Origin of the sequence: Maricaulis sp., from assembly GCF_048270095.1 — a bacterium.
Lineage (GTDB): Bacteria > Pseudomonadota > Alphaproteobacteria > Caulobacterales > Maricaulaceae > Maricaulis.
Window position 1 is genome coordinate 57,672 of sequence record NZ_JBLWTL010000003.1, and the last position, 115,343, is coordinate 173,014.

General features: G+C 62.2%; 77 protein-coding genes and 1 pseudogene (2 of these 78 cut by a window edge). 35 read left to right on the forward strand and 43 right to left on the reverse strand.

Features of this window, described 5'->3' with window-relative positions; all coding sequences use genetic code 11:
- The 4 genes from ACN0YJ_RS03175 to ACN0YJ_RS03190 all read left to right on the forward strand — a co-directional run.
- Window positions 1-1,029, forward strand: partial view of a DsbA family protein gene (locus ACN0YJ_RS03175; protein ID WP_417495320.1) — the 3' portion only. 276 nt of this gene lie to the left of the window's left edge; only the last 1,029 of its 1,305 coding nucleotides appear in the window; its start codon lies off the left edge, out of view; it ends in the stop codon at window positions 1,027-1,029.
- Window positions 1,030-1,048: 19 nt separating this feature from the next.
- Window positions 1,049-2,137, forward strand: coding sequence for an MBL fold metallo-hydrolase (locus tag ACN0YJ_RS03180; protein WP_417495321.1), 1,089 nt, complete (start codon window positions 1,049-1,051; stop codon window positions 2,135-2,137).
- Window positions 2,138-2,153: 16 nt separating this feature from the next.
- On the forward strand, window positions 2,154-3,101 hold the full coding sequence (locus ACN0YJ_RS03185; protein WP_417495322.1) for an SUMF1/EgtB/PvdO family nonheme iron enzyme: 948 nt from the start codon (window positions 2,154-2,156) through the stop codon (window positions 3,099-3,101).
- Window positions 3,102-3,198: 97 nt separating this feature from the next.
- On the forward strand, window positions 3,199-3,900 hold the full coding sequence (locus ACN0YJ_RS03190; RefSeq protein WP_417476839.1) for a TetR/AcrR family transcriptional regulator: 702 nt from the start codon (window positions 3,199-3,201) through the stop codon (window positions 3,898-3,900).
- 12 nt (window positions 3,901-3,912) lie between these two features.
- On the opposite strand, the gene ACN0YJ_RS03195 is transcribed toward ACN0YJ_RS03190, so the two are convergent.
- Complete coding sequence (locus tag ACN0YJ_RS03195; protein WP_417495323.1) at window positions 3,913-4,740, reverse strand: enoyl-CoA hydratase-related protein; 828 nt, start codon at window positions 4,738-4,740, stop codon at window positions 3,913-3,915.
- A gap of 348 nt (window positions 4,741-5,088) precedes the next feature.
- Between ACN0YJ_RS03195 and ACN0YJ_RS03200 the strand changes: the two genes are divergently transcribed.
- Genes ACN0YJ_RS03200 through ACN0YJ_RS03225 form a run of 6 tightly spaced genes read left to right on the forward strand, consistent with a single transcriptional unit; the run spans window position 5,089 to window position 13,316 of the window.
- Entirely contained in the window at window positions 5,089-6,906 is a 1,818-nt protein-coding gene (locus tag ACN0YJ_RS03200; protein WP_417495324.1) for an acyclic terpene utilization AtuA family protein, read from the forward strand.
- A complete protein-coding gene (locus ACN0YJ_RS03205) occupies window positions 6,903-8,525 on the forward strand; it encodes an acyl-CoA carboxylase subunit beta (protein WP_417495325.1) in 1,623 nt (540 codons plus the stop codon). Before ACN0YJ_RS03200 ends, ACN0YJ_RS03205 begins: the two co-directional genes overlap by 4 nt.
- Before the next feature lie 5 nt (window positions 8,526-8,530).
- Window positions 8,531-9,346: an enoyl-CoA hydratase/isomerase family protein gene (locus ACN0YJ_RS03210; RefSeq protein WP_417489961.1), complete on the forward strand. Its 816-nt coding sequence runs from the start codon at window positions 8,531-8,533 to the stop codon at window positions 9,344-9,346.
- Window positions 9,347-11,374 carry an acetyl/propionyl/methylcrotonyl-CoA carboxylase subunit alpha gene (locus tag ACN0YJ_RS03215; protein ID WP_417495326.1) on the forward strand — a complete coding sequence of 676 codons (2,028 nt, stop codon included), beginning with the start codon at window positions 9,347-9,349 and terminating at the stop codon, window positions 11,372-11,374.
- Complete coding sequence (locus ACN0YJ_RS03220; protein WP_417495327.1) at window positions 11,371-12,513, forward strand: NAD(P)H-dependent flavin oxidoreductase; 1,143 nt, start codon at window positions 11,371-11,373, stop codon at window positions 12,511-12,513. Before ACN0YJ_RS03215 ends, ACN0YJ_RS03220 begins: the two co-directional genes overlap by 4 nt.
- 2 nt (window positions 12,514-12,515) lie before the next feature.
- Window positions 12,516-13,316 (forward strand): TIGR03084 family metal-binding protein, encoded by an 801-nt coding sequence (locus tag ACN0YJ_RS03225; RefSeq protein ID WP_417489958.1) that lies wholly within the window; start codon window positions 12,516-12,518, stop codon window positions 13,314-13,316.
- Between the two features lie 124 nt (window positions 13,317-13,440).
- On the opposite strand, the gene ACN0YJ_RS03230 is transcribed toward ACN0YJ_RS03225, so the two are convergent.
- From ACN0YJ_RS03230 to ACN0YJ_RS03310, 17 genes are all read right to left on the reverse strand, one after another.
- On the reverse strand, window positions 13,441-14,604 hold the full coding sequence (locus ACN0YJ_RS03230) for a hypothetical protein (protein WP_417489957.1): 1,164 nt from the start codon (window positions 14,602-14,604) through the stop codon (window positions 13,441-13,443).
- A gap of 30 nt (window positions 14,605-14,634) precedes the next feature.
- On the reverse strand, window positions 14,635-15,201 hold the full coding sequence (locus ACN0YJ_RS03235) for a hypothetical protein (protein WP_417489956.1): 567 nt from the start codon (window positions 15,199-15,201) through the stop codon (window positions 14,635-14,637).
- A gap of 27 nt (window positions 15,202-15,228) precedes the next feature.
- Entirely contained in the window at window positions 15,229-16,467 is a 1,239-nt protein-coding gene (locus ACN0YJ_RS03240; RefSeq protein WP_417489955.1) for a tetratricopeptide repeat protein, read from the reverse strand.
- A gap of 19 nt (window positions 16,468-16,486) precedes the next feature.
- Window positions 16,487-17,713, reverse strand: coding sequence for a tetratricopeptide repeat protein (locus tag ACN0YJ_RS03245; protein ID WP_417495328.1), 1,227 nt, complete (start codon window positions 17,711-17,713; stop codon window positions 16,487-16,489).
- Complete coding sequence (locus ACN0YJ_RS03250; protein WP_417495329.1) at window positions 17,710-20,838, reverse strand: FG-GAP-like repeat-containing protein; 3,129 nt, start codon at window positions 20,836-20,838, stop codon at window positions 17,710-17,712. Before ACN0YJ_RS03250 ends, ACN0YJ_RS03245 begins: the two co-directional genes overlap by 4 nt.
- Window positions 20,835-21,590: a hypothetical protein gene (locus ACN0YJ_RS03255; protein WP_417476826.1), complete on the reverse strand. Its 756-nt coding sequence runs from the start codon at window positions 21,588-21,590 to the stop codon at window positions 20,835-20,837. Before ACN0YJ_RS03255 ends, ACN0YJ_RS03250 begins: the two co-directional genes overlap by 4 nt.
- 59 nt (window positions 21,591-21,649) lie before the next feature.
- The gene (gene gspD, locus ACN0YJ_RS03260) at window positions 21,650-23,719 is read right to left on the reverse strand and encodes a type II secretion system secretin GspD (RefSeq protein ID WP_417495330.1); all 2,070 of its coding nucleotides are present in this window, start codon (window positions 23,717-23,719) and stop codon (window positions 21,650-21,652) included.
- A 68-nt stretch (window positions 23,720-23,787) separates the two neighbouring features.
- Window positions 23,788-24,204 carry a hypothetical protein gene (locus ACN0YJ_RS03265; protein WP_417495331.1) on the reverse strand — a complete coding sequence of 139 codons (417 nt, stop codon included), beginning with the start codon at window positions 24,202-24,204 and terminating at the stop codon, window positions 23,788-23,790.
- On the reverse strand, window positions 24,191-24,766 hold the full coding sequence (locus ACN0YJ_RS03270; protein ID WP_417476823.1) for a hypothetical protein: 576 nt from the start codon (window positions 24,764-24,766) through the stop codon (window positions 24,191-24,193). Before ACN0YJ_RS03270 ends, ACN0YJ_RS03265 begins: the two co-directional genes overlap by 14 nt.
- Window positions 24,763-25,734, reverse strand: coding sequence for a hypothetical protein (locus ACN0YJ_RS03275; protein WP_417495332.1), 972 nt, complete (start codon window positions 25,732-25,734; stop codon window positions 24,763-24,765). The genes ACN0YJ_RS03270 and ACN0YJ_RS03275 overlap by 4 nt, the downstream gene beginning before the upstream one ends.
- Window positions 25,731-26,354, reverse strand: a complete 624-nt coding sequence (locus ACN0YJ_RS03280) for a hypothetical protein (protein WP_417495333.1) — start codon at window positions 26,352-26,354, stop codon at window positions 25,731-25,733. The genes ACN0YJ_RS03275 and ACN0YJ_RS03280 overlap by 4 nt, the downstream gene beginning before the upstream one ends.
- Window positions 26,351-26,731 carry a hypothetical protein gene (locus ACN0YJ_RS03285; protein ID WP_417476820.1) on the reverse strand — a complete coding sequence of 127 codons (381 nt, stop codon included), beginning with the start codon at window positions 26,729-26,731 and terminating at the stop codon, window positions 26,351-26,353. The genes ACN0YJ_RS03280 and ACN0YJ_RS03285 overlap by 4 nt, the downstream gene beginning before the upstream one ends.
- Entirely contained in the window at window positions 26,721-27,191 is a 471-nt protein-coding gene (locus tag ACN0YJ_RS03290; protein ID WP_417495334.1) for a pilus assembly FimT family protein, read from the reverse strand. The genes ACN0YJ_RS03285 and ACN0YJ_RS03290 overlap by 11 nt, the downstream gene beginning before the upstream one ends.
- Entirely contained in the window at window positions 27,169-27,621 is a 453-nt protein-coding gene (gspG, locus tag ACN0YJ_RS03295) for a type II secretion system major pseudopilin GspG (RefSeq protein WP_417476818.1), read from the reverse strand. The genes ACN0YJ_RS03290 and gspG overlap by 23 nt, the downstream gene beginning before the upstream one ends.
- Window positions 27,605-28,843: a type II secretion system F family protein gene (locus ACN0YJ_RS03300; RefSeq protein ID WP_417476817.1), complete on the reverse strand. Its 1,239-nt coding sequence runs from the start codon at window positions 28,841-28,843 to the stop codon at window positions 27,605-27,607. The genes gspG and ACN0YJ_RS03300 overlap by 17 nt, the downstream gene beginning before the upstream one ends.
- Window positions 28,836-30,428, reverse strand: a complete 1,593-nt coding sequence (locus ACN0YJ_RS03305) for a GspE/PulE family protein (RefSeq protein WP_417495335.1) — start codon at window positions 30,426-30,428, stop codon at window positions 28,836-28,838. Before ACN0YJ_RS03305 ends, ACN0YJ_RS03300 begins: the two co-directional genes overlap by 8 nt.
- 165 nt (window positions 30,429-30,593) lie before the next feature.
- A complete protein-coding gene (locus ACN0YJ_RS03310; RefSeq protein WP_417495336.1) occupies window positions 30,594-40,424 on the reverse strand; it encodes an Ig-like domain-containing protein in 9,831 nt (3,276 codons plus the stop codon).
- A gap of 421 nt (window positions 40,425-40,845) precedes the next feature.
- Between ACN0YJ_RS03310 and ACN0YJ_RS03315 the strand changes: the two genes are divergently transcribed.
- Entirely contained in the window at window positions 40,846-42,078 is a 1,233-nt protein-coding gene (locus ACN0YJ_RS03315) for an acetyl-CoA acetyltransferase (RefSeq protein WP_417495337.1), read from the forward strand.
- 4 nt (window positions 42,079-42,082) lie between these two features.
- Entirely contained in the window at window positions 42,083-43,291 is a 1,209-nt protein-coding gene (locus ACN0YJ_RS03320) for an acetyl-CoA C-acyltransferase (RefSeq protein WP_417495338.1), read from the forward strand.
- 42 nt (window positions 43,292-43,333) lie between these two features.
- Here ACN0YJ_RS03320 and ACN0YJ_RS03325 read toward each other — a convergent pair whose 3' ends face one another.
- The gene (locus ACN0YJ_RS03325) at window positions 43,334-44,299 is read right to left on the reverse strand and encodes a winged helix-turn-helix transcriptional regulator (protein ID WP_417476812.1); all 966 of its coding nucleotides are present in this window, start codon (window positions 44,297-44,299) and stop codon (window positions 43,334-43,336) included.
- A gap of 347 nt (window positions 44,300-44,646) precedes the next feature.
- Between ACN0YJ_RS03325 and ACN0YJ_RS03330 the strand changes: the two genes are divergently transcribed.
- Together ACN0YJ_RS03330 and ACN0YJ_RS03335 are read left to right on the forward strand one after the other, a co-directional pair.
- A complete protein-coding gene (locus ACN0YJ_RS03330; RefSeq protein ID WP_417476811.1) occupies window positions 44,647-45,450 on the forward strand; it encodes a DUF1295 domain-containing protein in 804 nt (267 codons plus the stop codon).
- Entirely contained in the window at window positions 45,450-46,928 is a 1,479-nt protein-coding gene (locus ACN0YJ_RS03335) for a carotenoid oxygenase family protein (RefSeq protein ID WP_417476810.1), read from the forward strand. Before ACN0YJ_RS03330 ends, ACN0YJ_RS03335 begins: the two co-directional genes overlap by 1 nt.
- 84 nt (window positions 46,929-47,012) lie before the next feature.
- Here ACN0YJ_RS03335 and gabT read toward each other — a convergent pair whose 3' ends face one another.
- The 9 genes from gabT to ACN0YJ_RS03380 all read right to left on the reverse strand — a co-directional run bounded on the left by gabT (window position 47,013) and on the right by ACN0YJ_RS03380 (window position 61,188).
- Window positions 47,013-48,287 carry a 4-aminobutyrate--2-oxoglutarate transaminase gene (gabT, locus tag ACN0YJ_RS03340; RefSeq protein WP_417476809.1) on the reverse strand — a complete coding sequence of 425 codons (1,275 nt, stop codon included), beginning with the start codon at window positions 48,285-48,287 and terminating at the stop codon, window positions 47,013-47,015.
- A gap of 20 nt (window positions 48,288-48,307) precedes the next feature.
- The gene (locus ACN0YJ_RS03345; protein WP_417476808.1) at window positions 48,308-49,765 is read right to left on the reverse strand and encodes an NAD-dependent succinate-semialdehyde dehydrogenase; all 1,458 of its coding nucleotides are present in this window, start codon (window positions 49,763-49,765) and stop codon (window positions 48,308-48,310) included.
- 105 nt (window positions 49,766-49,870) lie between these two features.
- The gene (locus tag ACN0YJ_RS03350; protein ID WP_417476807.1) at window positions 49,871-51,067 is read right to left on the reverse strand and encodes an MFS transporter; all 1,197 of its coding nucleotides are present in this window, start codon (window positions 51,065-51,067) and stop codon (window positions 49,871-49,873) included.
- Entirely contained in the window at window positions 51,064-53,229 is a 2,166-nt protein-coding gene (locus tag ACN0YJ_RS03355; RefSeq protein WP_417495339.1) for a serine hydrolase, read from the reverse strand. The genes ACN0YJ_RS03350 and ACN0YJ_RS03355 overlap by 4 nt, the downstream gene beginning before the upstream one ends.
- Window positions 53,226-54,830, reverse strand: a complete 1,605-nt coding sequence (locus ACN0YJ_RS03360) for a sulfotransferase (RefSeq protein ID WP_417495340.1) — start codon at window positions 54,828-54,830, stop codon at window positions 53,226-53,228. The genes ACN0YJ_RS03355 and ACN0YJ_RS03360 overlap by 4 nt, the downstream gene beginning before the upstream one ends.
- A 17-nt stretch (window positions 54,831-54,847) precedes the next feature.
- Window positions 54,848-57,235, reverse strand: a complete 2,388-nt coding sequence (locus tag ACN0YJ_RS03365; protein ID WP_417476804.1) for a TonB-dependent receptor — start codon at window positions 57,233-57,235, stop codon at window positions 54,848-54,850.
- Between the two features lie 64 nt (window positions 57,236-57,299).
- Window positions 57,300-58,220, reverse strand: a complete 921-nt coding sequence (locus tag ACN0YJ_RS03370) for a carbon-nitrogen hydrolase family protein (RefSeq protein WP_417495341.1) — start codon at window positions 58,218-58,220, stop codon at window positions 57,300-57,302.
- A 133-nt stretch (window positions 58,221-58,353) separates the two neighbouring features.
- Window positions 58,354-60,216, reverse strand: a complete 1,863-nt coding sequence (locus ACN0YJ_RS03375) for a PLP-dependent aminotransferase family protein (RefSeq protein WP_417495342.1) — start codon at window positions 60,214-60,216, stop codon at window positions 58,354-58,356.
- 222 nt (window positions 60,217-60,438) lie between these two features.
- Window positions 60,439-61,188, reverse strand: a complete 750-nt coding sequence (locus ACN0YJ_RS03380) for a metallophosphoesterase family protein (protein WP_417495343.1) — start codon at window positions 61,186-61,188, stop codon at window positions 60,439-60,441.
- A 567-nt stretch (window positions 61,189-61,755) separates the two neighbouring features.
- Here ACN0YJ_RS03380 and ACN0YJ_RS03385 point away from each other — a divergent pair.
- The 5 genes from ACN0YJ_RS03385 to ACN0YJ_RS03405 all read left to right on the forward strand — a co-directional run bounded on the left by ACN0YJ_RS03385 (window position 61,756) and on the right by ACN0YJ_RS03405 (window position 69,911).
- Window positions 61,756-62,238 (forward strand): transglutaminase-like cysteine peptidase, encoded by a 483-nt coding sequence (locus tag ACN0YJ_RS03385; protein ID WP_417476800.1) that lies wholly within the window; start codon window positions 61,756-61,758, stop codon window positions 62,236-62,238.
- A 374-nt stretch (window positions 62,239-62,612) separates the two neighbouring features.
- Window positions 62,613-66,443 (forward strand): hypothetical protein, encoded by a 3,831-nt coding sequence (locus tag ACN0YJ_RS03390; protein ID WP_417495344.1) that lies wholly within the window; start codon window positions 62,613-62,615, stop codon window positions 66,441-66,443.
- A gap of 151 nt (window positions 66,444-66,594) precedes the next feature.
- Window positions 66,595-67,734 (forward strand): glycosyltransferase, encoded by a 1,140-nt coding sequence (locus tag ACN0YJ_RS03395; protein ID WP_417495345.1) that lies wholly within the window; start codon window positions 66,595-66,597, stop codon window positions 67,732-67,734.
- Window positions 67,734-69,035 carry a lipopolysaccharide biosynthesis protein gene (locus ACN0YJ_RS03400; RefSeq protein ID WP_417495346.1) on the forward strand — a complete coding sequence of 434 codons (1,302 nt, stop codon included), beginning with the start codon at window positions 67,734-67,736 and terminating at the stop codon, window positions 69,033-69,035. Before ACN0YJ_RS03395 ends, ACN0YJ_RS03400 begins: the two co-directional genes overlap by 1 nt.
- Window positions 69,036-69,047: 12 nt before the next feature.
- Entirely contained in the window at window positions 69,048-69,911 is an 864-nt protein-coding gene (locus tag ACN0YJ_RS03405; protein WP_417488535.1) for a sulfotransferase domain-containing protein, read from the forward strand.
- Here ACN0YJ_RS03405 and ACN0YJ_RS03410 read toward each other — a convergent pair.
- Window positions 69,905-71,032 (reverse strand): hypothetical protein, encoded by a 1,128-nt coding sequence (locus ACN0YJ_RS03410; protein WP_417488534.1) that lies wholly within the window; start codon window positions 71,030-71,032, stop codon window positions 69,905-69,907. The two genes, ACN0YJ_RS03405 and ACN0YJ_RS03410, sit on opposite strands and share 7 nt — an antisense overlap.
- A gap of 24 nt (window positions 71,033-71,056) precedes the next feature.
- Between ACN0YJ_RS03410 and ACN0YJ_RS03415 the strand changes: the two genes are divergently transcribed.
- The 7 genes from ACN0YJ_RS03415 (at window position 71,057) to ACN0YJ_RS03445 (ending at window position 79,691) form a co-directional block, all read left to right on the forward strand.
- A complete protein-coding gene (locus tag ACN0YJ_RS03415) occupies window positions 71,057-72,232 on the forward strand; it encodes a polysaccharide pyruvyl transferase family protein (protein WP_417495382.1) in 1,176 nt (391 codons plus the stop codon).
- Window positions 72,233-72,282: 50 nt separating this feature from the next.
- Window positions 72,283-72,861 (forward strand): polysaccharide biosynthesis/export family protein, encoded by a 579-nt coding sequence (locus ACN0YJ_RS03420; RefSeq protein ID WP_417476793.1) that lies wholly within the window; start codon window positions 72,283-72,285, stop codon window positions 72,859-72,861.
- Window positions 72,862-72,891: 30 nt separating this feature from the next.
- On the forward strand, window positions 72,892-74,679 hold the full coding sequence (locus ACN0YJ_RS03425) for an O-antigen ligase family protein (protein ID WP_417495347.1): 1,788 nt from the start codon (window positions 72,892-72,894) through the stop codon (window positions 74,677-74,679).
- Window positions 74,680-74,803: 124 nt separating this feature from the next.
- Entirely contained in the window at window positions 74,804-75,256 is a 453-nt protein-coding gene (locus tag ACN0YJ_RS03430) for a hypothetical protein (RefSeq protein WP_417476791.1), read from the forward strand.
- Window positions 75,257-75,330: 74 nt separating this feature from the next.
- Window positions 75,331-76,569: an outer membrane beta-barrel protein gene (locus tag ACN0YJ_RS03435; protein ID WP_417495348.1), complete on the forward strand. Its 1,239-nt coding sequence runs from the start codon at window positions 75,331-75,333 to the stop codon at window positions 76,567-76,569.
- Between the two features lie 66 nt (window positions 76,570-76,635).
- Window positions 76,636-78,879 (forward strand): polysaccharide biosynthesis tyrosine autokinase, encoded by a 2,244-nt coding sequence (locus ACN0YJ_RS03440; protein ID WP_417495349.1) that lies wholly within the window; start codon window positions 76,636-76,638, stop codon window positions 78,877-78,879.
- Window positions 78,880-78,998: 119 nt separating this feature from the next.
- On the forward strand, window positions 78,999-79,691 hold the full coding sequence (locus tag ACN0YJ_RS03445) for a sugar transferase (protein WP_417495350.1): 693 nt from the start codon (window positions 78,999-79,001) through the stop codon (window positions 79,689-79,691).
- Window position 79,692: 1 nt separating this feature from the next.
- Here ACN0YJ_RS03445 and ACN0YJ_RS03450 read toward each other — a convergent pair whose 3' ends face one another.
- Window positions 79,693-81,003: an HlyD family type I secretion periplasmic adaptor subunit gene (locus ACN0YJ_RS03450; RefSeq protein WP_417476787.1), complete on the reverse strand. Its 1,311-nt coding sequence runs from the start codon at window positions 81,001-81,003 to the stop codon at window positions 79,693-79,695.
- Window positions 80,996-82,735, reverse strand: coding sequence for a type I secretion system permease/ATPase (locus tag ACN0YJ_RS03455; protein ID WP_417476786.1), 1,740 nt, complete (start codon window positions 82,733-82,735; stop codon window positions 80,996-80,998). The genes ACN0YJ_RS03450 and ACN0YJ_RS03455 overlap by 8 nt, the downstream gene beginning before the upstream one ends.
- 386 nt (window positions 82,736-83,121) lie before the next feature.
- Between ACN0YJ_RS03455 and ACN0YJ_RS03460 the strand changes: the two genes are divergently transcribed.
- Both ACN0YJ_RS03460 and galE read left to right on the forward strand, forming a co-directional pair.
- Window positions 83,122-83,835, forward strand: coding sequence for a hypothetical protein (locus ACN0YJ_RS03460; protein WP_417495351.1), 714 nt, complete (start codon window positions 83,122-83,124; stop codon window positions 83,833-83,835).
- Window positions 83,836-83,941: 106 nt separating this feature from the next.
- Complete coding sequence (gene galE / locus ACN0YJ_RS03465) at window positions 83,942-84,925, forward strand: UDP-glucose 4-epimerase GalE (RefSeq protein WP_417495352.1); 984 nt, start codon at window positions 83,942-83,944, stop codon at window positions 84,923-84,925.
- Window positions 84,926-84,930: 5 nt separating this feature from the next.
- Here galE and ACN0YJ_RS03470 read toward each other — a convergent pair whose 3' ends face one another.
- From ACN0YJ_RS03470 to ACN0YJ_RS03505, 8 genes are all read right to left on the reverse strand, one after another.
- Window positions 84,931-86,139 (reverse strand): hypothetical protein, encoded by a 1,209-nt coding sequence (locus ACN0YJ_RS03470; RefSeq protein WP_417495353.1) that lies wholly within the window; start codon window positions 86,137-86,139, stop codon window positions 84,931-84,933.
- A gap of 51 nt (window positions 86,140-86,190) precedes the next feature.
- Complete coding sequence (locus ACN0YJ_RS03475) at window positions 86,191-87,021, reverse strand: peptidylprolyl isomerase (RefSeq protein WP_417476782.1); 831 nt, start codon at window positions 87,019-87,021, stop codon at window positions 86,191-86,193.
- Window positions 87,018-87,722 (reverse strand): respiratory nitrate reductase subunit gamma, encoded by a 705-nt coding sequence (gene narI, locus ACN0YJ_RS03480; protein ID WP_417476781.1) that lies wholly within the window; start codon window positions 87,720-87,722, stop codon window positions 87,018-87,020. Before narI ends, ACN0YJ_RS03475 begins: the two co-directional genes overlap by 4 nt.
- Window positions 87,719-88,426 carry a nitrate reductase molybdenum cofactor assembly chaperone gene (gene narJ / locus ACN0YJ_RS03485; RefSeq protein WP_417476961.1) on the reverse strand — a complete coding sequence of 236 codons (708 nt, stop codon included), beginning with the start codon at window positions 88,424-88,426 and terminating at the stop codon, window positions 87,719-87,721. The genes narI and narJ overlap by 4 nt, the downstream gene beginning before the upstream one ends.
- Window positions 88,426-89,952 carry a nitrate reductase subunit beta gene (gene narH / locus ACN0YJ_RS03490; protein ID WP_417495354.1) on the reverse strand — a complete coding sequence of 509 codons (1,527 nt, stop codon included), beginning with the start codon at window positions 89,950-89,952 and terminating at the stop codon, window positions 88,426-88,428. The genes narJ and narH overlap by 1 nt, the downstream gene beginning before the upstream one ends.
- Window positions 89,949-93,686, reverse strand: a complete 3,738-nt coding sequence (locus tag ACN0YJ_RS03495) for a nitrate reductase subunit alpha (RefSeq protein ID WP_417495355.1) — start codon at window positions 93,684-93,686, stop codon at window positions 89,949-89,951. Before ACN0YJ_RS03495 ends, narH begins: the two co-directional genes overlap by 4 nt.
- 9 nt (window positions 93,687-93,695) lie before the next feature.
- Entirely contained in the window at window positions 93,696-95,303 is a 1,608-nt protein-coding gene (locus ACN0YJ_RS03500) for an antiporter (protein WP_417495356.1), read from the reverse strand.
- Window positions 95,304-95,396: 93 nt separating this feature from the next.
- On the reverse strand, window positions 95,397-96,722 hold the full coding sequence (locus tag ACN0YJ_RS03505; RefSeq protein ID WP_417495357.1) for an MFS transporter: 1,326 nt from the start codon (window positions 96,720-96,722) through the stop codon (window positions 95,397-95,399).
- Window positions 96,723-96,991: 269 nt separating this feature from the next.
- Here ACN0YJ_RS03505 and ACN0YJ_RS03510 point away from each other — a divergent pair, with 269 nt between their 5' ends.
- Both ACN0YJ_RS03510 and ACN0YJ_RS03515 read left to right on the forward strand, forming a co-directional pair.
- Window positions 96,992-97,666, forward strand: coding sequence for a helix-turn-helix domain-containing protein (locus ACN0YJ_RS03510; RefSeq protein ID WP_417495358.1), 675 nt, complete (start codon window positions 96,992-96,994; stop codon window positions 97,664-97,666).
- Complete coding sequence (locus ACN0YJ_RS03515) at window positions 97,650-98,216, forward strand: molybdenum cofactor guanylyltransferase (RefSeq protein WP_417495359.1); 567 nt, start codon at window positions 97,650-97,652, stop codon at window positions 98,214-98,216. The genes ACN0YJ_RS03510 and ACN0YJ_RS03515 overlap by 17 nt, the downstream gene beginning before the upstream one ends.
- Here ACN0YJ_RS03515 and ACN0YJ_RS03520 read toward each other — a convergent pair.
- Window positions 98,206-99,396 carry an NnrS family protein gene (locus tag ACN0YJ_RS03520; RefSeq protein ID WP_417476774.1) on the reverse strand — a complete coding sequence of 397 codons (1,191 nt, stop codon included), beginning with the start codon at window positions 99,394-99,396 and terminating at the stop codon, window positions 98,206-98,208. The genes ACN0YJ_RS03515 and ACN0YJ_RS03520 overlap by 11 nt on opposite strands.
- A 141-nt stretch (window positions 99,397-99,537) precedes the next feature.
- Window positions 99,538-100,044, reverse strand: a complete 507-nt coding sequence (locus tag ACN0YJ_RS03525; RefSeq protein ID WP_417476773.1) for a MarR family winged helix-turn-helix transcriptional regulator — start codon at window positions 100,042-100,044, stop codon at window positions 99,538-99,540.
- A 322-nt stretch (window positions 100,045-100,366) separates the two neighbouring features.
- Here ACN0YJ_RS03525 and ACN0YJ_RS03530 point away from each other — a divergent pair, with 322 nt between their 5' ends.
- The 3 genes from ACN0YJ_RS03530 to ACN0YJ_RS03540 all read left to right on the forward strand — a co-directional run bounded on the left by ACN0YJ_RS03530 (window position 100,367) and on the right by ACN0YJ_RS03540 (window position 106,632).
- Window positions 100,367-102,949: a TonB-dependent receptor gene (locus ACN0YJ_RS03530; RefSeq protein WP_417476772.1), complete on the forward strand. Its 2,583-nt coding sequence runs from the start codon at window positions 100,367-100,369 to the stop codon at window positions 102,947-102,949.
- 86 nt (window positions 102,950-103,035) lie between these two features.
- Complete coding sequence (locus ACN0YJ_RS03535) at window positions 103,036-105,027, forward strand: sulfotransferase (protein ID WP_417495360.1); 1,992 nt, start codon at window positions 103,036-103,038, stop codon at window positions 105,025-105,027.
- A 9-nt stretch (window positions 105,028-105,036) separates the two neighbouring features.
- Window positions 105,037-106,632: a BCCT family transporter gene (locus tag ACN0YJ_RS03540; RefSeq protein ID WP_417495361.1), complete on the forward strand. Its 1,596-nt coding sequence runs from the start codon at window positions 105,037-105,039 to the stop codon at window positions 106,630-106,632.
- A 223-nt stretch (window positions 106,633-106,855) separates the two neighbouring features.
- Here the strand turns inward: ACN0YJ_RS03540 and ACN0YJ_RS03545 are convergent.
- Window positions 106,856-107,494: pseudogene (locus ACN0YJ_RS03545) on the reverse strand (IS6 family transposase).
- 183 nt (window positions 107,495-107,677) lie between these two features.
- Window positions 107,678-113,356: an Ig-like domain-containing protein gene (locus ACN0YJ_RS03550; RefSeq protein ID WP_417495362.1), complete on the reverse strand. Its 5,679-nt coding sequence runs from the start codon at window positions 113,354-113,356 to the stop codon at window positions 107,678-107,680.
- Window positions 113,357-113,598: 242 nt separating this feature from the next.
- On the opposite strand from ACN0YJ_RS03550, the gene ACN0YJ_RS03555 reads away from it, so the two are divergent.
- Together ACN0YJ_RS03555 and ACN0YJ_RS03560 are read left to right on the forward strand one after the other, a co-directional pair.
- Window positions 113,599-114,993, forward strand: a complete 1,395-nt coding sequence (locus ACN0YJ_RS03555; RefSeq protein ID WP_417495363.1) for an MFS transporter — start codon at window positions 113,599-113,601, stop codon at window positions 114,991-114,993.
- Window positions 114,994-115,258: 265 nt separating this feature from the next.
- A protein-coding gene (locus ACN0YJ_RS03560) for a hybrid sensor histidine kinase/response regulator (RefSeq protein WP_417495364.1) crosses the window boundary here: on the forward strand, window positions 115,259-115,343 show its beginning. 1,562 nt of this gene lie beyond the right edge of the window; 85 of the gene's 1,647 nt are visible here — the first part of the coding sequence; the start codon lies at window positions 115,259-115,261; the stop codon falls past the right edge of the window.

A 115,343-nucleotide genomic window follows, 5' to 3' on the forward strand; every position in this document is an offset into this window, starting at 1 on the left:
CGCGACACCGCCGCATTGGCGCGGCATTTCGGCCTGCCTTTCACCGATCCCGGACACGCGCCTGATGCAGCACTGGAAGCGCGCGCTGCCACGATCATCACCGCGGCCCTGAACAGCCATGAGGCGCTGCAGGCCGCCATCGCGACGGATGAAGCCCTGTGGCACCGCGACGACGCTGCCATGTCCGCCGCAGCCGCCGGTTTCGGCGAGGCCAGTCCGGAGGCTGCCGCGAAGGCGGCAGAACTCGGCTCGGCCCTGCGCGACGAACTCGGACATTTCCAGAGCGCCACGCTCTATTATGGCGGCGAGTGGTATTGGACCGCCGACCGGCTACACTATCTGGAAGCGCGCCTGACCGACCTCGGCGCCACGCGCGCCGGTAAAGCGAGATCTCCGCTCACGCCGACCTTGCTCGAAAGCCAGGCGAGCGGCGACAGCGGTGGCGTCCTGGACATCTATCCCTCCTTGCGCAGCCCCTACACCTATCTGGCCATGGAGCGCGCCTTCGCGCTCGCCGACCGCTGGCAAACCCGGGTCGAGATCCGTTTTGTTCTGCCCATGGTGATGCGCAGCCTGCCGGTACCGCGCCGCAAGGGTCAATATTTCCTGCTCGACGCGCAGCGTGAGGCGGAACGCCTCGGCCTGCCCTTCGGCAATATTTGCGACCCGCTCGGGCCTCCGACCGAGCGCGGCCTCGCCGTGCTCCATTATGCGATGGGCCAAGGCAAGGGTCGCGAGTTCCTGACCAGCTTCCTGCGGGGCGTCTGGGCTGAGGGCGTTGACGCCGGATCGGATCGCGGCTTGCGCCAGCTCGTCGAACGCGCCGGTCTGGACTGGGTGGCCGCCAAGGCAGCCCTCGGTGATGACAGCTGGCGCGCCGTCGCGGAGAGCAATCGTGAGCGCTTGCTGAAGCTGGGCTTGTGGGGCGTGCCCGCCTTCCACACGGGCGATCTGTCGGTCTGGGGCCAGGATCGCCTCTGGCGCATTGAACAGGCCCTTTCAGCCCGGGCCGAAGCCCGCCCGTCATGACCAGCCAAGGACAACCAACATGATGAAACGCGTCCTGTTCGGGGCTCTCGGCCTCGCCCTGCTCGTCACCGGCCTGGCCTTTGCCTTCCAGGCTCAACTGGCCCGCGCCCTCTATGAGCGCCGCGTCGAGCGCCAGATGTCGCTCGACCGGTTGGCTGAGCTTCCCGACGGTTTGCACCTGGCGTTCTGCGGCACCGGCTCGCCCCTGCCCGATCCATCGCGCGCGCCGAGCTGCGCCGTCGTGATCGCGGGAGACCGGTTGTTTGTCGTCGACTCCGGTGCAGGGTCAGTCAGCAATCTATTGCTGATGGGGATACCCGCCGGTGAGATCGAGGCGGTCCTGCTGACGCATTTCCACTCCGACCATATTGGCGGGCTCGGCGACCTCGCGCTGCAACGCTGGATCGGCGAAGGGCATAACGAACCCCTGCCCGTCCATGGCGCTGCAGGCGTGGAGACGATCGTGGCCGGCTTCAACCAGGCCTATGCGATCGACGCGACCTATCGCACCGGGCATCATGGCGAGACCATTGCGCCGCCTGCGGGCTTCGGAATGGAAGCCCGGCCCTTCGCGATTGCGGGCTTCGATCAGACCGCGCCGGTCAAATTGCTCGAAAATGGCGGGCTGACGATCTGGGCCGTGGCAGTTGACCATGCTCCGGCCAGCCCGGCTGTGGCCTATCGTTTCGACTATCAGGGACGTTCGCTGGTGATGAGCGGCGATCTTGTTGCGGATGCCTCGCCGGGCTTCCAGGCCCTCGCCGCCGGAACAGACCTGCTGGTTGTCGAAGCGCTCCAGCCCGACCTGCTCGACATCATCAATGAGGGCGCGCGGGCCCGCGGCAATGACCGTCTGGATACGATCATGATCGATATCCGCGACTATCACACCACGCCGGAACAGGCCGCTTCTACTGCGCGCGCTGCGCGGGCACGGGCCCTTGTGCTCAATCACATCGTCCCGGCGCTGCCCAGTCGGAGCCTCAACGCCGCCTTTCTCGGAGATGCCGCTGCGGCCTACTCCGGACCGATCCGGATTGCCGAGGACGGCCTGGTTGTGAGCCTGCCCGCGGGCGATGATGGTGTCAGCTTTCAGTCCTGGCGCTGAGGGGAATAGAGCCATCATGCAGAAATGGATCCTTGGTTCCGTTGCGGTTTTATTGGCTCTGAGCGGTGTCGCAGCCGTCTCCTGGTTGCTCGACCGGGACCCGGCCGCTGAACCGGCAGCGCTGCGGCATTGCACCGCTGCGCCGGCCGACGACCGGGTTTGGATTGCTGCCGGGCGCTATCAAATCGGCGCCACACCGCGTTATCGCGAGGAGACCGGTCCACAACAGGTGGACACCAGCGGGTTCTGGATTGACCGGCATGAAGTGACGAATGTGCAATTCGCGCGCTTCGTCGCGGCGACCGGTTACCGCACGATCGCCGAACGGGCGCCCGACCCCGCCGCCTATCCCGACATTGACCCTTCGGCTCTGGTCGCCGGCTCCGCGGTGTTCGGCGTCAGGGCCGGTCAGGGCTATTGGTGGAGCTTCATCCCGGGTGCCAGCTGGCAAACACCCCATGGTCCGGGTAGTTCAATCGAGGGCCAGGATGACTATCCCGTCGTCCATATCGCCTATGCCGACGCTGCGGCCTATGCCGCCTGGGCGGGCGGCGAATTGCCAACGGAAGCCGAGTGGGAGGTCGCGGCCCGGGCCGGCCAGGCTGGCGCCGAGTTCGAATGGGGCGATGAATTCCGGCCGGACGGGCAGTGGCGCGCCAATAGCTGGCAGGGCCCCTTCCCGGCGATTGACACCGGCGATGACGGTTTTGCCGGACTCGCGCCCATCGGCTGCTATGAACCCAATGAACTCGGCCTGGTCGACATGACCGGCAATGTCTGGGAGTGGACGTCCAGCCCGTTCAGCGCCGATCCCGCGACCGGCACAATTCGCGGCGGGTCCTATCTGTGTGCGCCCAATTTCTGCGCTCGCTTCCGGCCAGCGGCACGGCAGGCGCAGGAGTGGGACTTCTCCGCTTCGCATATCGGCTTTCGCACCGTCAGCCGCGCCCCGGGACCAGACTGACGGACGATGCGCTTGAAATATGAGAGGATGGAGCGCCAGGATGAGGGGCGCTCACACCAATAAAGACAGACGCAAAGCTGAATACGGGAAAGCCACCATGGCCAATGCCAGACGACCGAGCGGCGAAGCACGCGAAAGCGCCATCATTGCCGCGGCCACAGCAATCTATCTGGAAAGCGGCTATGCGGGTGCCAAAATGTCGGAGATCGCGAAGCGCGCCGGAATCGCCGAGGGCACGCTCTATCTCTATTTCCGCAACAAGCATGCGCTGATGCTGGGTGTGGTTGCCGAACACTGGTCAGAGCTGACCCGCGGCGCCCAGGCCAGCCTGCGTCACCAGCGCGGGTATTTCGAGCGCGTCGAAGCGCTGGCGCGCTATCACCTCACCAGCATGATCGAGAAATGGAAGCTGATCGAACTCGGCTTCTCGATCCGCTACCAGCCGGGGATCAAGGTCGGCGATGATCTCGATTTCAAGCGCGCCTATACCGCCGTGTTCGACGAGTTGATCGAGAATGGCCTTGCCGTTGGCCATATTGAGCCAGGAACCGAGATCCCTTTCATGCGCGATCAATTCTACGGCACGCTTGAATATGCCGCCCGCACCATCATGCTGCACGGTGCCCGCAAGCCCGATATGGATCTGGCGATCGAGCAATTGATGCACACATTCAAACGCAGCTATGCCGCCACCGAAATCATGCCCGCCGCCGATCAGGTTACCAGTTTGTCGGAGCGGCTGGAAACGGCCATTGCCCGGCTCGAGGCCCTGGCCGGCCCCGGTGAAGACGGCGCCTGAGCGCCCGCTGCGCTATTCGCCCTGTGAGGCGTCTGGTCCAGCCATCGACTGAAACACCGCCTCGCGCTTTTCCATTCGCGCGGTCAAGGCTTCGCCCACCTCGGCCGGCGAGAACATGCCGGAATTCCAGTCGGCAATGAAGCGCAGGCCATCAGCCAGGGCGGCATCGCGGGCATTTTGCAGGCTCCGCTTGATCCCCACGGTCATCAGGGGAGATTTGCTGGCAATGGTCTGGGCGATTTCCGCTGCACGCGCCCGGCAAGCCGCGTCATCAGCCTCGATCGACGAAACCAGACCATAGCGCGCGGCTTCCGCCGCCGGCATGCGCCGACCGGTCAGCGCCATATCGCACATCACGCCATAGGGCAGCGCGTGAACGCCGCGTTGCAGACTGCCGAGATCGGCGACGATGGCGATATTGGTTTCCTCAATGCCAAAACTGGCATTTTCCGAACACACCCGGATATCGCAGGCCAGGACCAAGTCCAGTCCGCCGCCAAGACACGCCCCCTGAATGGCCACAACAACGGCAAAATTGGCCTGCTCCAGCTTGGTCAACGTATCCTGCAGCACCAGAAGGTTGGAGCGAAACTGGAAACGGTCATGTGCGGAATCGCTTTTGCCCAGCGATGTGAACGCATCGGTATCCATGCCCGAGCAGAAATGTCGCCCTTCGGATTCGATCAGCAGAACACGCGTCCGGCCAGCCTGATTGAGTGCATCTATCGCAATCGGGAAGTCACGCCAAAAGGCCGATCCCAGCGCGTTGGCCCGCTCGGGGCGCGTGAGGGTCAGGCGGGCAATCGCGCCATCCTGTACGATTGAAAAAGCGTCGGTCATTCGATCCCCTCAACTGGGCCGTGGAAAAGGCCACGCCGTTCCGGCAGAGCATAGCAGGCGGGGGCGCCGGATGTGAAACACCCGATAGCAGACCGGGCCGCCGGGGGAGATGGACCTCGCCCGGCAATCCGGGACGGAGCGCATCTTTGGCGGCGCAGCCATCCAAGACCCGGCGGACTGAACCCGCCTCATCCCACTCTTATGCCGCCAATGTTATTGAGCGGAATGAACACAGATCGATCAAGCATATTGATTGAATTCCAAAACTGAGTTTAGCTCACATGGTGACAAACCAGCCTGGCAGCTGACCGAAAGCTTCCTGCGAGGCAGGTCCGCAACGGAGATTCGATGACAAAGAATGCGATCCGTATTGGCGGTGCCAGTGGGTATTGGGGCGACAGCGCCATGGCCGTCCCGCAATTGCTGGCCGGCGGCTCGCTGGACTATCTCGTCTTCGATTATCTCGCTGAAATCACGATGTCGATTTTGGCCCGTGCCCGCGTGCGCGATCCCGAGGCCGGCTATGCGACGGATTTTGTTACGGCGGCCCTTGCCCCGAATCTGGGCGCCATCGCGGCCCAGGGCGTGCGTGTCATCTCCAATGCCGGCGGGGTCAATCCCGTGGCCTGCGGCGCCGCCGTCCGCGCCTTGGTCGAAAAAGCCGGACTGACGCTGAAAGTCGCCGTCATCACGGGTGACGACCTATTGCCCTGCGCGGCAGAGCTGGCCCAGGGCGGACTGACGGAAATGTTTACAGACGAGGCCTTCCCGCCGGTCGACAGGATTGCCAGTCTGAACGCCTATCTCGGGGCCTTCCCCATCGCGGCCGCACTCGATGCCGGCGCCGATATCGTTATCACCGGCCGCTGCGTCGACAGTGCTGTCACGCTGGGCGCCTGCATCCATGCCTTTGGCTGGTCACGCGAGGATTATGACCGGCTCGCGAGCGGCAGCCTCGCCGGCCATGTACTCGAATGCGGACCGCAGGCGACAGGAGGCAATTTCACCGATTGGGAGTGTGTCGCTGCCAGGATTGCCGAAATCGGCTATCCGATCGCCGAGATCACGCCAGATGGCGACTTCACTGTCAGCAAGCCTGCCGGAACAGGCGGCGGCGTCAGCGTAGGCACGGTGTCGGAGCAGATGCTCTACGAGATTGGCGACCCGCAGGATTATGCCCTGCCGGATGTAAGCTGCGATTTCTCGCAGGTGACGATCATGCCGGCAGGTCCGGACCAGGTCTTCGTGAGCGGTGCCCGTGGAGCGCCGCCGCCGGAGAAATACAAGGCCAGCCTGACCTGGCAGGATGGTTGGCGCGCCGGCCTCTATCTGAGCTTTTACGGGCTGGACGCCGCCCGCAAGGCGCAGAGCTTCGCCGATGCGGCCATCGCCCGCGCCGGCGCGATCCTGGGCAAGCTGAACGCACCGCCCTTCAGCGAAACCAGTACGGAAATTCTGGGCAATGAGTGCCAGTTCGGGACCTTCGGCCAGAGCCGAGATGCGAGAGAGGTTGTGCTCAAGCTCGCCGCCAAACATGCCGATGCGGCCGGTGCCGGTTTGCTGCTCAGAGAAGCCGCCGGGCTGGGGCTGGCATCGCCGCCCGGGCTCTCGGGTTTTCAGGGCGGGCGCCCCAAACCCTCGCCCGTCATCCGGCTTTTCTCCTGCCTTTGCCCGCGGCCAATGGTCGATGTCCGCATTGAGCTGGACGGCAAGTCGCTCGATTATGCCGAGCCCCCACTCGGCAATGCCCGGGCACCCAACCCCGTCAGACCCGAGCCGCCAGCCAAACCCGATACCTCGTCGGGCAGCGTTCGCGTGCCCCTGATCGCGCTCGCCTGGGGACGCTCCGGTGACAAGGGTAACCACGCCAATATCGGCATCATCGCGCGCGATCCGGAATTTCTGCCGGCCCTGTGGCACGGCCTGTCGACCGATATCGTGACGGAGCGCTTCGCGCATTTCCTCGAAGGCCCGGTCGAGCGTTTCTATCTGCCCGGCAGCCATGCCATCAATTTCCTGCTGCACGATGTGCTCGGTGGCGGCGGCATTGCCAGCCTGCGCAATGATCCGCAGGGCAAGGGCTATGCCCAGATTCTGCTGGCGACCCCGATCGAAATCCCGACCTTGCTGGCTCAGCGCTTTAACCTCACAGAGGCCATGGCATGACGATTTTCCACTCCCAGGTCGAACCGGGCCGGCCCGATTTCGCGCAGAATCGCGCTGACATGCTCGCCCTGATCGACCGGCTGGAAACCCTCAATGGCCGTGCCGCCACCGCCTCGGAAAGGCGGCGTGAGCGGTTCGAAAAGCGCGGCCAGCTCACCCCGCGTGACCGTTTGGCCCGTCTGCTCGATCCGGGCATGCCCTTTCTGGCGATCGGCAATCTCGCCGGCTATATGGTCGATACCCCGGACGAAGCGAAATCCATCCCCGGTTCGACGCTGATCGCGGGGATTGGCTATGTTTCCGGCGTTCGCTGCGTGGTCACGGTTGATGATAGCGGCATCCGCGCCGGGGCGATCATGGCGGGCAGCGGCTACAAGCTGCGCCGGGCCGAAGAGATAGCCCTGCAACAGAAACTCCCCTTCATCCATCTCGTGGAGAGCGCCGGCGGCGATCTGCTGAATTATGATGTCGGCAGTTTCGCGCTCAGCGGTGCCCTGTTCGCCAATCTGGCACGCCTGTCCAAGGCCGGCATCCCGACCATCGCTATCCTGCACGGCTCCTCGACGGCTGGCGGTGCCTATATGCCCGGCCTGTCGGACTATGTTGTCGCGGTAAAGGATCGTGGCAAGGCCTTCCTCGCCGGCCCGCCCCTGCTCAAGGCCGCGACCGGCGAAATCGCGACCGATGAGGAATTGGGCGGGGCGGAGATGCACAGCCAGACCTCGGGTCTGGTCGAATATCTGGCCGCCAGTGATGATGAAGCTGTCGCCATGGTGCGCGAGCTGGTCGGGCGGTTTGACTGGAATGCCAATTGCCCGGAGCGGCGGCCGGTGGAATTCGAAGAACCCCGGCTGGATATCGGCGAACTGGCCGGCATCGTCCCGGTCGACTACCGCAAGCCCTATGATGTCCGCGAAGTCGTCGCGCGTGTCGTGGATGGCTCGGATTTCTCTGATTTCAAACCGGGTTTCGGCGTCTCGACGGTCTGCCTTCAAGCCTCCATCTATGGCTATCCGTGCGGGATTATTGGCAATAATGGCCCGATCGATCCGCAGGGCGCCAATAAGGCCGCGCAATTCATCCAGCTTTGCGACCAGGCCGGTACACCTTTGATCTTCCTGCAGAATACGACGGGCTATCTGGTCGGACGGGAGTACGAGCAGGCCGGCATGATCAAGCATGGCTCCAAGATGATCCAGGCAGTGACCAATGCCTCCGTACCTCGCCTCACCCTGATGATCGGGGCGAGTTATGGCGCCGGAAATTACGGCATGTGCGGGCGCGGTTTCGATCCGGATTTCCTGTTCTCCTGGCCCAATGCCTCGATGGGCGTGATGGGCGGTGAACAGGCGGCGACGGTGATGGGTATTGTCGCCGGGGAGGCTGCCCAGACACGCGGTTTCGAACTCGACCCGGCGATGATGGCCGAGCAGTCGAAACAGCTGGCCGACCATTTCAATCGCCAGTCGGACGCCTTCTACACGTCGGGCCATATGCTCGATGACGGCATGATCGACCCGCGCGACACGCGCAAGGCGCTGGGTTTCCTGTTGAGCACGGTGTGGGAAGCGGCCCGCCGGAGCTTGCGCCCCAACAGTTTTGGCGTGGCGAGGCTGTGAAGTGGATGAGCACAATCAACGAATTACCCGAAACCACCACGATAGATCAGGAGCTGGATGGCGGCTGGCTGACACTCTGGTTCAACACGCCGGAGAACCGCAACGCCCTTTCCTCTGAGCTTTCCACGGAGCTGATGTCGGTACTCGAAGCGGTGCGTCCGCGGCGCGATATTCGCGGCGTAACCCTGCGTGGACGCAATGGAATTTTCTGTTCCGGCGGAGATCTCAGAAGCTTCAGAACCGACCTGCAGGGCCAGGGTGATCGCGAGCGCGTGGTCGAGGCCAGCCGGCAGGCCGGGGCCTTGTTCGATGCGGTCAATACGCTGCCGCAAACCGTCATCGTGATCGTCGAGGGGGCTGCCATGGCGGGCGGTCTCGGCCTGGTCTGCTGCGCCGATCTGGTGATCGTGACAGCCGATGCGCGCTTTGCGTTGACTGAGACGACGCTGGGTATTCCGCCGGCACAGATCGCCCGTTTCGTGGTGCAGCGGCTGGGACTTTCGACGGCGCGGCGGCTGATGCTGACGGCGGCGCGCTTCAAGGGATCAGAAGCCCAAACACTTGGTTTGGCTGACTTTCTGGCACCGGAGGCTAGCGACATCGCGCCACTGGAGGCTGCGATCCGCGAACAGGTTTTGCGCTGCGCACCGAAAGCGAATGCCGTCACCAAGGCGCTGGTTCTCGCGACACCAAATACACCGCCGGACGAGATGACACAGCTCGCCGCCGAAGGGTTCGCTGACTGCATGCTGGGTGATGAAGCGCGCGAGGGAATTGCGGCCTTCATCGAAAAACGCAAGCCTGTCTGGGCCGGGGAGTAGATGATGACCGCCTCTGCCTTCCGCTCCATCCTGATCGCCAATCGTGGTGAAATCGCCTGCCGTATCATAGCCACAGCCCGCCGGCTGGGTTGCCGCACCATTGCCGTTCACTCGCCGGTGGACAGCTGTTCGCCACACGTCCGCCTCGCCGATGATGCCGTCCTGCTCGGACCGGATGTGGCGGCGCAATCCTATCTCTCGATCGAACGCCTGATCGAGGCCGCCCGATCGAGCGGCGCCGAGGCCATCCATCCCGGCTATGGCTTCCTCTCCGAGAATGCCGATTTCGCCCGGGCCTGCCGCGATGCCGGCCTGATCTTCATCGGCCCCTCGCCGGACGCGATCGCGGTGATGGGCGACAAGGCGGCCGCGAAACGGCGCATGGTCGCGGCGGGTGTGCCCTGCCTGCCCGGCTATCAGGATACCAACCAGTCGGACGAGGCCTTCCTGACGGCGTCGAGAGCGATCGGTTATCCGATCATGATCAAGGCAGCGGCTGGCGGCGGCGGACGCGGGATGCGCCGCGTCGAGAGTGAGCCGGAGCTGATCGCGGCCCTGCCGCTGGCGCGCTCGGAGTCAGAACAAGCCTTCGGAGCCGGCGACTTGATCCTTGAGCGGGCGCTGGACCGGCCCCGCCATGTCGAGATCCAGATTTTCTGTGACAGCCAGGGTCATGCCATTCATCTCGGCGAGCGCGATTGTTCGGTGCAGAGGCGGCACCAGAAAGTGCTCGAGGAATCGCCCTGCCCGGTGATGACGGATGACTTGCGCGCCGAGATGGGCGCTGCGGGCATTCTCGCTGCTCAATCGGTTGATTATGTCGGCGCCGGCACGGTGGAATATATGCTGGACGCCGACGGGCGTTTCTATTTTCTCGAGATGAATACCCGGCTTCAGGTCGAGCACCCGGTGACGGAAATGGTCACAGGCCTGGATCTGGTCGAACTGCAATTGCGCGTCGCCCGCGGCGAGCCGCTGGGTCTCACCCAGAATGATATCACCCTGACCGGCCATGCCATCGAGGCGCGGCTCTATGCGGAGGATCCGGCGCGAGGCTTTCTGCCCTGTTCCGGCGCGATCGAACGCTGGATTGCACCGTCCGGCGACGGGATTCGCGTCGATGCCGGCATTGAATCGGGCAGCGAGGTCTCGCCCCATTATGATCCGTTGATCGCCAAGATCATCGCCCGGGGCCCCAGCCGCGCCATTGCCTGCCAGCGCCTTGAAGCCGCCCTGCAGGCGACGGGCATTGCCGGCCTGCAGACCAATCGCGATTTCCTGATCGCCGCGGTGCGCGAGCCGGCCTTCCAGGCTGGCGAAGCGACGACGGCCTTCGTCGGCGATATGCTGCCCGGCGGCGATTTCAAACCGTTGGCGCTGCCGGGCGGCGTGCTGGCGGCGGCCTGCGTCTTGCAGCTTCGCCAGGCATCCAGGGACGCACTCCAGACGGCGGTCACCCTGCCCGCCGCGCTGCTGGGCTGGCATAGCGCCGGCCGTTTATCCTCCAGCTATGCCTATCAGATCGAGGGCATGAACAAGCCGGTGACGACCTCAGCCGTCTCGCTCGGGACGGACGCCTACCGGGTCCAGCTCGCCGGCGATTTCCACCTTGTCGAGATTATCAGCGAACGCCCGGGACATGCGCGCTTGATCATTGACGGCAGACGCCAGCTGGCCCGTTTCGAACATCTCGACCGGGCGCGGATCTTCCTGATGATTGGCGACCACGCGGTCACATTGGGCAATCAGATTGGCGCCCCGCAGGCGCGCGACGAAGCAGTGGCATCGGGACGGGTAACGGCACCGATGCACGGCCTGCTGGTCGAAGTCTGCATCGCGCCGGGCGACAGGGTCACGAAGGGCGACCGCATTGCCGTTCTCGAAGCCATGAAAATGCAGCACGAAATCCGCGCCGATCTCGATGGCATAATCGTCGAGATCGGACAGGCGGGCGGCAGCCAGGTCAAATCCGGCCAACGCCTCTTCATCATCGAACCCGACACGACAAAACAGGACGACGCACCATGAAATCTCCGATCTGCACCATGCTGGGCATCGAGTTTCCGCTGCTCGGTTTCAGCCATTGCCGCGATGTGGTCGCGGCCGTCACCAATGCTGGCGGGATGGGGATTTTCGGTGCGGTCAACCTGCCGCCGGACCGGCTCGAGGAAGAGCTCGCCTGGATCGATGCGCATGTTGATGGCAAGCCTTACGGTGTCGATCTGATCGTGCCCAATCGCTTCGAAGGCAAGGGCACGGCCATTGATCCGGAACGCCTGCTGGGCGCGGTGCCGGACACGCACAAGGACTTCGCCTCCGAAGTCCTTGGCCGCTATGGCATTGAAGCCGGCGCCATTGAGTCCGGGCGCAGTGAATTCCTGCAATTCGCCGAGAACCTGACCGAAGAAGGCGCCATGGCCTCGCTGAAGGTCGCCTTCAAACACCCGATCAAGCTGATCGCCAATGCGCTGGGCATTCCCCCCGACTACATGCTCAGCATGGCGAAGGAACATGGCGTCGCCGTTGCCGCCCTGGTCGGCACCAAGGAACACGCGATCAAACAGGTCGAGGCCGGAGTCGACATCCTGGTCGTCGCCGGCGGCGAGGCCGGCGGGCATTGCGGTGAGGTTTCCACCATGGTGCTGGTGCCGGAAGTCCATGAGGCCATCCAGCCCTATGGCAATGTGCCCATCCTGGCGGCGGGCGGCATCACCACGGGACGCCAGATGGCCGCCGCGATGGCGATGGGTGCATCAGGCGCCTGGTGCGGCTCGGTCTGGTTGACGACGGCGGAGGCCGAGACCAGCCCGGTCGTGAAGGAAAAAATGCTCGCCGCCGCCTCGCGCGATACGGTCCGCTCCAAATCGCGCACCGGCAAGCCCTCGCGCCAATTGCGCTCTCCCTGGACGGAGGCCTGGGATCAGGAAGGCCCCGTGCCCCTTCCCATGCCGCTGCAGGCTCTGGTCAGCGAACCCGCCCTGCAGAAGATCCGCGACCTCTCCGGCGGCGGGCATGAAGGCGCGATGGCGCTCGACACGTATTGGGTCGGGCAAGGCGTAGGGTTGATGAACCAGGCCATGTCGACTGGTGCCGTGGTCCAGTGTTTCAAGGAGGACTTTGTGGCCGCCTATGAGCGCCTGTCGAACTTCCTCGAAATGGAGGACTGAAAATGCACGCCATCGCCGATGATTTCCGCGCCGAAAATCTGGCCCTCAAGACCCTGCTGGATCCGCTCACGGGCGCCGGCTTCGACCAGCCCACCCTGTTCAAGGCCTGGACGAGCAACGACATTCTGCGCCATCTGCATTTCTGGAACCGCGCCGCCTATCTGCAGGTCCATGACGAAGCCGAACTGGAACGCCTGCTCGGTCGGGTTTTCAGCCTGGGTGATCCGGGCGGAATGCGAACGCTGGAGCGTGAGATGTTCGGCGGGTTGAACGGCCATGCCCTGCTCGATGAATGGTCCGGTTTTGCCGAACAACTCGCAGCGCGCTTTGCCGGGATCGATCCCAGGACGCGCCTGAAATGGGCCGGGCCGTCGATGAGCGCCCGCTCCAGCCTGGCCGCTCGCCAGATGGAAACCTGGGCCCATGGCCAAGCGATTTTCGACGCGCTCGGGGTTGCCCGGGTCAATACCGACCGGATCCGCAATATTGTGCAATTGGGCGCCAACACCTTCGCCTGGACCTTCCGCGTCAATGGTCTGCCCCTGCCCGAAGCACGGCCCTTCCTCTCACTGACCGCACCATCCGGCGAAGTCTGGACATGGGGTGAGCGGGATCCGGACAATATGATTGGCGGGACGGCCGAGGCTTTCTGCCAGGTCGTGACCCAAGTGCGCAATATCGCCGATGTCGACCTGGACACAACCGGCGAGACTGCCGCGGTCTGGATGGCCAAGGCGCAATGCTTCGCCGGGCCACCCGAAACACCGCCGGCACCCGGCCTGCGTCGACCTGCCAGCGGCTGAGCGCCAACGGATCCGGGCCCACGGATCGAGATGCGCCGGAGCCGCCAAAGAATACGGCCGCCCTCCCCGATCAGGGAGGGCGGCCGCAGGGTCTCGATTGAGCGTCGACTGACCGTTCAGCAGATTATGGCTGAACTTCCGCGACTTGTTGTTCAAGCGCCGCCAAGCGGGTGTTCAATTGCTCGATATAAATGTGTGCGACCTCGAGCTCGTGCAACATGCCACCCGCTTTCTGGGTCACATTGAAGGGCTCATTGGGGCTGGTTGGACCGACAGCGTCGAGATAGCGGTTTTCCCACATCGCAGCCGCATGATCCTCGATCGAAGGTACTTCAAAATACTCAGGATCAAAGGTCAGGTCACAGGGACCAGGATTACAGGTTGGCCCGACCGTTGTGATGCCGCTGGCATCGATCGTGGCCCAGACATCACTTTCTCCGGTCAGGCGGATCTCGGAATCTGCCAGGATGAGCTGCGTCATCTTGGTGCTGCCATCACCGCTCATACCGATGATCCGGCGGTTCTGACTGTCCGATTCAAGCCGAAGCTGAACGCCACCATTATCGGTGCTGGTCAGATGGATGAACTTGGTTCCGGCGCCGGCAAACCGCGCGATTGACGCGCTGGACGAGGTCACATGCAGCGGGGAGGCTGGAGCAGCCGTTCCCAGCCCGACATTGCCGGTACTATCCAGGTACAAGGCGTTTTGGGGCGTATTGGGCTCGATGCGGAAGGGAAGCCGGCTACCATTCGTTGCGTCACGAACGAAGAAGTTGGCCTCGTTACCGGCGACGTCCCAGGTTTGCGAGGTAAAGCCGCTGGAACCGTCCTGCTGGAGGCGCAGGGTTGGCGTATTGCCGTCATTCACATGCAGCTGGACCAGTGGAGACGCAGTGCCCATGCCGACATTGCCGCTGGCGGCAACATAGAGGGAGTTAGCTGGCGCATCAGCCATGATCCGGAACGGTATACGTCCGGCGTCAGAGTCCTCGATCGCGAAATAGTTCGCGCCACCATTACTGGTATCATTCACCACAATGCGCCAGTCACGGGACGGAAAGCTCGCTGAATTACTGGTGTCCTGGAAATGGATCCGGAGGTTGTTTTCCTTCAGCCGCATCGTATCGAACCCGAAGTTTTCGCCATTATTGCAGTCATTGCCGACGCAGAGACTGAAAGTGATGATGACGTCATCGAGATGCTGGATGTCTGCGTTTGCCTGGCTCGCCATCCCCATAAGGGCGGCAGCGGCAATCACCGCAGCGCTCGTCGTGTTCATGAATTTCATCAGCTTCATCCCCAGATAATTTAAGTGCGATCAGCGCTCAGACGCTGCCGGATCCATTTGCAGAACTTGGCCATTCACCACGCGAAACGAGCCAGACATCGAAGTGCCGACCAATGCCGGTCGCGTCCGTCCGGAACGGCCATCAGCCCCGGAGACAGGTGGCGTGGCCAAGACTTGCTGCTCGGTCGTCGCCGCCGTCATTTCGTAAGAATAGAGCCCGTCGGGCACCGAGCCGAAATCAGCCAGGCGGAAGGTTGGAGCCACCCGCGCGGATTCAATCTGCCCATGATAACCATCCGGTCCGGTCACAGTGAGCGTATAATTGCTCAAACCGGGATCGGTGGTGAAGCTCAGGCGCGAACCGATGAATTGCTCGGTGAACCCGCCCTGCGTCGAGAGTCGCGGCTGCTGCGCGACGGCCGACACCGTGATCAACCCCGCCGCAAGGACCGATGCCGCCAATAGCTTTAAGGTATTCATTGAGCCCGCCCCTGCTTGGTCACCTACGCAGCCTTCACGCTGCATCGCAGGTTTTATACACCAAACCTGCATCAGCAACACCCCCGATGACGCAATTATTATGGCGCTTTGCGCCATGTTTGTATCGACTTCCGTCCAGACACGTCATTGCGCCCTGTCGAGCGAGGCGGCAACGCGCTGTTGCGCCTGCCGCAATTGCGCCGCACCCATTTCGGCGGCGAGTGCATCGCGAACTTCCGCCGCACCCGGCACAGCCGCCAGCGCCGCCCGGCTTGTCCAGACATAGGCATGTCCGTAATCCTGGGGCAGATTGCGCCCATGGGCATACATCAGTCCCAGCATGAATTGGGCTGTCCCCATGCCGAGATCGGCCGCGCGCTGCATGCGCTCAACCCCGACCGGAATATCCTGCCTGACACCGGCACCATTGAGATAACGCAATGCCGTCAGATACAGCGCGACCGGGTCGCCGCCACGGGCAGCCTGCTCATTGGCCGGACTGAGCGGCATGCTCCAATCCTGTTCCGCCAACCGCGCGTCATAGGGAAATCCGACTTGTTCGAGCAGGGTCGAGAGCGTCAGCCCGCGGGCGCGGCGCGCCTGTTCCAGCAAGCGGACGGATTGCGCCTCATCAACATCAACGCCGAAACCGCTGGCATACATGACGGACAGATTGGTCAGTGCCTCGCGTTGTCCCTGTTCGGCAGCGACGGAGAACAGCTCGAAAGCCAGGTCATAATCGCGCTCGACATCCTCGCCGCGAACATAGATCAGCCCGAGATTATTCTGCGCGCGCGCATCACCGGCTTCGCTGGCCTGCGCGAAAAGCTCGATCGCCCGGTCCGCGTCGCGCTCCACACCACGCCCCTCGAGATAGAGGACGCCAAGGCTCGTCATCGCATCGAGATCGCCTTGTTCCGCGGCACGTTGATACCAGCTCGCCGCCTCGTCCGGCCGGGGCTCGCCGCCCACGCCGGTTTCCAGCGCGCGCGCCAGGTCCGATTGATAGCCCGGCACCCCGCTCATCGCCGCTTCAGTCAGATATTCAAACGCCCGTTGGGCATCACGCGGGATAGCCTGGCCTTCTGCATAGGCGCGTCCCAATGCATTTTGTCCGGCCGCGCTACCGAGGCCGGCGGCCCGGCGATAATAGTCCATCGCGGTGCCGAAATTCTGCGGCACGCCCAGTCCGCGCAAATAGAGGTCACCCAACAGGGCCTGCGCTTCGGCGACGTCACGCAGGCCGGGCGATGCCAGTTGTTGGAGGGCATCGCCATAATAGCCCTGTTCGATCGTGCTGGCGGCGCGGGCAACCGCTTCATCCGCGTCCGCAGCCGGTTGTGCCTGCGCGGTGCCGGCGGCAAGTGTCAGGCTGAGAAGCACTGCGCAGAAAACACCAGACCTAGTCGTCACGATGGGCGGCCCTCCACTCGGTGGCCTGAGCCTGCGCCCGGGCCAGATCTTCGGGACTGAGGAATTGGGCGAACACCGTCCGCTGTTCGGCGGCACCGGGCACCCCGGCGGCGGCGGCCAGATTGGCCCAGACATGCGCGGCGACATAGTCCTGGGTCACACCATTCCCGGTCGCATAGCGCCGTGCCATGGCGAGCTGGGCCTCGGGCGAGCCCGCCTCGGCGGCGCGGCGGAAATTCTCAAGCGCCCGCTCCGAGTTCTGCGGCAGGACCTCTCCGGCTTCGTAGAACTCCGCCAACTGGTTGAGAACGTCGGCATCGCCGGTTTCCGCGGCAGCCTCAAGCCAGGCGACAGCGCCGTCCACATCGGCACGGGCCGCCTCGGCAACCCAGCCGGTTACCTCCTGCGAGCTGCGGCCCTCCAGGACACCATTGAGCGCCAGATTGCCAAGCCGGGCGCCCGTACCGGGCGCGCCCGCCGAATTCGCATTCAGATACCAGCGGATTGCCTCGGGCAGATTGACCTCGGTGCCGCGGCCGGTTTCGTAAAACAGGCCGACAGCCGCCTGGGCCCGGACAAGCCCGCCTTCAGCGGCAGCGAGATACCAGCGAAACGCCTCGGCATCATCAATCGCGACACCGGCGCCCGCGGTATAGGCATAGCCAAGATTGGATTGCGCCCGCACATCGCCCGCTTCGGCGGCGGCGGTGAGCAGGGTGATACCGCGCGCAATATCCTGATTCACTTCGGTTCCGGTCAGGTAATAGGAGCCCAGCACCGCCTGCGCATCGACGGCGTCCAGCGCCGCAGCCCGCTCATACCAGGGCACGCCGGCAGCGGCCGTTTCAGCACTCCGGGCCCGTTCGAGGTAAATCTCCACCAGCGGCGCGCGCGCGGAGGGAAAGTCCTGCTGGACAGCCCGTGCGAGCCATTCGATCGCCACGTCCTCGTCCATCTCGACACCCTGGCCAACACGATACATCAGGCCCAGCCGGTATTGCGCCAGCGGCACACCCTGCTCGGCCAGACCGGTCAGAATTTCCGCGACCCGCACATAATCCGTATCGGCATAGGCCGATTCCGCTTCCGCCATCGTCGCCGCAACCTGTTCGGGATCCAGCGCCGAGCGGCTGTCACTCGAATAGAGGCTCCACGCGGCAATCCCCGCCAGGACGACGAATCCCGCCACAGCACCAATTATCAAACGCATATTCATGGCCGGCTGTCCTCCAACGGGGCTTGCCCCTGATCAATGTCCGTACGGGTAATCCGATAGGTCGCGCCCGCCTGCAGCGGCTCGTCGATCCGCGTCACGCCGCCATCGGCCCAGCGGATCGTCGCGCTTTCGATCTGCGTCGCCTCACCCAGCCCGAAATGGGCCAGCGGCGCGTCAAACGACATATAGCCGCCCCCCAGCTGCACTTCGCGCATCTGCATCTGTTCGCCTGTTTCGCCATAGCGGATCTCGACGCGGGCACCGATGCCGTCGCGATTGCCGATCCGGTCGTCAAACTCGAAGCCGATGGCGCGGGTATCGCGCGCATTGTTGAGAAACACCACGGCCGGCCCGTTGACCGGAACCGTGATCATGTCGAGATCGCCGTCATGATCGATATCGGTCACCGTCGCGGCCGCGGTGATGAGGTAATCGCTCAAGCCCCAGGCCTCGGTGACCTCTTCGAATCCGGTGCCGCCATTATTGCGCAGGAAGATATTGGACGGCGTCACCTCATTGGGCACCCAGGTGCCATTGACGATATAGACGTCCTGCCAGCCATCATTGTCGAAGTCGGCGATCGAGACATCCCAGCTCCAGCCGCCAACCTCGAGGCCCAGCGCGCGGGCCTGCTCGGTATATCCGCCGTCGGCGGCGGGCTGCAGCAGGACATTGCGGGCGAGGATTTGCGGGATCGCCGCATCCTGTTCGCCGGCGGTCATCGGGCGCGATGGCTGAAAATGAATGTCGCAATACTGCCGCGCGCGGATCTGCCCGACCGGGACCAGCGCACACATGTCAGGATTCCGGTTCTGGATCGCGATATCCTTGATCAGCATGCCCCGGCATTCGGAGCGATAGGGTTCGGCCAGCGGGGCGCAATGATTGGCGAAGGACGGGTCGAGCGCATTGCCCGGCCGGTACCAGTTCTTGATATCCATATTCTGCTGGCACACGGCCCGGTCGGCCTCGCGCAGGATACCGTCGCAATACTGCTCGATCGGCTGCATTCTGAGACGGCTGGAAACTCCCGAAGCCCGGCCGGCGATCTGCGCCAGATAGATCTCGGCTGCACCGTCATTCGTCAGATCATTGGCCGAGACCGACATGGTTGTCGTCGTGGTCATCGGGATGCGGCCATCCTGGCGCGTCATCGCGCTGAAACCGCCCTCACCATCGCCGAGATAGAAATAGTCCGGCACCTCGAAATCATTGCCGACCAGCAAATCCTGGGTGCCGTTATTGTCGAGATCGCTGAGCAGGATGGACAAGGTCTCGCCGGGAATGCCGGGCAGGTCCAGGAATTCTTCGCCGGACAATGCGCCGCCATCATTGAACACGATCCGGTTGCGCGATTCCTCACCGGGAATGCGGCGATACCATCCGGCCGCCCAATTCCCCAGCGCCACATCAAGATCGCCGTCGCGATCGACATCACCAAAGCTCAATGCCATGGCCAGGATGGCATCCTCGCGATTGCTCACCGGCCTCAAACCGTCCGGATCAAACCGGCCATCGCGATTGGGCAATACGTAGAGACCCTGCTGATAGGTGGCGAGAAACAGGTCGAGCCAGCCATCGCCATCGATATCAACCAGCACGGCGTTGAAGACCGGCAGATCGGCCACGATGCCAATTTCGGTCTGGCCGGCCTCGAACTCGCCGCCGCCATCATTGAGATAGATGTGCAGGCCCGCGCGGGTCGAGGCGAAGACCAGGTCAGCATCGCCATCGCGGTCGATATCGCCGGAGGTGATGGCGCGGCCTTCCCAGAAGGGCGGCCACATATCGGCAAAGGAAAATTCGACCGGATGATCAATCCCGATCTGCCAGGCCTCGAGCCGGGTGAATGCCGTCTCGCCGCGCGGCGCCGACGAAGCCGCATAGGGCAGACGTTCCAGACTGATCGACCCGGCCGCGTCGGGCCCGGCCTGGGTTGCGGCGGGGAGCAGAGACTGCGCTGGCTCGGCGGCCGCTTCGGAGACCAGCATTTCGATCGCCCGGCGGGTCTGGAAATCGCGATAGGCTTCCGCCCCGAGCCCGGCGGCAAAGCCCAGCCCCATCACGATCGCACCCAGCATGACAGCCGCCCGCCAGCCGACCGATGTCCCGACAATCAGGAAGGAATAGACACTATAGCTACCCAGAGTGAAGACCAGCGTCATGATGAAGCCATGGCTGGCACCGCCATTGAGCAGCGCGCCGGACAGCACGACATCAAAACCGATTGGCACCGGCATGAATGTTCCAATCACCGCGACAACAGCCACACCCAGCGGACCGAAATCGCCGAGTGCCAGACCCTGCGGCGGCATCAGCGTGCCGGCGATGGCGCCGAGAAGGCCCGCCAGCAACATCAGTGGCAGGGTCGTCCTCAGGATGAACCAGAGGTTCCGCGCAAAATCGAGACCGAAATGGAGCACCGCCTGCGGGAAGGATTCGATCGGCAGATCATCCGCTTCCTCGAGCGCTGGTGCCATGGGCGCACTTTCGCTTCCGGTGACGCTGCTGAGCAGCTTTTCGGGCGGGATGAAACGGCACAGGATCGGCACCGCGACCAGGATCACCAGCAGGCTCAAGACCAGTTTCGTCGCGGCGATATAGAAGGGCAGGAGCGAGAACGACATCGTCATCACGACGATGTTCAGCGTCGGTGAGGCGATCATTGCCGACAATGTCGTCTCGGCCCGTGATCCGCCCTGATAGAGGCCCTTCGCGATCGGCGCGGCGCAATTGACGCACACGCCAAGCGGTGCGCCGAGAAACATGCCGTAAAGGGAATTGGAGAAGGGCAGCCGGAAATTCCGCCGCCGCAAATAGCCGAGCAAGGTCAGGAAGGCGGCACCGAACAACAGGCCGAACGTCATTCCCTTCTTGTTGGTGTCGATCCAGTTGACCGTGGAATAGGCGATACGCTGCATCACCGAGAGGCCGTGTTCGATCGGCAGGACCGCTTCAAAGCCCAGTGGATCCTCCAGCTGGATCGCGCCGCCCATCATCGCCTTCTCATCAAGCGAGGGGTAGCGCGAGCCGGTCCAGAACATATAGGCGAGCGTCGCGATCAGCAGCGCTGCGAAAATCAGCCGTCTGGAGTGAGGCCTGGATACGGGATTCATCATGCTCATGCCGGCTGCTCCCCTGCTGCTGCCGCTGCGCCGCAACCGCCCGGATCAAACTCCCGGACCGGAAAGGCAACCCAGTCGAATGGCCGCGCGCGATTGGCGCCGAACAGGGCCAGCGCCGCAAGGCGGCTGGCGCCGCCATCGGACTGCACCAGCTCGGCCTGAAACGCGACGCGGACGCCATCCATCGAACCTGCGGTATCGGAACCTGCCAGATCGGCCAGCCCGGCGGGTGTGCCACCAAAAACGGTAATATAGGGTGCTGCGCAAGCCAGTCTCTGCGGCGTCATATCGAGCACCTCGCTCAATTCCGCCACGGTGATAAAGGGCCGGTTCTGCGGCGCCTTCCGCGAGCCCGCGGGATAATCCGCGCGTTCGGCGCCGTATTGGCGCGCCGTCTCGTCATTATCGCGCCAGTCGAGAATCTGGTCAGCCAGACGCCGGGCCGCACTCTCGCTTTCGCCCAGCCGGGTAAAGAGCGCGATCCAGGCTTCATCATTCGCCATATTGATGTCGAGCCGGCTTTGGGAGGGCGCCAGACCGACACGAACCTGCTGGCCGTCAATGGTGACGCTACGCGGCAGGCTGGCGACATAGCTGCGCCCGACAAGCGCCGTATCATAGGCCACAAGATCGAGCGCAGAGAGCATGGCTTCCCGCTCGGAAAGCAGGCTCCGGCGCCCGTTGCCCAGGCGCAATTCGGTCTGGGTCATGGCCATGACACCCGCCAGGATGACAGCGAGAAGCACCGACATCCAAAGGACGAATATGATCGCCGATCCGGTCTGACTCGTATGCCTTCGTGCGATGCTCATCAATCAAACAGGTCGCTGCGCCTGGCTTCCAGTGCCTCAAGTTCGCGCCGGACATGCAGCAAGACATTCGCCGCATCCTCGTCCGTCGTGATGATCCGCGGCGTCAGGAAGATGACCAGCTCGCTGCGCTCGCTACTGATATCGCGATTCTTGAAGACATTTCCCAGGCCGGGAATACGGCCCAGCAGCGGAATGGCGGCTTCATTGTCGGAATGAGCCTCGCGGATCAGACCGCCCAGCGCGACGGTATTATCGCTGCGCACCGCTACCGTACTGGTGAATTCCAGTTTCTGGATGGTCGGTGAGTCGATCCCGGACGTCGTCGTCGGGCGCACACTGCTCACCTCCTGCATCACATCGAGCACCACCATGCCGCTGGCATTGATGCGCGGCGTGACTTCCAGGATCACACCCGTCTGACGCAGCTCGATGGAGGAGACCAGCGGTGCATTGGACTCGGTCACGGAGCTCGCGGTCTGGGTCACGATCGGCACTTCATCGCCGACCTGGAGATGCGCGGTCTGATTATTCTGGACCATGATCGAGGGCGCCGAAAGCACCGTCACGTCGGTGATCGAGTTGAGCGCATTCAGCGTTGCGCGCAGATCTGTGCCGGCAAAGGCGTAGTTGAAGCCGGGAAAGACCGGATTGGTCGTACCGTTGACGTCATCGGTGAAACTGGTGGTCGAGATGCCGGAACCGGTCTGGTTTTCGAAATACCAGCGCACGCCAAAGCTCAGCCCGTCGACCAGCCGAACCTCGGCGATCGTCGCCTCGATCAGAACCTGTGGCGGCATCACGTCCATGCGCTGCACCAGTTCGAGAATTTCCCGATACTCCTGGTCGGTGGCGCGAATGATCAGGGCATTGTTGAGAAGGTCGGGAATGATCGCCAGCCGGCCCTCCGGTCCGCGCGAACTGTCGCCTGCCGTACCGGGCGCCCCAATGTCGTCGCCAGTATGTTGCGGCCCGAAGGACGCGGCGCCGCCGGTCTCGCCGCCGGCAAAGGCCGCTGTGATCTGGGAGGCCAGCGTGGCGGCCGGTGTGTTGCGAACTACGTAGTAACGCAGGCGCCGCTCATCGCCGCCTGAAGGCCGGTCGAAACGTGTGATCCAGGCCCCGATCTGCTCGAACTGGGCGCGGTCGCGTGTGACGACAAACAGAAGATTGAGCCGCGGCAAGGCGATGGTCGTGGTCGCGCCGGACCCGCCACCCAGGCCCGCAAGCACGGAATCAACTTCGCTCTTGGCCGTTTCGGCATTCACATATTGGAGCTCATACATGCCAAAAATGCGATTGGTCAGGAAGGGACGGTCGAAGGTCTGGATGGCGTCGACCGCGCTCTCGACCTCACCGGCGGGACCGGCGATCACCAGGACGCCTTCCGCATCGTGCGGAATGACATCGACGCGTTCCGACAGGAAGGGGTCGATCAGGGCCAGTATGGAACTCGGATTGGTGTGGGTGACCGGCACAACACGACCGCCATAACCCAGCGACGTCGAATATTCCGACAAGCTCGCCTGTGCCTCGCCCTCGCGGGTCAGGAGAAAACCCGCCTCGCGCTCGATCAGGGCAAAACCGGATTCGCTCAACACGGTTTCCAGCGCCGCCAGGGCGACCCGGGCCGAGGTCGGCTCCGGCGATGTCAGGGTGATGCGCCCCTCGACACCGGCAGCCACCAGAACCGGCCGGCCGAGCGCGTCAGAAATGATGGTCCGCACAGCATCGGCGACCGGCGCATCAACGAAATTCAGGCGCAAGGTGCGGTTATCGAGACTGCGATCGCCGGAGACATTGGTGGCGGGCGTGCCGCGCTGCTGGTCGAAATAGACCAAACGTTCGCCATCGCGCTCATCGGTGTTGCTGTCGGACTGGGCGGCGTCTGGTTCAGGCGTTGCGGACGGGCCGGGCGCGGCGATCTCGCGCGCGCTTTGCGCAGCCTGGACCGGCGCTGCGGGGTATTGACCCGCATGAATGCCGCGAGCGTCGGGCATCACCAGGGAACAGCCCTGCAATGCCAGTACCGAAAGAATGGCTATACCACCGCGCCAACACCGCAAAATCACGCCCGTATCTCCCCCGGAATTCCTGTTGGGGGACCATATGCCTAATCCCCGGAAACCTCCAGCCTCACTCACCGGTCGAGGCGCAGGGTGATTTCATTTCCGTCGCGCGCCAACACAATATGATCGGCTTCGATGACCATCGCTTCATAGCCGTCCAGAGTCCCGCCGACCGCGAGAGAGCGCGTCCCGCCGTTGCCCGCGATCATCGCCAGCATCCGGCCATCCACCTCGACCAGTCCGACCAGTGTATAGCCAGCGAGTTCATCGACAGGTGCCGCTTGCCGGATCGGCGCCGCCGTCGGCGGCTGTATCCGCGCCTCCAGCCAGTTCGCCCACGGGGCCGGATCGACCGGTCCGGGCTCCGGCATCGAGGTTGGCGCGGTTCGCAAGGGCGGTGCCAGGCCGACCGGAAGGAGGGACAGCGCACTCAGCACAATCAGGGCCAGGACCGCGCCGGACCAAAGCAGGTCGCTACGACTCATCATCGACCTCCGTCACATAGCGGCGACGCAATTGCAGGCGTCCGCGCACCCGGCCCTCAGGCTGACCGGACAGGGCGTTGAGGCTGAGGTCCGCGATACGGATCTGGCTGTATTCCAGGGCCGCGAAAGCGCGCAGGACATCGCCCAGGGCACCGGAGAAGCGGACCTCGCCGACCAGTTCGGTGACACGCTCGCCGAGCGCAGCCTGCTGCACGCTTGGCGTCTGCAACAAGTGGGCACCGGCGTCGATCAGCGCCTCGGCCATCTGGTCGAGGTCGGCATCCAGCGCCTGGCGCGCCAGATCGGGGTCACTATAGGCGCGCAGGGTTTCATCCGTTTCGCCATTGGCCGCATACCAGGCAGCCACCGCATCATACTCGCCATCGACACGCAGGGTCAGTGCCGACACATCGCGGCGCAATTGATCGGCACGCTGCCATGCCCCGATCACGCTGAAGGCGGACATCAGGACCGGCACCGCGACCAGCAAGGCCAGCGTGCCGAGAATTACCCAGGCCAGAAACAGGCGCAGCCGCGCGTCCAGGGCGGCGAACAGAATCGTCATGACGCCTCCTCCAGCGGCAATTCCAGCCGCATACGCCCGGCATCGCCGGAAGTGTCAGCATCGAGGCCGTGTGAAGCAGGGCCTTCAATCAAGAGCATGTCCGGCGTCTCGAGCGTGATCGCCTGGATGACGAGCCCGGCCGGCTCCTGCAGGGCCAGCTCGCGCAACGCGTCGACAACGCGCGCCAGGGCGACGCTGCCGCTACCGGCCTGGATGGCCTGTTCGGCGCGCTGGATCTCGAGATCGGCGTCACGCAGGCCGCGCGCGAAGCTGATCAGCTCGGCGCGCTGCAATTCTAGGCTGGCCGCTTCGCGGGAAAACCTGTCGGCCCAGGCCATGCAGGCCAGCACACAGGCGGCGACCAGCGCCAACATGGCGGGCCCGCGTCCGATCTGGCGCGCGGCGCGCACGGACTGGCCCCGGGCGAACTGAAAGCCGGGCTGTCCGGATGCATCGACGGCGCCGACAATACTCCAATGCCCCCGCGTCTCCGGCAGGGCCTGGATCGCCTGGTCGAGACGCTGCGCCCGGATCACCGAGACCTCGACCTGGTAGCCGCCCGTCTCCAGCGGCGCGACAATCCGGCAAGCGAAACTGGCCTGCTCCACCGGGATGGGGCTGAACTCATTGAGGCGCAGCTCCAGCGCTGCCCGGCCCCGGCGCGCGACGCTGTCGCTGACCGTCAACAGGCGGCGATACTGGTCGGCCTCGGGCAATTCGAGCTGGAGATTGGCCGTTCTGGCAGGATCGGCGGCGCTATCCAGCGAGGCTTCACCGAGCAGGGAGCGATAGCGAAGGCCGGCCTCGGTCACCCGCGCATCCTCGCCCAGCCGGCACAGTCGCGCGTCCGGCCGGCAGCCGAAATGGCGTAACCTGGCGGGAAGCGAGGCTCGCACAGTCGCCAGCGCCCAGGCCAGGATGGCGCTGCCGTCATGCGTCAATCGTCCCAGAACAGTGTTCGCCGTCACTCGACATCCCCCAAGCAGACACCTTGCCCAGAATCGAAGCGGCAATCAAACACGCCTGCACCGCCAATCCGGGCTTCGATCCGTTTTGCGCTGCCATTGCGGGCCTGGATGTCCACGGCCACAATTTGCGGCGGGGCGGACAAATCCCAGACCCGCTGCCACGCCTGGCCGCGACCATCATCGGCATCGCCGAAATAGGAAAACCGGACCCGCTCGACATCCTCGACGAGCACGAAGCGATAGGCATTGGGCGGCGTGCCGGGAGGGTGCGGCAGCGTCAATTCCAGCTGGCCGGACTCAAAGTCCAGCCGGACCGGTTCAGGAAAATCGGCGGCTGTCGCCAGGGTGAGGAAGCTGAGCGATGTCGCCGAACCGCGAAATTGTCCCTGCCCGTCCGAGCGCGGCGCGCGATAGGCGCGCAACAGCAATTCACGCATCAGGTCTTCGACCGCCGCGTGGGTCTCAAGCCCTTCGACCAGACCCGCAGCCCGGGCCTCGACCCGGACGGCGGTTCTCACCGCCGGCACCAGCACGGCCGCGATCCCGGCCAGGATGACGACGGCGATCAGCGCCTCCGTCAGGGTGAACCCCGCCGCATCCTCGTGCCCGGACCGGCTCATGGCTGCGTTTCCTGCGCGAGCGTGCCATCCTCGAGATAGATCAGATCGAGCGCGAGCAAGGGCGCAACATGTTCGAGATGCGCCCGCGTCAGCACGGCCCCGGTGCGCGGATCCACGGGCCGGTCGACGGCCGAAATATCGATCCGCCAGCCGGGATAGTCGGCAGCGATATTGGCGGGCCGGTCACCAGCGCGCAGCCGGGCGGAGATATTGGCGCCTTCCAGCAGCACAAGCTGCATCCGTGACGCGCCCTGGGCGCCGCGCAAAGCGCCCGCCATCCCCGTCATCGCTGTGGTCACCACGGCCGCCGCGATCACCGAGGCGACCAGCACTTCGGTCAGGGCGTAGCCGCCATCCTGGCTCGTGCTAGCCGGCATGGACACGCCCCGTCACCGGATCGATCCGCACCGCAATCCTGTCCGCCCCGCGAATGATTTCCACCTCGACATCGGGGGATTCGACCGTGCGCGCCGGTAGCGCAAGGCGCGTCGCTGTCTGCCAATATCCTGTCTGGCGTACCCGCCAGCGCACCGTTACGTCCCGTGGCCAGACGCGCTCAATCTCGAGCGTCTCAATGGCATAGCCCTGGGGCGACAGGCTGATCTCGGTCTCCCGGCCAAGGCTGCGGGCCGCCAGGCTGGCCCGGCGCAAATCGGAAACCAGAAGCTCTGCGGCACGCTGATGGCGCAGATGGGCCAGCGAGCCGGACAGGGCGACACCGGAGAGCGTTGCAATGGCGGCGAAAATACTCAGCGCGATCAGCAATTCCAGCAGGGTCATGCCGCGTTCGGAGCCGGCTAATCCGCGCCGGGGATCAGCTGCGTGACAGATCACCATCTTCGCCCTCGCCGCCAACTTCGCCATCGCGCCCGAGTGTGGACAGGGTGAAGCGATCGCCCGGCTCGACGCGCAGATAGATATAGGGCCGGCCCCAGGGATCATTGAACCCGGAAGCATTGCCGAAATACGGCCCGCGCCATGTCACGCTCTCCTCGGGGGCCTCCATCAATGCCTCCAGACCCTCATCAATATCGGGATAACGGCCCATATCGAGATAGAAGAGTTCGAGCGAGGTCGCGATCGAGGATAATTGCGCCTGGGCGACATCAGTCTTGGAGCGCCCGAGATAGCCGATCACCCGCGGCGCCACGATGGTCGCCAGCAGGGCCAGGATCACCAGCACCACCAGCAGCTCGAACAGGGTGATGCCGCGTTCGCTGGATTTCGCGGCGGTCGCCGGTTTTGTCATGTCAGTAAACCACTTCATTGAGACTCAGGACCCCCGACATCACCGCCGCAATCACGCCGCCCACACACAGGCCGAGTATGGCGATCATCACCGGCCCGATCAATTCAACCGAACGCTTGAGCATTGTGCGCACCTCGCGGTCATGCAGCTGCGCCGCACGGGTCAGCATGGCATCGAGCCGGCCGGTCCTTTCGCCAAGCTCGATGAAACGCAAGGCCTGGGCTGGCAGGACGTTTTCACGACCCAGTGCGGCCGACAGGCTTTCCCCGGCCCGCACGGCATCGCCGGCGCGGGCATAGCGCGCACGCAATTCGCTCGAAGCCAGGGCGCTGCGGGCCACCGATTCCGCTCGCGACAGGGGTTGGCCGCTGGTCAGCAACAGGCCCAGCGTCCGGCAATAGCGCGCCGCCTCCAGCGTACGCAATGTCGTGCCGAGAACCGGAACCAGCTGAAGAAGACGATCAAGCCCGTTCCGGAATTGTTGTGCCAGCAGGCGGACGCCGATCGCCAGCGCAATCATGAGCGGCGGGATCCAGACGGCGTAGGCGCGCAGGAAGGCACCGGCGGCGAGCACGAACGCTGTCTCCGGCGGCGGCGCGACACCGGCGTCGAGGAAAATGGTCTCGAATTGCGGCAGGACGAAAAAGGACAGAAACACCAGCGTCAGGCTGATCAGCACCACCAGCGCCATCGGGTAGATCATCTGGCCAATGAGATCCTGGCGCAGACTGCGCTCATCCTCCATCTGCGCCGCCAGCTCGACCAGGTTCTTGGCCAGCAGACCGGAGGCCTCACCGGCCCGCACAAGGGCGATCAAGAGACGCGGAAACTGTCCGCTATCCACGTCCAGCGCCTGGCTGAAGGCCTCACCATTGCGGACCCGGTCCTCAATCCGCACCAGGGCGGCGCGCAGGACCGGGCGCTTCTCGCGCTGGGCCAGGCTGGCGAGCGCATCGCGCAGGGGAATGCCCGCATCGATCAGCTCGGCAATGCCACGGGTAAAGTCCAGAAGTTCCGCCGGCTGGAGATGCGCCCGCCGGCCACTGAACAGGCCGCCGCGCGAGCCGGCGCGGGTCATCTCGAGGGGTGTGCCGCCAAGCGCCCTCAGTTTGTGCAAAGCCTCGGCCTCTGTGCGGCCCACCACTTCGCCGCGCAGCAGACGGCCATCGGGCTGTTCGATGGTATAGCGCCAGTTTTCCGGCCGGTCCGCGCCCGCTGTGCCGGGGCGGGGGTCAGGCACGTCCCACCGCCCGATTGACTTCGGCCATCGTCGTCAGACCGGAATCCACCTTGTTGCGCCCGTCCTGGGACATCGGGATAAAGCCTTGCTGCAGCAGAAGCTGGGCGAGGCCCGGCCCCGAGGCAGATTGACGGATCGCTTCGCGCACGGCGTCATCGACCTCGAAGCCCTCGGCAATCGCGACGCGCCCCAGAAACCCGCTGCCCTGACAGGCCGTGCAGCCGCGCCCCGAACAATTCGGACAGGTCCGCCGTACCAGTCGCTGGGCGAAGACCCCGACCAGTGTCGATGACAGAAGATAGTCCTCAACACCCATATCGAGCAGGCGAATAATCGCCGATGGGGCGTCATTGGTGTGCAAGGTCGAGAGCACGAGATGCCCGGTCATCGCCGCCTGCACCGCGGTCTGCGCCGTCTCGGTATCGCGGATTTCACCGACCATCACGACATCGGGGTCATGGCGCAGGAAGGAGCGCAGCGCGCTGGCGAATGAGACCCCGATCAGCGGATTGGTCTGCGATTGCGCGATGCCGGAAAGGCGGTATTCGATCGGATCTTCAATGGTGAGGATCTTGCGTTCGCCATCGGCGAGCTGGCGCAGGAAGGAATACAATGTTGTGGTCTTGCCACTTCCGGTGGGGCCGGTCACCAGAACCAGGCCATGCGGGCGTTGCAGCACGGATTCCGCGACCGCCTTGACCTGGGCGGGCAAGCCGAGATCGTCGAGCTCCTGGAGGCTGGCCTCCGGATCGAGCAGGCGCACGACCATGCTTTCGCCGTGCTGGGCGGGGACGACCGAAACACGCAGGTCAATCGCCCGGCCGGCGACCGGCAGGGAGAAGCGCCCGTCCTGGGGCCGCCGCCGTTCGGCAATATCCAGCTCGGCCAGGACCTTGATGCGCGAAATCGCAGCGAGGGCCTGGGCCGTATCGAGGGTTTCAAGGTCGCGCAAGACGCCATCAACGCGAAGGCGCACCGCAGCTTCGCGTGGACCCGGTTCGATATGAATATCAGTAGCGCGCGCGCCGGCCGCAGCCGTGATCAGACGATTGACCAACCGCACGACCGGCGCGGTGCTGGCCATGTCTTTCAGCCGGTCAAAATCGGCCGTGACATCGAACGCGCGGTCGGCGGCCTGCCCCGCGCGGTCATTGAAACGCCGCTGATAGAGCGCGTTGAATTGCGAAGGTGTGGTGACGACCGGGCGGACCGGACGGCCGAGCGCAAAAGCCAGGCCCCGCAGGCCTTCATCGCGCACCGGATCAATCACCGCCGCGAGGATGGCATCGGAATCGATCGCTATGGGGATGACCCGCTCGGCCAGGATGAAGTCCGGATTGAGATCTGGGTCATGATCGGCGATCGCTCCGGGATCAACTTCGGACAGGTCGAGGCAGAGTTCGCACTCGGCAGATGTAGCGAAATACCGGGCCAGAAAGGCTTCAGGCAGAAGGCCAAGCTGGGTTATGACCTGATCGATCGGTTCGCCGGTGCGGCTCAGCAGGGCGTCGGCATGGGCCGCCTCGGCCGCGGTCAAATGCCCGGCCTCCGTCATGTCCCGCAATCTGGCCCGATCGATTTCCATGCTCACAGACTAATACATTTCGCGGGTTTGTGTACGACGCAATGCCGCGGGGTCAGGGTTGGACTGACGAGCGGAAGACGCTGCCCGTCCGGGTCCGAAAACCATCCGGCCCGCCATATAGGCGGGCCGGACACAGGTTTCAGTTCGGCCGAACCCCGCCGATGCCTACTCCATACTCAGAGGCAGGCGGATGCGCAGCATGGCGTTATTGGCTTCGAACTCCCCGAGGCCGAGACCGATAATCCCGATTTCACCCGAGATCAGCCCGCCATTGGGCAATTCGGCCGTGAGGCCGAAGCGGGCATCGGCCCGGAGGCCGCCAATGCCCTGCAGATTGCCCGCGGCATTATAGACATCGGCATCATCATAATCCCAAAGCGCCGTGAGCCGGACATAAGGCTCGAAATAGCCGCCCTCGGCATTGATGAAGCGGTAGGCAAGCTCCGGTCCGGCATTGATCCGGCCGAGCGTGATTTCCTGGCTTGGGATCAGGAAGCCGAGCGTATCGGTATAGGCGTCCTGTTCTTCATTGAAGTAGGCGATGCCGATCTGGGGCGAAAGCCGCCAGTTTCCGGACGTCATTTCGCCGGTCAGATTGGCCTCAACCAACCAGCGGCTGGTCTCGAAGGCATCGGTATACAAGCCGATCGGATTGACATCATTCTCCGAGCGTCCCCAGGCACCGCGTGCATCGAGATACACATTTTCGGCAAGACGGGCGACCATATAGGGCCCGGCCAGCCAACCATCACCGCTCACTTCGCTGCGATAGGTGCCGGTGACAGTTTCCGCATGATCCCATTGGAGCAGGGCTCCAACCAGAAGGTCTTCGGACGCCATCATGTCAACGCCGAGATAGTAGAGCCCGAAGGTCGAGCTGGCGTCGAGGCCGGCACGATTATCGTCAATGCTCGTATAGGTCGCCTGTGCCCAGACATCGAGGCTGGCCATACCGGTCTGACCGTCGAGATTGAACTGGGTCGCTCCGGGCATTTGCGGCTGGCCATTTTCGGCCGCCTGACGGATCGCCGACAAGCTGGTCGACAGATCGGCCGAGAACCGGCCATCGGCATAGTCGGCGGCAAACCGGTTCGGCGTTGCCGACATCCGGCTCCCCCGCATCCGGCCCGACAATTCTGGCGAATTGGTCAGGATCTGATCGGCACGCGCCGCCATGAAGCTGCGGATCGCGCTTTGCGTGATCTCACGGATGAAGTCCTCATCGCGGCGGTTGGCGAAGGTACAGACCATGCTCTCTTCGGGATCGAGGTCGATGACCATAGTTCCGGTGTCGAGATCGAAGGTGGAGCCGTTATCGGTGTCGCCGGTACAGCTCATCGAATTCAGCGCCCAACCTTCCGAGGTCGTCTGGGTCAGGCTGTATGATCCACGAAGCACCGTCATTGCGCCCGAATTGGCGGTCCCAGCCACGGTAGAAAGCGACAATCCGTCGAGCTCGGCCAGGGTGGAGGTGTAGGTAAACACGCCGTCACCGGCCTGGGAGGGTGCGGTGGTGGCAATGATCGTCAGGGTGCCCTCACGCGGTTGCAGCTGGATCGTGACGGGAATGGTCACGACATTGAGCGTGTTGGCGCTCATGCCAATTGGCTTTTGCCCTGCGGCCGCAGTTTCAGTGATGGTGATAGTGGCCGTGTAGGTACCGGGAGCCAGAGCCAGCACGCCATCATTGAAGGTGATGGTGAATTCAAGCGAGCCCTCGGCCGGAATCGAGCCGGATGTCGGATCGACATCGAGCCAGGTCATGTCGGACGCCGCCGTGAAGGAGAAAGGCGAACCGCCCGTATTCGACAGTGCGAAGCTCGTGCTGACACCCGCCGGATTATCGATCGATGAATCCAGTGCCAGTTCCACGCTTGGAATGGCGGTTTCATCAATCTCCGGGTCAGCGATCGCAGCGAATGTGCAGGTCACCGAGTCGGCTGGGGCCAGGACGATGGTGACAGCACCGGTCGTCCCGTCGACCGAAGTCGTGCCGCCGGAACAGCTGGCTCCGTCCGCACTGAATCCGTCCTCGGCTGCCGGTGTGATCGTGTAGGTGCCCGCAATGAGATCGGTGAAGGCGCGCGAACCGGTCTGGCCGGAGGTGGAGATTGCGAAACTGCCGAGATCACCGGTGAAGTCGAATTCACCGTCAACCGTACCCTCGATCGTTTGGGCAATCGTGATGCCGCCCCGGCGCAATTCGACGCTGAACAGATCCGGTGTGGTCGAATCTGCGAGCAGATTACCGGCCACATCGGCTGCACCGGAAACGGTGACATCGACATCATCAGCCATCAGGCCGCTGTCGAGCAGGTCATAGCTGGCCGTAAAGACGGTATCGCCACTCGACCAGGCAGAAGACTGCAGGCTCAGCGTGGCCGATAGATCAGCGCCAACGAACGCGAATTCAGGTTCAATCGCAGAGTCGAGTGCTTCAGAGAAGGTCACCGCAACCGTAAAGCTGGTCCCGATATCGGTGACGGTCAGATTGGCATCGGAGACCACAACCGACAAGACGGTCGGGGCGCTGATATCGGCATTGATGCTCAGCTGGGCAGCGGCCGTACTGGTATTGCCGGCAGCGTCGCTGGCAACACCCGCGGCAACGTCAACGGTAACCGGACCATCGGCGGCCGGCGTGACAGTCGCCGTATAGGCCGCACCCGATCCAGCGAAGGCCGAGACGGCACCATTGGCCACCACGATGTCGCCGGAAGCAAAGCCGCTGACGCTCTCGGTAAAGGTGAAGCTGACCGCAAAAGCGCCCGTCTGGGTGCCGGCCGGGCCGGCAATCACCAGGCCTGGCGCTGTGCCGTCACTGGTGATCGAGAACTGGGTCGCAGCGACACTATCATTCCCGGCACCGTCCTGTGCAGCGGCGGCGGCAACATCAATTGTCACCAGGCCATCGCCAGCCGGCGTGATCGTCGCGGAATAAGTCTTGCCGGCACCGGCGAAAGCCGAGGCCACGCCATTGCCAACATTCAGATCGCCAAGCGCGAAACCGGTGACGGATTCGGAGAAGACCACATCAAGCGTGAAGACACCGGAGACCGGGTCTGCCGATGCTGTCGACAGGACAAGGGTCGGGGCCGTGCCATCACGGGTGATGGAGAACTGGGTCGCAGCAAGATTGTCATTGCCGGCTGCATCCTGGGCGGCGGCAGCGGCGAGATCGACAGTCACCAGGCCATCGCCGGCCGGCGTGATGGTCGCGCTGTAGCTCGCACCCGAGCCGGCGAAGGCCGAAGCCGCGCCATTGCCGACATCCAGATCGCCAAGGCCAAAGCCGGTGACGGATTCCGAGAAGACAATATCCAGAGTGAAGGCACCGGAGACCGGATCAGCCGATACCGTGGACAGCACGACGGTCGGCGCCGTGCCATCACGGGTAATGGAGAACTGGGTCGCAGCAAGATTGTCATTGCCGGCACTGTCCTGGGCGGCGGCCGCAGCGACATCGACGGTGACGGCCCCATCGGCGGCCGGCGTGATCGTGGCCGAATAAGTTGTGCCCGATCCGGCGAAGGCCGAGGCGGCACCATTGCCAACTGTCAGATCGCCGACAGTGAAGCCGGTGACGGATTCGGAGAACACGATGTCGAGCGTGAAGGCACCGGAAACCGGATCGCTGCTGAGCGTCGACAGAAGGAGGGTCGGTGCCGTCTCGTCATTGGTGATCGAGAACTGGGTCGCAGCCGAATTGTCATTCCCGGCACTGTCCTGGGCAGCGGCCGCAGCGACATCGACGGTGACTGCACCATCGCCTGTCGGCGTGATGGTCGCGGAATAGGTCGTGCCCGCACCGGCGAAGGCCGAAGCTGCACCATTGCCGACGTCGAGATCGCCGACAGCGAAACCGGTGACGGATTCGGAGAAGACCACATCCAGCGTGAAGGCACCGGAGACCGGGTCCGCCGAGACCGTGGAAAGCACGACGGTCGGTGCCGTGGCATCATTGGTGATCGAGAACTGGACGGCCGCCGAGTTACCATTGCCGGCACTGTCCTGGGCGGACGCAGCCGCCACATCAACGGTGACCAGGCCATCGCTGGCCGGTGCGATGGTTGCCGAATAGGTATCACCCGAACCGGCAAGGGCCGAGGCTGCACCATTGGCAACATCGAGATCACCGAGACCAAAACCGGTCACGGATTCCGAGAAGACGATATCCAGGGTGAACGCGCCGGAGACAGGGTCACTGCTGACGGTCGACAGAACCAGGCTCGGCAGAGTGCCGTCATGGGTAATGGAGAACTGGGTCGCAGCAAGATTGTCATTACCGGCACCGTCCTGGGCGGCCGCCGCAGCGACATCGACGGTGACGGCCCCATCGGCGGCCGGCGTGATCGTGGCCGAATAGGTTGTGCCCGATCCGGCGAAGGCCGAGGCGGCACCATTGCCAACTGTCAGATCGCCGACAGTGAAGCCGGTGACGGATTCCGAGAACACCACATCCAGCATGAAGGCACCCGAAACCGGGTCGGCCGAGACCGTCGACAGGGCAAGCGTCGGAGCCGTGCCATCAGAGGTGATCGAGAACTGGGTGGCGGCCGTATTGTCATTGCCGGCCAAATCCTGCGCTGCGGCAGCTGCGACATCGACGGTTACGGCACCATCGCCAGACGGCGTGATCGTCGCCGAATAGGTCGTGCCCGAGCCGGCGAAGGCCGAGGCGGCACCATTGCCAACGTCCAGATCGCCGACAGCGAAGCCGGTGACGGATTCCGAGAACACGACATCCAGCGTGAAGCTACCCGAGACCGGATCGCTCGACACTGTAGTGAGGGTGACGCTCGGAACGGTGTTGTCGAGTGTGAAGCTGTTATCATTCGTCCCGCTCGGTACGCCGGTGGCCATGGTGTTGCCAAACTCGTCGTCGGCACCCGCGTTGAGCGTGATCGACACGGCTCCGTCCAGACCGGCGAGATCGCCGCCGGACGCCGTCACGTAAAATCCGATGGAGTAACGGTTCACCGAAAGTGTCGCCGTCGTGCCGGTCAGCGTGAAGTCGGAGGCCTCCAGGTCAAACAGGTCACTGATCGCTGAGAACTGGAAATTCCAGACCACCGAGTCCGCATTCGTCTGTTCAGAGGTGGGCGTGAAACGCGTTATCGAAGCCAGAACCGGGGCGGTATTGGCGACGCTATAGGTTTCATTCACGCCGGAGGGCGCGACAACAGACAGCGCATTGCCCGCAATGTCGGCAATATTCTGGCCGACACTGAACCCAACCGACACTGTCGCATCCAGCCCCGCCAGGTCACCGCCGGAGATCGTGACGTCATAGACACCCGCGCTCACCAGCGTCACGGCCGATGCGCCAGCCGTCGTGCCGCCCGCCTCGAAATCAGCCGCATCGATGTTTGCGACAGCTTCAGAGAAACTGACCCGCCAGGTCAGGGAGTCGGCATTGGTATTCTCGCCGGATGGCGTCTGGCGCTCGACGGACAGCACTGTGGGCGCGGCGCCATCGGTTTCGATCGAGAACTGGGTCGCAGCGGTATTGTCATTGCCCGCCAGGTCGAGAACTTTCGCCGCGGCGAGGTCAACGGTAACCGTTCCATCGCTGGCCGGCGTAATCGTGACTGAATAGGTATCGGCGGCACCGGCGAGCGCAGAAGCTGCACCATTGCCAACTGTCAGATCGCCGAGCGCGAAACCGGTAACCGGTTCCGAGAACACGACATCCAGCGTGAAGGCACCGGATACCGGGTCGGCCGAGACTGTCGACAGGACGACAGTGGGATCAACCGTATCCTTGGTCGCGGTATCGGTTTCGTCAGCACCGACATTGCCGAGCACGTCGGTCAAGGCGGCGGTCAGGGTGATGGTGCCATCAGCGAGCCCGGAGCCATCGAGGCCGGAAACAGTGCCGGCGGCCGCGGCAACCAGGACGCTGTCGGTAATCGACGCCCCGCCGCCATCGCTGGCGATGGTATAATCAAACGTCGCACCGACTTCGAAGCCGGTATAGCTGAAGGAAAGCGCCGACACATTGCCCGAGAATATCGGATCCTGGTCAAGTGAGACCGCATAGCCGGACGGCGCCGTGATGTCAGCCGTGATGGAGAATTGAACGGCCGCCAGACTGGGATTTCCGGCTGCATCGCCGGCCTTGCCGGACGCCAGATCGACAGTCACGGCACCCGAAGCGCTCGGTGTAATCGTGACGGTATAGGCCGCGCCGGAGCCGGTCAGCCCCGAAGCCGTACCATTGCCGACGGTCAGATCGCTTGCGGTGAAGCCGGTCACCGCTTCGGTGAAGGCAACATCCAGCACGAATGAACCGGCAAACGGATTGCTGGCCGCCGAGCTGAGGGTCGGCGTCGCGCCGGTCTCGTCATTGGTGATCGAAAACTGGGCGGCAACCAGGCTATCGCCCGCACTCACATCCACAGCGGCAGCCGCGGCGATGTCAACCGTGACGGCGCCATCAGCGGCAGGCGTGATCGTGGCTGTATAGGCAGTCCCGCTACCGGCGAAATTGCTGGCCGCACCATTTCCGACCGTCAGATCGGTAATGTCGAAGCCGGTCACCGGCTCGTTGAAATTGACGACGATATCGAAGGCACCCGAAACCGTTCCCGACAGGGCGCTGGTGATGACCGGTTGGGGCAATTGCTGATTGACGGTGATCGAGAACTGGGCGGCGGCGGTATTGCCACCGCCTGTGCTGCTGGTCGCTGCCGAGCCGGCGATATCAATCGTCAGGGTTCCGTCACGTGTCGGCGTAATCGTTGTGGCATACACCGCGCCAGACCCGCTGAACGCAGAGACTTCGCCGCCGGAGACCGACAGATCGGCGATCGTGAAGCCGGTCACAGCCTCCGAAAAGGTCACTGTTGCGTCAAAGGTCGGCGCAGTGACCGGATCGGCGGACGCCGATGAAATCACCACCGTCGGGATTGATGGCACCACGGCGACCGGGATGACCAGATCGGTACCCAGACGGTTCGGAGCGCCGCCAGCCACAGCCGTCACTGATGAGGCAGGGAGGCTGACGACAAGATCCACGCCGCCGACCGATTGCGTGAAGAAGGAATAGCTCGAACCGCTGCCGCTAAAGGCGAGCGGCGCCCCTCCACCCGTTATAACGAAGTCGGTAGTTTCGAGGCCGGACACATCCTCGTCAAACGCAACCGCGACATTGATGAATGCGACGCCGGAAACCGACGGCGTCGCACTCGTAATCGTGGCAATCGGGCCGAGTGACGCGGCCGTGACAGAGTATTGCGGGGCAGCAGAGTTATTGACGCCCCCACCGTTTTGCGCGGCGCCAGCGGCGACATCGACCGTGATCGGTCCCGCAGCAGTCGGGACAATCGTGGCGGTATAGACAGCGCCCGTTCCGGCAAATGAGCTCGCGACCGCATTGCTGGTGACAACATCATCGGCCGTGAAGCCTGTGACATTTTCAGAGAAGGTGAAGGTCACCGTGAAGGCGTCAGATAGCGGACCGGCCGGGCCGGAAATCGCGATAGTTGGCGAACCGATCACGGCAGCGATCGAGTATTGGGTCGCCGCAGTATTGCCATTGCCGGCCAGATCATTGGCCGCACCATCGAGGACATCGACGGTCACGGTTCCGTCAGCGGTCGGCAGGATCGTGGCGGTGTAGACACTACCCGTACCGCTCATGGCGGTGACGCTGCCATTCCCGACAGTCAGGGTTGACCCGACAACGCTGTCCATATCCTCGGAGAAGGTCAATGTGACGCTGAACGAGCCAGCGACGGGCCCGACAGCAGCGCTGGTAATGGCCACGGTCGGCGCACCGGTATCCGCGGTCACAGAAAACTGCGTCGCTGCCGTATTTTGATTGAGGTCGACGTCCTGGGCGACTCCGGCCGGCACGTCGACAGACACCACGCCATCGGCGACGGGCGTGACGGTGAAACTATAGACATTGCCTGAAATCGACTCGCTTGAGCGCGTGCCATTGACGATCACGATATCGTCAAACAGGAAGCCGGTTACCGGTTCGGAGAACGTGACGGTGACCGGGAATGCCGCGCCACTGACGAGGCCGGCGGCGCTGCTCGAGGCAATCACGACCGAGGGCGCACCATTGGCGGTCGACTCGATCGAGAACTGGGTCGCGGCCGGATTGTCGTTGCCGGCAAGGTCCTGGAATGCCCCATCGGCAACATCCACAGTCAGCGTGCCGATAGCCGTGGGCGTAATCGTCGCGATCAGGTCGTCGCCCGAGCGCTGGAGATTGGAAGCGACACCATTGACGACGGTCAGGTCACTGAGTGTGAAATCGGCGAAGCTTTCGGAAAAATCGAGCAGAAGCGTGAAGGGATCACTGACCGGCCCGACAGCCGCGCTCGTCATTGTCAGTGTTGGCGCAACAACATCAGCCTGGAGGGTCAAGGTCGCCGCAGCCGTATTATCGCGCCCGCCGGCATCCTGGGCGATGGCGGCTGGAATATCGACCTGGACGGTGCCGGTCGCAACCGGCAGAATCGTCACAAAATAGATGTCGTCCGAACCCGAGAAATCGGTCGCGGTCGCGTTCGTCAGCACCAGATCGCCGACCACGAAGTCAACAACCGGCTTGGAGAAGGTGATGGTCGCGGCAAAGCTCGCGCCGACCGGAGATATCTCCGCAGTCGTGACAGAAACGCTCGGGGCGGTGATGTCAGCCTGAACCTGGAGCAGGTTTGAGATCGTATTGGCATTCGTGTCTATATCGGTCACAGCGCCGGCGGAAACGCGGATCGACAAGGTTCCCGAGGCCGTCGGAGTCAGGGTCGCCGTGTAGGTCGTTCCCGAACCCGAAACGCTGTCGACGGTGAAGTTCGCCGCAGCAACGAAATCACCGACATCAAATCCGGTGACAGCCTCATTGAAGACGACATCGACAGTGAAGGGGCCGCCAACCGGCTCGACATCACTGGTCGAAATGACGGCAGATGGAGCATTGGTGTTGGCGAAATAAATTGCGCTGCCCGCAAGGTTGTCATTGCCAGCAGAATCCTGAACCTGTGCGGCGTCATAGCTGAGGGCAATCACGCCGTTTGTCTGCCCCAGATCCGGGGTCAGGGTGAAGCTGTAGAGCTGGTTGGAAACCTGGACGAAGTTGGAGATTGCAGCATTGGTGACCCCGATCTGACCGGAGGCAACGCCTGATACAATTTCGTCAAATTGCAGATAGGCCGTGATCGGCCCCTCAATGGTGGTGTCCGGCTCGCTATCGGTGAATTCCGGCTGGGGAGATGTTGCATCATACAGGACAGTCAATGTGGGGGCAGCATTGCTTTCGGTGCCCACGCCATTGACCGCAGCGGCGGAAGGAATGCCGACGGTCACATCGCCATCAACTGCGGGTGTGATTGTCACGGAATAATTGGCGCCGGCGCCGGCAAAGGCGGAAGCCGCACCATTGCCGACGGCCAGATCACTGATATCGAAACCGGTGACCGACGCATCGAATGTGATCGTTGCCACAAAGGCTGCATTGACAGGGTTGGCCGCGGTCGTGATCGCCGGGGTGGGACGAGCCGAGTTCGGGCCGGGGCAGCTATCATCAAGGGCGCTGGCGTCAAAGGCCAGACTGGCCATCTGCAAGTCATCGCTCTCGTAGAGATCGCCAACGCTATAGATGGGCGATCCGGTGTTCTGATTGTAGGCGACAAGGGTATATGCCGAACCATCAGAAGGGGTCTGGGTCGTCGGCGCGGTAATTACAGTCGTCGTGCTGGCAGCGGATGCCGAAATGCTCTGGCTGGACGACCCGATAATCGTTCCTGTGCCGTCAAGCAGAAAGAGGGAGTAAGTATCGAGCGAGCCAGTATCGGCGCTCTGAAAGGTGGCGGTGAAACTGACACCGAAGCTGGAGGGGCTTGCCGCGGTACATTGACCATTCGTCCCGAGGCTGGCGCCACCATTGATAGTGCCACTCGCGGCCTGGGCCGGAACCGAGATCGCGAGGCCGCCCGCGAGCGCCAGTACGGCAGCACCAACACCGGCGCCGAGGCGCTTCAAACCATCTGAAATGCCCGTTTTACAAGCGAACACACGTGATTTGACTCGTTCGAGATCGGCCATGCTACCCCCTTCACCCCTGATTTCATTCACCCTAGCAGGTTCGGTTCACATAATATAGCGGAGCCGGAGTGTCTTGGCGCATTTTTCTGCGTTGTTTGTGAGATACATCGCCGCCATGCCAGCTTCGAAGCTCCGCCCCGCTGCCTCGCCACCTCTGATTGTGGTGGCGGCGCCACAGCCCGGCCTTGATTGACAATCACGAAGTAGGTTTTAATAAGAAAGTGACAAACAACCCGACCCGGGCGAAGTCGGGCCGGATTGCAGACAATCCCCTGCCCGGTTGCCGGACCGCTTCGCCGACCGCAAAAGCCTCACTGCCTATAAAGCCGGAATGCGCCACCCTGGAGGTCTGAACACGATGCCCGAACCCGTTTTCATTCTCGGCGGCGCGCAGAGCGACTTTGCCCGCAACTGGACGCGCGACAATAAGGGATTGTTCGAGCTGATCTCGGAGACCACGCAGGCCGGGCTCGAAGCCGCGGATGTGGCGGCGCGCGATGTTGATGTCATCCATATCGGCAATTTTGCCGGCGAACTGTTCTGCGGGCAGGGCCTGATCGGCGGTATGATGGCGCATGTCGATCCGGAGTTTGAAGGCAAGCCGACCAGCCGACACGAGGCGGCCTGCGCCTCCGGTTCGATGGCGATCCTGGCGGCGATGGCCGATATCGAGGCCGGCCGTTACGGGCTGGCCGCGGTGGTTGGCGTCGAGCTGATGCGAAATGTGCCCGGCCAGCGCGCCGCCGAGATTCTCGGTGCCGCCGCCTGGGCGGATCGCGAAGCGCCGGGCGCACGCTATCTCTGGCCGGCCATGTTCTCCGACCTCGCCGAAGAATATGACCAGCGCTACGGGCTCGACCGGCGGCATCTGGCGGAAATTTCCCGGATCAATTTCGGCAATGCCAGGCGCAATCCCAGCGCCCAGTCTCGCGCCTGGAATTTCACTGAAGCCAGTTTCGAGGCCGATGATGACGCCAATCCGGTCGTTGAAGGCTGGATGCGGCGCAGCGATTGCGGCCAGGTAACGGACGGTGCTGCGGCAATCTTCCTGGCCTCCGAAGCCGTGGCGCAGGAATACGCGACCAGACGCGGCCTCGATCTGGCGGATATCCCGCGCTTCAAGGGTTGGGGCCACACAACGGCACCGCTCATGATGGAGGCCAAGCTGGCGAAGAGCCGTGAAACCGGCGGCTATATGTTTCCCTGGGTCCGCAAGGCGATCACCGATGCCTGCGGCCGGGCCGGTATCACCGAAACCACCCAACTCGATGCCATTGAAACCCATGACTGTTTCTCGATCACCGAGTATATGGCGATCGAGCATTTCGGCCTCACCGCACCGGGCGAGGCCTGGAAAGCCATTGAAGCCGGCATTATCGCGCCGGGCGGCGCGCTGCCGGTCAATCCATCCGGCGGGCTGATCGGGCTGGGGCATCCGGTCGGCGCGACCGGGGTGCGCATGGCACTTGATGCCTGGCGGCAGACCTCGGGCCGGAGCGGCGATACCCAGGTGGAGGGCGCGCGCACGGTGGCGACCTATAATGTTGGCGGCTCGACCACGGCGAGCGCCTGTTTCGTCATCGGGGTCTGATCCGTTGATCGAAATCTGTCTCTATGATGCGGTGCGCACCCCGCGCGGCAAGGGCAAGCCCGGGGGCGCCCTCTCCAGCCTCACGCCGCATGAGCTGGTCGGCCAGCTGGTGACCGCGCTGCGCCTCCGCTCGGGCGAAACCGCGCTTGAGCGGGTAACGTCGCTGACGCTGGGCTGTGTCGGCCAGATCGGCCCACAGGGCGGACAATTGGCCCTCGTCAGCAAGCTGCACGCGAATTTGCCGGCAGCGATGACCAGCCGCACGCTCAATAATTATTGCGTCTCCGGCCTGACGGCAACGCGGCTGGCCGCCCTGGAAGCGGCGGCGACCGGCGATGACCGGCTGCGCCTGGCCGGCGGCGTCGAGATGATGTCGATCGTGCCGTTTCTCGCAGACCACGCGCATTATTACGACGACCCGGACACCGCCCGGGCCCTGCGCTATGTGCCGGTCCCGCTCTCGGCCGATCTGATGGCGACGATGGAAGGGATTTCGAGGGAGGAACTCGACGCCGTCACCGTCCGCTCGCACCAGCGCGCGGCCCGGGCCTGGGCCAAGGGAGGACTGGATGAAGTCATTGCGGTGCGCGGCCCCGATGGCACCGTGCTGCTGGCCCGGGATGAATCGGTCAGACCCGAGACCTCCCTGGCATCACTGGCCCGCCTCGCCCCGGCTTTCGGGCCGATGGGCGCGCAAGGCTTTGATGATGTGATGCTGGCCGCCCGGCCCGAATTAACCGTGATCGAACATGTTCACACCATCGCTCATTGCCCGCCCATCGCCGATGGCGCCGCCCTGGTCATGCTCGGCAGCCGGCAGGCCGGTGCGGCGGCCGGGCTCAAACCGCGCGCCATTATCCGCGCCGCGACCGAGGCCAGTGCCGATCCTGTGCTCCAGCTCACAGCCGGTTTCGCCGCCATGGAAGCGGCGCTGGTGGAGGCCGGGCTGAACCTTGAGGATCTCGACCGGATCGAGTTCATGGAGGCCTTCGCTGCGACCCCGGTCAAATTCGAGCGCGACTACGCCATCGATCCCGCCAGGGTCAATCCGGAAGGCGGCCATCTCGCCATGGGTCATCCGATGGGGGCGAGCGGGGCGATCCTGGTGACGACCCTGCTGGCCGGTCTGGAACGCGATGGCGGCAGGCTCGGCATGGCCGTCCTGCATGGCGGCTCCGGGGTAGGCGCTGCGATCATCATCGAGCGGGTCTGAGGCGCAAGGCCCGGTGAACCTGATCCGCAATGGCGGCGCGGGTCATGGCAGGGCTGGCGCCGGCAGCACGCCGGCGGGCCCGGCTTCGACGACCTCATAGCTCACGCTCTCCGGATGCACCGCCTTCTGGCAGGCAGAGCAGGCGACAATCGCGTCCAGCTCATGGCCACACGGTGTGTGCGTCAGCTGCAGCGGCGGTCCCTCGGGCGAGACATAATAGGTATCGCCCCATTGCAACAGCATGAGCAGGATTGAGTAATAGTCGATCCCCTTCGCGGTCAGCCTGTATTCAAACCGGGCCGGCCTTTCGCTGTAGGGATGCAGGGCGAGAACACCGATCGCGCACAGCCAGCTGAGACGTTCTGACAGGATATTGGTGGCGATCGCCGTGTCCTCGCAAATCTCGTCGAACTTGCGCAAGCCCGTGAAGATCGAGCGCAGGACCAGGCTGGCCCAGCGATCTCCGGTTATCTGGGCGACATGGTCCAGCAAGGTGGATTCGGCGGGCCGGCCGGCAGCCATGTCACGATAGCGCCGGCGGCGGCTATAGGTCGCCGCCATCAGCCCGACCCCGGGCCCTTCGGTCCAGCCGACATCACGCGCCGTCACTTCGCGCTGGCAGGACGAACAGATCGGGACCGGGTCGAAGACGGCGCCGCAGGTCCTGTGGCGCAGGGTAATCGCGATCTTGCCTTCGGGCGGCGCCCATTTGCGCTCCCACCGCAACATCATCAGCGAGGTCCAATAGAGGTCACGGCCCTTCTCGGTGAGATGATATTCGAACCGGCGCGGGGCCTCGGAATAGGGTTGTTTCTCGAAGATATCGGCCGCGACGAGCCGCTTGAGCCGGTCGCTGAGCAGCGGTTTGAGCAGGCCGGTCCGATTGCGCAAATCCTGGAAACGGCGCGCGCCGAGCCAGCTGGCTTCAAGGATGAGCAGGGTCGAGGTATCGCCGATCACCTCGAGGCTGCGCCAGATCGAGCAGGTTCGGATAAACTTCCGGGCCATGGGCGCCTCATCGACTGCGCCGGTCACAACCGCGCGCAAGATTGGGGATCGGGCCTGTGCCCCGCAGACTGATTATGCCCCGATATTACCACACAACCGACAGCCTGCCCCCGGCTTCATCAGTATCAGGCCAACACACCGCCCGGTTTTTGGGCCCCGTCCGGAATTGACAGCGTCGCCGCGCGCACGATAGGTTTACGGCGAATTGCATAACCAGACCCACTCAATCGATTGACCCGCCGCGGCCAAAGACGGCGGAGCCAGACGGTCCATTCCAACAATCCCGGTACCGGCTTGATCGAACTTCTTGCACAACCAGTGGCAGACCACGCGAACGGAGACGAGACATGGGCGATGTGATGATGCTGTTGGGGAGTAATTTCGTCCTGCTGATCGGCATGATGCTCGTGCTGTGGGCGATCAGTATCCCGCTGAAAGATGTCAGCTTCATCGATTCCTTCTGGGCCTTCGGCTTCATTCTGGTCGCCGGGTTGAGCTTCATCCTGACGCCGGACGGCGCCGCCGGACGCCGCCTGCTCCTGCTGGGTCTGACCGCGATATGGGGGCTGCGGCTGGGCGGATATCTGTTCTGGCGCTGGCGCAAGGAAGGCCCGGACAAGCGCTATGCCGCCATGTTCAAGCACGTCAAACCTGAAGCCAGACACTGGCACAGTTTCAAATTCGTCTTCATGCTGCAGGCGGTCCTGCTGTGGGTCGTCTCGCTGCCGGTGCAGCTGGGACAGGTCTCGGCCACACCCGCAGCGCTCGGCCCCCTGGCCTTCGCCGGCGCCGCCCTCGCCGTGATCGGGATTTTCTTCGAAAGCGTCGGCGACTGGCAGATGGCGAAGTTCAAGGCCGATCCCGACAGCGCCGGCAAGGTGATGGATCGCGGCCTGTGGCGCTATACGCGGCATCCGAATTATTTCGGCGATGCCTGCGTCTGGTGGGGGCTCTTCCTGATCGCCGCCGAGACCGGGATCGGCTTGGCCGCCATTCTCGGTCCGGTCCTGATGACAGCCCTGCTGGTGAAATGGAGCGGCGCCGCCCTGCTGGAGCGCGGACTGAAGCGTTCGCGCCCCGATTATGACGCCTATATCGCCCGCACCAGCGGCTTTATTCCGATGCCCCCGAAATCCGGAGACCCGTCCTGATGAGCGCTATCAAGGTCAACACAATCGCCCACACACCGCCCGATGAGCGCCATCCCTACATGTCGGGCGCCTGGACGCCGAATTTCGACGAATATGATGCCGACAAGATGGAGGTGATCGGCGAGATCCCGACCGATATTGACGGGGTTTATGTGCGCAATACGGAAAACCCGGTGCATGGTTCGATCGGGCTCTATCATCCGTTTGACGGCGACGGGATGATCCATGCGATCTCCTTCCGCGACGGTCAGGCCGCCTATCACAACCGCCTGGTCCGCACCAAGGCCTTCGCCGCCGAAGCCGAGGCCGGCAAGGCCTTGTGGGCTGGCATCGCCGAGAATCCGCGCCTGTCCACCCGTCCGGGCTGGGGCGCGCATGGCTCGGTCAAGGACAGCTCCTCGACCGATGTCGTGGTCCATGCCGGCAAGATATTATCGACCTTCTACCAGTGCGGCGAAGGCTATCGGCTCGATCCCTACACGCTGGAGCAATTCGGGACGGAAAGCTGGGTTCCGCTGGACGGTATCTCGGCCCATCCCAAGGTCGATGAAGAGACCGGGGAATTGCTGTTCTTCAACTACTCCACCCACGCGCCCTACATGCATTACGGCGTCGTCGGGCCGGACAACAAGCTCAAGCACTACATCCCGATCCCGCTGCCGGGACCTCGCCTGCCGCACGACATGGCCTTTACCAGGAAGTATTCGATCTTCGCCGACCTGCCGCTGTTCTGGGATCCCGAGGCGCTGGCAAAGGGACGCCATGCGACCCGTTTCCATCGCGATATGCCAACCCGCTTCGCGATCGTGCCGCGCTATGGCTCGCCCGACCAGATCAAATGGTTCGAGGCCGATCCGACCTATGTCCTGCACTGGATGAATGCCTGGGAAGAGGGCGATGAAGTCGTCCTCGACGGCTATTTCCAGGAACAACCCGTGCCCGGTGCGCTGGAGGTCAATCATCCCGATCCGCGGATGGGGCATCTGATGGCCTTTGTCGATGAGAATTCCTTCAAGCCGAAACTGCATCGCTGGCGCTTCAACATGAAGACCGGGGCCTGCACGGAAAGCCATCTCGACGACCGCATCCTGGAATTCGGCACCTTTAATCAGGAGCGCGCCGGCACCAAGACCCGCTATGCCTATTCGACGACGACAAAGCCGGGCTGGTTCCTGTTCAATGGCGCAGTCAAGCATGATTACGAGACCGGCCAGTCGCAGAGCCTGGCCTTCGGCGAGGGGCGCTATGGCAGCGAATCGCCGTTTGCGCCGCGCATCGGCGCGGTCGATGAGGATGACGGCTATCTCGTCTCCTTCATCACCGACATGGTCGAGGACCGGTCGGAATGCGTGCTGATCGATTGCAAGGATTTCGCGGCCGGCCCGGTCTGCCGCATCATCCTGCCACACCGGATTTCCAGCGGCACCCATGCCGCCTGGGCCGATGGCCCACGCCTGCGCGCGGCCCAGGCAGGCTGACGCCTCTATCAGGCCCCTGCACAGATCTGCGCCCTGACGGGATTTCTCCGTCAGGGCGCTTGATCCAACGCGTTGGCGACAGGGCTAGCTGGAAGCCTTGATCGCGGCATCCAGCGCGTCGAGACCCTCGTCCAGCGTATCGAAGCCGATCGTCAACGGGGTGAGGAAGCGGATGACATTGCCGCGCACGCCGCAGGACAGGAGCAGCAGACCGCGCTGGCGGGCCTCGGCGACGATGCGTGCGGTGCGTGCCGGGTCAGGGCGGGCGGCATCGCCCTCCTCGACCATCTCGATCGCCGTCATGGCGCCGAGCGTGCGGATATCGCCAATGCCGGTGTCCGACTGACGGATCGCTTCACAGCGGCGCACAATGCGTGTCCCGATCTCGATGGCGCGCTCGCACAGGCCCTCCTCGGCGATGACATCCAGCACGGCCAGACCGGCAGCACAGCCCAGCGGCGAACCGCCATAAGTGCCGCCCAGACCGCCGGGCGCCGGCGCGTCCATGATCGCGGCCTTGCCGATGACCCCGGAGATCGGGAAACCGCCGGCCATCGCCTTGGCAATGGTCATCAGATCGGGCTCGATACCGGCATAATCCGTCGCGAACATGCGGCCGGTGCGGGCAAAGCCGGTCTGGATCTCGTCGACAATCATCAGGATACCGTGCTCGTCACAGATCGCGCGCAGAGCCTGCATGAAGGCGGGTGAGGCAGCATAGAAACCGCCCTCGCCCTGCACAGGCTCGATAATGATAGCGGCGACGCGGGCCGGGTCGACATCGGCCTTGAAGAGCTGGTGCAGCGCCTTCAGCGAGTCCGCTTCCTCAATGCCGATATAGGGCGCCGGGAATGGCGCGTGGAAGACCTCGCCGGGGAAAGGCCCAAAGCCGAGCTTGTAGGGCGCGACCTTTCCGGTCAGTGCCATACCCATCATGGTGCGGCCATGGAAACCGCCGGCAAAGGCGATGACGGCCGGACGGCCGGTGGCCGCGCGGGCAATCTTGACCGCATTCTCGACCGCTTCGGCGCCCGTGCTCAGGAAAATCGTCTTCTTCGGCGTCGGCCCGGGAGCCAGCGTGTTGAGCCGTTCGGCCAGGCGGACATAGCTCTCATAGGGCGTGACCTGGAAACAGACATGGGAGAAATTATCGAGCTGTTCGGCGACGGCGGCCTTCACCTTCGGGTGGTTATGGCCCGTATTGGTGACGGCGATCCCGGCCGCGAAATCGATATAGCGATTATCCTCGATATCCCAGATTTCGGCATTGAGGGCACGTTTGGCGAAAACCGGGTGCATGACGCCGACACCGCGCGGCGTGGCGGCCTGACGTTCGGCCCAGAGTGTAGAATTGGTCATTGTCTGATCTCCCCCGGCGCTCAGGCCGAGAGCCCTCCCATCAACATGTATTTGGTGTCGAGATAATCCTCGAGGCCCTGACGCGATCCTTCGCGGCCAAAACCCGATTGCTTGACGCCGCCGAACGGCGCGGCGGCCGAAGACATGATGCCCTCATTAATGCCGACCATGCCGTATTCCAGCGCCTCGCCAACGCGCCAGGCGCGGCCGAGATCGCGGGTGAAGAGATAGGCGGCGAGGCCGTAAATCGTGTCATTGGCCAGGGCGATCACCTCGGCCTCGGTTTCAAACCCGATCAGCGGTGCCACCGGCCCGAAAATCTCTTCCTGGGCCACAGCCATATCCGGCGTCACGCCCTCAATCACGGTCGGCTGGTAGAAGAGCTCTCCGGCGGCATGCCTGGCACCGCCTGTGAGCACATTCGCTCCCGCTGCCCGGGCCTCGGTCACCAGACGCGCAGTCTTGGCAAGCCCGGCCTCATTGATCAGCGGTCCGACTTCACAGCCGGCCATTTCGCCATCGCCGACCTTGAGGGCGGCGACGCGTGCCGCCAGACGTTTGGCGAATTCCGGCATGATGCCCGACTGGACGAACATCCGGTTGGCGCAGACGCAGGTCTGGCCGGCATTGCGGAATTTCGATGCCATCGCGCCGTCGATCGCCGCTTCAAGATCGGCATCGTCGAACACGATGAAGGGCGCATTGCCGCCCAGCTCCATCGAAGCCTTCTTCACCGTCGCGGCGGATTGCTGCAGCAGCAGACGGCCGACGCCGGTCGAGCCGGTGAAAGTGATCTTGCGCACATCAGGGCTCGAGGTCAGCTCGCCGCCGACTTCAGACGCCCGGCTCGTCGTGACGATATTGAACACGCCGGCGGGCACGCCGGCTTCCATGCCGAGCTGCGCCGCAATCAGTGCCGAGAGCGGGGTTTCGGCAGCCGGTTTGGCGACCATGGTGCAACCGGCGGCGAGCGCTGCTGCGGCCTTGCGCATCAGCATCGCATTGGGGAAATTCCACGGCGTGATCGCAGCACAGACCCCGACCGGCTGTTTGGTCACCAGAATGCGGTTATTGGCCGAGGCGGAGGGGATGATCTCGCCATAGATGCGCTTCGCTTCCTCGGCAAACCATTCCAGATAGGACGCGCCGTAGAGGATTTCGCCGCGCGCTTCGGCCAGGGGCTTGCCATTCTCGCGCGTCAGGATCAGGGCCAGCTCGTCGGCGCGCTCAACCATCAGATCGCGCCAGCGCCGCAGAATCGCGCCGCGCTGTCCGGCTGGCAGAGCCGCCCATCCGGCCTGGGCCGCCCTGGCCGCAGCAATCGCGGCGCGCGTCTCGGTGACGCCGCAATCGGCAACCGAAGCGATGACGGCACCGGTCGCCGGATTGGTGACGTCGAAACGGCGTCCATCCTCGGCATCGCACCAATGTCCGTCGATATAGGCCTGGTTTGGGCAAGCCGGTCGTGTGGCCAACATGGCATTCCCTCTCGAGATGATAAGGCGTCAAACTCAATCTGGGGCCAGTTTACGGCTTCACGCCACCAGCCATAGAGCCAGTTTGGGCCAGCTGATCGAACCAGATCACGCGTCGACGACCACGCGATTGCGGTCAAGCATTCGCGCTGGCAGGAGCATGACCAGCCCGCTCACAGCCAGGCCGATCAGGGCCAGATTGATCAGTCCGGGAAAGCCGCCATCGGTTGAGAGCACCCAGCCCGCCACCATGGGCCCCGAGGCCAGTCCGAGCTTGGAGATGAAACCGCCAAAGGCCGAGGCCTGGCCGGCCTTGTCGAACTCGGCCGTCATGCCGAGCAGATAGGCGATGACAAAGCCCCAGGTGATGCCGGTGCCGCAATTGGCGACCATATAGGCGATCGGACTGCCGCTGTAATGGAAGATGGCGGTGCCCACCAGGGTCAGCGCCATTGCGGCCGCGAGCAGGCGGAAGCGCCCGAAGCGCAGGCCGCACACCATCACCAGGAAGGGCCCGGCCAGAGCGACCCAGGTCGCCAGACCCAGCGCCAGCGAGACATAGCCGCGCTCCAGCCCGTAATCGAGCCCAAGCCGGATGATATAGGCAAGCAAGCCCATATTGGCGGCCTGGAAGAGGAAAATCGCCAGCAGGGTCAACAGAAGCGGTGTCCATTGCACCTTGCCGTCAGCGGCGGGATCCTTGATCCGGGCCGGATAGGCGGAGAGGAAGGGCAACATGGCCAGCGTAACAGCGCTGAACAGGGCCAGGGCGATAAACAAGGCCTGGGTGCCGTAGAGCGGTGCCAGCGGCGGCAAGACCATCACGGCCAGGCCGCCGAGACCGAATTGCACGAAAAGCAACATGCCGAATGTGCGGTCGGGATTGGCGGTGCGGGCGATGACCGCAAAACCGGTGCCCGTCAGCACGCCACCGAACACACCATGAACTGCGCGAACCGGAAACATCACGTCATAACTGGCGATACTGATCGAGGCGAGATCGATCGAGATCAGGACCACGAGGCAGGTCAGGGCCAGTGTTTTCCAGGGCAGACGCTTGACCAGAAAGACCGAGAGCAGCGCACCGGCAGCGGCACCATAGATATTGACCGAGCCGATCTGTCCGGCCTGGCCTTCGGTGAAGCCGAGCCCGCTGACCAGACCATCGACAATGGCGGCCATGATATTGACGTAGAACAGGCCGGCCGTGGCGAGAAAGGCCAGCATGATGGCGGCGATCAGCCCGTTGGGCGGCGCCTTGGGCAGACCGCGGGGCTCGGTGACGGCTTCATTGGCTTCACTCATGGCGCGGCCTCACAAAAGGGTTGGATGGCAAAGGATTGGGCTGCAGCCCGGCGCCAGGAAAATTCGCGGCCGTCGCTGGCGTAGAGATAGACATGGCCATTGGGGATCAGGGTGACGGAGATGCCGCCATAGCCCGACATGGTCGGGATCCAGACATCATGCTCGCAGCCAAGATCGGCGCCGGCATTATAGGCCCAGAATCCAGCCCGATAGCGCAGACTGTCATCGATCGCTGGCAGGCCGCGGTCATCGGGCTTTTGTTGCAGGGCGGCAGCGAGCAAATCGCGGTCGAGCCAGGACACGCCATCGATCACGCTACCCGCATGGAGGAAGAGCGCCATCCGGGCCATGTCGTCGGCGGACAGGGTCAGGCCCCAACCGGTAAAGGCCTGGGCCTCGGCATCGCGGGTGCGCCGGGTCTGCATCGCCAGCGGCGAGAGCCGCAACGCCTGCCAGATCGGCACCAGAAGGGTGTCGTAGAAATCGGCATCGGCCTGCCCGCTCTGCTCACGCAGATAGGCCTGCATCGCGGTGCCGAGCAGATAGGTGTCGGTGGTGTGATAGACCCATCTCGTGCCGGGCTCAGCCCTGCGGGGGTGCATGCCACAGGCCCGTTCGAGTTTTTCGGCATGGGTTTCGACGGTCAGGAAATCCCAGGTCGGGGCCGAGGCCTCATCGAGATCATAGACGTCCGACGTATAATTCCCCGTCGCCATGTCGAGGGCCTGCTCGAAGGTGACATCACCCCAGCGCTCGGCCGTGCATTGCGGCACATAATCGGCGATCAGCGCCTGCCGGGCCCCCGGATAGAGCTGTTCCAGCCGCATCAGGCCGATCCCGCCGACCACGGACTTCGCAACGGAATAGGAGGGCAAGGGCGTCACATCGCAATAGGGATCCGGTCCCTGGCGTGTCGGGCAATCGCCCGCGTAAAGGCGGCCATCGGCAACCAGGGCAAAGGCCGTCATGTTTTCCGGCGTCACCTCAAGCGGCGAGCCGATGTCGGCCAGGTCGACCTGGGGATGGGCGAGCGCCAGATCGGCCAGCGGCGAACGCGGCAGCCGGGCGGCGCTTTCGCTGCGCCAGGCCTGCCGCACGGTCTCGGCATCCGCCACCGCGCCCGGCTCGAAACTGACGGGTAGTCGCGCCAGAAGGTCGAATTGAAGATAGGCGCAGGTCTGGGCACCGATTTGCACGACTGCCTGCGAGACCTCGCCGCTGTCGCGGTGAAGGAAGCTCATCAGCCCGTTCTGAATGCAATTGGCATTGCGCTCCTGCAGCGCGACCGGCAAGGCCGCACGCATCCAGCCATTGCCATCACCGCCATCCCAGATCCGGCCCGGCTGGAAAATCCACTCCCACTCCGGGTGATCGCCTTGCTGCGGTCCGCGCTGAACCGGGATCAGCGCCGACCCCTCACTGACGAGATCGAGGGTGAAGCCCGGCAATTCGTCGAGCCGGCCGGCTGAGTTGGCGGCGTCGAATTCATCGAGCAGCAGCGTGAAATGATCGGCGCGCTGCGCGGCCGCAAGTGAAAGCTGCCCATCGAGGCGGGCCGGCGGCGGCAGGGCCGTGTCCGGCGCCGCAAAGGCTGTGGTCGCATAGGGCCCGTCGAGCGGCGCCGCCGCCAACAGGGTCTGCGCCGTCAGCGCCGGCGTCAGCGCGGCGAGCGGGGTTTGTCCGGTGACGCGAATATTATCCACCCAGCAAGTATCATTGGCCGCATTGCCCGCGGCTCGCAGGCGCACCAGCATGGCGCGCGACGTATCTGAAGCCGGCAGGCGGCCGGTGACTGATGTCAGGGTGACGCCGTCATCCTGCCCATCGGCGATATGGCCGATCCCGGTCCAGTCCTGGCCGTCGAAACTGGTTTCCAGCTGGCAGGAATCTTCACCCTCCAGCCCGTCGGCGGCGAAATCGGCGGAGATCCGGATCTCCTGCCCGGCCGGAATCTGAACCGCCGCCGCAACCCAGGCATTGCGCTGCAGCCGCAACGAGAAATTTCCCGCATACTCCGTGATCCTGATATCGCCGCGCCCGGCATCGCCGCGCCAGCCCTCGGCATTGCCGTCCTGGAAGTCCTCGGACATCAGCGGCTGGGCCATCACAGGTGCGCCCAGCCCGGCGAGCAGCCCCAGCGTCAAAATTGCAGTCCGCATCATGGTGTCACTCCAAGCATCTCCGCCAGCGGCGCCAGTTCGCGCTCATAGCGGCGCCAGCGGCCGACCGCGCTGGCATAGAGCGGCTGGCGCACCTGGGCCGCGCTCGCCGTCGCAGTCGGGCTGGCATTCTTGTGGAAGTCGAGACACGCCTTGTCCCAGTCGACCCCGACATGATCCAGCAAGCGACGCGTCTCACCCTCCTGGTCGGTGATGATGTCCTCGTAATTCACATCCAGGATCCGGCCAGGCAGAACGCGGCGCCAATGATCCATCAAACGATCCTTGGCTCGCATGTATTCGGCCAGATCGGAGAAATCATAGGAGAAGGGATAACCCATCCGGAAAAGCGCCTTGTACATGCCCAGCGCATTGTCCATCGGGTCGCGATTGAGGTGGATGATGCGCGCATTTGGCAGCGCCGCGGCGATCAGACCGATATAGAGAAAATTAGCCGGAGTCTTGTCGATGAAGAATGGCAGGTCAGCGCGACGCTCGCTGACGCGTAACAGGTAGTCAGCAGCAAGCTTGCGCATGTCCAGGGTGGCAGACCTTGAAACCATGTCCGATTTATCGCGGCTGCCACGGGTCAGACCGGTCAGTGCCAGCGGCCAGTCATTGAGCTCACCCAGGCTTTCGATCAATGGATGGGCGCTGAGAATCCGGTCGACCAGGGTTGTGCCACTACGCGGCAAACCCAGTATGAAAACAGGATCTTGAGCGTTGTTACACGGGCGCTCACGGGCGAAGAATTCAGTGCCGAAAACCTCGGCGATCCGCGCCATCGTCGCGACATCGCCCTCGACCCGATAGGCCATCATCGCCCGCCGGGCCTCGGCTCCACGCTTCAGCGCCGCGAAACTCTCTTCATAATGACCGAGATTTTCCAGTTCCAAAGCAAGGGCATAGTTCAATTGCACCTCACCGAGCCGGGTCCGTTTCGGCGCCCTGAGCATGCGCTGAATCTCGGCGACATGATTATCGTCCACCGTCTGCTTTCGCAGCGTGGCGCGGTTATAATACGCGTCATAATCATGCGGCGTCCGGGCCAGTAATTGATTGAATTCACGCTCGGATTCTTCAAGCTTGCCGGTCGCGATCAAGCTCGAGGCGAAATTATAACGGATCGCCGGCTGCTCCGGATCAAGCCTCACCGCCTGCCGTGCACACCGCTCCGCCGCTTCAAAGGCCCCGCACTGGGTATAGGCCTCACTCAGCCGGCTCATCCAGGCCGAATCCTCGCCCGCCTCGGCCTCCATCGAGGCCAGACTATCCATGGCCTCCCGGATCGCCCCGAGATGCACCAGGGCCTCGATATCGAGCAATCGAACAAGGGGGGAATTAGGCGCCAGTACAAGCGCTTGCGACAAGTTTTGTCGCATCGCGGCGTGGTCACCACTCATCTGCTCCAGCCGCGCGGCCGCGATCCAGGCCTCGACATATCCCGGCTCGTCACGCAATAGCGCCGTGAGCATGGATCGCGCCGGCCCGAGCTGCCGGGCACGCAGCGCATGGTCGATCTCGGCCATACGGGTCTTGGGTGCGCGATTTGCGATCAGACTATCCATGGAAGCAGCGACGGGGTGACCGTCTCGGTCGGCCACCCCGTCATCCTATCCGATCAGAAGTTATAGCGCAGCGTTGCGCCAATCGTTCTGGGCAGTGAAATCATCTGCTTGTTGGCATTACCGAAATAGCCCTCAGCCGGAGCCGTTCCCATATAGGCCTCGGTGAAAATGCCGGTGATACCCTCCTCATTGGTGATGTTTTTCACCCAGAAGGACAGATCAACCGCATCACGCGAGAAGGTCGTGGTCAGGTTCCAGATCGAGAACCCGTCGATCGGCACATTGAAGGTCGGCGAGGTGCTGACCGCATTGGTCGTTTCCGACTGGTAATAACCATCCAGCCGGGTGAAGGACGACCAGTTGGCCAGCTGTGTCGTATAATCAAGCGACCAGTTGAGCTGGTGCTCCGGCGTCCCCGGAAGCATGGCGCCCTCAAGGGCAATCGGGGCCGCTGGCGCCGGGCGGTCTGGCGCATGGAAATCTGCCCCGAGCTCGGCATTGATATAGGCATAGCCCAGCGAGTAGTGCCAGTCATTGCCGATAAAGCCATCGATCGACGCCTCCAGCCCCATCGAGCTGGCCTCGCTGGCATTCTGCACCGCGAAGAAACCCCACCAGGTCGAGGCGGTGTTAAACTGCGGGTCCGTCCAGTCGACGTAGAAGACGCTGACATCATAGCGGAAATCGCCGCGATCACCCTTGAAACCGATCTCGTAATTGACCACGGAGTCGGAGGTGTAGAACTGCCAGCGCGGATCTTCGGCGAAGACGCCGGTGAGCGGCACAGCATTCGACCCGCCACGGCGATAACCCTCGGAAATCGTGCCGTAGAGCATGTCTTCATCGGAGAAGCGCCAGGCCATGTTGAACTTGAACAGGACATCATTCTCGGACGATGACAGGTCGGCATTCACCTCTGGGAAGAGACCCGCCCACAGCGGCAGGGCCATGAAGGTGTCATTGTCCGACTCATTGTTGAAGTAACGCGCACCAAAGGTCAGGTCGAGGTCCTCGCTGGCATGCCAGGTCAACTCGCCAAACAGGGCCGTCTCGGTGAAATTCTCGATCCGGCGATAGTCCCAGTCCTGATCACCGGTGACAGCGCCCGCCGCGAAGGGAAGCCAGGCGTCCCACCACTGCTTGAAGCCAACCAGATAGCTTTGCTGCGTCGATTCCATTTGCTGCTGCCGATAGAAGCCGCCGACGACATAGTCGAAATTGCCGCCATCATCGGTGACGAGGCGAACTTCCTGAACCACGGCCTCATCGGCATAGGTCCGGATCGCGGTCGCCATTGGACGTGGGTAGTTATAGTACAGCCCGAGCCATCCGGCCTGTGCATAGAAGCCCGTGTTTTCGCTGGCACTATCGCCATTGTGATCATAGTGCGACGTCGATGAGGTCAGGGTGGCGAAACCCAGATCCATCTCCAGCTCGAGCGAGCTCATATTGATGTCGCGCGAAGATGGCTCCAGCTGGATCGAGCCGTTCTCATAGTCGCCATAGGCATTGCCAAAGCCGTCAACACCGACAGTCTGCTGCCGGCGTCCACCGACATCGTCGGACTGACGCGCATGGACAAGGCGCAGGGAGAATGTGTCGGTCGGCTCCCACAGGAAGGTTGCCCGGCCCATCCAGGTTTCAACCGTATCAGCGTCCTCGACGGATCTGTAGGATGCAGCCGGGTCTAGAACGCCGCCCGGCGCAACCGGTACGCCGCTCCCGTCCAGCTCATAGACATTCACATAATCGGTGATGCCAGGATAATCGCCAAAACTGCCGACCAGGCGCAGCGCGGCGCGCTCGCCGAGCGGCACATTGAGGACGCCGTCGAGGCCGTAGCCCCAGTCCTCGGAGCCTTCGACATTCGAAGTCGTGCCGCTGATATAGCCATTCACTTCGCCGAAATCGGGGTCGCGGGTGATGTAGCGGATCGTGCCGCCCAGCGAACCGGAGCCGTACAATGTGCCCTGAGGGCCGCGCAGGACTTCGACGCGATCGAGGTCACGCAGCGTGAAACCGGCGAAAACCGGAGTGTCATTGATATAGGTCGAGACCGAGGCCACCGACGACACGGCGTAGTCGCCCAGTCCATTGCCATCAACAGCAAGGCCACGGATACGCGCCGCGTTCAACGTGCCCGAATTGCGGGCGCCGCGATCAACGACGGCGATACCGGGAATGGAGCGCAGAAGCTCCGCCTCATCAATGATATTGCCGCGCTCGATATCACCACCACCGACCGCGGAAATATTATAGGGAACGTCCGAGACGCTCTCTTCGCGCCGCGTTGCCGTCACGGTGATTGTTTCGCGCCGGCTGTCGGCTTGCTCGTCCTGGGCATAGGCTGGAACAAAGGCTCCGCCCGCCAGAGCCGTTGTGCCCAGCAGCACGGCCATGATGGTCGACCGGCCTGCGAATTCATGTGCAAATTTCTTCATAACATCACCCTGTATCGCCCGCTGGTGCGGGCTCCTGTATCGATCCGGTCCAGGCCGGTCCCCTTCACTCGATGATCGAAAGCCTGGGCTTCGACACCCGGCCTTCCCCCTTGCCATCATCGGCTGATCCCTCGTTCTGCCTTTGTGGCTTGATCAGCGGTCCCAGGCCGGACATGCCAGCCTGACGCGCCGCTGGATCCGCGTGCAACGGAAACTTCACCGGTGCATCGCGGAAACTCTTGAGAACCTGGCCGAGGCCATTCCAGCCACGCTCGCGCATGCGGCGGACCTGTTCGAGATCGAGCTCGAACGCCATCACCTCGCGGCCCGTGCCGGCCTCATGCATTAATTCACCACCTGGCCCGTAGACCACTGAGCGCCCATTGCCCTGCTGGCCTGCACCATTGATATCAACGAAATAGCACTGATTGATCGCCGCGTTGGCGCGGGCAATGGCCAGCTCGACATCGCGGTCGACCGTATTGGTCATGGTCGGCAGGATGATCACCTCAGCGCCCATCGCGCAGATGGTGCGGATCGCCTCGGGGAACCACATATCGTAACAGATCGCGATGCCAACGCGGCCGATGCCGGGCACGTCGAATACGACGTAGTCCGTTCCTGACTCGACGCCACTCTCATAGGGCAGAAAGGGAAATATCTTGTCGTAGCGGGCGATGATCTCGCCGTGCGGATCGATGACGGGTGTCGTGTTATAGACCCTTCCCTCGCGGTGCTCATAGAGCGAGCCGGGGATGAGCCACATGCCGGTTTCCTGCGCGAGCGCCTGCAAGCGGCGTTCGGTCGGACCACCCGCGGCCTCCGCCTGGTCGAGGCTGGCACCATTGATCGCCAGCTCGCTGATCGCCACCATGATCACCCAGGGAAAGCGCTTCGCAATCGCACGGACTTCGCGCTCGACAAGATCGAGATTGCCATCGACGGCTGCGTCGAGCTGAATGGCGGCAATCGACAGTAAAGACATGAACTCACCCCTGATAGCGGAAGCGCGGAGCAGTCAATCGAGGCCCCGCACTTCACCTTCGCCCGACCATGGCAGCGAAGCCGGTGGTGACTTAGAGCCAGATCGGGACCAACTATGGGGCCAGTTCAGGGGGTCAGGGGCTTGTCTTCTGGCTGGCCGGTTCGACCGTTTCTCGACTGAGCACAGCGGAATCAACCACGCGCCCCTGCTCGTCCAGCCAGGAGACGCGATCGCCCGAAATGCGGACGTGAAAGCCCATCGCTTCGCCAAAGGCCCAGTTGCGCCACTGGCGAAACCATTTATCGCCCTCGACCCACCAACGGCCGCTATCCTGCTCCTCGGCGCCATAGCCGGACCGGCCGGTCATGCTGCCATCTGCGGCGAGCATAATCGTGCAGAGTTCCCCATAGACCGTATTGTAGAGCAATGTAGCGCTACTCATCGCCGCCTCCAGCGCTTCCGCCCCAAGCCAGCCCGTTCCGGTTTCAGCCACTGCAGCTGGCGCGGCACGGTCAAGCTCCAGCATAACCTGGGACAGGGCCTCAATTCCGGCCCGGATTTCGCTGGCCGGTAGTCCTGTCACACCAAGGCGGAACATATTCTTTGCCCCATCGGGCAGGGCGAACCAGTCATCCGCAGGTTCGATCAATATGCCACGCGCCTTCGCGGCATGAACCAGCACGCGGGCGTCGAGATTGGCCGGACCACGGACCCAATAGGTTGTGCCACCCTCTACCGGCGCGACAGCGATCGATGACGGGCGATAATGGTTCAGCGCATTCTGCAGCGCGATCAGCCGTTCTTCGCTGACCCGCCGAAGACGGCGCAGCATCGCATCATAATGCCCCAGCGACAGGAAGAAGGCCGCTGCGCGTTGGTTGTTCGGGGACGGGCGACGCGTCGTCAGGTCGCGCAAGCGCCGCGCTTCATTGATGATACGGGCGGGCGCAACCATGAAGCCGAGCCGGACACCCGGGGCGAGAACTTTCGACAGGCTGGCGATATAGATAACGCGGCCGTCCTGATCGAGGCTGCGAAGGGCGGGCAAGGCGTCTCCGAGATAGTTCATCTCGCACTCAAAATCATCCTCCAGAATGAGGAAGTCGCGCTCGGCAGCCATGGCAAGCAGCGCCTCGCGCCGACGCATCGACATGGTAACGCCGGTCGGGCGTTGCCGACTGGGCGAAACATAGACGATATCATTGCCTGGCAGACGGTCATCGACGATCAAGCCCTCATCGTCGACCGGCTGGTGGTGCAATTGCGCCCCATGCATCGTGAACATCTCGCGCAAATCGGGCAGGCCGGGCTCTTCCAGCGCGACACGCGTTCTGGAGTTGGCGAATAATTGCGCGACGAGGAAGAAGGCCTGCTGTTCACCGACGGTGATCAGCAGCTCATCGGGTCGGGCCCGAATGCCCCTCCGGGGCAGCAATTTGGTTCGAATTTCCTCGATGAGAGCGGGATCATCGACGTCGCCATTGTCAAGCGACCACTCCTCGACTTCATTGACTGCAAGGGCGAGGCGGCTGGATTCCCGCCATTCCGCAATCGGGAAGAGCGTTCTGTCATAGCGTCCCTCGATGAAGGGAAACGGGTATTTCTGCCAATCGGGCGGGCATTTATATCCATGCGTCGGAGGCCGCGTGCCGCGCAGGAAACGCGCCGCCGCAGCGGTCTCTCCGGCCCCCTCGGGACCGGCGATCAAAGGCATTCTCCGGTCCGGTGCCGTCGCCTCGGCTACATAGATACCCGAACGTTGCCGCGCCTCCAGATGTCCCTCGGCGATCAATTGCTGATAGGCGAGGAAAACCGTATTGCGCGACACGCCCAGCTCACTGGCCAGTTTCCGCGAGGACGGCAGTTTGCGCCCGGCCGGAAATATATCCGCCGCTATCGCCTCCATCACACGCCGCCGGATCTGCTCCTGCAAGGACAGGCTCAGTCCATGATCGATCCGGAAAAGCGGGGCGTAGGATTTTGCTAGACTCGTCATGGTTTACCGCAGTGTGGGGGCCGTCAGAGAGTGTCGGGGTATTACCGTGACAGGCCTGCCTGGAAAAAGACAGGCCGATGCGCGGGGTGCCGCGTGGGAATATGGAGGGCTCAACTTGGCCGGGGATTCAGCGCGTCGCATGGGGCTGGTCGAGTTCAGGCGACGCAATCAGCTTGCCATTCCACAGATCCGGCCCGGGGTATCGGCCCGTGATCAACCCGGTCATGTCGAGATGAACCGCACCCCGGCACTGTCGATCCGGGCGGCAGTCAGCACTCCCGATGCGTAGGCACCTGTATCGGTTCCGACACGGCGCCGGTTTGCGACCGGGCTGGGCTCGGGCGTATGGCCGTGCACAATAATATGGCTGAGTTTGCGGTCATCCTGGAGGAAGTCGTCGCGGATCCACAGATACTCGGCCTCACTCTGGAGATGAGCCGGGCGCGCAGGATCCACGCCGGCATGGACGAAGAAATAGCTGCCTCTTTCCTCGAACAAGGCAAGGTCACGGAAGAAATCAATGTGAGCCCGGGGCAGCAAGCGGCTCAGTTGGCGCCGGCTTTCTTCCCAGGCTTCGCGGTCATCCGATACACCGCGCGGCGGCCTCACGCCGTATGAAAGCAAAGTTTCTGTGCCGCCGAACCGCTGCCAGGCGGTGCCATGGCCAGCATCATCAAGAAAAGCCAGAAGCGTGGCTTCATGGTTCCCCTTGAGGAATACCGGGCGCCGTTGCCCGATTCTAGTGTCGGTCAACAACACATCTACGACACCGGCCGATTCAGGCCCGCGATCTATATAGTCGCCCAGGAAAATCAGATCCGCCTTGCAGCCAGGGTCATCGCTGTGAATTTTCGCCAACAGCTCGAGCAATAAATCCCTGCGCCCGTGAATATCACCGATCGCGTAGACGGTACCGGGCAGGTCAGCGCCCGCCCGCTCGCCAGTAAACCGCTTTAGGAATGATCCAATCACTCTGATGCTCCGGAATGTCAGCCCCTAGCTAGGCGACCTCCCGGGAAATAGCCAGAGCTGTCCGACAAATCGGCGAGGTAAACAAATCCTCTAAGCCACACTTCAAATTTGAAACAAACTACAGATAAGATGAATACTAGATGCTAAGGCTAATTACGATTAACCATCTAATTTAGATATATCGAAATGCGCACATGACACAACCAAACCCGATGAGTATTGGGAGTGTTGGCCATGTTGAGTTCGTGTATATTTGCCAAAACGCGCAGGGCAGTTTTGACTTTGGCCGTCTGCAGCATGGCCGGCCTGGGTGCCGCGTGCACGACCACGAGCCCCGCCTCCGGTCCAATGACACTCGCAGGCCCTGTCACGCCGCCAGCCGGAGCGCTTCACCTCTGCCAGGAGCGACCCGATGTCTGTGGCTCGACCACAGCGATCACGGAGCCTACAGGCGGCGAGCATTCTCAAATGGCCACAGGCGGCCGAGCCTCCACAGACCCATCACACGCAAAACGCCTTCCGGATGCGGTTCAGGCAGCGAGCCCGCCGCCACCGCCAGCAATAGACATGGGTCCGACAACAGCCATGGTCACCTCGGCGCCACCGGTCAGCACACAGACCCAACGCATTGCAGCGGACAGCGACACAATGGCCTTGCTGGAGACCGTGAATCGGCAGGTGAACCGGGCCCTGCGCTGGCGCTCCGACCAGGAAATCTACGGTGAAGCTGAACGCTGGGCGATGCCCCTCAGCGTCGGTGGCGGCACGATCGACGGCCAAGTCTATGGAGATTGCGAGGACTTCGCGCTGGAAAAGCGGGCAGCCCTCATTCGCGCCGGCTTGCCGCCGGAAGCGCTGGCCATCGCGATCGTCGAATCCTACGCGACCGGCCACCACGCAGTCCTGATTGTCCGCCTGGATAACGCAGACATTGTGCTCGACAATGAAACACCATGGATCCTCCCCTGGAACGAGGCGCCCTACACCTGGCGCGCCGTGCAGGCCGGACCCAGCCTTCTGGAATGGCGCTCGCTCGCAATCTTGTCGTAGCGCCGCCCGCAAGCCGCGCCACCGCTCCGGCCAGACCGCCTCGCAATCCGCGTGCAATCATAGCGCGCCTCCACGCTCAACATCCCCATAGCGCGAAGCGGTGCCGCCAACCTCGCGTGAGCGGCGAAATCTTAACACAAATCACCAACTTGGCGTCGGGCGAGGCTCGCCCCATCGCGACCCCCATCAATGCATTTTTGCCCTTAACATTCAATCACTTAGCGCAAGCTTGTCGATTGATTCGGCCTTCGCGCTACTCAGATTGTTTAATAAATCATTGACTCTGGCAGTCCGTTGCCGTTCCCTAAAAAGTAATAAGCGTCAGGGGGTCTGTCGCTACAATGTTGCAAAAAAAGTAGGGTAGGGGACTGGCAATGGCTTTCACAACATCTCAAGACTTCATCGACGCTTGGGCCGAACTTGACGCGGCTTATGTGACGTTTCCATCACTCGCCAGCACCGGCGGTAACTATCAAGACGACACACCGGTCGCCACCTCCGGCGAATTCATCGATGTTCTTTCCCAGTTTCCGGGCTATTTCGCGACGCTCCAGAGCGGCGCGACCACAATGGGTCAGCTGGCGCTGGCGGTGAACACCCTCTTCGTCGAGCTGGCCAACGCCTATGTCGAGTATCTGGAAGCGGGCAACCCGCCGATCATGGATATCGCCAAGGACCGAGGCGGCCCACCAAAGCCTGGCCAGACCTACCATGACAACATCCTCGGCAATCTCGGCGATGGCCCGATTGCCTGGCGCTTCGGCAGCGATGACCCTGCCAACAATGTCGACGTCACCGGCGACGGCATTGGCGATCTGAACGCCGAACCTCGCTCGGTCGACGCGCTGGCCTATGGCGCACGCCCGCTGCCGGATGGCAATTCCACCGCCAATATCAAGGCGAGCATTGAATGGGACCTGGCCAATATTCCAGGCATTTCCCCTGCCGACCTTGATCTGGGCCGCCTCGCCCACATTGCTGGCGAGATCAACCTGGTATCGGGCGGCGTCATCACGACTTACGCAACCATCCAGGAAGCAATCAATGCGTCAGTGGATGGCGACACTGTCACCATCGGTGCCGGCACTTATGTCCAGACCGGCGTTCTCAACGTCAACAAAGAGATTTCCATCATCGGTGCCGGCGATGGCGCGACCATCATTGAAACCGGTGTGGCGGGCTATGGCCTTCACGTCACGGCCGATAATGTCTCACTTTCCGACATGTCGATCGATGCCAGCAACACGACCCATTACGGCGTGAAGATCGACCCGGGTTCGGGCGTCTATGAGGATGCGATCACCAACTTCTCGATGGAAGATATGACGGTATCCGGCGCGGGTCGCTCGGAAATCGACATGAACGGCCTTGATGGCGGCACGTTCACCAATGTCACCGCTGACGGCCTTGACACCAGCGGCGTTGGCTTTGGCGTCTCCGATTCAACCGGCATCACGTTTACCGACATCACCACGACGGGGAATAACTGGGGCGCCGTCGGCCTCTATTCGGCCGGTCGCTCCTATGAGCCAGGCACTGACGACGTCACCTTCGCCGGCACTTTCACCTCTGACGATGCCCCCGGCATCTATATGGAAGAGGAACTCCTCGAAGGTGTGCCCACGACGGTCACCAATATCGACCTCAGCGGGATCTACGACACGGTTTTCACGGTGTTCAATCCTGACCACCGCGCCGGGGGTGAAAACTTCCACTTCATGTTTGGCAATGAAGCGGATGCCGAATCCTTTGCGCTTTCCCTCCCATCACCTGAATCATCCGTGATCGAGAGCGACGGCACATTCTACGTCTATGCAGGCATGTCGATTCAGGCAGCCGTTGATGCGTCCGAGGCCGGTGATACGATCATCGTTGGCCCTGGCACCTATGACGAAGACGTTGTCATCGACCATGCCGTGACACTCCTGTCGGCTGATGGCGCCGCGACCACGATCATCAATGGCCAGAATGGCGCGCTGGGTGCGATCGAAGTTGATCCGAACGCCGGTGCCGTCCAGATCGGTGCAACCGGCCAGGGCTTCACGGTCCAGGGCAATAACGGCAATGGCGCCGTCGAGAACGCCGCGATTTACCTGCAAGGTGCTCAGGATGGAATTACCATCCAGGGCAATATCATCGAAGCACGCGGCGATGCTGGCCTGCTGTCGGAATACTCGGCAGCCGTCAGCAATCTGCTGATCGACAATAATGAATTCACCGGCCAGACCTTTGAGGGTGCCGACCCTGGCGGCAATGGCTTTGCGACGCAGTTTGACGTTGGCAATAATGTCCCACGCCAGCTGGTGACGATTGGTGGCAATGGGCAGAATGCCTCTGATGTCACCTTCACCAACAATACCGTGTCCGGCACGGCTGGCGGCACCAATGCCGGCGGCGACCAGGGCAATACGCTGGTGACGATCGATGCAGCGAATTCCACCATCGAGGACAACCTCTTCACCGGCTTCACGAACCGCTATGCAACCGCACTGCGTGCCCGTGAAGACAATACCGATATCCGCAACAACGTGTTCGACGGCGAGACTGCCGGTAGCGCAAACACGGGTGCCATCTATGTCGACACCCCGCTGCCTGGCACGATTGAAGGCAATACCTACATCACCGAGACCGGCGCGCGGACCTTCGAGTCCGTCGCTGGCGGACAAATCATCCGCGGCGGCACTGAAGTCGATATGATCGACTATTCCGCTTCTGATGCGGGCGTTGATGTGCGTCTGTGGCGCGGTGGCGAGAACTCCGGCGGCCACGCTCAGGGCGACATCATTCGCGATGTTGAATCACTGACCGGATCGGCCTTTGATGACTTCTTGCAGGGCAAATATGGTATTGACGCAACGCTGAATGGCGGTGGCGGCAATGACGAGATCCGGGGCTATGATGGAAATGACACGCTGATAGGCGGCGACGGCGACGACAACCTCCGGGGCGGTGACGGCGACGATATGCTGGACGGCGGTGCTGGCGATGACATCCTCATTGCCGGCAACGGTGACGACACTCTGATTGGTGGCGCTGGAGCAGACTTCCTGATAGGCCATGGCGGCTTTGATACGGTCGACTACTCCAGCTCAAGCGCAGGTATTGATGTGCGCCTGTGGCGCGGCGGTGCGAACTCCGGTGGCGATGCCGAGGGCGACAAGCTACGCGATATCGAGGCCGTGATTGGTTCTGACTTCGACGATGTGCTGCAAGGCAAGTTCGGCGTTGACGTTACCCTGAATGGCGGTGGCGGCAATGACGAGGTCCGGGGCTATGACGGCAATGATACGCTGATCGGCGGCGACGGCGATGACATGCTCCTGGGCTTGGACGGCAATGATATGCTGATCGGTGGCGCTGGCGATGACATCCTCTTTGGTGGCAACGGTGACGACACCTTGGTTGGCGGCGCCGGCGCAGACTTTCTGCAAGGACATGGCGGGTTTAATACGGCCGACTACTCCAGCTCCAGCGCAGGGATTGATGTGCGTCTGTGGCGGGGCGGTGCAAACTCCGGTGGCGATGCCGAGGGTGACAGGCTGCGCGATATCGATGCCGTAATTGGCTCGGACTTCGACGATGTGCTGCAAGGCCGGAATGGTGTTGATGTGAATCTGGACGGCGGTGCCGGCAATGACTTCATCGATGGCCTGAACGGAAACAACGTCCTTGTCGGCGGCGCAGGTGACGACAGCATCTATGGTCGGGCCGGCACGGACACGCTTGATGGCGGGACCGGTACCGACACACTGAGCGGCGGCGCTGACGCAGACACATTCGTCTTCGCCGACGGTTATGGTGCCGACACCATCCTGGACTTCGAGGATGGCACCGACACGATCGACCTGACCGGTGTGTCTGGCGTCTCCAGTGCAGTGGACGTGTTCAATCGCGCATCACTCAACGGTGCCGATACGGTCATCGATCTGGGCGGCGGCGACACCCTGACCATCGCCGGCTGGAACTACCAGACTGAGATGGACGGGTCTGAGTTCCTGTTTGCTGCACCAGCAGCTGCTGCACTCAAACTTTCGGGCGGATCTGCATCGGGCGGATCTGCACCTGGCGGGCCTGCAATGGTGTTCGACCTCAAGTCAGGTATCGGCGAAGGCTTCATCGAGTTCGACCAACAGAACCAGTCCTTTGATTCAGTTGGCGACATGATCTCCTCCGATTATGATGGACCAGACTATTACACCTTCTGATGAAGGCGCTTCCAGACCGGGCCCCGCCCGGTCTGGACGCTGGCTCCAAACTGGACTTAAGTGCGGCGGGTTCTCCTTGAATCCGCCGTTCGCTTGTATGAACGGTCCGGGCGTCCAAGGATGAGGCCACCAGTGCGGGGGATGAACTCAAATGGCTGCAGCAAGTCGAGCGCCACGCGTCCTCCTGGTCCACTATTGGCTCGTCGGCATGCGTGGTGGGGAGAAAGTCCTCGAAGCCCTCTGCCGGATGTTCCCCGAGGCTGACATTCTCACCCACGTCGTCGACCGTGAACACTTGTCGCCCCTTCTGAAACAACACCGCATTCTGACGACGTCGATAAACCGGCTTCCCTGGTCAAAACGTCTCTACCAGACGTATCTGCCCTTCATGCCACAAGCGCTCGAAGCCTGTGATCTCACCGGCTACGACCTGGTTATTTCCAGCGAATCCGGCCCTGCGAAAGGGGTGATTGTTCCGCCCGACACGCCGCATATCTGCTATTGCCATTCACCGATGCGCTATATCTGGGACCAGTATCACGCCTATAAATCATCGGCTGGCCTGCTGGCCGGGATCGCTATGCCCTATATCGCCCACCGGCTCCGGCAGTGGGATGTCACGAGCGCAGCTCGGGTCGATCACTTCGTGGCGAATTCGAACCATGTCGCCAATCGTGTCAGAAAATACTGGCGCCGTGACGCTTCGGTCATTCATCCACCCGTCGATATAGCCGCATTCTCGCCCGTCGAACCGCAACAGCGTGGCGATTACTATCTCTGGCTCGGCGAGCTCGCCCCATACAAACGGCCCGACGTCGCAATCGATGCATTCCGGCAATCCGGTCGCAAACTCAAGGTCATCGGCGGCCCCGGCAAGGAGATCTCACACTTGCAGAAGTCCGCCGGACCTATGATCGAATTTCTGGGCAAGACGGATTTTGACACGCTCAGACATCATCTCGCCCGATGCAAGGCATTGGTGTTCCCGGGCGAAGAAGACTTTGGAATTGTGCCGGTTGAAGCCTTGGCTTCAGGTCGGCCGGTGATTGGCTTCAATCGTGGCGGGGTCCGCGATACAGTGACCGACGGTCGAACCGGCATTCTGTATGATGACCCCAGTGCAGCCGGGCTGAATGCCGCCATCGACCGGTTCGAGACCAGCGGTCTCGACATCTGCGACACAGCCGTGTTCACGGACGCGGCGGCGAATTTCTCCGAAGCCCGTTTTATCGAGGAAATGTGGTCCGCCGTCAGATCGCAATCTTTGCCGCACGGGGCTGATTGGCAGTAATGTTGCTGGGCCGCCTGAGATCATTGCGCGAACGCGTCCGCGCTCAACCCGAATTGATCGGCCGCACCGCGATCGTCCTGCTCATCAAGCTGGGCGCGGCCGGACTGTCTTATGCAATGTTCATTGCGATCGCCCGCGCACTCGACGCGGAAGCGTTCGGCAGTTTCGGTCTGGCATTTTCGGCCGCCACCCTGGGCGCCGTAATTATCGGATTTGGGCAGAAGGCCTATATTCTCCGGCGCGCGCCAGTCTTGTTCGCCGCCCGAAACCAGGCAGCGGTCGGAGCCCTCAATCGCCGCGCCCTCCTGGTATTTGCCTTGATGACAATCCTGATAGGCGGCCTCGGCCTTCTTGCTGTGACCGCCTGGCCAACCACCCTTCCCGCTGGATTGTGGCTATGGGCGACTGGGGCAGCGGGATTGTTCGCGCTCGCCGAATATCAGCAAAGCACGGCCCGTTCGGCCGGAATTTTCATTCGCGCGCTGGCGCCCCGAGATTTGGTCTGGCGGATTTTGGTGATCGCTTTTGCCGTCGGAGCCGCGAGCGCCACTTGGATGTCCGCGCAAAGCATCTTTGCTGCCCTTGTCCTGTCGCTGGCAGGTTTGCTCCTGGCCCAACAGGCGTGGCTCCCCCCCCTGCGGCCCGGACTCGCCGCGCCGGCAGTGGACGATCGCTCCCGTGTCTGGCTGACGGCCTCAGTCGGCCTGTGGGGCGTTGCTATTATACAAGCCCTGATCCCCAACCTCTCGGTCCTTGCCGCGGGGTTTATCCTTGATGTTGATACGGCCGGGCTTTTATTCGCCGCGCTGCGCACGGCCATGTTGCTGCAGATCTTCCAGATGGCCGCCAATCTTGTGATTGCTCCGTCCATCGCCCGCCTGCAGGCCGAGAACAATCTCATAAAGCTTCAGACCGAAAGCCGCCTCATCACGCTGCTCGCCGCACTGCCCTTGGCTGGCCTGCTTATCATTTTTGCACTGGCGGGCGATTGGGTGATGTCGATTTTTGGGCCGGAGTATGCCGGTTCCGGATCAATACTACTGGTACTGGCGCTGGGTTTTTCGACCAATGCCGTCTGCGGACCAACCGCGCAAATGATGGAATCTCTCCATGATGAGCGTGCCCTTTTTGTTATTCTGACCGTCTCGGCAGCCATTTCCACGGTGCTGATATTCATTCTCGGTTTCGCTTTCGGCGTGCTGGGAGTAGCCGTGGCCGTGTCCTTGCACAGCGTCATGTGGAATTTCGCGGCCTATATCCGGATCTGGCGACGCCATGGTATCCGGGTCGGCCTGATCTGACCGGATGGATCGATGAAACCGAATTTTCTCTACCTCGGTGGTGACAAATGCGGCTCGACCTGGCTGCACAGAATCCTGATGCAGCATCCTGAAACACGACTGCCAAGCTCCAAGGAGCTCTTCTTTTTCGATCGCTACTTCGACCGTGGGACTGAGTGGTACACGCGTCAGTTTGAGGGTCTTGATGCGCCGAGAGTCGGGGAAATCTGTCATGATTATCTCTACAGCCCCGCGGCTTTGGAGCGCATCGCGGACTACTTTGACGACAACGCTATATTTCTGATTTTCCTTCGAAACCCATATGTTAGAATGCTCTCTCATCACCGCTATCTGCAGCGTATCGGCAAAACCACAAGCGCGCTGGACACTGCGCTGTCGTCGCATGGCGGCCTCATCGCCCACAGCCTCTATCTGCGGCCCGTTCAGCAAGCTATCAACCTGCTGGGCAGGGAGCGGGTGAAAATTCTGAAATTTGAAGACCTTGCCGGTGACCCGCTTCGGTTTGGCCAGAGCGTGTCCGACGCGCTCGGCATCCGCTTTGTCGCCGACCTTCCCTATGCGGACAGAGTCCTTGAAGGAAGCTCGGCGCGGTCGGCCAGGCTCGTTCGAATATTGCGGGCAGCGGGCTGGCGCCTGCGTGATGCCGGTCTTCAAAACCTGGTCGGCTCGGTGAAATCCCATCCGCTAGTTGAGCGTCTCCTGTTCCAGGGCAAGAGCGCACGCACCTCGTCCGGGGACGCCCATATGACTCCGCGTATTGCTCGGCTGATCCAGCAATTCCGTGAAGAGGCAATCGGTTTGGAACAAGTCTGCGATCTGGATTTTTCGGATTGGCACGCAACGCTGGACGGTGTCGCAGAGCCCGGCAATCAATAGATTGCCGCCTCGACGCATTTGACCGCCGTATGCGCCAGACCCAATAGCGCAATCGCGATGAAGTTTCGCCGCGTCAGCATGACGGCGAGCAAAGGGATAAAGAAGAAGTAATATCGCGCATTTTGGAAAGCATGGGTGATTTCAGCCATGCCGATCAGAGTGACTGCAAATGCGAAAACATAGTGCCGCACCTGGAACAGGCGCCGCCGCGATTCCGGATCTGCAGCCAGCACCGCCAAGACTATGGCCGTAAATGCGGCATCCACATACCAGGCCAGATCATGGCGGGTAAAAAAGTGCATGGACGAGAAGAATACGACCAGCGTTTCCAGCGGGTTATATTCAGGATTGACGACCGTCCGGGTCCAGTTGAACCGCTGCAACTCAGGGCCCAGAAAGGGTATTCTCTGGGCAATTCCCATATTGAGCAGGTGATTGAGGCCAACCGCAAAGGCCAGAAACACCGACGGGGCGAGCCAGGTAAAGCGGACCTTTTGCGCGACAATGATCGATCGGAATATGGCGATCACGAAGAAGTTGTTTTCCCTCAGGAACAAACCCATCCCGACCAGGACCAGAATGACCGCCATATCCACCCAGATCCGCGCGTTTAGCGCGATCAGGCAGAACGGGAAGACCAGAAATTCGATATGGATCCGGCTGAAAAGAAACGTGGTCATCGGCCAGACGAGAGCCAGCACCAGTGTGTTTTTGTCGATCAGGCCAAGCCGATGGAAGACAAGGCTCAGCACCAGGCAGACCGATAGAATTAAAAGCCTGATCAGTGCTGTCGAAACTCGACCGGCTGCATCGGTTCCGAAGAAAAACTCATTGAAAGCGCCAATGTATTTGTATTCGTCCGGCCGCAAGTCGGTCACAATAAATGTGGTCTGCAGGGCGGCCTGGATCAGGAGGCACAACGCAGTCACGATGAAAACATCGCGCACCTCGTCAGGCCGTGGGCTCAGGGCTGGTTGGTCCATGTCTCTATTTCCCCAGCCCTTGTGTGTCGCAACAGGCTTAATGGCTAATTTACACGGCCTGATTACATCCTGTCCTACTCGAATGTCAGCGACGGTGGAACGGGTTGCGACCGAAATGATATGATAATGCCGACCCAAACCAGACCGGCCATTGCCGCAGTGATGTACAGCCCGAATCTCGGGGACGGCGCGATCGCGGCGTGCGTGGATCAGGCCGTTCGTCAGCATGACCCGTCGATCGAACCCGCCTGGATTGACCTTGCCGGCCGCACGGAAATCCCCCGGACCTATTCGCCCCACCGGCACAATCTGCTGGGATTGCTGGACTCGCTGCCGCCGCCGCTCGACCGGGTGGCCGGCGAGCAAATCATCCGCCATCAGGTCCGTACACGGTTACGGCCTCGCCTGGAGCATGTTCTGCCCGCGACCAGCGCGATACTGATTGGAGGTGGCCAGCTGTTTTCGGACGCCCATATGAACTTCCCGGTGAAGCTTTTTGAGCTGGGAACGCAGGCAGATGCCCGCCGGATTCCGATGGCCATTCACGGTGTCGGCGTCGCTCGAACCTGGCGGCCTCGCGCTGCGGCGCTGTTCGCAGGACTGCTGGACAGTTCGCAATTGATCTCGATCTGCGTTCGTGACACCGCGTCCCGCGACAATCTCGAACGCCTCATCACCGACCACGGATTAAAGCGCTCCACCGTCGACGTCCGAATGGCTCCCGATCCCGCCTTCATGGCAGCGGAAACGTTTGAATTGCAGACTTCCGGGACTGACACCGGCCGCATCGGGCTTGGCGTCACCCACCCTGCGGCGCTGCACGCCCATGGAGACTATGCGAGGGTCTCCGAGCACGAAGCAATCCTTCGCCTCGCCGAACTTGCATCCAGCCTCATCGCCTCCGGATTCCGTCCAGTCCTGTTCACGAATGGCGCCTTCGAGGACGAGGCCTTCCTTGCGAAATTCGTCAAGTCGGCCGCCTTCTCAGCGCTCGAGGCGGAGGTTGAGGTCGCGCCGAAACCGGCCTCGCCGCAGGCGCTCGCACAATCGATCGCAGGGTTTGACGGGGTCATCGCGCATCGCCTGCATGCCAATATCCTGTCCTACGCTATGGGCGGTGTCCCGGTCGGCCTTGCGTGGGATGCCAAGATGCACGGGTTTTTCAGCCTCATCGGGGAAACTGCCCTGCTCCAGCAGGGCGCTCGTCCGGATGCGTCACGGGCGGTCAATAGTTTGCAGGACGGGTTGAAGCGGCGCACCGATTTGAGACAGCGTGCCCGCGAGTTATCGCAGGCCGCCCGTTCGGGTGTGCTGGAGAGTCTGAATAGTGTGTGCTAGCCACACAGACAGGAAGTTGGCACACGCGTGCCACAATGGGAGTCGCTGAGATGCAACCGATATCTGTGTTCCGCCTGGTTTCTTTCCTCAGTGTTCTGTTGATCGCGGCCTGCGCATCAACATCAACTGGCCCGACACCGACCGATGCCGCCCCGAATATGTTTGATCGGGTCGAATACCGGCTGGGCGCCGGCGACCAGCTGAGAATTATCGTGTTCGGTGAGGACGACCTGTCAGGTGAATTCGTCGTCGATGGTCGCGGTACAGTATCCTTGCCCCTGATCGGCGAAATCGATGCCGGTGGATTGACGCCGCGAGAATTTCAGCAGGCCTTCGCCGCCGCGCTTCGTGACGGCTATCTCAACGACCCGCGGGTCAGCGTCGAGGTCATCAATTTCCGGCCCTATTATATTCTCGGCGAGGTCGAGGCTGCAGGTGAATATCCATTTTCCGATGGCCTCACGGTCATGAATGCCGTGGCGACAGCCGGAGGCTTCACCTATCGAGCCAACCGCCGCGTCGTATTTATCCGGCACGCGGGCAGCGACCAGGAAGTTGAAGTCCCCCTCCTGGCGGTCACGGAGGTTCAACCCGGCGACACAATTCGTATCGGCGAGCGTTTCTTCTGATGCGGCAGGTGTGCTGATCCGGCCAGTTCGGTGCTTGGTTATATCTCCCTCGGCCTGATCGGTCTGGCAGCTTTCACCGCGCTGGGCGCCGACAGTGAAATGGCCAGCTATTTTTTTGGCGGCCCGCTTCTGTTGATCGGAGGATGGGTCGCATGGCGAGACCGTGAACTCGGCACAGGCGCCGCCATACTGCTCGCAATCACGCTGCTGTTTTGGGCGCTCGCCGCCTCGCGCGGCCAATTGCAGACCGGGTCGGCGGAGTTCACTGCTCTGGGCGCGTGTGCGGCGGTGTTCATTTCCGCGCGGACCCTCGCATTCAGGACGAAAAGGGCCAATGGCCTTTCCACAATTCTTCTCGGCTTTTTCCTGCTCGCCGCAATCATTGCCTTCCTCGACCACATCTGGTCACCCGACCGCATTTTCCTGTTTGAGCGACCCTATCATCTCGGGCGACTATCATCCCCCTTTCTCTCCGCCAACACAGCCGCAACCTTCTTCGGGATCGGCGTCATCCTGTCAGTTGGCAGACTGCTCCGCGCAATGGTGGGGCGCTCGGGTGACACACGGTGGAAGCATCTGATCCTGCCGCTGACGACCCTGCTCTTTTGCCTCTCATGCCTGGTTCTGACGGCATCGCGCGCCGGGGTCATCCTCACAGGCGGCTTTGCCAGCCTGCTGCTGCTCTGGGAGGCGGCACAGCGTTTCCAGCGCGGCGAGCGGCAATCACTCCGGGCACTCCTGGCCGCCAGTATCGGACTCGCGCTGACAGCGAGTGGCATTGTCTTGCTATCCGGCGAGACCTTTGGCGGCCGGCTCGCGGAGGTCGGCATCGGCGCCGGCTCGCGCAGCGAGCTATGGGCGGCCTATAGCCGGGCCGCGCTTGAACAATTCTGGTTCGGGGCTGGTCCTGGCGGGTTTGAGTACGTGAATGCACTGTCCACCAATGCGGAGAACGCGTCGACACTGGTTTTCCAGCGCGCGGCTCACAATATTGCCCTTCAATGGCAACTTCAGACCGGCCTCGCGGGACTTCTCACACTCGCTGGATTCTGGCTCTGGACAGGCCGAACCGTCTTGTCCGGCCTGCAACAATCGGCGAAGCCCCGCTGGCTGATCCGGACACTGGTGTGTGCCGGACTCTTCGTGCTCGCGCACGGTCTGTTCGACTATGCTTTGGAAATACCGGCCATCGCCTGGCTGACAGCATGGCTGACGGGCCTGGCGGTTGGAATTTCCGCCCCCAGGAGCCGTCCACGACCTCCCGGGGTGCGGTATGCGGTGGCGCTGGCCATGCTGCTGCTGGCTGCTTGGGCCATGCTTGGGCTCACAGACACGCTGCGGGCGAATGCAGTTCGGACCGCATCAGGGGACGCCGCGGCCGCCATACTGGCCGCCCCCTTTCCGACGCGGTCCGGCCTGGCGCTGGCGCGCGCACATGCGGATCTCGCGCTCAGCAGCACGCCACCCGATTCCGCCCATGCACGTGAGGCGCTTGATCGGGTGCTCGCCCTGGAACCACGCGATGGTCGCGCCGAGGCACGCCTCGCCTACGCGTTCCTGATGTCGGGAGATAGTCACAGCGCCGCCACGCATTTGAGCCGAAGCTTTCAACTATGGCCCTACGCTCATCCGGACTTCCGGACCTGGCGCCTGGAGCTCTCTGCCGCACTCTGGAATCGTTTGGGCGACGACGAGCGGCGCGCCGCGCTGCGGGAACTCCGCCAGGTTCGCCCGGAATGGCGGCGCCCCTGGCTGGAGCGAACCCGGGCTTGCCAACGCGCCAACCAGCCAGCCTGCATCGGCCTGGACGAAAATTGACCCGCTATCGCCCCGTGGCGACTCGTCTTGTGCACACTGACTGGACTCGCCCGCCCCTGGCGCATGCTTTACTCAATTGAGGTATCGTTGTAGCATACACCTAGAGAGTGGGGGTTCGCGTCTCATGAAACAATTACGTTCTGTCTTTGTCGCCGCAATGTTGTCGGGAGCGGTATTTGGCGCGCCCGCGCACGCAATTCAGTCAGACACGACCGCGAATAATGAAACGCCTGCACCGTCCGTCGGCGCTCGCGCCCTCGCCGATCAACTCTTGGCGATCCTCGCCACATTCGGTGAAGATGCTGATGCGACAACGCTGGAGACCGCGCTGATCAACGCCTTGGTGTCCTCTGACCAGAGCGTTTTGGTTGAAGCTGAAGCGCTTCGCCTCGTGATCGCCGAGACGAGTACCGGCGTATTTCGGACTGCCGCTGAATCAGTCCTGTCGCGCCAGCCTGAGTCCGAAGAAGGCTATGTGGCGACGGCGGAGTTTACCGGCGGTCTACCGACCGGCGTAGGCGATCTCGTTATTCCGGGTTCGCCGCCTGTGGCTCGCGGGGGCGGGTCTGATTATTAGCATTGTTGCACGGCAAAAATGCCGGCAGGTGGGGAATGGACATGCGGGGAATACAAACCTTATTGGTAGCGCTCATGCTTGTGCCAGCGCTCATCGGCGGCACGGCCTCAGCCCAGAATCAGGGTGAGTATTTTCAACGTGATCGCAACACGGCTGTCCTCGAACGATCGCGAAATGAATTCGTCGCCCCGCCCGCCCAGCGCGGGGCTTTCCGCGTCGAGGCAGAAGCCGAATTAGGCCTCGCTTCGGACAGTAATATTTTCGCGACGACGACGAATAAGGAAGCTGACGTTGTCGCCTCCTTTCGCCCGTCCTTCGGCGCCGAAAGCACCTGGTCGCGCCATTCATTGACCGCAAATGCCTCGGCAACACGCCGCGAATATCTCGACAATACCTCGGAAAGTGTCTGGAACGCCGAGGCCGGTGTTATCGGGCGGCTGGATATCCAGCGCGGCTTCTTCGTCGATGTCGCGGCATCGATGGCAATCCTGACCGAAAACCGTTCGAGCGCCGGTGCTGCGGCGCTGTCGGCTGAACCGATTGAATATGACACCGCCAATATCGCAGCGGGTGTGACCTATACGACGGGCCGAGTGCGCATGAATGGCGCTATTGATGTGCACACTTCCGACTTTGAAGACGCGGCTTTGGCCGGCGGCGGCGTCGCTGACCAAGACTTCCGGGACTACACCGAGACCCGCATCAGCGCCCGGGTCGACGGCGCTGTGAGCCCTGCTGTGGCAGTTTTCGCCCGCGCATCGAGTAATCAACGGGATTATGATGCACCGCCCGCAGGCTTGGCGAACCGCGACTCTGACGGATTTGTGATCGAGGCCGGTATCGATTTCGATCTTGGTGGACAAGCTCGCGGGTCAATCGCGGCGGGCGTCCTCGAACAGAAATACGACGACCCGTCCTTCGTCGACATCGACGGTGCGAGCTATAATGCCGAAGTGGAATGGTTCCCGACCGAGCTGACGACCGTCACGGTTTCAGCCACCCGCGCACCGCGCGAGTCCGCAATTGCGGCCAGCGCTGGCTATACGGAAACCCAGATTTCCGGGCAGGTCGACCATGAACTCCTGCGCAACCTGATCTTGACCGGCCGCGCTTCGTTTGGGGATGACGATTATTCGGGCATCGACCGCAGCGATGAGCGGTTCGAACTGGTCGCTTCCGCCACCTGGTTGATGAACCGCCGCGTCGGCGTGCAGGCCTCCCTCACCCGCCTTGACGTCGACTCCCGCGGGACTGCCGCGCGGGGCGACTTCGATAGCAATGTCGCCCGTATTGCTGTCAGTCTGCGGATGTAAGCTTGCGGCTTTTGGCCCCGAACGTGCATGTGAAACCTCCAAACCGACACATGGCGAGAGTGGCCTATGGCAAGACTGGAAATTGACGAGTTCGACAATCAGAATCCTGATGCTCCGGGAAATGATGTCGCCGATCTCCGCCTTATTCTCGTTGTCATCCGGCGGCGCATGTGGAGCATGTTGTTCGTTGCGGTTCTGATATTTACCGCCGTCGTGCTGTACACATTCCAGCAAACCCCACTCTATACAGCCAGCGCACGCCTGCTGATCGAAACCCGTGAGTCCCGCGTGGTGGACTTTGAGGCGGTCCTGTCCGGTCTGCCGCCCAACTCCGCCGCCATTGATACCGAGGTCGAGGTGCTGCGCAGCCGCTCCCTGGCCCAGGCCGTGGCAGCGCGCACGGACCTTGCGACCATCCCCGAATTCAACACCGCATTGGTTGACGATACTTGGGTGAAACGCCTCCTGCGCCAGTTTGCGGCGCTTGGGGGGGGCTCCCTTGCGACCTCCGGCCGGACTGGCGCTGGCGAGGAAACGCCAGAAATGACAATGGACCGGGTCACCGAGGAATTATTGCAACGAACGTCCGCGCGACGGCTCGGCGGCACATTCGTGATCGAAGTATCGGCCACATCCCAAAGTCCGGAATTGGCGCAGGACCTGGCAAATGCCTATGCGGAGGAATACCTCCTAGCCCAGCTGGAGGCGAAGTTTCGCGCGACCGAGCGCGCCAATGAATGGCTATTCGAGCGCGTTGCCGCGCTACGCGAAGAGGTGCAGGCCTCCGAACAGGCAGTCGCGCAATACCGCGAGGCAAACGGCCTGCTCGATGCTGAAGGCGCGACCCTTACAGAGCAACAGATATCCGACACCAATGCCCAGCTGATCGTACAGCGTGCCGAACTGACAGAAGCGCGCGCGCGCCTCCGCAATGTGCGGTCGCGACTGGAGCAGGGCGTGGGGCCAGAATCAATCGCCGAAGTGCTCAATTCCGAGGTGATCCGGGAGTTGCGATCACAGGAAGCCATGGTCAGTCGTCAGAGGGGCGAGTTGATGTCACGCTATGGTGCGCGACATCCTGAGATCCAAACTGTCGAACGGGAACTTGCCGATATCCGCGTCCAGATCGACCAGGAAGTCAGCCGCATTGTCAGCAATCTTGAGAGCGAAGTGAATATCGCGTCCGAGCGCGTCAATTCCCTGACGGCAAGCCTCCAGGAGTTGCGCGATGAACTCGGGTCCAACAATGCCGCCCTCGTCAATCTGCGGGCGCTTGAACGTGAGGCCAATGCCAGCCGCGCGATGTTTGAATCCTTCCTCAGCCGCTTTCGGCAAACGGGTGAAGCGGATCAGTTCAACGAGGCCGACGCCCGCATTGTTGCCAATGCGACCCTGCCGCTTGATACCAGCTCACCCCGGTTCATCCTGAATTTTGCGCTTGGCCTGGCGCTCGCCGGCCTCGGGGCCGCGCTGATCGCCCTGATCCGTGAGATTCTGGAATCCGGTCTGAGAACCGAAGCTGAAGTCGAGCGCAAGCTTGGCGTCCCCCATATTGCCTCAGTGCCGAAGCTGAATACCGGCCTGTTCGGCGGCGTCCTCAAAAAGCGCCACGACCCCGGTGAATACGTTTTGAGCAAGCCCCTCTCCAGCAGCGCCGAAAGCTATCGCACGCTGCGCTCCGGGCTCAAGGTGGCCGGGCTGGACAAACCGTTGACCGTGATCGCCGTTACCTCGGCCCTGCCGGGTGAGGGCAAGACCACGACGACCATCGCTTTGGGGCGTATCGCTGCGCAGGCGGCCGACCGGGTGCTTGCTATTGATTGTGACCTGAGGCGCCGCGGATTGAGCACTGCACTGGCTCCCAATGCCTCCGCAGGAATGCTGGAAGTGCTGGCAAACGAGGCGGCTCTGGATGATGCTATCACCGTCGATGAGCGATCAGGCCTTCACGTCCTACCCCTGACGCTGCGAGCCTTTACGCCGAAGGATCTCTTCCGGTCTGAGGCCTTCAAATCGTTGCTGGAAAGCGTACGCGGGCGCTATGATCTGGTTCTGCTGGACACGGCACCAGTCATGGCGGTTGCCGACACGCGGGCAATCGCGGGCCTGGTGGAGGGCATCGTGTTTTCGGTGGAATGGGGACGTAGTCCCGTCGGAGCCGCGCGCCTGTCCATCGATGCGCTCCATCGCGCAAAAGGCAATATCGTCGGCGTTGTATTGAACGGCGTCGATATCAACCGGCAGGCAAGATACGGCTATGGTGCGTACTACACGTATTATGGATCTTATCAGAAATATTACACAAATTAACGATTAGGGCTTGCCCTGAACTCAATTATGGCCCCCAATTTGCGGGACTGACGTGAATTGTCCTGAATTGAAGCGGACGAAGCGGGAGTCATGGCCTGCAAGGGCTTGGGGGGGGTAGCATGCTGTTCAATAGCCGTTACGATCAGAGCTTCGCGGACGTCGAGGCCGACGCCAAAGCAACGCCGATCGGTCACTCGGCGGCAAGCCAAAAGGTTAAGCGCTCCGCTGACCTTTTACTCTCCGTTATCCTCGTTGTACCGGTTGGCCTGCTGCTAGGCGTGATCATTTTGGCCGTGATGATTTTTGATCGGCAACCCGTATTCTACCTTCAAACGCGTGTCGGCCGCCGCGGGCAACCGTTTCGCTGCATCAAGGTTCGCACCATGCGGCTTGATGCCGATGCCCGCCTCGAGCAGATTCTCGCCGAGGACCCAGCCGCAGCCCGGCAGTGGCGTGAACATCAAAAGCTCAGCCATGATCCGCGGGTGACGCCGATCGGCCGCTTCCTGCGTAAAACCAGCCTCGATGAATTGCCGCAATTGCTCAACGTCTTTCGTGGGGAGATGTCCCTGGTCGGTCCGCGGCCAATCATCGCGGACGAGATTGATCGCTACGGCGCGGACATCGCGTATTATATGGCTGTCCGCCCGGGTGTGACCGGACTTTGGCAAGTGTCAGGGCGTAGCCGGACGAGCTATGCGCGCCGGGTTGCCCTGGACCGGGAATATGTCGAGAACCAGTCGCTGGCGAAGGATTTTTCCATTCTGTTCAGAACCGTGCGTGTGGTCCTCACCGGTGAGGGCTCGGCCTGATCTATTCCTCGCGGAAGGACCGCGCGAGGCGGTCTGTCATCGGCCGCAAAAGATATCCAAGAGCGGATTGCGAGCCGGAGGTTATGAAGACCTCGACCGGCATGCCGGGAACGATTTCAATCGCCGGCCCCTCGCCTTCCATCGCTATCAGCGCCAGGTAATAGGAAATACCGGTCTCCGGCTCCACCAGCCGGTCAGCGGAAATCGTCAGAACCGAACCGGGCCATTCCGGGGTCTGGCGCCCCTGGAACGTGGAAAAGCGGATACGGGCTTCGGCACCCGGAGCTATGCGGTCAATCTCGGTCGGTGGAATTCTGGCGGAAATCACGAGGGGCTGGTTCGCCGGCGACACCTGCATGAGGGGAACACCCGGCCGCACCACGCCGCCCAGCGTGTGCACATCCAGGCCCAGGACGAAGCCTGAACTCGGCGAGGCGACTTCGGTACGTTCCAGCGCATCGGCGACAGCAACCCGTCGTTCCCGCAATTCAGCGATCTGTGCACCGACATCGGCTTCGTTGGAGGCGACCTCCTCGATGAAAGCATTATATAGTTGGGCAATCTCGACTTCAGTCTGCCCGATCGCGGATTGAGTACCGGCGATCTCTGCGATGCGTGAGCCGCGTGAGCCGCGCAGAGCCTCGCCCTCTCGCTCCAGAGCCAGCACCCGCGTGCGGGGCGTCAGACCGCGCTCATAGAGTGACCGCAGCCCGACCAGCTCCTCCTCGATCAGGGCCAGCTGCCGGGTTTCGGAATCGTATTGAGCCTGAAGCCCCGCAATTCGATCATGGTACTGACCGATACGATTACGCATCACCTCGATTTCCGTGTCCCGTGTTTCACGCCGGGTCATGAAGACGGTGCGCTGGGCCGCGATAATATCCTCGGTGTCATCGGAGGTCGTCATGGAGCGGAAATATCGATCGAAATCGATGCTTTCCAGGCCTTCCCGCTCGGCTGCGAGGCGGGCGCGCCGGGCCGTCAATTCTGTCAAACGGGATTCAATCTGCGCCATCTCGGCGCGCGGACCGGTATCGTCCAGCCGGATCAGTATCTGACCTTCCTCGACCCGATCACCTTCGCTAACCAGAATTTCCGAAATGATGCCGCCTTCCAGATGCTGGATGGATTGCACCTCCGTCTGTCCGCGGACCTCACCGGCCGCGATGACAGCGCTGGAGATCGGGGCGAAGACCGACCAGCCGATCAGACCACCAAAAACCAGGATGATAATGGTATAGCCGAGCCGGTTTGCATTCTGAATTCTGGGATCTCGAGCAGATCCGGAATTCGCATGTGTCGCGTCAGCCATTCTGCTTTTCCTTGCTTGCTGCAGCCAGACCGGAAAGCACCTCGTCGCGGGGCCCAAACCCGCGCACCTGACCGTCAGCCAGCACCATCACCTTGTTGCAAGACCCCAGAATGCTTGGACGATGGGCAATCACAACCAGGGTTGTCTTGGACTTCCGCAACGCGACGAGCGCTTTGAGGAGCGCATCTTCGCCCTCCTTGTCGAGATTGGAATTGGGCTCATCGAGAACGACAAAGACCGGGTTTCCGAACAAGGCCCTGGCGAGCCCGACACGCTGGCGCTGGCCAGCCGACAGATTGCGCCCACCGTCCCCGACATTGGTGTCATACCCGTCAGCAAGCCGCAGGATCAGGTCATGGGCACCAGCCTTGCGCGCCGCTTCAACGATCGCCTCCGACTCGGCGCGCGGGCGGAACCGGCTGATATTGTCCGCGACCGTGCCCGGCAGAAGATCGACTGTTTGCGACAGATAACCAACCTGGGGCCCCAATTCATCACGGCTCCAGTCCTCAAGCGACGCACCATCGAGCCGTACAGCGCCGCTGAGCGGGGGCCAAAGTCCGAGCAGAACTTTGGCCAAGGTCGATTTGCCGCCGCCGGACGGGCCGATGACACCCAGACCGTCGCCCGGCTCAAGGCCGAAGCTCACGCCCTTGAGGATATGGGTTTGCCCGGTGGGTGGACCAGCATAGACTTTCTCGACCCGCAGGATGCCAGTGGCAGCCGGAAGCGACATCTTGCTCTTCTCGACCTGGGCCAGCTCGAGCAGCTCGCTGAGACGGTTGTAGGACTGGTAGGCCATCAAGGCTGGCCGCCATTGACCGATCGCCTGCTCGATCGGGGCCAACGCCCGACCCAACAGAATGGATCCGGCGATCATCATGCCGGGGGTGATATCGCCCAGAACCGCGAGCCAGGCGCCAACACCGAGTACGGCGGATTGCAGGCCGACCCGCAATGCCTTCGTCGCCGAACTGTATTGGGCGATGCTCTCGCTGGCGCCGCTGTTCAAATCGAGTGATTTTTCATTGCGCTCGATCCAGCGCCGCTCGAGTTCGCCGCGCATACCCATGGCTTCAATGGACTCAAGGCTGGAGAACGCCGCGTCAGCCGTCAGATCCGCCGCGGCCGACGCCTGGCCAGCATCCTTCAGCTTGCCTCTCGAACGCGCCTGGTTCGCCAGCGCCAGGCCGCCGAGCAAGACAATGGAAGCAACACAGAACACCCCAAGGATCGGGTGAATCATCGCCATCACGATAATGAAGAGCGGCGACCAAGGCACATCGAAAATCACGCCCGGGGCCGGGCTTGAAATGAAGTTGCGCAGGGTCCGCATATCCTGCAGCGCCTGGTTGGAGCGGCTGCCCGCCGCGAGATTGGCCCGCATGACCGCATCGATCAGGCGCGGTCCCATTTTGCGTTCCGCAGCGGTACCGATCCGGCTGAACAGGGCCGACCGGACAAACTCGAGGCCGCCATAGGCGAAATACATCACCGCAGCCAACAGCGACACGGCCAGCAAGGTATCAATGGAGCGCGAGGAGAGCACCCGGTCATAGACCTGCAGCATATAGATCGGGCCCGTCAGGACGAGCAGGTTGAGGCCGAAAGAGAATATGGTGAGATTGATAACGCTACCACGCGCCGCACCAAGCGCCGCCTTGACGATATCATTATCCCGGAGCTCCTTGCGGGACGATGAGGCCGAAGCCTGCGCCGATTTGCTGGACATATTGAATTGGCCCCTTGCTTTCAGCGCGAGATTCACATCAGGAGCGAAAGGCCTCGAGAACCTCGTCGCTCCTGGCGTGTGCCTGACTGGCCTATAGTGAGGGGCAATAACATTATATCTCCGTTAACGTTGATTACGGTTGTGCCCGCGTTTTGAATTGCCTAACATTCTTTTAACTTTAGCGGAAAACTCAGCGCGGTTCGCCGGGTGCCGGTCAAAGTGGGGATGGTGTGTTGCAGCGGGTATCCAGAGCAGGTTTGGACGATGGCCAGCCTGGCTTGTGGCCGGAAGGGCTCGACGTCTTCCCGTGGGATTCGCCTCAACCGGTTCAAGCCGACCCTGTCGCGGCAAACCGGGCCGCATCCGATTTGCCACTATTCGCGCCCATGCCACAGCTGGCACAGGAAGTTGGCCGCCTCTGGCAAGTGAGCGGCCACGCCTCCCCGTCGGCACTGATCGACGATGCATCGCCGCTGGACGCCCCCGCACAAGACCTCGATGGCGTCGAATTCTCCGAACTCGACCTTGGCCTGGCGGGTCTGCTGGACGACGGGGCATTGTTCGATTTCAGTGACTTGCTTGAACGCCACGAGCAACACATCGAGGCAATCGGGCGGGCAGGCAAGCTGGATCTATTTTCCGGCGACGCCGCAACCGCGACTGATGCCAATGGTCATTCCGTCCCGCTCGCCCTGTTGCTGGAGCATGTTGACGCCAACTCGCCCGGCGATAACGCGGTCGCCCTCAACAGCGAATTTGCTCCGGACGGGGTTGAATTGGCAGGGCTCGCCGATGGCAGCGCGCCGTTTGATTTTGGCGGCTATCTCGCAATGTCCGACCAATGTCTGGCAGCGCTGGGCCAGGTCAGCGGTATGGACCACCTTGCCGCCGACAATGCCGCGCGCCTGCCGGTAGACGACTACTCGGTACAGCTGACCTTGCTGCTGGATGCGTCTATGCCTGCCGTAACCCTGCCGGATTCCGACGCGACTGCCCTGTATGACGGCGTCGAGATCCCGTCAGCCGCCGAATTCACCGGCCTGGATTGGCTGTCCCGGGATGTGATGGATACTTTCGGCTTCGATTACGCGCTCTTCTGAGCCCCGCCTGTCGCGGCACCCGCCTGGATGGCCGGTACGCGTTGTATGTTGTCCGGATTTCAAACTAAGCTGAAGGCTGTGGGATCAGCCGGACGAGGGCGCGGGCATGGCACGGATTCTGGTTACAGGCGGCGCAGGCTATATCGGCGCGCATGTCTGCCGGGCCCTCGCAGCGCGGGGCGATCAGCCCATCGTGTTCGACAATCTCTCCACCGGCCATCGGCACGCGGTGCAATGGGGACCGCTGGTGACGGGCGATATCCGCTCCCCGGCCGACCTGGACCAGGCCTTTCAAGAGCACAGACCGCAGGCGGTCATGCATTTTGCCGCCAGTATCGAGGTCGGTGAAGGCCAGCAAAAGCCCCTCCAATACTGGGAAAACAATGTCGGCGGATTGATCAGCCTGCTCGGAGCCATGGGCCGCTCAGGGGTCAAGCCGATTGTGTTTTCATCCTCCTGCGCCGTCTATGGCGAACCCTCCAGCGTCCCGATCCGGGAGAATGAAAACCGCGCGCCGGTCAGCGTCTATGGCCAGACCAAGCTCGCGGCGGAATTGCTGTTGGCGGATATGGCATTGACCGGCGACGCCCGATTTGTCGCGCTGCGATATTTCAATGCGGCCGGCGCCAGCCCGGATGGCGAGATCGGTGAAGAACATGAGCCGGAGACCCATCTTATTCCGAACGCGCTGAAGATCGCCGCCGGCCTGGGACGGGACCGGTTGAAACTGTTCGGATCAGACTATGACACGCGTGACGGGACCTGCCTGCGCGACTATATCCACGTGGTCGACCTGGCCGCCGCACATCTGGCAGCGCTCGACCGGGTCATCGCCGGCCCAAGCCAGCTTTTCTGCAATGTCGGAACCGGCCAGGGCGCCACGGTGCTGGAAGTCTTGCAGGCGATCGAGCGCATCACCGGAGCCAGGATACCCTATGACATCCACCCGCGACGGCCCGGCGATCCCGCCGCGTTATTGGCCGATACAAGCCTGGCCAGGGCGGAACTGGGCTTCCAGCCACGATCGTCATCGATCGATCAGATCATCACGGACGCCTGGAAGTTCCATGCCAGGAAGTGGCAGGTCTGAGCGCTTTACCGGCTATAGGTGATCGAAAACCAGAGCTTGGTGCGGTCAGCAATCGCGCTGTCGCCGCCGTCATAGAAGGCGGCCTTGAACTCAAGCCCGACATGCTCGCTCAGCTGCGAACTCAAGACGGCATCGAATTCCGACCCCAGATCGAGACTGCCATTCTCCGTTTCGAAATCATGATAGACGACCGTCGCCCGCATCGCCGAGCCCAGAGGTGGATTGGGGAAGGCATAGCCGGCACGGCCATAGATGTCGCGAATGCCATTGGCCGGCGTCGTCAGGAAGACATCGGCCCAGCCCTGATAACCGTGCAGGGTCGCCAGCGGCGTGCTGAAACCGCGGACGCCATTGCCTTCCAGTGATTCAATCCCGATGGCGCCGCTCAATCCGTTCTGGCTCACGCTGGCCTCGGCGCGAAACATGTTCAGATCAAAGCTGGCCGGGGCATTGCCGTAATCGCTCTGCACGGCATATTCGAGCTTGTAACCGAATGTCGCCTGGCCCTCACGGGCGACCGAACCACTCCAGTTGAGGCCATAGGTGGCGCTCGAGAGCGCTGCCGCATCCTGTACGTCGGCGAGGATGGCAAAGGCCGTCACGGTGCCGAGCGGCGCTGTTGCCGCCGCCGTGATCGCATGCGCATCCAGGTCAAGTTCGCCCGCCGGATGATCATCGCCAAACACCCGGTGAGCGCGGTCGAGATAGGCATAGGTCAGGTTGAGGTTCTCGATCGCCGTCGTGGACGCGACAAAGGCATCAAAGGTCTGCTCGTTCTGCCGGAAGCCGACATTCCCGACATAGCGGGCATCGCCCAGGATGATGCGCTGACGCCCCAGCGTCAGGCGCGTATCCTCAAAGCCGGTGAAGGTCAGCTGTAACCGGTTCAGTTCGGCCGCTTCCGGATCAGCCACCACCGGATAGCCGGGGAGGCCATTGATCGTATCGTTGAAATCATCAACCAGATGGAGCACATGCTCGCCCTCGATCAGGAAGGTGAAGCCTGACAAGTCCCCGGTCTGGTAACCCAGTCGGGTCCGCAGGGTGATCGCGGTCGCGTCATTGGTCAGGCCAGCCTGGTCGACCAGCTCGGTCCGGAGGCGTGCGTTGACAAGGACTTGACCCTCGGCATGGGCGGGCGCAACCGCGCACACGCCCACGATCAGGCCAGCCGCCCCTGACAGGGCGGCGCGGCCAATTTTGCTCATGCTCATCTCGTTATCCTCTTTCGCGGGCTCGTCAGGAGTCCGATTGACCGGTTTGGGTCACTGCACGAGCGGCGACGTCGCGCCGTGCAGTTCAACGCCGGAAATTTTCGCCTCACCGACAACCAGTGAGACAAATTGAGCCACCGCCCGCCGCCAGCTGGCATCGCGCAGAAACTCCTCGACCAGTGGCCGGGCGAGATCGAATTCCGGCACCCGGCCCCGCACCAGCTGATCCAGCCGGATAATGTGGAAGCCATAGGGCGTCTCGATCGCCTCGCGCGTCATTTCGCCCTGGCGCAGTTTCATCATGGCCGTCTCGAAAGCCGGCGTTGTCTGCCCCCGGCTCACCTGTCCCAGCCGTCCACCATCGGTCGATGACGGACAATCGGAGCGGTCACGGGCAATGCGTTCGAAATCATCAGGCCGGTTTTGCAGGTGCTCGACCAGCGTCTGCGCTTCCTGGCGGGCCCGTTCATAGCTGTCAGGGTCATCCTTGCTGGCCTGCAGCAGGATATGAACCGGCTCGTACAGATCGGGCGCGCGAAGCTTGTCGGCATTATTGGTGAAATAGCGCCGGCAGGACTCCTCGTCCGGATCCGGTGTCGTCACTTCGCGATCGACGAAAGCCTGGATCAGCGCGTCTTCCTCAACCTCCTTGACCGGATCCGCATCGTCGGCTGCCGGGGCCTCGATGCCGCGCGCCCGGGCTGCCTGTAGCAGGGCTTCGCGGATAACCAGGGCTTCGGCTGCAGCCTGCCAGGCCGCCTCTGGCCGACGGGCCGGGTGGTGCTGGGTTTCGGCGGCGATGGCCTTGGCCGGGATGACGACCCCATTGACCGAGACTTCCGGCGTCGGCGGCTTGGGTGTGATGATGGAATGTCCGGTCATTTTTCAGCTCCGGGAACGGGCTTGCGGCGCACGACCTGATAGCCCTGGCGGACGATGTAACGCAGCGGGGCGCTGAACATGTGCACCAGCCGGGTAAACGGGAAGACGAGGAAGATCGTCAGCCCGAGCAGGAGGTGAGCCTTGAAGATCCAGTGCGCGCCAATGATGTAGCTGGCGGCCCGGAAATCGAGGGTGAAAATGCCCTGGGCCCAGTTCATGAAGGTCACCATTTCATGACCGTCAAGGTGCTGGACCGAGATGAAGATCGTGCCGAGGCCGAGCAGAAGCTGAACATAGAGCAGGATCAGAATGGCATTGTCGGCGAAGCTGGAATGCTTGCGGATCCGCGGGTCGGCAAAGCGGCGATGCATCAGCAGGGTCGCGCCGATCAGGGCGAGCGTGCCGGCGACACCGCCCGCAACAATAGCGAGGATCTGTTTGGCGCCATGCGAGATGCCAAGCGTGTCGAACACGACGATTGGCGTCAGAAGTCCCACCAGATGGCCAAAGAAAACCACCAGGACACCAATATGGAAAAGGACAGAACCCATCACCAATTGACGGCGGCGCAGCAGTTGGCTGGAGCCCGCCTTCCAGGAATAGGGCTCGCGGTCATAGCGGATGATGGATCCGATCGCGAGTACGGACAGCGCGATATAGGGGTAGATGCCGAACAGGGCCGTGTTGAGGTATTCACTCATCTTTGCTCTCCCTGGCTACGCACCGATACCGCCGGCGCGGTCGGCAGTTTCATTTTCTCGAGCATTTTCTCGGCAACATTGCAGCCCGCTTCACCGGGACCGAATGTGACCGGCTCTTCAGCCCAGGCCTTGTCGAGGGCTTCCAGATCGTCGGGCTCTTCATCCTCGGTCTGGATCTCGACCGCCTCAGCGTCGGCATCCATCGTCGCCAGCGTCAGCAAGGAGCGGAAGACGGCGGCATAGATGCTCTTGCGTTTGCGCAACCGGTCGCGCAGCGCTTCAAGCACATGCGAGGTCTCGCCAAGCAGGGCCTGCGCCTCCGTCAGAGGCTGGGTCGAGAGGAATTCGAGGAACATCGGCAGAAAATCCGGGAGTTCCTTCGCATTGATCTCGAGGCCTTGCTCGCCATAGACGTTCTGCAAATCGACCATTGCCTGGCCGCGCGCCCGGCTTTCGCCGTGCACGTGTTCGAACAGGTGCAGCGACAGGGTCCGCGAGCGATCAAACAGGCTGACATAGCGTTCCTGCAGATCATAGAGATCGCGGCTGGCCAGCTGGTCGATCAGATGCCCGAGCCGGGTTTGCTGTCCGATGGACAGCAAGCCCTCCCCGGCCAGCACGGCCTTGAGCTCCGGTCCGGCAGCCTGGATGTCGGCGGTCGGATAACTCAGCAATGCTGCCATCACCTTGAATGTCTTGGCCATCATGCCTTCTCCATCGGAGTCATCGGTTTAGTGGCTTTGCCCTTGCCGAACAGCGAGCCGACGGTGGAACCGTCCGAACAACCATTGCCGAAGCTGAAGCCGCACTCGCCGCGCAGGTCATAGGCGTCTTCGGCCCATTCGCGGTGGGTGGTCGGGATCACAAAACGATCCTCGTAATTGGCGATCGCCATGATCTGATACATGTCCTCGATCAGGTCCTTGGTCAGACCAACCCGCTGAGGAATGCTTTCATCGATCACACCATCGACCGTCTTGGCCCGCATATAGGCGCGCATGGCGAGCATGCGTTCCAGGCCGGAGGCAATCGGTGCCTCGTCGCCGGCGGTGAGCAAATTGGCGAGATAGCGCAGCGGGATGCGCAGGGAGCGCACGTCCGGCATGCCGTTCTGGATATTGATCGAACCGGCCTCGGCCGCCGAATTGATCGGCGAGAGCGGCGGCACATACCAGACCATCGGCAGGGTGCGGTATTCGGGGTGGAGCGGGAAAGCGATCTTCCAGTCGATCGCCATCTTGTAGACGGGCGAGCGCTTGGCCGCTTCCAGCCAGGCTTCCGGCACGCCATCGCGGCGGGCCTGGGCCTGGACTTCCGGATCGTGTGGATCGAGGAACATGTTCAGCTGGGCCGGATAGAGATCCTTCTCGTCCGGCACCGACGCTGCGGCCTCGATCTGGTCGGCGTCATAAAGCACGACGCCGAGATAACGGATGCGCCCGACGCAGGTTTCCGAACACACGGTTGGCTGACCGGCCTCGATGCGCGGATAGCAGAAGGTACATTTCTCCGACTTGCCGCTCGACCAGTTGAAATAGATCTTCTTGTAGGGGCAGCCGGAGACGCACATGCGCCAGCCGCGGCATTTCTCCTGGTCGATCAGGACAATCCCGTCTTCCTCGCGCTTGTAGATCGCACCCGATGGGCAGGCGGCTGCACAAGCCGGGTTGAGGCAATGCTCGCACAGGCGCGGCAGATACATCATGAAGGTGTTTTCGAACTCACCATACATCGCCTTCTGAATGCCTTCGAAATTGGCATCCTGGGAGCGTTTGGAGAATTCACCGCCGAGGATTTCTTCCCAGTTGGGACCCCATTCAATCTTCTCCATCCGCTCGCCGGAAATCAGCGAACGCGGCCGCGCCGTCGGGAAGGCCTCGCTCTCGCCGGCCCGCTGGAGGTGCTGGTAATCGAAGGTGAAGGGCTCGTAGTAATCGTCGATTTCCGGCAGGTCAGGATTGGCGAAAATCTTCGCCAGGATCCGCCATTTGGAACCCATTTTCGGCCGCAGCGAGCCATTGCTGGCGCGGGTCCAGCCGCCATTCCAGCGCTTCTGGTTCTCCCAGTCCTTGGGATAGCCAATGCCGGGCTTGGTCTCGACATTGTTAAACCAGGCGTATTCAACGCCTTCGCGATTGGTCCACACATTCTTGCACGTCACCGAGCAGGTATGGCAGCCAATGCACTTGTCCAGGTTCAGGACTTTGCCGATTTGCGCACGAATCTTCATTCCGCTGCCTCCATGGCGTCTGCGGCCGGACCTTCAAGCCAGTCAATCTTGGTCATCTTGCGGACAATCACGAACTCGTCGCGATTGGAGCCGACGGTGCCGTAATAGTTGAACCCATAGGATTGCTGGGCATAGCCACCGATCATGTGGGTCGGTTTCAGCGTTGTCCGCGTGACGGAATTATGGATACCGCCGCGCTGACCGGTCATTTGCGAACCGGGCACATTCACCGTCTTTTCCTGGGCGTGATACATGAAGAGCGTACCCTCCTTGATCCGCTGCGAAACCACGACCCGGGCCACCAGGGCACCATTGGCGTTATAGGCTTCCACCCAGTCATTATCCTCGAGCCCCGCCTTGGCGGCATCGGTCTCGGACATCCAGACGATCGGGCCGCCGCGTGACAGGGTCAGCATCAGCAGATTGTCGGTATAGGTGGAGTGAATGCCCCATTTCTGGTGCGGCGTGATGAAGTTGAGCACGATCTGCGGCTCACCATTCGACTTGGAGTCGATCACCGGCGCCACGGCCTTGGTGTCGATTGGAGGCCGGTAGACGCACAGGCCCTCACCGAATGCGAGCATCCATTTATGGTCCTGGTAGAGCTGTTGGCGGCCACTCAGGGTGCGCCAGGGAATCCGCTCATTGATATTGGTCCAGCCTGCATTGTAGCAGACTTCCTCGCTCTCAATGCCCGACCAGGTCGGTGAGGAAATGATCTTGCGCGGCTGGGCGACGACATCGCGGAAGCGGATCTTCTCGTCTTCCTTGGGCAGGGCCAGATGCGCATGTTCGCGGCCGGTAAACTTGGACAGGGCATTCCAGGCCTTGACGGCAACCTCGCCATTGGTTTCCGGCGCCAGCATCATCAGGGTTTCGCAGGCATCGATCGCGGTATCGATCTTCGGTTGCCCGTGGCTGATGCCCTCTTCGAGGACGACACCATTGAGCTCTCCGAGCAGATGAACCTCGTGCTCGGTGTTCCAGCCTATGCCCTTGCCGCCATTACCCAGCTTGCCCATCAAGGGCCCAAGCGAGGTGAATTGCTTGTGCAGGTTGGGATAGTCACGAGTCACGACGGTGATGTTTGGCATTGTCTTGCCGGGGATCGCCTCGATCTCGCCCTTGCTCCAATCCTTCACATCAAGGCCCTGGGCCATCTCGCCCGCGGTATCGTGCATGATCGGTGTCAGGACGACATCGGTCTCAACGCCAAGCTCTTCCGGCGCGATCTCGGAGAATTTCTTCGCCAGACCCTTGAAAATCTCCCAGTCACTGCGCGCTTCCCAGGCCGGATCGACGGCCGCCGTCAGCGGGTGGATGAAGGGGTGCATGTCGGAGGTGTTGAGATCGTCCTTCTCATACCAGGTCGCGGTTGGCAGGACGATGTCGGAATAGACGCAAGTGGTCGACATCCGGAAGTCGATCGTCACCAGCAGGTCGAGCTTGCCGCGCGGTGCTTCAGCGACCCACTTGACCTCGCTCGGCCGCATGTCTTCAGGGGCTTCCTCGCCCATGACGCCATTATTGCCGCCAACCAGGTGTTTGATGAAATACTCATGCCCCTTGCCGGACGACCCGAGCAGGTTGGAGCGCCAGACAAACAGATTGCGCGGCCAGTTCGCCGGATTGTCCGGATCGTGACAGGACATTTCCAGCTCGCCGCTCTTGAGCGACTTGATCACATAATCGGCCGGCTCAAGCCCCTGCGCCTTGGCGCTGGCGGCAATGGAGAGCGGATTGGTCTGGAGCTGCGGCGCGGAGGGCAACCAGCCCATGCGTTCCGCGCGGACATTATAGTCGATCATCGTCCCGTCCCACGAGCCTTCCGGCGCGGTGGGTGAGAGAATCTGGTCAACGCTGAGCGTTTCATAGCGCCACTGATCGGTGTGGGCATACCAGCAGGAGGTCGAGTTCTGGTGGCGTGGCGGACGGTTCCAGTCGAGACCGAAGGCGAGCGGTTGCCAGCCGGTCTGCGGGCGCAGCTTTTCCTGACCGACATAGTGGGCCCAGCCACCGCCGGACTGGCCAATACAGCCGCACATCACCAGGAGATTGATGATCCCCCGGTAATTCATGTCCATATTATACCAGTGGTTCAGGCCAGCCCCGAGGATGACCATCGACTTGCCCTTGGTCTGCTCGGCATTGGTGGCAAATTCACGCGCCACAGCGATGATACGGTCACGCGGCACGCCGGTGATCGCCTCGGCCCAGGCCGGCGTGTAGGGCATCATGTCGTCATAGGAGGTCGCGACGAAATCACCGCCGAGACCGCGATCAAGCCCGTAATTGGCGCAGAACAGGTCAAACACGGTGGCGACCATGGTCTCGCCATCCTTGAGCTTCAGCTTTTTGACCGGGATCTTGTGCACCAGCACATCGGGGTGATCGGTGCCGGTGAAGGCATCATGGCCCTTATTGGCGAAATACGGGAAGCCGACATCGACGACATCGTCCTGGTTTTCATCGAGGATGAAGGTCGTTTCCAGGTCGATCTCTTCGCCCTGGCTGTCCTTCTGCTCGATATTCCACTTGCCCGACTGGCCCCAGCGGAAACCGATCGAACCCAGCGGCGTGACGATCTTGCCGCTCTTGCGGTCCCAGGCGACGGTCTTCCAGTCTGGATTATTGTCCTCGCCGAGATCATCGCTGAAGTCAGAGGCGCGCACCAGGCGGCCGGCCACATAGCGGTCGCCCTGTTTTTCCAACCGGACCAGATTGGGGAAGTCGGAGTTTTCGCGCACATAGGTGTCGAAATACTTGGCCTGGCGATCGAGATGATATTCGCGCAGCACGACATGGCCGAAGGCCATGGCCAGCGCCGCGTCAGTGCCCTGTTTCGGGTTGAGCCAGACATCGCCGAATTTGGACGCTTCCGAATAGTCCGGGCAGATCACGGCACTCTTGGCGCCGCGATAGCGGGCCTCGGTATAGAAATGCGCATCCGGTGTACGCGTCTGCGGCACGTTCGAACCCCAGATCAGCAGATAGCCGGCATTGAACCAGTCGGCCGATTCGGGAACATCGGTCTGCTCGCCCCAGGTCATCGGGCTGGCGGGCGGAAGGTCGCAATACCAGTCGTAGAACGACATGCAGACACCGCCGAGCAGCGACAGATAGCGCGAGCCGGCGGCATAGGAGACCATCGACATGGCGGGGATTGGCGAGAAGCCGAACACCCGGTCGGGGCCATAGGTCTTGGCGGTATAGGCATTGGCGGCGGCGATGATTTCGGAGACTTCATCCCAGTCGCCGCGCACCAGACCGCCGGCCCCACGCTTGGAGACATAGGACTGGCGCACCGCGTCATCCTGCTGGATGGAGCGCCAGGCGCCGATTGGCGGCAATGTCTTGCGCGCCGCGCGCCAGGCCTTGAGCAGGCGCGAGCGGATCAGCGGGTATTTCACCCGGTTGGCCGAATACATATACCAGGAATAGCTGGCGCCACGGGCGCAGCCGCGTGGCTCGTGATTGGGCAGATCGGGCCGGGTGCGCGGATAGTCGGTTTGCTGGGTTTCCCAGGTCACCAGACCGCCCTTGACGTAGATTTTCCAGCTACAGGAACCGGTGCAGTTCACGCCGTGGGTGGAGCGCACGACCTTGTCGTGTTGCCAGCGCTTGCGGTAGGAATCCTCCCAGCCCCGGCCCTCGGTTGTGGTAATGCCATGCCCGTCGGAAAAGCTCTCCGAAGGCCGCGTGAAAAAAGTAAGACGGTCGAGAAAATGGCTCATCAGGGCCTCCTATGGGTTTTTCACGTAAGCGCCGGGGCGCAGGTAGAACCACCAGTTGAGAAGAATACAGACTGCGTAAAAGACGGCAAAACCGTACAGGGCGATTTCCGGCGTGGTGGCGCGGATCTGCTCGCCCAGCACTTGCGGGATAATGAAGGCGCCATAGGCGGCGACCGCCGAGGCCCAGCCGAGAACCGGTCCGGTCTGTTCGCGGTCAAACACGACGGCGATGGTGCGGAAGGTCGAGCCATTGCCGATGCCGGTGGCCGCAAACAGGATCAGGAACAGGATCAGGAAGGGGACGAAGAACTCTTCCGGCGTCTCCGAGCCATAGGCGAGCTTCATGCACAGGGCGACGCCAATGGCCGCGGCCACCATCACGACAGAGACGATCTGGGTCACCAGGGCACCGCCGAGCTTGTCGGCGATCATGCCACCGACCGGCCGGATCAGGGCGCCGATGAAGGGCCCCGTCCATGCGAACATCAGGGCGCTGGGTCCGTCGGCATTGACTGTGGTGTGGGTCATCACCCCATCGACCATGATGTGCTGGAAACCGAAGATGACCTTGATTGCCAAGCCGAAAGCGGCGCTGAAACCGATGAAGGAACCGAAAGTCATCGTGTAGATGACGGTCATCGCCCAGGTGTGCTTGTTGTTGAAGATCTTGTACTGACGCTCAAGGCTGTCATGGATCGGCCCGGGTATGAGTTTCAGCGCAAACACTGTCGCCGCGACCACGCCGGGCAGGACCAGCCATTTCGAGACATTCCAGCCTGAACCACCGGCATTTTCCGGCAGCATCAGCCACAGGCCGGCCGCCGCCATCACCAGACCGATCGCCAGCATGCCGAGAATCTTCGCAAAGGCGGCGATCGGGGAGCCGATATTCGGCGACACATATTCATCGCGGATATTATTCATGCCGACCCAGGTCGCGATCACGACCGGGATCAGGATCGCCACCCAGATGAAGCCGGCATTGTGCAGGAAGGTCTCGGTCCCGGCCGGAATACGGCCGATCAGGGTTCCGGAAGTGTTTTGCAGCACCAGCGAGGTGCCACCGAACATGCCGACAGTCATCACCAGCGGGATCAGGATCTGCATGGTTGTGACGCCGAAATTGCCGAGCCCGGCATTCATGCCCAGCGAGTAGCCCTGGACCTTTTTCGGGAAGAAGAAACTGATATTCGACATCGAGCTGGCGAAATTGCCGCCGCCAAAGCCGGACAGGAGCGCCATCAGCTGGAACTGCCAGAGGGGAGCATCGGGGTTCTGCAGGATAACGGCAGTACCCGCGGAGGGGAGCAGCAGGAGTGCAGTTGTCAGAAAGATGGTGTTACGGCCACCGGCCAGCCGTATGAAGAAGGTCGACGGAATTCTCAAGGTCGCACCGGACAGACCCGCGATGGCCGTCAGGGTAAACAGCTCGGCCTGGGTAAATCCATAATCCAGATTGATCATCTGGACCGTGATGATGCCCCAGTAGAGCCAGACAGCGAAGCCGCACAACAGGGCCGGGATCGAGATCCACAAATTGCGGGCGGCGATGACCTTGCCGGTCGTTTCCCATTGCGCCGGGTCTTCCGGATTCCAGTTCTTCAGGTCCTTGCCCATAAGGGGCTCCTTGATTGGTCTTGTGGTTGGTACCGGACTTCACCGCCTGTGTTCCCGGGGAGAGAAGTGGCCACGGTGAAGTCCGGCCCCGTCTCAGCGCTGGGCCGAGGCGGGAATTGGGGTATCCGGCAGGTCGGAGAGGGATGTCTCATCGGCCAGGGTCGGGAATTTGCGGTGCTCTTGCCGGCGGATGGCGACGTGCATCCAGACCAGCGAGACGGCGACGAGAACAAACATCAGCATGAAACAACTGGTCCAGATGCCGGTCAGGTCATTGACGATGCCGAAGGAGATCGGGAGGACGAAGCCGCCCAGTCCACCGATCATGCCGACCAGTCCGCCGACGCCACCAACATGGTGGGGGTAGTAGACCGGAATGTGCTTGTAGACGGCGGCCTTGCCGAGCGACATCACGAAGCCAAGGGCGATCGTGAGGACCGCGAAGACCGGCACGCTGGTCGCGAGACTGAATTCGATCGGGCCCTGGATGCCGTCGACGATGTAGTGAGTCGCCGGATAGCTCAGAATGAAGAGGCAGATGAGCGAGACGATGAAGGTGAGATACATCACCGCGCGGGCGCCGTATTTGTCGGACATCCAGCCACCGAGCGCGCGGAAGACGGAGCCGGGCAGCGAGTAGGCCGCAGCCAGCATGCCCGCGGTCTGGAGCTCGAGCCCGTAGGCACCGACATAATAGCGCGGCAGCCAGGAGGCGAGCGCGACGAAGGCGCCGAAGACGAAGAAATAATAGGTTGCGAAACGCCAGACCCGCGGGTCGCGCAAGGGTTCCAGCTGCATCAGGGCCGAGGCCGGCTTTGCGCCGGTCTTGCGCCGCTCCACCAGAGCCGGGTCATCCTTGGCAAAAATCCAGAACAGGACTGCGAGGGCTGTCAGCACAGCCGCATAGATCAGTGCCGTCTGTTGCCAGCCGAACGCGACCACGAGGAAGGGGGCGCCGAAATTGGTGACAGCAGCGCCAACATTGCCGGCGCCAAAGATTCCGAGTGCCGTGCCCTGGTTCTTCGCCTCATACCAGCGAGAGACATAGGCGACGCCAATGATGAATGATCCGCCAGCCAGCCCAACGCCGAGCGCTGCAAGGAGGAAGAGTGGGTAGGTATTGGCTTGCGACAACAACACGGTCGCAAAGGCCGTGGTCAGCATCTGGATCGGGAAGATCAGCCGGCCGCCATATTGTTCGGTCAGAATGCCGAGAAAGACCCGGCTGATCGAACCGGTCAACACCGGGGTGGCAACCAGCAGCCCAAACTCGGTCTCGGACAGGCCGAGCTCCTGCTTGATGCTGATGCCGATAATGGAGAATATCGTCCAGACCGCGAAACAGGCGGTAAAGGCGATCGTCGTCATGCCCAATGCCTGGTTTTGTTGGCCGCGCGTTACGCCTTCAAGCGAATTCATAGCTCAGTCCCCGTCTCACCCGCCCCGGGTGGTTGCACTGCAGGACTGTCAATACGAGGCCCAGCCCCTCTCCACAACCGGGCAGCGCGACGCGCGTCAGAACGCCGCAACTATTTGTAAGAATATGATGAAATTGCCATTCGGGCCAAATAATATTCGGCCATCGACTTGCCTGAATCGAGCGTTCCGGTTGATGTTTGTCAAAGAAACATTATAGGATTTGCGGGCATAGCCCCGGAGCCTCCATGAGACCACAAGATTGCGAATCAGTGCGCGCACTGTCCCTGTTCCAGGACATGGATGCTGCGGTTTTTGAACGCCTGATCAGCGCCGCCTATCTGCAACGCTTCCCCGCACAGATCGAATTGATAACGGAGGGCGAGTCGGCCGACTTTCTCTATATCGTTGTGGATGGCTGCGTTGAGCTTTTCTCGACCGCCAATGGCCGCGAGACGACGATGGCCCTGGTGCGCCCGGTCTCGACCTTCATTCTGGCCGCGACGATCAAGGACGCGCCCTATCTCATGTCGGGCCGGACGCTTGAGGCCAGCCAGATATTGCTGGTGCCATCGGGTGATGTCCGTCAGGCCTTCGCGGAGGATGACAAATTCGCACGGGCCATCGTCACCGAACTGGCGAGTTGCTACCGCGCCGTCGTCAAATCGATGAAGAATCTCAAGCTCCGCACCTCGGTCGAACGCGTCGCCAATTACCTCTTGCGCATGCAATCGCGCACGGGTGGCGCCAATGTGATGGAATTGCAAATCGGCAAGCGTCACCTGGCCTCCATGCTGGGCATGACGCCCGAGAACCTGTCCCGGGCCTTCGGGGCCCTGCAGGCGCATGGCGTGACGGTTGATGGCCGCCAGATCACGATTGAAGACACAGAGCGGCTCATCCGCTACGCCAAACCATCCCCGCTGATTGATGATCCGAGCTGTTGATATGGGCCGGATCGCCGGATTGATCCTTGCCGGTGGCCAGTCGATCCGGATGGGCCAGGACAAGGCCTCCCTGATGTGGGAGGGCAAAACCCTGCTGTCGCGCGCACGCACCCTGCTGCGAAACGCCGGACTCGACGCGATTCATGTCGGCGGACGCCCGGATCAACCCGATGGTCTGCCGGACAGCGTGCCCCATGCCGGTCCGGCACGCGCCATACTTGATGCGGCCGGTCTGTTGCGCGGACAATACGACCAATTGCTGGTCATACCGGTTGATATGCCGCTTTTGAGCCCCGCACAGCTCACCCCCCTGCTCGGTGCCCGCCCAAGCGAGGCACGCTACTGGCAGGATCACCCCTTGCCGGCACTAATTCCGGTCGAAGCCTGCTGCACGCTGATCAGCGATGACATCCACTCCATCAAGCGCTTGCTCACCACGCTGAACGCCAAGCCCCTCGCGACCGCGCCAGAAGAGGCCGGCCCGACAGACCCGTTCAGCAATATCAATACGCCGGAGGCCCTCGCCGGACTGGACGCGACTAACCGCTAACGGGCCTCGTCGGCTTCGATCCGAACAACATCGGCGCATACCCGATACAGAACAGCAGGAATGCTCCACTCCACAGCGTCGCTCCGGCAGCCAGCAGGAGCGTGTCATTCCCATGCAATGCGGCGCACACGCGGAGAACCGCCCCGAGATGCGCCAGAATATAGATCAGCGTCGTCACCCAGTCGGCCTTTCGCGGGCGCCCGGTATGACCCAGGCTCGCACGCGTCATTACAGCGAGCGTCATGGTGCCGATCAGACCGGCCGCCAAGGCGTGCAGGCCGGCGGAAGCAGGAATGAGAGCAGGCCAGGCGATCCCAGCCCCGATCAGGCCGACCGCAATCGGGAGCCACGCATATCCGGCATGCAGCGACCAGACGAGCGGTTCGGCAAGGGTCGCCTGCCCTTTCCAACGTGCCAGTCGCACTGCTTGCATCACCCCGGCCAGCAATAGCACGCCCCCCGTAGCCAAATAGGCCGGTGCGATGGTCCAGCTCAGCAGGGCCAGTACCAGCACACCAAGGGACATTTTGTCATAGACCTTCATCGGGCCAGGCATCGTGGCTGTGTGCGGGCTGGCGACCGATGCGAGCCAGTTGCGGGTGAAGCTTGGAACGATCCGGCCGCCGATCAGGGCGATCAGCAGGGCTGCGACCGCAAACGTGCCTCTGATCGCGACCAGATAGTGATCCGGAAAGTGAAACAGAAGATGGGACAGCGCGAACAGGCTGAGCAATCCAACCACGGGAAGATTGCGCCAGTTTTTCCCGGCCACCACCTCCCGGAAAGCGACCGCAGCCAGGACAAACAGAAAGGCGAGGTCGACCATGACGGCGACGACGCCGTCAAACGCCAACACGGCGACCCGACCGATGACCCACAATCCGAACAACGCCGCCAGCCCCATGCCGGCGACCGGTGCGCGACCTGTCCAGTTGGGGATGGCTGTCAGGGAAAACCCGCAGATAATGGCGGCAAGATAGCCGTAGAGCATTTCATGGGCGTGGCCCGTGAGCCCCATGGATGGCACCGGGCCAGACCCGCCGCCAGCGAATTCCCAGACCCAGAGCGGCACCAGTGCCGCAGCCCAGAATGCCCCCGCCAGAAAGAAGGGCCGGAAAGCATTTTGCAGGACGGGTGGTGCAGCGCGCCGTTGCGCGCCGCGGTCGGCAGGTCGTTCCATGGTCGTGTCTCTGATCCGGGTGAACTTGATATTTCTCAAGCCTACCCCAAACCACTTCGATGCCGATGAGACGCATTGTCACGGAGCGAATATCACGCCGCCAGGGCGCAGCATGCCCGCATCCCCCTTCCGACCCGTAATTCAGGCGGGCCGGTCGGACCCGGTTTCTCCGGCCCCTGTACGACGCACATCACCAACGTCGAGAATCGGAGCCGCATCGACATCTTCCGCACTCATCAATTCCGCGAGCCGCTGAAGCGATGCGATCAGCATTTGCTGCTCCCAGTCGGCGAGCTCACCAAATGATCTCAAGAAACCGGATTGCAATGCCGGCGGCGCGTCAGCCAGGCATTGGCGGCCCGCATCATTGATCTCGATATGGACACTTCGGCGGTCTGTCTGGCTGCGCTGCCGGGAAATCAGGCCGCGTTGCTCGAGCCGGTCAAGGATCACCGTCACTGTCGGCTGGCTGAGCGAGACCTCCCGCGCGATGACGCCAGGCGTTACCGAACCCTTCTGGACAAGCGTTTGCAGGACGATCCGTTGAGACGATGTCAGCCCGCTGGCCTTCATCAGCTTTTTCGAATGGAGGTCAACGGCGCGCACGATCCGGCGCACGGCGATCAGCACATCATCTTGCCTGCCCATCCGGTGTCTCCATCACCCGCCGCCAGACCATAAATCTAACCGCGTTTCTCGGGCTCGCAACTCGTCTTTATGATCGTTAGAGAACGAAATTTCAGAACACTTCAGCTGGTGAACCTGCGTCGAAATTATCGTAAAATTTCGTCTCAAAAATGCCACTGAAGCGGTATCTTGCGGGAATCTAACGCATATCTGGATCACACGACTGTGGCGAACGCAGGAGCGCCTCCCCAGACAATTGTTAGACATCTATGTACATATGGCCATTTCATGGCGGATCGCCTAAAGAGTTCAAATCAGAAAAATCACGAGGGAACTGAGAGCCATGCTCAAAAAGTGCGCGCTTACAACGACCATTTTGTCCTCCGCCCTGCTTGCGACCGTTGCGACCGGCATTGCCGCGGCGCAAGTCGATACCATCACGGTGACCGCGACAAAGCGGGAAGCCAGCACCCAGTCGATTCCGATCGCGGTCAACGCGATGGGGGAAAGCACGCTCGAAGAACTGCGCGTGAATGTTTTCACCGACTATCTGCAACAACTCCCCGGCGTCACCGCTGGCGGTTCCGGCCCCGGCCAGAACACGATTTACATCCGCGGCCTTGCTTCGACGACCCCGAATTTGACGACAGCCGGCGTTGCCGGCCTCGCTCCCAATGTCGCCTTCTATCTGGATGAGCAGCCACTGGGTCAGCCCGGCCGGAACCTCGATGTCTATGCCGCCGACATCAATCGCGTCGAAGTCCTGCCCGGACCACAAGGCACACTCTATGGTGCCAGCTCGCAGGCCGGCACAGTCCGCATGATCACCAATACACCGGTCATCGGCGAGTTCGAGGCGTCCGCGAGCTTTGGAACCTCCTTCACCGAGAATGGTGAAATGAGCAGCAATGTCGAAGCCGTCCTCAACCTGCCGGTTTCAGAGAATTTCGCCCTGCGCGGCGTTGTCTATTACGACAGCCAGGGTGGCTATATCGACAATGTCGCAGGAACCCGCAATGCAAGTGAAAGCGCGCGCTTCCGCGCCGCCGGGACGGTCCGCCCGAACGGTGTGCCTGTCAGCGCCAACCGCGAAGGTTTCCAGGCCGGAGCCGATCTGTCAGGCGTCACATTCATCGACGCGGACAATTCCGCACTGGTCGAGGACGACTTCAATGACACAACCTATCAGGGCTTCCGTATCAGCGGCCTGTGGGACATCAGCTCCGACTTCAGCCTGCGCGTAGCGCATACGCGCCAGGATCTGGACAGCGATGGCGTCTTCTTCGCTGACCCGACGCTCGGCGATCTGGAAATCCAGCGCTTTGAGCAGGATGAGATGGAAGATTCCTTCCACAACACGTCCTGGACGCTGGAAGGCCGCCTTGGCATGCTCGATGCGGTTTACACGGGCGCCTATACCGACCGCCAGACCAATCAGCGGGTCGACTATTCCGACTATCTCTTCGTCGGCCAGTATCTGCCCTACTATATCTGTGACGGCTCGGTTTCCTATCCTGGCGGCGCGCCAGCGGGCACGTGCCAGGCACCAAACCTGTTCGTGGACTCAACCACCGACACCACGGTCTTCACGCAGGAACTCCGCTTCAACACGCCGGAAGACCGCCGGTTCCGCGCAACATTCGGCGGTTTTTACAGCGAGCTGGAACTGGCCGAGCGCAATGACTTCACCTATCCGGGTTCAGTCAATGCCGTGCTGTTTGGCCAGACCGGTTTCTCACCCAACTACCCCTTCACAACCGGATATACTTCCGACCCGGGTCCATTCCCGGCCGGCGTCATCTTCCGCAATGACGTCCTGAGAACCGATGTTCAATCGGGTGTGTTCGGTGAAGCCAGCTTCGATCTGAACGACCAGTTCTCGATCACCGTGGGAACGCGCTATTACGACATCGAAGTCGATCTGGAGGGCAGCGCGAATGCGTCCTTCTGCAACGGCTTCCAGCCAGACGCCAATGCCTTCGGGACCGATATCTCCGACCTGTATAATGGCGATGGCGCCGTGACATTCCGCGGTTCCTGCAACACGGCGGATCACATCACCTATACCGATCCGAATGCCGCCGGCATTCCGGCATCGGTGGCTGCGGCCCTCGCCGCTCCGGACGCAGCGCGCACAGATGGCTTCATCTTCAAGGCGACCGGTCAATGGACGCCGCGCGATGGCATGCTGTTCTACGCCACCTATTCCGAGGGCTTCCGCCCCGGCCTGCTCAATCGCCCCGGCGGCGCCGCCGGTCCGGGCGGGTACACCGTCCCCTTTGCGCTCGAAAGCGACGAGGTGACCAATTACGAATTGGGCTGGAAGCTTGATCTGGCCGACAATCAGTTGCGCTTCAACGGCAATGTCTTCTTCGTCGATGTTGAAAACCTTCAGACCACGATTTTCGATCCCTCGATCGTCAATCTCTTCTTCTCGGACAATGCGGCCAATGCCGAAATCCGCGGCTTTGAGGGCGATGTCACCTGGGCACCGATGGACATTCCAGGCCTCACGGTCACCGGCGCATTCTCGATGCTCGACACCGAGATCACGGAAGTCCTCACGCCCACCGATGATGTTCTCGTCGGCTCGGAACTGGCTTTTGCGCCGGGCTTCCAGGGCAATATCCGGGCTCGTTATGAATGGGAGCTGGATAATGGTCTGACGGCACACGTCATGCCGCAGCTGATCTATTCCGGCGACTCCGTCAGTGACGTGATCGAGATCAACAAGATTGAGCTCGATGCCTACACCATGGCCAGCTTCTCGACCGGCCTGACCAGCGATGGCTGGAGCATCGAGGCCTTCGTCAACAATCTGACCGACGAGCGCGCCCAGCTGAGCAATAACTTTGTCTATGACCGGGAGCGGGTCACCGTCGCCCGTCCGCGGACATGGGGTATGCGGGTGCGGGTTCAATACTAAACCCACACTTGGCTGAACTCAGCTAATATCTAGACTGGGCGTCCTGTGATCTTGCGGGACGCCCGGTTCTATCCACGGATACCAATTTGCCCGACGAAACTGAAACCCAGTCCGATTTGCTGCAGGCCGTGCAGGCCCGCATGTATGCGGGCGCGTTTCACGAGGCTGTCACCCTGCTGGATGACGCGATTCATTCCGACCCGGACTCGGTCGAAGCGCGTTATATGCGCGCCGTTTGCCATCGCTATCTGAAAGACGTTCCGGCGGCCGCCGCCGATCTCGCAGCCCTCAAGCAAATGGCGCCGGATTTTGGCCGCGCCTATCAGGAAGAGGGGCATCTGCACCGCGACAGCGGCAATACCGAACGCGCACTGCTGGCTTATCAGCGGGCTTGCCAGTTCAATCCTGCCCTGCTGGCCAGCTGGAAAGCCCAGGCCGCGTCATTGCGGTCACTGGGACGCGGCGCCGAGGCCGAACAGGTTGAGGCCCAGGCCCGGCGTCTGGAGGACTTGCCCAAGGATCTCGTCGCCGTCACCCATCTTCTCTACGAAGGCAAACTGCTGAAAGCCGAGCAACTCTGCCGGGCCTATATGCAGAAAAACCCGCACAATATCGAAGGCATGCGCCTGCTGGCAGAAATCGGAAAGCGTTTCGGCGTGCTTGAAGATGCCGATTTCCTGCTCGAGACCGCGCTAGAACTCGAGCCCGAGAATATTCAGCTCAGGCTCGACTTTATTGATGTGCTACGCAAGCGGCAGAAGTTCGAGGCCGCGCTGACGCAGGCCAGGGCGCTGCATGATCGCGAGCCGGACAATCCGCTATTCCAGTCCCATCTGGCGATTGAATCGATGCAGACGGGTGACTTTGACAAGGCGCTGGCCCTGTTCGAGACGATACTTCAAGCCTTGCCGGAGGACCCGGCCACCCTGACCTCGCGCGGTCATGCCCTGAAGACGCTGGGCCAGCAGGATGAGGCGGTCGCTTCTTATCAGTCGGCGGCGCGGGTCAAACCTGATCAGGGCGATGCCTGGTACGCGCTCGCCAATCTCAAGACTTATCACTTTTCCGATGATGAACTGGCCAGGTTGCGGTCACAGGAAGCGGCAGCTGATCTGGGTTTTCAAGACCGGGTCTATCTCTGTTTTGCCTTGGGAAAAGCCTTCGAGGACCGCAAGGATTACGCGGCCGCATTTCAGTATTACGAGCGCGGCAATGACCTCAAACGCGCCCAGACCCGCTACAAGTCGGATCAAATGGAAGAAGAGCTGGCCGCCCAGGCCAGCATCTGCACACCGGACTTGTTCGAGAAACAGGCCGGCAAGGGCTGCCCGGCACCCGATCCGATCTTCATCGTCGGATTGCCACGCGCTGGCTCAACCCTGATCGAACAGATCCTCGCCTCGCACAGCCAGGTCGATGGCACGCTGGAACTGCCCAATATCCTCGCCCTCTCGCATCGCCTGCGCGGCCGCAAGCGGGTCAGCGACCGGACCTTCTACCCGCGGGTCCTGCATGATCTCGACGCCGGCAAACTGCGCGCACTCGGCGAGGACTATCTCGACAATACTCGGATCCACCGTCAGGGCGCGCCGTTCTTCACCGACAAGATGCCGAATAATTTCCGGCACATCGGTCTGATCAAGCTGATCCTGCCGAATGCGAAAATCATCGATGCCCGGCGGGGCGCGATGGCGTGCTGCTTCTCCGGCTTCAAGCAATTATTCGCCGAGGGCCAGGAATTCACCTACGGGCTCGAGGAAATCGGCCGCTATTACAAGGCCTATGTCCGCTTGATGGAGCATTGGGACACAGTCCTGCCCGGCCAGATCCTGCGCGTCCACCATGAGGATGTCGTCGATGACGTCGATGCCCAGGTGCGGCGCATTCTGGAATTCTGCGGCCTGCCCTTTGAACCGGGCTGTATCGATTTTCACCATACCAAGCGCGCTGTACGCACCGCCTCTTCAGAGCAGGTGCGCCAACCGATTTACAAGCAGGGCGTCGCCCAATGGCGTCATTTCGAACCCTGGCTGGAGCCGCTGAAAGTGGCTCTGGGAACTGAACTCGCCGAAGTCTGAGGAGACAGGATGCCCCGGAGATTTTACAGAACGTCGCACAAGACCGGCGAAGACAATGTCGAAGTGCTGGGCCTGGACGTTCACAATCCGGTGTTCTTCATCGCGGCAGTGCTGGTCGTCTCATTCATCGGCCTGACACTGGCCTTTCCGCAATCGGCATCGAGCGTTCTGCTCGCTTCGCGGGCCTGGGTTCTGGAGACTTTCGACTGGCTTTTCGTATCGACCGTGAACATCGTTTTCCTGTTCGCACTCTTCGTCATGCTTTCGCCGCTCGGGCGCTTGCGGATCGGCGGCCGCGAGGCTCGGCCGGATTTCTCGACCAAGTCCTGGCTCGCCATGCTATTCTCGGCCGGGATCGGGATCGGCCTGATGTTCTGGGGGGCGGCCGAGCCGCTGGCCTATTACACGAACTGGTTTGGCACTCCGCTCGGGGTCGAGCCTGAAACTCCGGCCGCACACGATCTGGCGCTGAGCGCGACCATGTTTCACTGGGGCCTGAATGCCTGGTCGATCTATGCGATAATGGGGCTGGCGCTGGCCTATTTCGCCTTCTCCAAGGGATTGCCGCTCACCGTGCGCTCGGCCTTCTACCCGCTGCTCGGAGACCGGGTCTGGGGTTGGCCCGGGCATGTCATCGACTTGCTGGCGGTGATCGCGACCCTGTTCGGCCTGGCCACCTCACTGGGCCTCGGCGCACAGCAGATATCCAGCGGTTTGGACTATTTGTTCGGGTTCCAGGCCGGGATCGGCCTTCAGATCGGCATCATCGCCTTCATCACGCTGATCGCAACCATCTCGGTGGTGCGCGGTCTCGATGGCGGCGTGAAGGTATTGTCCAATATCAACATGGCGATGGCCGCGCTCTTCATGGTCTTCGTCTTCGCCGTCGGGCCAACCCTGCTCATCCTGGGCGGCTTCTGGGACAATACGATCAACTATGTCCGCGACTTCATCCCCCTGTCCAACTGGATCGGCCGCGACGACACGGAATGGTTTCATGGCTGGACGATTTTCTACTGGGCCTGGTGGATTTCCTGGTCGCCATTTGTCGGCATGTTCATCGCCCGCATCTCGAAGGGCCGCACTGTGCGGCAATTCCTGTTTTGCGTGATCTTCGTACCGCTCCTGGTCACCATCGCCTGGTTTTCAACTTTCGGCGAAATTGCGCTCCTGCAGGCGGAAACCGGCGTTGGCGAGCTGGCGAACGGGATCGATGAGGTCTCGCTCGTCCTGTTTCATATGCTCCAGAACCTGCCCTTCAACCAGATCGCCTCGATGATGGCGGTCATTCTGGTCCTGATCTTTTTCGTGACATCGTCAGACTCGGGCTCGCTGGTTGTCGACAGCATCACCGCCGGCGGCAAACTCCACGCCCCGGTGCCCCAGCGCATTTTCTGGGCCTGTATCGAGGGGCTCATTGCCATTGTCCTGCTATATGGGGGCGGAGCGCAGGCGCTCACGGCGCTGCAAGCCGGCACCATCGCCGTTGGCCTGCCCTTTACGATCGTTCTACTGGTCTGCTGCGTCAGTCTATGGAAAGGCCTGTCAGCGGACTCGCGCGCCCTGCGCAAGGCGGAGGGCGAACATGCCGCCGCAGTCAGCTAGTATCCATACACAATGGGAGACTCAGATACTTCGACGCATGATGCACGCCCTGCTCTTGTCGAGGTGCTGTCAGACAACCGCGAACGGGCCTCGAAAGCCGGCGCAATCACCAAATTCAGACGCCAAGCTGGCGCCATTCGGCCAGGGCCGCGGATCGGTTCTGCTTGACTGGTGGTGTCAGACTAAACCGGATCGGTCTCGAAAGCCCAGGGTCGAGGCTGATTCAGGCCGCCAGTTGACGCCATTCGTCGAGGGCGGTGGCGCGGCTTTCCTTGAAATCGGATCGTGAGTAGAGGTGGCGTTCGAGGTTGAAGTGATTGTAGATCGATGACTGGGTGGCGGCGAACTTTTGCAGGCTTCGCATTCACCGAAACCGGGTCATGATTTTCTCCCGGCGCCGCAAGGGCTGATGCGAGTTTTCAGCTCGATTGTTGAGCCACCTCCCGGTCTTCTGGCGGTTTGCATTTCCGAGCTTCCGAAGCGCGGATTTGTAGCTGCGCAATTTGTCGGTGACGACCATTTCCGGACGGCCAAATCGCTTCATCGCCTTGCGCAGAAACTTCAATGCTGCCTTGCGGTCTCGACGTTTGGTAACGAACGCTTAGAGCACTTCGCCTTCGTGATCGACAGCGCGCCAGAGGTAATGAAGTTCACCATTGATCTTCACAAAAACCTCGTCGAGATTCCACGGCCAGTTCGAATAGCATCCGTCTTGAACACGGCGCTTGCGGATCGACCTTGCGAAGAGCGGGCCAAACCTGTTCCACCAGAACCGCACCGTCTCGTGGGTAATATCGATGCCGCACTCATGGAGCAGGTCTTCCACGTTCCGCAGCGAGAGCGGAAAACGAACATACATCATCACCGCCAGGCGGATGATCTCAGGCGACGTCTTGAAGTACCGGAACGGATTGCGCACCGGCAAAAGCTACGAAACCAGGCCTGCCGGCTCAATCCCATTTTCCTCTGACAGTGCCGGTCAGTGGGTCGCGCCGCGTGTTGCGGGATAGCCGGGCGTCGAAACCTGGCTATCCCGCAACCGCTATCAGTTGAAGCTCAACCGCAACTCTATCCGGGCTGAGCGGGCTTCGAAATCACCATCACCGAGGCCATCAATATCCGCTTCAAAGGCAATCGAGGCGCCCGGGGCCAATTGGCCGCGCAAGCCCAGCTTGGCATTGGCCCGCAGCCCGCCCGTGCCGACCAACTGCCCATTCACATCGAGCAATTCAGCGGGATTGTAGTCCCAGACCCCGGTCAGACCGAGGCTCGGCTCCCACCAGCCACCGTCGGTGCGCAAAATGCGGTAGGCGAATTCAGGGCCAGCCTGCATGCGCCCGATCGCGATTGTCTGCTCGGGTATATCGATACCGAGCGTGTCGAAATACGCGTCCTGGGTCTCCTGGAAATGCGCAAGGCTGGCACTCGGACGGACGCGCCAGGCGCCGCTCTGCCACTCACCCGACAGATTCATCCGGATCAGGAAACGTGTGGTCTCGAAACTGTCCTCATAGAGGCCGAGTGGATCAACCCTATTGTCGGACTTGCCGTAGAGCGCGAGCACGTCGAGCCAGGCACCCTGGCCTATCTCCTGCACCAGATACGGCCCGGCCATCCAGCCAGAGCCACTGACCCGGGCACCGCGCAGAGCGCCGGCCTGAACGGCGATCTCGTCGGTGGTCTCGTCGGCCCAGTCATGCTGAACCATCAGACCGGCAACGGTGCTGTCGCCGAACGCCCAGTCAATCCCGAGCTGGACGACACCGAACGCACTGTCTGCGGCGTCGCCGGAGCGGTCATCGGAGACGGCGGAGTAATTGGCGGCGAGCCAGATATCAGCCCCACCGGCATTGGCGGTTGCCGCCCCGGATGCTCCAGGCATTTGAGGCTCGGTGGCGGCCGCGTGATTGCGGATGCCAGCCATGCTGGTGCCAAGCGAAACCATACGGTTACCGCCATTGATATCGGCAGAGAATTGACCGGCCGAAGAAGTGTCACGATCACGCACGCGGCGTGTCAGATCCGGCGCCGCGCTCAGCAGACGATCTCCGCGACGAACCATGAAATTACGGATCGCCCTTTGCGTGGCGAGCCGGACTTCAGTTTCGTCGCGCGTGTTGGCGAACGTACAGACGATCGACTCATTGGCGTCGAGATCAATATCGACGCGCCCGGTCGCCAGATCGATGACGCTGCCACTATCACTATCTCCCGTGCAGGTAATGCTATCGAGACGCCAGCCGTCGGGCGCCGACTGGATCACATCATACTGGCCCAGCAGCTTGCGCACCGGTGAGCTGGCGGCATAGCCGGCAGCGGTCGTCAGGCTGATCTGATCGAGATCGGTATCAGAAGATGCGAATTCGAATGTCGCATCGCGCTGGACACCGCCCGGCGTGGTCGAAACCAGCTGGATCGTACCGCGGCGTTCCGCGATCGAGACGGTGAGCGGGATGGCGACGACGATGGTGTCGCCGCTGGCGCGCGTCTCGGCATTGGGGCCTTTCGCCGCCGCACCGCCGCCGCTGAGATTGATCACAGTTACCGTGCCGGTATAGGTGCCGGCCGGCAGATCATTGGCCAGCGCATTGACCGTGATCGTCAATTGCACTTCGCCGAAGGCCGGGATCGTGCCGGTCAAGGGATCGACATCGAGCCAGTCCACATCGGCCTCAGTCCGGAATTCGACCGGCTGGCTGCCGGGATTGGTCACCGCAGCGGTGGCCGTGACATCCGTTGGATCCTCGACATCGCTGCCCAGAACCACCTCGACTTCGATCGGCTGAGCCACAGCATCGATCGAGGCGGACGCAGCCTCATTGCCGTTGCCCGCAGCATCTTCCGCGACTCCGGCATCAACCGTGATCTCAATGGTGCCGATTGTCTGCGGCGTCACCAGAGCAGTGTATTCGCTCGCGCTGACGGTCGTGAATTCAGACAAATCGGCATTGGAGGCGCCAATGTCATCGAGCTCGAAGCCGGTGACATCCTCGGAGAAGGTGAAGTTCGCGATAAACGGCCCCTCGGTCTCCTCGCCCGGCAGAGTGATGGCCAGGGTTGGCGGCGTATTGTCGGTGATGATGGAGAATTGCTCCGCGGCCAGATTGGCATTGCCCGCAGCATCGATAACGGCACCGACCGGCAGATCGACCGTGACCGGGCTGCCGGCCGTAGGTGTCACAGTGAGCTCATACCCAGCACCACTGCCGGTCAGATCGGAGAGGTCGGCATTGACGACGACGAAGTCTTCGAGCTCCAGGCCGGTCACGTCCTCCGAGAAGGCTACCGTCAGCGCGAAGGCGCCAATCGCCGGCTCGGAGGCCTCGCTGCTCAGCACCACTGAAGGCGCGGTGCCATCCGTGCTGATGGAGAATTGCGTCGCGACGAGGCTTTCATTGCCCGCAGCGTCCTGAGCAGCACCGGCAGCGAGATCGACGGTGACATCGCCATCGGCGGCCGGCGTGATGGTGACCGAATAATCGGCGCCGGATCCGGTCAGATCAGACGCCGCACCATTGCCGACGACGAGATCCTCGAGGGCCAGACCGGAGATGTCTTCAGAGAAGGTGACCGCGAGCGCAAAAGCACCGGAGACCGGATCCGCAGACTCTGTCGAGAGCACCACGGTCGGTGCTGTCAGGTCGGCTGCGATGACAAATTGCGTCGCCAACTGGCTGGGATTGCCGCTCAGGTCCCGCGCGGCACCTCCCTCGAGATCCACCGTGACATCGCCATCGGCGGTCGGTGTGATCGTGACCGTGTACTCAGCGGCGGCAAAACCGCCAACGGCTGCCGCCTCACCCCTGCGAGGAGCATTGCCCGCGCCGGAACCTCCCGAGAAATCGGTGGCAGTGCCATTGCCGACGACAATGCCCCTGAGTTCAAGACCGATCACGTCTTCAGAGAAGACAATGTCGAGCGTGAACGGGCCCGAAACGGGACCTGTTTCCGCCGAGGACAGAACCACTGTCGGCGCGATCACGTCATTGACAAGCGTGTATACCGCCTCATTGGCGCCGGTTGGCGTCACGCTGACCAGGCGCTGCCCGGCATAGTCGGTGATATCATTCCCGGCCAAGATCGACAGGGTCACGACACCGTTCAGTGACGGCAGGTCCCCGCCATAGGCCACAAGTTGATAGACCGTCTCGCCAACTGGCTGCGACTGGCTCGCCGCAGCCAGGGGCTCGCCCGCTCCACCGCCGCCCCGTCCGAAGGTGAGCCTTGCCGTCGTACCGTCGAGCCCGAAATCCCGTTCATCAAGATTGGCAACAGGTTCGGAGAAGGTCACGATCCATGTCAGGGTATCGGAGTTTGTCGTCTCGGAGAGCCATGCGGCTCGTTCGATCGAGGTGAGCACGGGCGCCGCTTGGTCACTGGTCAGGTTCAGCGTCTGGTCGCCGGCCAAAGTGCCATTACCGGCCTGGTCTTCGGCGACACCTGCGGCGATGCTGATCGTCACTTCGCCTTCCGCCAGCGGCGAGATGGCGAAGGAGAATACATTGCCGTTCTGCGTCGGCTCGGCGGCGGTCGCATTGGTGAGGGTCAGATCGGAAGCGGTGAAGCCCGCAACCGCCTCATCAAACGTGACGGTCAGGATGAAATCCGCGCCCACAAAATCGCTGTCTACGGACAGCTGCGGTGTCGGGGCGGTATTGTCGACCACGACCTCCGCTTCATTTGCCCCGGTCGGCACTGCCGAGCGGTCAAGATAATTGCCGTTTGTATCGGTAATGTCATATCCAACCACGCTGAGCAGCACGGTCGAATTGAGCGAAGCGAGGTCTCCGCCAGATGCCTCCAGCAAATACACATCTGGCTGCGACTGCGAGACCGAGGTGATCGCCGCCGTCGAGGAAGACAGATAGAAGTCATCAGCCGAGACATTCTCGACGGCCTCGGAGAAGGTGACTTCCCAGGTCAAGGTATCGGAATTGGTCGGCGAACCGCCGGCCGTTACGAGTTCGACATCCGTGATGCGCGGAGCCGTGAAGTCGTAAAGGTAGGAGACCTGCTCCGGTGCCGCATGGCCATTGCCCGCGGGATCAGTCGCCGCGCCGGCGGGAAGATCGACCGTGACCAGCCCGTCGCCTTCCGGCCTAATCGTGACGATATAACTGTGCCCGAAAGGGTTGAGGGCTGTCGCCGTGCCATTTCCGACGATGAATTCATCCAGCTCGAGCCCGACCAACCGCTCGGTGGACTGCACAACGACGGTGAACTCACCATCCTGCTCAACCGTATCCGTGTCGGCGATGAAAGAGACGACGGGCGCGGTGCGATCAAGGGTGTAGCCCTGATCCCGCGTGCCCGTGGGGACATAGCTCGCCGGGTTGTTGCCATATTCGTCCGGATACGGGCCGCCGTCGCCAAAACGGATATAGACGTAACCCTCATGCGTCGGCAGATCGCCGCCGGATGCCGTCACATAGAAGCCGACCGAATAGCGCACCACCTCGATCGTCCCGACGTCCACATTCCGCACCTCGAAGGCTTCAGGTGGGAGGCTGTAGCCGCGCGATATGCTTGAATACTGGAAATCCCACACCAATTCGGTCGCGTTTGTGTACTCCGTTGTCGAGGACATGCGACGAATATGGGCCAGAACCGGCGCAGTATTCGAAACGTCGAAGGAATTTTCATTACTCCCTGACGGGGTCACATCGACCAAGGCGCGACCGTCGGTGTCTTCGATATCCTGTGAAGCAGAAAAGCCGAGCGACACGACCCCCTCCAGCTCGGCAAGATCGCCGCCGCCGATCCGGACATTCCAGGCATTTCCGCCGGCCGACTGTGCGGTGACAACCGTGGCAGAGCTGCCAGTGACGCTGAAATCAGTCGCATCCACCCCGGTCACAGGCTTGGAAAACGTGACACGCCACCAGAGGTAATCCTCGTTCGTTGTCTCGTCCGAAGGGTCGTCGCGCTCGATCGAGAGAACGGTCGGCGGGCTCAAATCTGCCGCGATCGAAAATTGCGGCGCGGCCGGATTCGGGTTGCTGGCATCGTCATACAGGCTGCCAGCGGGAAGATCGACCGTTACGGTGCCGGTTGAGGACGGCCGCAAGGTGAAGGTGGCGCTGTACGCCCCCGGAAAGGAAAAACTCTCTACCACGGCATTACCCACCACGAGATCGGATTGGGTAAACGCGACAATAATGTCGGACCATCCGGCCTGCGGCGCACAGGTCATGCTCACGGTAAATACATCGGTCACCGGCGCAGCCGCCGTCGTGGCGAAGGCGCATTCCGGCACGGTATTGTCGATCGTGATGGGCGATTCAGACACGGTATTCAGGTCGGTCAGCGCAACCCCGGTCAGACTCTCGATATCCTGACCTGCCTTGAGACGGACCCATACCTCCCCGTTCATATCCGCCAAGTCGCCACCGGAGACGTCAGCCCAATAATACGAGGCGCTGACGGCGGTCCAGCCAGTGATGGTAGCGGTCGAACCGATCACCTCGAAGTCGGACGGATCGACATTGCGCACGTTCGCATTGAATTGGATCGAGGCGGTGAACGAGTCGGCATTGGTGTAGGTCGGCCCCCCCGTGGACAAGAGGCGCGGCGCGGGATCGCTTGCCTCGGCGCCGGGCGTCAGGCCTGCGCCCGCGATGAGGGCAGCGGCGAGCATGGCCGTCACCAGCCCCACTGTTTTCGCGCCAGTGCCGCGACACATGCGGACAAGCCTGCCAAATGCAGCCGAACCAAAACCGATCATACCATCACTCCCTTTAGCACCTGCGCAGTGCAAGCGGCGCTCCCCCCTGAAGCGGCCAGCTTGCTGCGAGGTCCGGCGGACCTCGCCTGCGCGTCCCCTGTCCTGACGCTCACCCATGGGTCAGCGCAATTTTGGGTTTGATTTCAATTCGATTGACCACGCTTTCCGGTTCAGCAACAATCACCCAAATGGGTGGTTTTCACCGCCTCACCCGAATAGATTCGCCACTTCAAGGGTCAGCCATGACCGAATCCACGCCGCCCGCTGACGCCCCTCCGGGCACGGGAAGGCTGAACGTTGCGACCCGGCTGGGCTATGGACTCGGAGATTTCGGATTTGTCGCCGCTTGGCAGGGAGCGGCGCTTTTCCTGCTCTATTTCTACACTGATGTTCTGCACCTCTCGCCCTGGATGGCCGGTGCGATCTATCTCGCTGGGATGGTCTGGGACGCCATCTCCGATCCCTTGATCGCGATCTGGACGGAACGCCATGCAGCGCAGCGCGGCCGCTATGGCACAATCATGCGATGGGCCGCTTTGCCCGTCGGGTTGAGCTACCTGGTCATGTTCTCAATTCCGACTGGCGGAACGCTGCTGACAGCAGCAGCGGCCCTGTTGAGTCATCTGGTTTTCCGCACCGCCTATACCTGCGCCAGCATGCCGTACAACACGCTGCCCGCGCGCCTGACCGGCGACAGCGACGAACGCAGCGCACTATCGGCGCTGCGGGTGATCGGCGCCGCGCTGGGCGGATTGACCGTCGCGATCGCCACCCCTCTCCTGGTGCAAGCTGCGGCCGAGGCCGGCGAAGCGGCGGGCTACCGGCTAGCCGCAGTGGCAACGGGCGCGCTCGCGGCTACGATCCTGATCATTTCCAGCCTCGCTATCCGCGAACCGCGCATCATGCGGTCAGTCAGTCCGTCGGCAAATGTGCTGCGCGATCTGCGGGAGTTGTGGCGGTTCACGGTTCGCAATGGTCCACTGCAGCGGCTACTCACCCTGATGCTGCTGGCGACAATCGGCTTTGCGCTCTTCACGCAGAGCCAGCTCTATTTCTTGCAACACGTGTTGCAGCAACCGGCGCTCACCGCACCGGTCCTGGCCGGTCCGGCCCTGGCGATGATCGTCACGGCACCGCTCTGGATGATGCTCGCCGCCCGCACCAGCAAACGCGCCACGCTGATGGCTGGCCTCCTGGTCGCGGCGGCAGGCTATGTGCTGATGGGTTTCGCACCCGCAGCCAGCCCCGGCCTCGCCCTGTTGAGTGTGGCCGTCATCGGCACCGGCAGCGCCGCCATCCCGGTGATGTTCTGGTCGATGGTGCCGGACGTGATCGATTACGGGCAGTTGCAGACAGGTCTGCGGGTTGAGGCTCGCACCTTCGGCCTGACCACATTCGTCCAGAAATGCGCCGCCGGAATCGCGGCCCTGGTCGCCGGTGGCCTTCTGGCCCTGTCCGGCTATGCGCCCGACATTGCACAGCCTTCAGAAAGCCTCGGAACGATAACCGCGTTGGTCTCCTGGCTGCCTGCCGCCTTCATGCTGGCCATGGTCGCTGTCGTCCGCGGCTACCCTGTCAGTCGCGAGCACCACTCCGAGATTATCGAACAGCTCGGCAGAAAGCGCGGCGCAGAGTGACGGAACGCCTCACCCTTTCGGGTGGTTGAGCCGGCGGGCGGGTGGTGGCAAGTTGTCGCCTGGCAACGCAATGGCGATTGCACCGGGTACCGGAAGGCCTGACATGAGCGACACCGCCCGGGACGACCCTTCGCACACCTCATTCACCCCCAAAACGTCTGGACGCGCCCAATCGCCTATCATTGCTGAACTTGATCAAGTGCGCCTTGACCAGGCCAGGTTGCTGCATAAGCGCACGCACCTGTCATGTATCATTGTCCAGTGCGTGATCATCTACCTGGCTGCGCTCGTCATCCTGAACGGTGACCTGCACTTTGCAGGTGTCTGGCTCGCTGCCACCAGCACCATGG

Bases quoted from the DNA above. Each gene is read 5' to 3' on its own strand.
- ACN0YJ_RS03200 (WP_417495324.1), top strand. From the start codon at position 5,089: ATGACAAAGAATGCGATCCGTATTGGCGGTGCCAGTGGGTATTGGGGC.
- ACN0YJ_RS03250 (WP_417495329.1), bottom strand. From the start codon at position 20,838: ATGAGCATGATGAATCCCGTATCCAGGCCTCACTCCAGACGGCTGATT.
- ACN0YJ_RS03280 (WP_417495333.1), bottom strand. From the start codon at position 26,354: ATGAGCCGGTCCGGGCACGAGGATGCGGCGGGGTTCACCCTGACGGAG.
- gabT (WP_417476809.1), bottom strand. From the start codon at position 48,287: ATGACCAATTCTACACTCTGGGCCGAACGTCAGGCCGCCACGCCGCGC.
- ACN0YJ_RS03270 (WP_417476823.1), bottom strand. From the start codon at position 24,766: ATGACGATTCTGTTCGCCGCCCTGGACGCGCGGCTGCGCCTGTTTCTG.
- ACN0YJ_RS03495 (WP_417495355.1), bottom strand. From the start codon at position 93,686: ATGAGCCATTTTCTCGACCGTCTTACTTTTTTCACGCGGCCTTCGGAG.
- ACN0YJ_RS03525 (WP_417476773.1), bottom strand. From the start codon at position 100,044: ATGGGCAGGCAAGATGATGTGCTGATCGCCGTGCGCCGGATCGTGCGC.
- ACN0YJ_RS03255 (WP_417476826.1), bottom strand. From the start codon at position 21,590: ATGTCGGTGCTTCTCGCTGTCATCCTGGCGGGTGTCATGGCCATGACC.
- ACN0YJ_RS03290 (WP_417495334.1), bottom strand. From the start codon at position 27,191: ATGGTGATCTGTCACGCAGCTGATCCCCGGCGCGGATTAGCCGGCTCC.
- ACN0YJ_RS03555 (WP_417495363.1), top strand. From the start codon at position 113,599: ATGACCGAATCCACGCCGCCCGCTGACGCCCCTCCGGGCACGGGAAGG.
- ACN0YJ_RS03435 (WP_417495348.1), top strand. From the start codon at position 75,331: ATGCTTGTGCCAGCGCTCATCGGCGGCACGGCCTCAGCCCAGAATCAG.
- ACN0YJ_RS03460 (WP_417495351.1), top strand. From the start codon at position 83,122: ATGCCACAGCTGGCACAGGAAGTTGGCCGCCTCTGGCAAGTGAGCGGC.
- ACN0YJ_RS03370 (WP_417495341.1), bottom strand. From the start codon at position 58,220: ATGTCTTTACTGTCGATTGCCGCCATTCAGCTCGACGCAGCCGTCGAT.
- ACN0YJ_RS03505 (WP_417495357.1), bottom strand. From the start codon at position 96,722: ATGAATTCGCTTGAAGGCGTAACGCGCGGCCAACAAAACCAGGCATTG.
- ACN0YJ_RS03190 (WP_417476839.1), top strand. From the start codon at position 3,199: ATGGCCAATGCCAGACGACCGAGCGGCGAAGCACGCGAAAGCGCCATC.
- ACN0YJ_RS03265 (WP_417495331.1), bottom strand. From the start codon at position 24,204: ATGATGAGTCGTAGCGACCTGCTTTGGTCCGGCGCGGTCCTGGCCCTG.
- ACN0YJ_RS03180 (WP_417495321.1), top strand. From the start codon at position 1,049: ATGATGAAACGCGTCCTGTTCGGGGCTCTCGGCCTCGCCCTGCTCGTC.
- ACN0YJ_RS03445 (WP_417495350.1), top strand. From the start codon at position 78,999: ATGCTGTTCAATAGCCGTTACGATCAGAGCTTCGCGGACGTCGAGGCC.
- ACN0YJ_RS03405 (WP_417488535.1), top strand. From the start codon at position 69,048: ATGAAACCGAATTTTCTCTACCTCGGTGGTGACAAATGCGGCTCGACC.
- ACN0YJ_RS03515 (WP_417495359.1), top strand. From the start codon at position 97,650: ATGATCCGAGCTGTTGATATGGGCCGGATCGCCGGATTGATCCTTGCC.
- ACN0YJ_RS03455 (WP_417476786.1), bottom strand. From the start codon at position 82,735: ATGTCCAGCAAATCGGCGCAGGCTTCGGCCTCATCGTCCCGCAAGGAG.
- ACN0YJ_RS03400 (WP_417495346.1), top strand. From the start codon at position 67,734: ATGTTGCTGGGCCGCCTGAGATCATTGCGCGAACGCGTCCGCGCTCAA.
- ACN0YJ_RS03385 (WP_417476800.1), top strand. From the start codon at position 61,756: ATGGGTCCGACAACAGCCATGGTCACCTCGGCGCCACCGGTCAGCACA.
- ACN0YJ_RS03390 (WP_417495344.1), top strand. From the start codon at position 62,613: ATGGCTTTCACAACATCTCAAGACTTCATCGACGCTTGGGCCGAACTT.
- ACN0YJ_RS03540 (WP_417495361.1), top strand. From the start codon at position 105,037: ATGCCCCGGAGATTTTACAGAACGTCGCACAAGACCGGCGAAGACAAT.
- ACN0YJ_RS03395 (WP_417495345.1), top strand. From the start codon at position 66,595: ATGGCTGCAGCAAGTCGAGCGCCACGCGTCCTCCTGGTCCACTATTGG.
- narJ (WP_417476961.1), bottom strand. From the start codon at position 88,426: ATGGCCAAGACATTCAAGGTGATGGCAGCATTGCTGAGTTATCCGACC.
- ACN0YJ_RS03530 (WP_417476772.1), top strand. From the start codon at position 100,367: ATGCTCAAAAAGTGCGCGCTTACAACGACCATTTTGTCCTCCGCCCTG.
- ACN0YJ_RS03215 (WP_417495326.1), top strand. From the start codon at position 9,347: ATGATGACCGCCTCTGCCTTCCGCTCCATCCTGATCGCCAATCGTGGT.
- ACN0YJ_RS03335 (WP_417476810.1), top strand. From the start codon at position 45,450: ATGAGCGCTATCAAGGTCAACACAATCGCCCACACACCGCCCGATGAG.
- ACN0YJ_RS03220 (WP_417495327.1), top strand. From the start codon at position 11,371: ATGAAATCTCCGATCTGCACCATGCTGGGCATCGAGTTTCCGCTGCTC.
- ACN0YJ_RS03520 (WP_417476774.1), bottom strand. From the start codon at position 99,396: ATGGAACGACCTGCCGACCGCGGCGCGCAACGGCGCGCTGCACCACCC.
- gspG (WP_417476818.1), bottom strand. From the start codon at position 27,621: ATGAAGTGGTTTACTGACATGACAAAACCGGCGACCGCCGCGAAATCC.
- ACN0YJ_RS03225 (WP_417489958.1), top strand. From the start codon at position 12,516: ATGCACGCCATCGCCGATGATTTCCGCGCCGAAAATCTGGCCCTCAAG.
- ACN0YJ_RS03440 (WP_417495349.1), top strand. From the start codon at position 76,636: ATGGCAAGACTGGAAATTGACGAGTTCGACAATCAGAATCCTGATGCT.
- ACN0YJ_RS03375 (WP_417495342.1), bottom strand. From the start codon at position 60,216: ATGACGAGTCTAGCAAAATCCTACGCCCCGCTTTTCCGGATCGATCAT.
- ACN0YJ_RS03475 (WP_417476782.1), bottom strand. From the start codon at position 87,021: ATGACCGGACATTCCATCATCACACCCAAGCCGCCGACGCCGGAAGTC.
- ACN0YJ_RS03285 (WP_417476820.1), bottom strand. From the start codon at position 26,731: ATGCCGGCTAGCACGAGCCAGGATGGCGGCTACGCCCTGACCGAAGTG.
- ACN0YJ_RS03235 (WP_417489956.1), bottom strand. From the start codon at position 15,201: ATGGCGCAAAGCGCCATAATAATTGCGTCATCGGGGGTGTTGCTGATG.
- narI (WP_417476781.1), bottom strand. From the start codon at position 87,722: ATGAGTGAATACCTCAACACGGCCCTGTTCGGCATCTACCCCTATATC.
- ACN0YJ_RS03330 (WP_417476811.1), top strand. From the start codon at position 44,647: ATGGGCGATGTGATGATGCTGTTGGGGAGTAATTTCGTCCTGCTGATC.
- ACN0YJ_RS03430 (WP_417476791.1), top strand. From the start codon at position 74,804: ATGAAACAATTACGTTCTGTCTTTGTCGCCGCAATGTTGTCGGGAGCG.
- ACN0YJ_RS03500 (WP_417495356.1), bottom strand. From the start codon at position 95,303: ATGGGCAAGGACCTGAAGAACTGGAATCCGGAAGACCCGGCGCAATGG.
- ACN0YJ_RS03350 (WP_417476807.1), bottom strand. From the start codon at position 51,067: ATGAGTGAAGCCAATGAAGCCGTCACCGAGCCCCGCGGTCTGCCCAAG.
- ACN0YJ_RS03345 (WP_417476808.1), bottom strand. From the start codon at position 49,765: ATGTTGGCCACACGACCGGCTTGCCCAAACCAGGCCTATATCGACGGA.
- ACN0YJ_RS03470 (WP_417495353.1), bottom strand. From the start codon at position 86,139: ATGAGCATGAGCAAAATTGGCCGCGCCGCCCTGTCAGGGGCGGCTGGC.
- ACN0YJ_RS03420 (WP_417476793.1), top strand. From the start codon at position 72,283: ATGCAACCGATATCTGTGTTCCGCCTGGTTTCTTTCCTCAGTGTTCTG.
- ACN0YJ_RS03355 (WP_417495339.1), bottom strand. From the start codon at position 53,229: ATGATGCGGACTGCAATTTTGACGCTGGGGCTGCTCGCCGGGCTGGGC.
- ACN0YJ_RS03325 (WP_417476812.1), bottom strand. From the start codon at position 44,299: ATGGCCCGGAAGTTTATCCGAACCTGCTCGATCTGGCGCAGCCTCGAG.
- ACN0YJ_RS03550 (WP_417495362.1), bottom strand. From the start codon at position 113,356: ATGATCGGTTTTGGTTCGGCTGCATTTGGCAGGCTTGTCCGCATGTGT.
- ACN0YJ_RS03450 (WP_417476787.1), bottom strand. From the start codon at position 81,003: ATGGCTGACGCGACACATGCGAATTCCGGATCTGCTCGAGATCCCAGA.
- ACN0YJ_RS03210 (WP_417489961.1), top strand. From the start codon at position 8,531: ATGAGCACAATCAACGAATTACCCGAAACCACCACGATAGATCAGGAG.
- ACN0YJ_RS03195 (WP_417495323.1), bottom strand. From the start codon at position 4,740: ATGACCGACGCTTTTTCAATCGTACAGGATGGCGCGATTGCCCGCCTG.
- ACN0YJ_RS03185 (WP_417495322.1), top strand. From the start codon at position 2,154: ATGCAGAAATGGATCCTTGGTTCCGTTGCGGTTTTATTGGCTCTGAGC.
- ACN0YJ_RS03205 (WP_417495325.1), top strand. From the start codon at position 6,903: ATGACGATTTTCCACTCCCAGGTCGAACCGGGCCGGCCCGATTTCGCG.
- galE (WP_417495352.1), top strand. From the start codon at position 83,942: ATGGCACGGATTCTGGTTACAGGCGGCGCAGGCTATATCGGCGCGCAT.
- ACN0YJ_RS03315 (WP_417495337.1), top strand. From the start codon at position 40,846: ATGCCCGAACCCGTTTTCATTCTCGGCGGCGCGCAGAGCGACTTTGCC.
- ACN0YJ_RS03365 (WP_417476804.1), bottom strand. From the start codon at position 57,235: ATGAAGAAATTTGCACATGAATTCGCAGGCCGGTCGACCATCATGGCC.
- ACN0YJ_RS03305 (WP_417495335.1), bottom strand. From the start codon at position 30,428: ATGGAAATCGATCGGGCCAGATTGCGGGACATGACGGAGGCCGGGCAT.
- narH (WP_417495354.1), bottom strand. From the start codon at position 89,952: ATGAAGATTCGTGCGCAAATCGGCAAAGTCCTGAACCTGGACAAGTGC.
- ACN0YJ_RS03230 (WP_417489957.1), bottom strand. From the start codon at position 14,604: ATGAAATTCATGAACACGACGAGCGCTGCGGTGATTGCCGCTGCCGCC.
- ACN0YJ_RS03415 (WP_417495382.1), top strand. From the start codon at position 71,057: ATGTACAGCCCGAATCTCGGGGACGGCGCGATCGCGGCGTGCGTGGAT.
- ACN0YJ_RS03245 (WP_417495328.1), bottom strand. From the start codon at position 17,713: ATGAATATGCGTTTGATAATTGGTGCTGTGGCGGGATTCGTCGTCCTG.